This window comes from Streptomyces sp. SX-6 (genome assembly GCF_059089585.1).
The window spans coordinates 1-106,179 of the sequence record NZ_JBTHHU010000027.1 but is presented as its reverse complement, the minus strand read 5'-3'; the positions used below and the strand labels follow the sequence as shown (position 1 = coordinate 106,179).

General features: G+C 70.6%; 100 protein-coding genes and 2 tRNA genes. 43 read left to right on the top strand and 59 right to left on the bottom strand.

Going from position 1 to position 106,179, the window contains the following annotated elements; genetic code table 11:
* Nucleotides 1-111 precede the first annotated feature (111 nt).
* From ACV530_RS27185 to ACV530_RS27170, 4 genes are all read right to left on the bottom strand, one after another.
* Nucleotides 112-708: a PadR family transcriptional regulator gene (locus ACV530_RS27185; protein WP_494335262.1), complete on the bottom strand. Its 597-nt coding sequence runs from the start codon at nucleotides 706-708 to the stop codon at nucleotides 112-114.
* Between the two features lie 45 nt (nucleotides 709-753).
* On the bottom strand, nucleotides 754-1,284 hold the full coding sequence (locus tag ACV530_RS27180; RefSeq protein WP_494335258.1) for a DinB family protein: 531 nt from the start codon (nucleotides 1,282-1,284) through the stop codon (nucleotides 754-756).
* Between the two features lie 85 nt (nucleotides 1,285-1,369).
* Nucleotides 1,370-2,836: an aldehyde dehydrogenase family protein gene (locus tag ACV530_RS27175; RefSeq protein ID WP_494335257.1), complete on the bottom strand. Its 1,467-nt coding sequence runs from the start codon at nucleotides 2,834-2,836 to the stop codon at nucleotides 1,370-1,372.
* A gap of 84 nt (nucleotides 2,837-2,920) precedes the next feature.
* Nucleotides 2,921-3,784: a Sco1979 family transcriptional regulator gene (locus ACV530_RS27170; protein ID WP_494335256.1), complete on the bottom strand. Its 864-nt coding sequence runs from the start codon at nucleotides 3,782-3,784 to the stop codon at nucleotides 2,921-2,923.
* 323 nt (nucleotides 3,785-4,107) lie between these two features.
* Between ACV530_RS27170 and ACV530_RS27165 the strand changes: the two genes are divergently transcribed.
* Nucleotides 4,108-4,596 carry an ATP-binding protein gene (locus ACV530_RS27165; protein ID WP_494335255.1) on the top strand — a complete coding sequence of 163 codons (489 nt, stop codon included), beginning with the start codon at nucleotides 4,108-4,110 and terminating at the stop codon, nucleotides 4,594-4,596.
* Between the two features lie 12 nt (nucleotides 4,597-4,608).
* Here the strand turns inward: ACV530_RS27165 and ACV530_RS27160 are convergent, their stop codons facing one another.
* Nucleotides 4,609-4,848, bottom strand: coding sequence for a DUF397 domain-containing protein (locus ACV530_RS27160; protein ID WP_494335254.1), 240 nt, complete (start codon nucleotides 4,846-4,848; stop codon nucleotides 4,609-4,611).
* A gap of 293 nt (nucleotides 4,849-5,141) precedes the next feature.
* Nucleotides 5,142-5,459 (bottom strand): UBP-type zinc finger domain-containing protein, encoded by a 318-nt coding sequence (locus ACV530_RS27155; protein WP_494335253.1) that lies wholly within the window; start codon nucleotides 5,457-5,459, stop codon nucleotides 5,142-5,144.
* A 337-nt stretch (nucleotides 5,460-5,796) separates the two neighbouring features.
* On the opposite strand from ACV530_RS27155, the gene ACV530_RS27150 reads away from it, so the two are divergent.
* Both ACV530_RS27150 and ACV530_RS27145 read left to right on the top strand, forming a co-directional pair.
* Nucleotides 5,797-6,834 (top strand): rod shape-determining protein, encoded by a 1,038-nt coding sequence (locus ACV530_RS27150; protein ID WP_494335252.1) that lies wholly within the window; start codon nucleotides 5,797-5,799, stop codon nucleotides 6,832-6,834.
* An 86-nt stretch (nucleotides 6,835-6,920) separates the two neighbouring features.
* Complete coding sequence (locus tag ACV530_RS27145) at nucleotides 6,921-7,376, top strand: tellurite resistance TerB family protein (RefSeq protein WP_494335251.1); 456 nt, start codon at nucleotides 6,921-6,923, stop codon at nucleotides 7,374-7,376.
* Between the two features lie 73 nt (nucleotides 7,377-7,449).
* Here ACV530_RS27145 and ACV530_RS27140 read toward each other — a convergent pair whose 3' ends face one another.
* Together ACV530_RS27140 and ACV530_RS27135 are read right to left on the bottom strand one after the other, a co-directional pair.
* Nucleotides 7,450-8,592 carry a type III polyketide synthase gene (locus tag ACV530_RS27140; protein WP_494335250.1) on the bottom strand — a complete coding sequence of 381 codons (1,143 nt, stop codon included), beginning with the start codon at nucleotides 8,590-8,592 and terminating at the stop codon, nucleotides 7,450-7,452.
* A 10-nt stretch (nucleotides 8,593-8,602) separates the two neighbouring features.
* Nucleotides 8,603-9,811, bottom strand: a complete 1,209-nt coding sequence (locus ACV530_RS27135; RefSeq protein ID WP_494335249.1) for a cytochrome P450 — start codon at nucleotides 9,809-9,811, stop codon at nucleotides 8,603-8,605.
* 473 nt (nucleotides 9,812-10,284) lie between these two features.
* Between ACV530_RS27135 and ACV530_RS27130 the strand changes: the two genes are divergently transcribed.
* The 3 genes from ACV530_RS27130 to ACV530_RS27120 are packed head-to-tail and all read left to right on the top strand — an operon-like array spanning nucleotide 10,285 to nucleotide 12,066.
* Nucleotides 10,285-11,103 carry an SDR family NAD(P)-dependent oxidoreductase gene (locus ACV530_RS27130; protein ID WP_494335248.1) on the top strand — a complete coding sequence of 273 codons (819 nt, stop codon included), beginning with the start codon at nucleotides 10,285-10,287 and terminating at the stop codon, nucleotides 11,101-11,103.
* Nucleotides 11,104-11,141: 38 nt separating this feature from the next.
* Complete coding sequence (locus ACV530_RS27125) at nucleotides 11,142-11,219, top strand: 50S ribosomal protein bL37 (RefSeq protein ID WP_494335261.1); 78 nt, start codon at nucleotides 11,142-11,144, stop codon at nucleotides 11,217-11,219.
* Between the two features lie 37 nt (nucleotides 11,220-11,256).
* Complete coding sequence (locus ACV530_RS27120; RefSeq protein ID WP_494335247.1) at nucleotides 11,257-12,066, top strand: GNAT family N-acetyltransferase; 810 nt, start codon at nucleotides 11,257-11,259, stop codon at nucleotides 12,064-12,066.
* Here the strand turns inward: ACV530_RS27120 and ACV530_RS27115 are convergent.
* The 4 genes from ACV530_RS27115 to ACV530_RS27100 form a co-directional block, all read right to left on the bottom strand.
* Complete coding sequence (locus tag ACV530_RS27115; RefSeq protein WP_494335246.1) at nucleotides 12,011-12,286, bottom strand: DUF1876 domain-containing protein; 276 nt, start codon at nucleotides 12,284-12,286, stop codon at nucleotides 12,011-12,013. The genes ACV530_RS27120 and ACV530_RS27115 overlap by 56 nt on opposite strands.
* Nucleotides 12,287-12,392: 106 nt before the next feature.
* On the bottom strand, nucleotides 12,393-12,665 hold the full coding sequence (locus tag ACV530_RS27110) for a DUF1876 domain-containing protein (RefSeq protein WP_494335245.1): 273 nt from the start codon (nucleotides 12,663-12,665) through the stop codon (nucleotides 12,393-12,395).
* A gap of 41 nt (nucleotides 12,666-12,706) precedes the next feature.
* Nucleotides 12,707-13,732, bottom strand: a complete 1,026-nt coding sequence (locus ACV530_RS27105; protein ID WP_494335244.1) for a phosphotransferase family protein — start codon at nucleotides 13,730-13,732, stop codon at nucleotides 12,707-12,709.
* The gene (locus tag ACV530_RS27100) at nucleotides 13,729-13,911 is read right to left on the bottom strand and encodes a hypothetical protein (RefSeq protein ID WP_494335243.1); all 183 of its coding nucleotides are present in this window, start codon (nucleotides 13,909-13,911) and stop codon (nucleotides 13,729-13,731) included. The genes ACV530_RS27105 and ACV530_RS27100 overlap by 4 nt, the downstream gene beginning before the upstream one ends.
* Before the next feature lie 72 nt (nucleotides 13,912-13,983).
* Here ACV530_RS27100 and ACV530_RS27095 point away from each other — a divergent pair, with 72 nt between their 5' ends.
* The 5 genes from ACV530_RS27095 (at nucleotide 13,984) to ACV530_RS27075 (ending at nucleotide 18,285) form a co-directional block, all read left to right on the top strand.
* Nucleotides 13,984-14,820 carry a helix-turn-helix domain-containing protein gene (locus tag ACV530_RS27095; RefSeq protein WP_494335242.1) on the top strand — a complete coding sequence of 279 codons (837 nt, stop codon included), beginning with the start codon at nucleotides 13,984-13,986 and terminating at the stop codon, nucleotides 14,818-14,820.
* Complete coding sequence (locus ACV530_RS27090) at nucleotides 14,817-14,996, top strand: DUF397 domain-containing protein (protein ID WP_494335241.1); 180 nt, start codon at nucleotides 14,817-14,819, stop codon at nucleotides 14,994-14,996. Before ACV530_RS27095 ends, ACV530_RS27090 begins: the two co-directional genes overlap by 4 nt.
* A 236-nt stretch (nucleotides 14,997-15,232) precedes the next feature.
* Nucleotides 15,233-16,072 (top strand): hypothetical protein, encoded by an 840-nt coding sequence (locus tag ACV530_RS27085; protein WP_494335240.1) that lies wholly within the window; start codon nucleotides 15,233-15,235, stop codon nucleotides 16,070-16,072.
* 48 nt (nucleotides 16,073-16,120) lie between these two features.
* On the top strand, nucleotides 16,121-17,473 hold the full coding sequence (locus ACV530_RS27080; RefSeq protein WP_494335239.1) for an AAA family ATPase: 1,353 nt from the start codon (nucleotides 16,121-16,123) through the stop codon (nucleotides 17,471-17,473).
* Nucleotides 17,470-18,285, top strand: coding sequence for an HNH endonuclease family protein (locus tag ACV530_RS27075; RefSeq protein ID WP_494335238.1), 816 nt, complete (start codon nucleotides 17,470-17,472; stop codon nucleotides 18,283-18,285). Before ACV530_RS27080 ends, ACV530_RS27075 begins: the two co-directional genes overlap by 4 nt.
* Before the next feature lie 7 nt (nucleotides 18,286-18,292).
* On the opposite strand, the gene ACV530_RS27070 is transcribed toward ACV530_RS27075, so the two are convergent.
* The gene (locus ACV530_RS27070; RefSeq protein WP_494335237.1) at nucleotides 18,293-19,114 is read right to left on the bottom strand and encodes a lipase family protein; all 822 of its coding nucleotides are present in this window, start codon (nucleotides 19,112-19,114) and stop codon (nucleotides 18,293-18,295) included.
* Between ACV530_RS27070 and ACV530_RS27065 the strand changes: the two genes are divergently transcribed.
* Together ACV530_RS27065 and ACV530_RS27060 are read left to right on the top strand one after the other, a co-directional pair.
* Nucleotides 19,113-19,607 carry a methyltransferase domain-containing protein gene (locus ACV530_RS27065; protein WP_494335236.1) on the top strand — a complete coding sequence of 165 codons (495 nt, stop codon included), beginning with the start codon at nucleotides 19,113-19,115 and terminating at the stop codon, nucleotides 19,605-19,607. The two genes, ACV530_RS27070 and ACV530_RS27065, sit on opposite strands and share 2 nt — an antisense overlap.
* A 174-nt stretch (nucleotides 19,608-19,781) precedes the next feature.
* Nucleotides 19,782-20,942 (top strand): RICIN domain-containing protein, encoded by a 1,161-nt coding sequence (locus ACV530_RS27060; protein WP_494335235.1) that lies wholly within the window; start codon nucleotides 19,782-19,784, stop codon nucleotides 20,940-20,942.
* Between the two features lie 193 nt (nucleotides 20,943-21,135).
* Here the strand turns inward: ACV530_RS27060 and ACV530_RS27055 are convergent, their stop codons facing one another.
* The 6 genes from ACV530_RS27055 to topA form a co-directional block, all read right to left on the bottom strand.
* Nucleotides 21,136-23,715 carry a DUF6397 family protein gene (locus ACV530_RS27055; protein WP_494335234.1) on the bottom strand — a complete coding sequence of 860 codons (2,580 nt, stop codon included), beginning with the start codon at nucleotides 23,713-23,715 and terminating at the stop codon, nucleotides 21,136-21,138.
* Nucleotides 23,716-24,080: 365 nt separating this feature from the next.
* A tRNA-Thr gene (locus tag ACV530_RS27050) sits at nucleotides 24,081-24,154 on the bottom strand.
* Nucleotides 24,155-24,250: 96 nt separating this feature from the next.
* Complete coding sequence (locus tag ACV530_RS27045) at nucleotides 24,251-25,837, bottom strand: alpha/beta hydrolase (RefSeq protein WP_494335233.1); 1,587 nt, start codon at nucleotides 25,835-25,837, stop codon at nucleotides 24,251-24,253.
* 331 nt (nucleotides 25,838-26,168) lie between these two features.
* A complete protein-coding gene (locus tag ACV530_RS27040) occupies nucleotides 26,169-27,380 on the bottom strand; it encodes a DNA polymerase III subunit delta' (RefSeq protein WP_494335232.1) in 1,212 nt (403 codons plus the stop codon).
* A gap of 98 nt (nucleotides 27,381-27,478) precedes the next feature.
* A complete protein-coding gene (gene tmk, locus ACV530_RS27035) occupies nucleotides 27,479-30,805 on the bottom strand; it encodes a dTMP kinase (protein ID WP_494335231.1) in 3,327 nt (1,108 codons plus the stop codon).
* 117 nt (nucleotides 30,806-30,922) lie between these two features.
* Nucleotides 30,923-33,736, bottom strand: a complete 2,814-nt coding sequence (topA, locus tag ACV530_RS27030) for a type I DNA topoisomerase (protein WP_494335230.1) — start codon at nucleotides 33,734-33,736, stop codon at nucleotides 30,923-30,925.
* A 328-nt stretch (nucleotides 33,737-34,064) separates the two neighbouring features.
* On the opposite strand from topA, the gene ACV530_RS27025 reads away from it, so the two are divergent.
* The 3 genes from ACV530_RS27025 (at nucleotide 34,065) to ACV530_RS27015 (ending at nucleotide 35,414) form a co-directional block, all read left to right on the top strand.
* On the top strand, nucleotides 34,065-34,538 hold the full coding sequence (locus ACV530_RS27025) for a TM2 domain-containing protein (RefSeq protein WP_494335229.1): 474 nt from the start codon (nucleotides 34,065-34,067) through the stop codon (nucleotides 34,536-34,538).
* Complete coding sequence (locus ACV530_RS27020) at nucleotides 34,531-34,947, top strand: DUF2752 domain-containing protein (RefSeq protein WP_494335228.1); 417 nt, start codon at nucleotides 34,531-34,533, stop codon at nucleotides 34,945-34,947. Before ACV530_RS27025 ends, ACV530_RS27020 begins: the two co-directional genes overlap by 8 nt.
* 182 nt (nucleotides 34,948-35,129) lie before the next feature.
* Nucleotides 35,130-35,414, top strand: a complete 285-nt coding sequence (locus tag ACV530_RS27015) for a TM2 domain-containing protein (RefSeq protein WP_494335227.1) — start codon at nucleotides 35,130-35,132, stop codon at nucleotides 35,412-35,414.
* A 90-nt stretch (nucleotides 35,415-35,504) separates the two neighbouring features.
* On the opposite strand, the gene ACV530_RS27010 is transcribed toward ACV530_RS27015, so the two are convergent.
* The 5 genes from ACV530_RS27010 to ACV530_RS26990 all read right to left on the bottom strand — a co-directional run bounded on the left by ACV530_RS27010 (nucleotide 35,505) and on the right by ACV530_RS26990 (nucleotide 41,576).
* On the bottom strand, nucleotides 35,505-37,028 hold the full coding sequence (locus ACV530_RS27010; RefSeq protein ID WP_494335226.1) for a DUF7059 domain-containing protein: 1,524 nt from the start codon (nucleotides 37,026-37,028) through the stop codon (nucleotides 35,505-35,507).
* Between the two features lie 74 nt (nucleotides 37,029-37,102).
* On the bottom strand, nucleotides 37,103-37,678 hold the full coding sequence (locus ACV530_RS27005; RefSeq protein WP_494335225.1) for a small secreted protein: 576 nt from the start codon (nucleotides 37,676-37,678) through the stop codon (nucleotides 37,103-37,105).
* Between the two features lie 224 nt (nucleotides 37,679-37,902).
* Nucleotides 37,903-40,293, bottom strand: coding sequence for a sodium-translocating pyrophosphatase (locus ACV530_RS27000; protein ID WP_494335224.1), 2,391 nt, complete (start codon nucleotides 40,291-40,293; stop codon nucleotides 37,903-37,905).
* Between the two features lie 352 nt (nucleotides 40,294-40,645).
* Entirely contained in the window at nucleotides 40,646-41,089 is a 444-nt protein-coding gene (locus ACV530_RS26995) for an ATP-binding protein (protein WP_494335223.1), read from the bottom strand.
* 145 nt (nucleotides 41,090-41,234) lie between these two features.
* Nucleotides 41,235-41,576, bottom strand: a complete 342-nt coding sequence (locus tag ACV530_RS26990) for an STAS domain-containing protein (RefSeq protein ID WP_229325853.1) — start codon at nucleotides 41,574-41,576, stop codon at nucleotides 41,235-41,237.
* A gap of 54 nt (nucleotides 41,577-41,630) precedes the next feature.
* Between ACV530_RS26990 and ACV530_RS26985 the strand changes: the two genes are divergently transcribed.
* Nucleotides 41,631-44,150 carry a DEAD/DEAH box helicase gene (locus ACV530_RS26985; protein WP_494335222.1) on the top strand — a complete coding sequence of 840 codons (2,520 nt, stop codon included), beginning with the start codon at nucleotides 41,631-41,633 and terminating at the stop codon, nucleotides 44,148-44,150.
* Between the two features lie 44 nt (nucleotides 44,151-44,194).
* Here the strand turns inward: ACV530_RS26985 and ACV530_RS26980 are convergent, their stop codons facing one another.
* The 7 genes from ACV530_RS26980 to ssd form a co-directional block, all read right to left on the bottom strand.
* Complete coding sequence (locus ACV530_RS26980; protein ID WP_494335221.1) at nucleotides 44,195-44,539, bottom strand: Rv3654c family TadE-like protein; 345 nt, start codon at nucleotides 44,537-44,539, stop codon at nucleotides 44,195-44,197.
* Between the two features lie 7 nt (nucleotides 44,540-44,546).
* Entirely contained in the window at nucleotides 44,547-44,891 is a 345-nt protein-coding gene (locus ACV530_RS26975) for a TadE family type IV pilus minor pilin (protein WP_494335220.1), read from the bottom strand.
* Nucleotides 44,878-45,084, bottom strand: a complete 207-nt coding sequence (locus ACV530_RS26970; RefSeq protein WP_494335260.1) for a DUF4244 domain-containing protein — start codon at nucleotides 45,082-45,084, stop codon at nucleotides 44,878-44,880. Before ACV530_RS26970 ends, ACV530_RS26975 begins: the two co-directional genes overlap by 14 nt.
* 62 nt (nucleotides 45,085-45,146) lie before the next feature.
* Nucleotides 45,147-45,944, bottom strand: a complete 798-nt coding sequence (locus ACV530_RS26965) for a type II secretion system F family protein (RefSeq protein ID WP_494335219.1) — start codon at nucleotides 45,942-45,944, stop codon at nucleotides 45,147-45,149.
* Nucleotides 45,941-46,846, bottom strand: coding sequence for a type II secretion system F family protein (locus ACV530_RS26960; RefSeq protein WP_494335218.1), 906 nt, complete (start codon nucleotides 46,844-46,846; stop codon nucleotides 45,941-45,943). Before ACV530_RS26960 ends, ACV530_RS26965 begins: the two co-directional genes overlap by 4 nt.
* Nucleotides 46,843-48,000: a TadA family conjugal transfer-associated ATPase gene (locus ACV530_RS26955; protein WP_494335217.1), complete on the bottom strand. Its 1,158-nt coding sequence runs from the start codon at nucleotides 47,998-48,000 to the stop codon at nucleotides 46,843-46,845. The genes ACV530_RS26960 and ACV530_RS26955 overlap by 4 nt, the downstream gene beginning before the upstream one ends.
* Nucleotides 47,997-49,106, bottom strand: coding sequence for a septum site-determining protein Ssd (ssd, locus tag ACV530_RS26950; protein WP_494335216.1), 1,110 nt, complete (start codon nucleotides 49,104-49,106; stop codon nucleotides 47,997-47,999). The genes ACV530_RS26955 and ssd overlap by 4 nt, the downstream gene beginning before the upstream one ends.
* A 462-nt stretch (nucleotides 49,107-49,568) precedes the next feature.
* On the opposite strand from ssd, the gene ACV530_RS26945 reads away from it, so the two are divergent.
* The gene (locus ACV530_RS26945; protein ID WP_494335215.1) at nucleotides 49,569-50,474 is read left to right on the top strand and encodes an HAD family hydrolase; all 906 of its coding nucleotides are present in this window, start codon (nucleotides 49,569-49,571) and stop codon (nucleotides 50,472-50,474) included.
* 257 nt (nucleotides 50,475-50,731) lie between these two features.
* On the opposite strand, the gene ACV530_RS26940 is transcribed toward ACV530_RS26945, so the two are convergent.
* The gene (locus ACV530_RS26940; protein WP_494335214.1) at nucleotides 50,732-51,553 is read right to left on the bottom strand and encodes a Fic family protein; all 822 of its coding nucleotides are present in this window, start codon (nucleotides 51,551-51,553) and stop codon (nucleotides 50,732-50,734) included.
* 101 nt (nucleotides 51,554-51,654) lie between these two features.
* Here ACV530_RS26940 and ACV530_RS26935 point away from each other — a divergent pair, with 101 nt between their 5' ends.
* Complete coding sequence (locus tag ACV530_RS26935; RefSeq protein ID WP_494335213.1) at nucleotides 51,655-52,647, top strand: ATP-binding protein; 993 nt, start codon at nucleotides 51,655-51,657, stop codon at nucleotides 52,645-52,647.
* Here the strand turns inward: ACV530_RS26935 and ACV530_RS26930 are convergent.
* Nucleotides 52,628-53,968, bottom strand: a complete 1,341-nt coding sequence (locus ACV530_RS26930; RefSeq protein WP_494335212.1) for a polysaccharide deacetylase family protein — start codon at nucleotides 53,966-53,968, stop codon at nucleotides 52,628-52,630. The two genes, ACV530_RS26935 and ACV530_RS26930, sit on opposite strands and share 20 nt — an antisense overlap.
* Before the next feature lie 257 nt (nucleotides 53,969-54,225).
* On the opposite strand from ACV530_RS26930, the gene ACV530_RS26925 reads away from it, so the two are divergent.
* From ACV530_RS26925 to ACV530_RS26900, 6 genes are all read left to right on the top strand, one after another.
* Nucleotides 54,226-56,049 carry a carbonic anhydrase gene (locus tag ACV530_RS26925; RefSeq protein WP_494335211.1) on the top strand — a complete coding sequence of 608 codons (1,824 nt, stop codon included), beginning with the start codon at nucleotides 54,226-54,228 and terminating at the stop codon, nucleotides 56,047-56,049.
* A gap of 178 nt (nucleotides 56,050-56,227) precedes the next feature.
* Nucleotides 56,228-58,195, top strand: a complete 1,968-nt coding sequence (gene acs / locus ACV530_RS26920; protein WP_494335210.1) for an acetate--CoA ligase — start codon at nucleotides 56,228-56,230, stop codon at nucleotides 58,193-58,195.
* 200 nt (nucleotides 58,196-58,395) lie between these two features.
* On the top strand, nucleotides 58,396-59,793 hold the full coding sequence (gene nhaA, locus ACV530_RS26915) for a Na+/H+ antiporter NhaA (protein ID WP_494335209.1): 1,398 nt from the start codon (nucleotides 58,396-58,398) through the stop codon (nucleotides 59,791-59,793).
* A 124-nt stretch (nucleotides 59,794-59,917) separates the two neighbouring features.
* On the top strand, nucleotides 59,918-60,376 hold the full coding sequence (locus ACV530_RS26910) for a phage holin family protein (RefSeq protein WP_494335208.1): 459 nt from the start codon (nucleotides 59,918-59,920) through the stop codon (nucleotides 60,374-60,376).
* A gap of 62 nt (nucleotides 60,377-60,438) precedes the next feature.
* A complete protein-coding gene (locus tag ACV530_RS26905; protein ID WP_494335259.1) occupies nucleotides 60,439-61,368 on the top strand; it encodes an alpha/beta fold hydrolase in 930 nt (309 codons plus the stop codon).
* A 217-nt stretch (nucleotides 61,369-61,585) separates the two neighbouring features.
* Complete coding sequence (locus ACV530_RS26900) at nucleotides 61,586-61,795, top strand: hypothetical protein (protein ID WP_494335207.1); 210 nt, start codon at nucleotides 61,586-61,588, stop codon at nucleotides 61,793-61,795.
* A gap of 28 nt (nucleotides 61,796-61,823) precedes the next feature.
* Here ACV530_RS26900 and ACV530_RS26895 read toward each other — a convergent pair whose 3' ends face one another.
* The 3 genes from ACV530_RS26895 to nth form a co-directional block, all read right to left on the bottom strand.
* Nucleotides 61,824-63,023 carry a MarP family serine protease gene (locus tag ACV530_RS26895; protein ID WP_494335206.1) on the bottom strand — a complete coding sequence of 400 codons (1,200 nt, stop codon included), beginning with the start codon at nucleotides 63,021-63,023 and terminating at the stop codon, nucleotides 61,824-61,826.
* Nucleotides 63,024-63,104: 81 nt separating this feature from the next.
* Nucleotides 63,105-63,785: an NUDIX hydrolase gene (locus ACV530_RS26890; protein WP_494335205.1), complete on the bottom strand. Its 681-nt coding sequence runs from the start codon at nucleotides 63,783-63,785 to the stop codon at nucleotides 63,105-63,107.
* A 46-nt stretch (nucleotides 63,786-63,831) separates the two neighbouring features.
* On the bottom strand, nucleotides 63,832-64,683 hold the full coding sequence (nth, locus tag ACV530_RS26885) for an endonuclease III (protein WP_494335204.1): 852 nt from the start codon (nucleotides 64,681-64,683) through the stop codon (nucleotides 63,832-63,834).
* A 337-nt stretch (nucleotides 64,684-65,020) separates the two neighbouring features.
* On the opposite strand from nth, the gene ACV530_RS26880 reads away from it, so the two are divergent.
* Nucleotides 65,021-65,695, top strand: a complete 675-nt coding sequence (locus tag ACV530_RS26880) for a Crp/Fnr family transcriptional regulator (RefSeq protein ID WP_494335203.1) — start codon at nucleotides 65,021-65,023, stop codon at nucleotides 65,693-65,695.
* A 97-nt stretch (nucleotides 65,696-65,792) separates the two neighbouring features.
* Here the strand turns inward: ACV530_RS26880 and ACV530_RS26875 are convergent, their stop codons facing one another.
* From ACV530_RS26875 to sp36, 4 genes are all read right to left on the bottom strand, one after another.
* Nucleotides 65,793-66,623 carry an MBL fold metallo-hydrolase gene (locus ACV530_RS26875; RefSeq protein ID WP_494335202.1) on the bottom strand — a complete coding sequence of 277 codons (831 nt, stop codon included), beginning with the start codon at nucleotides 66,621-66,623 and terminating at the stop codon, nucleotides 65,793-65,795.
* Complete coding sequence (locus ACV530_RS26870; protein ID WP_494335201.1) at nucleotides 66,620-67,504, bottom strand: NUDIX hydrolase; 885 nt, start codon at nucleotides 67,502-67,504, stop codon at nucleotides 66,620-66,622. The genes ACV530_RS26875 and ACV530_RS26870 overlap by 4 nt, the downstream gene beginning before the upstream one ends.
* A gap of 104 nt (nucleotides 67,505-67,608) precedes the next feature.
* On the bottom strand, nucleotides 67,609-68,073 hold the full coding sequence (locus ACV530_RS26865) for a RidA family protein (protein ID WP_494335200.1): 465 nt from the start codon (nucleotides 68,071-68,073) through the stop codon (nucleotides 67,609-67,611).
* A complete protein-coding gene (gene sp36, locus ACV530_RS26860; protein ID WP_107018142.1) occupies nucleotides 68,070-68,231 on the bottom strand; it encodes a Sp36 family protein in 162 nt (53 codons plus the stop codon). Before sp36 ends, ACV530_RS26865 begins: the two co-directional genes overlap by 4 nt.
* Nucleotides 68,232-68,302: 71 nt before the next feature.
* Here sp36 and bagA point away from each other — a divergent pair, with 71 nt between their 5' ends.
* Together bagA and bagB are read left to right on the top strand one after the other, a co-directional pair.
* Nucleotides 68,303-69,295, top strand: a complete 993-nt coding sequence (bagA, locus tag ACV530_RS26855; protein ID WP_494335199.1) for an ATPase BagA — start codon at nucleotides 68,303-68,305, stop codon at nucleotides 69,293-69,295.
* A complete protein-coding gene (bagB, locus tag ACV530_RS26850; protein WP_494335198.1) occupies nucleotides 69,292-70,740 on the top strand; it encodes an ATPase BagB in 1,449 nt (482 codons plus the stop codon). The genes bagA and bagB overlap by 4 nt, the downstream gene beginning before the upstream one ends.
* Here bagB and ACV530_RS26845 read toward each other — a convergent pair.
* Complete coding sequence (locus ACV530_RS26845) at nucleotides 70,737-71,072, bottom strand: WhiB family transcriptional regulator (protein WP_193553472.1); 336 nt, start codon at nucleotides 71,070-71,072, stop codon at nucleotides 70,737-70,739. The two genes, bagB and ACV530_RS26845, sit on opposite strands and share 4 nt — an antisense overlap.
* A 385-nt stretch (nucleotides 71,073-71,457) precedes the next feature.
* Between ACV530_RS26845 and ACV530_RS26840 the strand changes: the two genes are divergently transcribed.
* Complete coding sequence (locus ACV530_RS26840; RefSeq protein WP_494335197.1) at nucleotides 71,458-73,626, top strand: transglycosylase domain-containing protein; 2,169 nt, start codon at nucleotides 71,458-71,460, stop codon at nucleotides 73,624-73,626.
* Between the two features lie 64 nt (nucleotides 73,627-73,690).
* On the opposite strand, the gene ACV530_RS26835 is transcribed toward ACV530_RS26840, so the two are convergent.
* Complete coding sequence (locus ACV530_RS26835) at nucleotides 73,691-74,155, bottom strand: GatB/YqeY domain-containing protein (protein WP_494335196.1); 465 nt, start codon at nucleotides 74,153-74,155, stop codon at nucleotides 73,691-73,693.
* Between the two features lie 150 nt (nucleotides 74,156-74,305).
* Here ACV530_RS26835 and ACV530_RS26830 point away from each other — a divergent pair, with 150 nt between their 5' ends.
* Nucleotides 74,306-75,232: a metallophosphoesterase gene (locus ACV530_RS26830; protein WP_494335195.1), complete on the top strand. Its 927-nt coding sequence runs from the start codon at nucleotides 74,306-74,308 to the stop codon at nucleotides 75,230-75,232.
* A gap of 86 nt (nucleotides 75,233-75,318) precedes the next feature.
* Nucleotides 75,319-75,392 (top strand) — tRNA-Pro (locus ACV530_RS26825).
* A 162-nt stretch (nucleotides 75,393-75,554) separates the two neighbouring features.
* Here ACV530_RS26825 and ACV530_RS26820 read toward each other — a convergent pair.
* On the bottom strand, nucleotides 75,555-75,848 hold the full coding sequence (locus ACV530_RS26820) for a DUF1330 domain-containing protein (RefSeq protein ID WP_494335194.1): 294 nt from the start codon (nucleotides 75,846-75,848) through the stop codon (nucleotides 75,555-75,557).
* A 105-nt stretch (nucleotides 75,849-75,953) separates the two neighbouring features.
* On the opposite strand from ACV530_RS26820, the gene ACV530_RS26815 reads away from it, so the two are divergent.
* The 4 genes from ACV530_RS26815 (at nucleotide 75,954) to ACV530_RS26800 (ending at nucleotide 80,399) form a co-directional block, all read left to right on the top strand.
* Entirely contained in the window at nucleotides 75,954-76,808 is an 855-nt protein-coding gene (locus tag ACV530_RS26815; protein WP_494335193.1) for a LysR family transcriptional regulator, read from the top strand.
* Nucleotides 76,809-76,927: 119 nt separating this feature from the next.
* Nucleotides 76,928-78,154 carry an MFS transporter gene (locus tag ACV530_RS26810; protein ID WP_494335192.1) on the top strand — a complete coding sequence of 409 codons (1,227 nt, stop codon included), beginning with the start codon at nucleotides 76,928-76,930 and terminating at the stop codon, nucleotides 78,152-78,154.
* A gap of 43 nt (nucleotides 78,155-78,197) precedes the next feature.
* Complete coding sequence (locus tag ACV530_RS26805) at nucleotides 78,198-78,857, top strand: TetR/AcrR family transcriptional regulator (protein WP_494335191.1); 660 nt, start codon at nucleotides 78,198-78,200, stop codon at nucleotides 78,855-78,857.
* Between the two features lie 48 nt (nucleotides 78,858-78,905).
* Nucleotides 78,906-80,399, top strand: coding sequence for an MFS transporter (locus ACV530_RS26800; RefSeq protein ID WP_494335190.1), 1,494 nt, complete (start codon nucleotides 78,906-78,908; stop codon nucleotides 80,397-80,399).
* Between the two features lie 78 nt (nucleotides 80,400-80,477).
* On the opposite strand, the gene ACV530_RS26795 is transcribed toward ACV530_RS26800, so the two are convergent.
* The 6 genes from ACV530_RS26795 to ACV530_RS26770 all read right to left on the bottom strand — a co-directional run bounded on the left by ACV530_RS26795 (nucleotide 80,478) and on the right by ACV530_RS26770 (nucleotide 89,201).
* On the bottom strand, nucleotides 80,478-81,578 hold the full coding sequence (locus ACV530_RS26795; RefSeq protein WP_494335189.1) for a zinc-binding dehydrogenase: 1,101 nt from the start codon (nucleotides 81,576-81,578) through the stop codon (nucleotides 80,478-80,480).
* Entirely contained in the window at nucleotides 81,575-82,393 is an 819-nt protein-coding gene (locus tag ACV530_RS26790) for a phytanoyl-CoA dioxygenase family protein (RefSeq protein WP_494335188.1), read from the bottom strand. The genes ACV530_RS26795 and ACV530_RS26790 overlap by 4 nt, the downstream gene beginning before the upstream one ends.
* Before the next feature lie 51 nt (nucleotides 82,394-82,444).
* Nucleotides 82,445-83,197: an SDR family NAD(P)-dependent oxidoreductase gene (locus tag ACV530_RS26785; protein WP_494335187.1), complete on the bottom strand. Its 753-nt coding sequence runs from the start codon at nucleotides 83,195-83,197 to the stop codon at nucleotides 82,445-82,447.
* Between the two features lies 1 nt (nucleotide 83,198).
* Nucleotides 83,199-84,152, bottom strand: a complete 954-nt coding sequence (locus tag ACV530_RS26780) for a TauD/TfdA dioxygenase family protein (RefSeq protein ID WP_494335186.1) — start codon at nucleotides 84,150-84,152, stop codon at nucleotides 83,199-83,201.
* Between the two features lie 94 nt (nucleotides 84,153-84,246).
* Complete coding sequence (locus ACV530_RS26775) at nucleotides 84,247-88,200, bottom strand: amino acid adenylation domain-containing protein (RefSeq protein WP_494335185.1); 3,954 nt, start codon at nucleotides 88,198-88,200, stop codon at nucleotides 84,247-84,249.
* A 260-nt stretch (nucleotides 88,201-88,460) separates the two neighbouring features.
* Entirely contained in the window at nucleotides 88,461-89,201 is a 741-nt protein-coding gene (locus ACV530_RS26770) for a DUF8832 domain-containing protein (RefSeq protein ID WP_494335184.1), read from the bottom strand.
* Here ACV530_RS26770 and ACV530_RS26765 point away from each other — a divergent pair.
* Entirely contained in the window at nucleotides 89,200-89,373 is a 174-nt protein-coding gene (locus ACV530_RS26765) for a hypothetical protein (protein WP_494335183.1), read from the top strand. The two genes, ACV530_RS26770 and ACV530_RS26765, sit on opposite strands and share 2 nt — an antisense overlap.
* A gap of 56 nt (nucleotides 89,374-89,429) precedes the next feature.
* Here ACV530_RS26765 and ACV530_RS26760 read toward each other — a convergent pair whose 3' ends face one another.
* The 3 genes from ACV530_RS26760 to ACV530_RS26750 form a co-directional block, all read right to left on the bottom strand.
* Nucleotides 89,430-89,876 (bottom strand): hypothetical protein, encoded by a 447-nt coding sequence (locus ACV530_RS26760; RefSeq protein ID WP_494335182.1) that lies wholly within the window; start codon nucleotides 89,874-89,876, stop codon nucleotides 89,430-89,432.
* 46 nt (nucleotides 89,877-89,922) lie between these two features.
* Complete coding sequence (locus ACV530_RS26755) at nucleotides 89,923-91,923, bottom strand: heavy metal translocating P-type ATPase (protein ID WP_494335181.1); 2,001 nt, start codon at nucleotides 91,921-91,923, stop codon at nucleotides 89,923-89,925.
* Nucleotides 91,924-92,020: 97 nt separating this feature from the next.
* Nucleotides 92,021-92,848, bottom strand: coding sequence for a universal stress protein (locus ACV530_RS26750; RefSeq protein WP_494335180.1), 828 nt, complete (start codon nucleotides 92,846-92,848; stop codon nucleotides 92,021-92,023).
* Nucleotides 92,849-93,058: 210 nt separating this feature from the next.
* Here ACV530_RS26750 and mihF point away from each other — a divergent pair, with 210 nt between their 5' ends.
* Together mihF and ACV530_RS26740 are read left to right on the top strand one after the other, a co-directional pair.
* On the top strand, nucleotides 93,059-93,370 hold the full coding sequence (mihF, locus tag ACV530_RS26745) for an integration host factor, actinobacterial type (RefSeq protein ID WP_494335179.1): 312 nt from the start codon (nucleotides 93,059-93,061) through the stop codon (nucleotides 93,368-93,370).
* A 154-nt stretch (nucleotides 93,371-93,524) separates the two neighbouring features.
* A complete protein-coding gene (locus ACV530_RS26740) occupies nucleotides 93,525-93,851 on the top strand; it encodes a hypothetical protein (protein ID WP_494335178.1) in 327 nt (108 codons plus the stop codon).
* A gap of 20 nt (nucleotides 93,852-93,871) precedes the next feature.
* Here the strand turns inward: ACV530_RS26740 and ACV530_RS26735 are convergent, their stop codons facing one another.
* On the bottom strand, nucleotides 93,872-95,173 hold the full coding sequence (locus ACV530_RS26735; protein WP_494335177.1) for a radical SAM protein: 1,302 nt from the start codon (nucleotides 95,171-95,173) through the stop codon (nucleotides 93,872-93,874).
* A gap of 239 nt (nucleotides 95,174-95,412) precedes the next feature.
* On the bottom strand, nucleotides 95,413-95,850 hold the full coding sequence (locus tag ACV530_RS26730; RefSeq protein WP_494335176.1) for a MarR family winged helix-turn-helix transcriptional regulator: 438 nt from the start codon (nucleotides 95,848-95,850) through the stop codon (nucleotides 95,413-95,415).
* A 114-nt stretch (nucleotides 95,851-95,964) separates the two neighbouring features.
* Between ACV530_RS26730 and ACV530_RS26725 the strand changes: the two genes are divergently transcribed.
* Complete coding sequence (locus ACV530_RS26725) at nucleotides 95,965-96,909, top strand: MBL fold metallo-hydrolase (RefSeq protein WP_494335175.1); 945 nt, start codon at nucleotides 95,965-95,967, stop codon at nucleotides 96,907-96,909.
* 164 nt (nucleotides 96,910-97,073) lie between these two features.
* Nucleotides 97,074-98,924 (top strand): S9 family peptidase, encoded by a 1,851-nt coding sequence (locus ACV530_RS26720; RefSeq protein WP_494335174.1) that lies wholly within the window; start codon nucleotides 97,074-97,076, stop codon nucleotides 98,922-98,924.
* Here the strand turns inward: ACV530_RS26720 and ACV530_RS26715 are convergent.
* The 5 genes from ACV530_RS26715 to ACV530_RS26695 all read right to left on the bottom strand — a co-directional run bounded on the left by ACV530_RS26715 (nucleotide 98,842) and on the right by ACV530_RS26695 (nucleotide 103,580).
* Nucleotides 98,842-99,690: an SURF1 family protein gene (locus ACV530_RS26715; protein ID WP_494335173.1), complete on the bottom strand. Its 849-nt coding sequence runs from the start codon at nucleotides 99,688-99,690 to the stop codon at nucleotides 98,842-98,844. The genes ACV530_RS26720 and ACV530_RS26715 overlap by 83 nt on opposite strands.
* Before the next feature lie 59 nt (nucleotides 99,691-99,749).
* A complete protein-coding gene (locus tag ACV530_RS26710) occupies nucleotides 99,750-100,853 on the bottom strand; it encodes a hypothetical protein (protein ID WP_494335172.1) in 1,104 nt (367 codons plus the stop codon).
* Complete coding sequence (locus tag ACV530_RS26705) at nucleotides 100,850-101,542, bottom strand: SigE family RNA polymerase sigma factor (RefSeq protein WP_494335171.1); 693 nt, start codon at nucleotides 101,540-101,542, stop codon at nucleotides 100,850-100,852. Before ACV530_RS26705 ends, ACV530_RS26710 begins: the two co-directional genes overlap by 4 nt.
* Nucleotides 101,543-101,881: 339 nt before the next feature.
* On the bottom strand, nucleotides 101,882-103,153 hold the full coding sequence (locus tag ACV530_RS26700) for an aspartate kinase (RefSeq protein WP_494335170.1): 1,272 nt from the start codon (nucleotides 103,151-103,153) through the stop codon (nucleotides 101,882-101,884).
* Nucleotides 103,154-103,247: 94 nt separating this feature from the next.
* Nucleotides 103,248-103,580, bottom strand: coding sequence for an ArsR/SmtB family transcription factor (locus ACV530_RS26695; RefSeq protein WP_494335169.1), 333 nt, complete (start codon nucleotides 103,578-103,580; stop codon nucleotides 103,248-103,250).
* 136 nt (nucleotides 103,581-103,716) lie between these two features.
* Here ACV530_RS26695 and ACV530_RS26690 point away from each other — a divergent pair, with 136 nt between their 5' ends.
* The 3 genes from ACV530_RS26690 to ACV530_RS26680 form a co-directional block, all read left to right on the top strand.
* The gene (locus ACV530_RS26690) at nucleotides 103,717-104,202 is read left to right on the top strand and encodes a DUF6542 domain-containing protein (protein WP_494335168.1); all 486 of its coding nucleotides are present in this window, start codon (nucleotides 103,717-103,719) and stop codon (nucleotides 104,200-104,202) included.
* Nucleotides 104,195-105,808 carry an LCP family protein gene (locus ACV530_RS26685; RefSeq protein WP_494335167.1) on the top strand — a complete coding sequence of 538 codons (1,614 nt, stop codon included), beginning with the start codon at nucleotides 104,195-104,197 and terminating at the stop codon, nucleotides 105,806-105,808. The genes ACV530_RS26690 and ACV530_RS26685 overlap by 8 nt, the downstream gene beginning before the upstream one ends.
* 157 nt (nucleotides 105,809-105,965) lie before the next feature.
* On the top strand, nucleotides 105,966-106,179 hold a 214-nt coding region (locus ACV530_RS26680; protein WP_494335166.1), incomplete at its 3' end, for a hypothetical protein.

Here is a 106,179-nt window from a genome sequence, read left to right as displayed (position 1 = left end):
GGGGGAAAAACCCCCCGAAAAACCGAGGGAACCGGGGGCCCGGGGGCTTCGCCCCCGGAGGAAACGGTGAAAGGGCGGGGCCGGGGCAGCATCCCCCCAACCGCAACCCACTCACTCCCCCCGCGAGGACTGAACCCCCTCCCAGGGATCCCCCTCCCCCGCCATCACATACGCCCCGCCCTCCAGCCGCTCGATCAACCCCCGGGCCCACCGCTCCCCGGCCTCGGCCGTATGCACCCACACCCCCATGATCTCCCCGATATGACCCCAGTCCTCCCCCTCCCCCGGGGTCCACTCCCTCCACACCTCCGCGCGCCACGCCTCCAGCGCGGCGACGCGCCGCTTCAGCAGCGCGATCGCCTCGGCCCTCGGCAGGTCCACGATGAAGCCGACCCCGGCCGTCAGGACGTCGATCTTCTGATCGTGCGACACGAGAGCCTCCCGCAGCAGCCGGAAGAACTCCGCCTCCCCCGCCTCCGTCAGCTCGTACTCCGTACGCGGCGGCCCGCCGGCCTCACTCGGCGCGGTGTCGTGCGCGATCAACAGCCCTTGCTGCGCCATGGATTTGAGCGCGTGATAGATCGACCCCGGTTTCGCGTTCGACCACTGATGCGCACCCCAGAACTCGAGGTCGCTCCGCACCTGATAGCCGTGCGCGCGCCCGTGCTGACGGACCGCCCCCAGCACCAGCAGCCGGATCGCCGACATCGTCTCCTCATTCCGCATTCCACCGCCCTGCCTGCACGGCACAGCCTAGGCGGCGGCCTCCGCGACAAGCTCGAAGGCCGTACGGCCGTCAAGGGACTCACGCACGATGTCCGCGTGCCCGGCGTGCCGGGCGAGCTCCTCGATCAGGTGCAGCACGAGCCACCGCACGGATACCCGCCCGTTCTCCGGGAACCACGGCGCCGGCGGAAGCGCGAACGTCTCCTCCAGGCTCGCCGCCGACCGCACGAACTCCTCCGTATCCGCGGCGACTTCCTCCCACCCCTCCAGCACCCCGGCCAGCGTCTCGCCGTCCGTCAGCCGGAAGCTGTCCCCCCAGTTGGACTCGTCCCGCCCGGTCGACAGACCCCGCGCATGGCACAGCCAGATCCGCTCGGCGTCGGCCGCGTGCTTGACCAGCCCGGCCAGCGACAGCTCGCTCGCGCTCGGCCGGGCGGACGCCTGCTCGTCGCTCAGCCCGAGGACCGCTCGCCGCAGGCCGCCGCGCTGGGCCGCCAGAAAGGCCAGCAGCGTGCCGCGCTCGTCCGCGGGGTCGTTCTCGATCACGAGTGTGGGCATGGGGTCCCCCTCTTCTCCGTCTGATTCGTCCGCGCCTTGCGGCAAGACGACACTATGACCCCATGCGGACATCCTGCGTCCTACATCAGAACGGAAATCTGCTGCGCCCGCGCTGAATCGAGATCCACTTGCACGTGGTGAACGCGTCCACCATCGCGTCCCCGTTCAGCCGCCCCAAGCCGGAATGTTTCTCCCCGCCGAACGGCACGATCGGCTCGTCGTGCACCGTTCCGTCGTTGACGTGCATCATCCCCGTCTCGACCCGCTGCGCGAACCGCACCCCGCGCTCGATGTCGCCGGTGTGCACGGACCCGCTCAGCCCGAAGGGCGTCGCGTTGGCGATCCGTACCGCCTCGTCCTCCTCCTCGAAGGGGATGATCAGCGCGACCGGTCCGAAGATCTCCTGCCTCAGTACCGCCGCACCCTCCGGGATGGCGGTCAGGACGGACGGTTCCACGAGCGTGCCCTCGGTCTTCCCGCGGAGGACCGCCGTCGCCCCCGCGGCGACCGCCTGGTCCACGATCGCCGTAATGGCCTCGGCCTGGCTGCTGTTGATGAGCGGGCCGATATGAGTAGCCGGATCGGCGGGGTCGCCGACCTTGAGGGCCTTGACCCTGGCGACGAACTTCTCGGTGAACTCCGCCTCCAGCGACCGGTGGACCAGCAGCCTGTTGGCGGCCATGCAGGCCTGCCCCTGGTGAATGAAACGGCTGAAAACAGCGGCGTCCACCGCGTAGTCCACGTCGGCGTCGTCGAGGACGACCAGCGCGCTGTTGCCGCCCAGCTCCAGCACGACCCGCTTGAAGCGCGCGGCGGCGACCGTGGCCACATGCCGCCCGACCCGGTCGGAGCCGGTGAAGGAGATGACCTTCGGTACCGGGTGCTCGAGGAGCGCGTCACCGATCTCCGCGATGTCGGTCACCACGACGTTCAGCACCCCGCCCGGCAGCCCGGCGTCCTCCAGCACCTTGGCGACCAGCCCGCCGCCGCACACAGGCGTGTTCTGGTGCGGCTTGAGCACCACCGCGTTGCCCAGGGCGAGCGCCGCCGCCACCGACTTGACCGACAGCAGGAAGGGGAAGTTGAACGGGCTGATCACCCCGACCACACCCACCGGCAGCCGGTAGAGGCGGTTCTCCTTGGTGTCGTCCGGGGACGGCAGGATACGGCCCTCGGCTCTCAGCGCCAGCTGAACCGCCTCACGCAGGAACTCACGCGCCAGGTGCAGCTCGAAAGCCGCCTTGGTGCCCGTCCCTCCGCACTCGGCGATGATCGCGGCGGCCAGGTCGGCCTCCCGCTCGTCGATGATGCGTATCGCTCGTTCGAAGACGAGCCGGCGTGCGTACGGATTGATGCGCGCCCAGGCCGACTGGGCGCGCTCGGCGGCGCGGTATGCCTGGTCGATCTCGTCCACGCTGGCCACCGTGATGGAGGACAGCTTCGCCCCGTCGTAGGGATTGAAGTTGACGATGTCCCAGGAGCCCGTTCCGGTGCGCCACTCGCCGTCGATGTACTGGCACGCCAGATCGCTGAAGTAGGAGGAGTACGACATGCACCATCCCTGTCTGCGGGGTGTGGGGCCTCGTCGACCCACACGGATTCAGACTTGCCGACTGGGCGTCATCGTACTGATGTATCAGGTGACTTGAAGGTGACGGCGGATGAGGTCACGCGTTTCGGCGGGCGGGAGACTGTCGGCCCGCAGCCGGTCCAACACCTGTGCGTACTGCGCGACTTCCTCGGCTTTGTCGAGGTAGAGCGCACCGGTGAGCTGCTCCACGTACACCACGTCCGGCAGGTCCGACTCCGGGAAGCGCAGCACGGTGAAGGCGCCGCTCTCACCGGCGTGTCCGCCGTGCTCGAAGGGCATCACCTGGAGGGTCACATTGGGCTGCTCGGAGAGGTCGATCAGGTGCTGGAGCTGACCGCGCATGACGGACGCGCTGCCGTACGGGCGGCGCAGCGCGGCCTCGTCCAGGACCGCGTGGAAGGCGGGGGCGCGCTCGGAGAACAGCAGTTTCTGGCGCTCCATGCGCAGCGAGACGCGGCGCTCGATCTCGGCATTGTCGGCCGTGGGCTGGCCGCGGACCACCACGGCGTGCGCGTAGCCCTCGGTCTGGAGCAGGCCGTGCACGAACTGCACCTCGTAGATCCCGATGTCCGAGGCGGCACCCTCGAGGCCCACATACGTCTGGAACCAGCTGGGCAGGACGTCGCCATAGCTGTGCCACCAGCCCGCGATGTTGGCCTCCCGCGCCAGTCCCAGCAGTGCGTCACGCTCCACTTCCTGTGTGATCCCGTAGAGCGTCAGCAGGTCTTCCACATCACGCGTCTTGAAGCTCACCCGCCCCAACTCCATGCGGCTGATCTTCGATTCGGACGCACGGATCGAGTAGCCGGCCGCTTCCCTTGTGATGCCCCGCGACTCGCGCAGCCTCCTGAGCTGGGAGCCGAGAAGTATGCGGCGTACCACCGAACCGTTCGACTCGCTCGTGGCCATCTCTCTGCGACCCTTCCTCCGGTCCTGTTCCCGGTGTTGACCGTGCCGACCCTTCTGGAGGCGACCCCCGCTGCCTCTGGCGCCGAAGTCTGCCACCTTTGGGGTCCGTTGCGTGCTCGTACGGTCACGGATACCGGCCATGGAAGGGAGCGTCGGGGGAGCACTACCGCACGGGGCGTAGGAAGAATTGCCCTCCAACCCTCCTGTGCGCCCCCAAATCCCCCTCGTGCACGTGCATCTGCCCTTGCATCCGCCCTACGCATTCGGAACCATGGGGCACGCACACGTGCACTGCCACGTCCACGATTGCAGGAGTGCCTCGGATGGGTACCGAAGGATCGACTGTGCTCTCCCCGGTCTGGCGAGGGCTGCCCAGGATCGACACATCCGCGGTATCCAACTCCGCATCCTGTGCGCTCCCTCCACGTTTCGAAGCGGTGCGTACGGCGCGGAGGTTCACCCGGGCCACACTCGGCCAGTGGGGGATCCAGAGCCTCTTCGACGACGTCGCGCTGGTCGTCTCCGAGCTCGTGACCAACTCCATGCGCTACGCGCTGCCGCCCGACAGCCTCACCGCCGACTACGAACCGCCGATACGGCTGCACTTGATGCGCTGGACCTCACGACTGGTGTGCGCCGTGCGCGACCCCAGTGCGGACAGCCCCGTCGCGGGCGAGGCGGACGCGGGGGACGAGCACGGCCGCGGGCTGCTCCTGGTCGAGTCCTTCAGCGACGCCTGGGGCTGGCATCCGCTCGCCGGCGCGCTCCACGGCAAAGTCGTATGGGCGCTGTTCCGGCTGCCGCGCGAATAGGCGATACGGGAGCTAATCGCTTACCAGGTAGTCGAATTCACCGTCTTTGATCCCGAGGAGCATGGCCTCGATCTCCGCGGGGGTGTAGATGAGAGCGGGGCCATCCGGGTGGCGGGAGTTGCGCACAGCGACCCCGCCACCCGGCAACTTCGCGAACTCCACGCACGCGCCCTGGGAGTTGGAGTGCTGACTCTTCCGCCAGACGGCATCTTCGATACCCGATGCAACCATGCCGTTGTACGCCTGGGGCACTGGAGTCTCCCGGATCTTCGCAGAGCGCATCCCCGTTGATGGATTCAGGGATGGCAACTTCCTTGCTTCCCAGGATCATAACGCCGCTTCATGTGCTTCTGCATTGGCCGATGCACGTGCACTCAGGGTGTTCCTGTCGCTACATGGGCGTCGCGTTTGCGCCGGGATGCACGCCAGGGATGGTGGTGGCCGCGAAGACCACGAGTGCTGCGTTCCGGGCATTCTCGATTGCCAAGGACAATTGCCGCTGCCCTTTTGGGGGACGGCAGTTGACGCATTTCCGGGCCGGCGTCTTAGCGTCCGTCGGACGGCTGCAGCAGGACCTCGTCGGCGTAGCACCAGGCCCACTCCTCGCCCGGCTCGAAGGACTGGACGAGGTCGTGCCCGGCGTTCTCGCGCGCGTGCGCGGTCGCGTGGGAGTGCGGCGAGCTGTCGCAGCAGCCCACGTGGCCACAGATGAGGCACTTGCGCAGATGCACCCAGGTGCTGCCGATGCGCAGGCAGTCCTCGCACCCCTTGGTGGTGCTCGGCGCCACCCCGGGCACCGCCTCACCCAGGTGGCCGCAGGCGCGTGTGCTGTCGGCGACCTGCCATGCGACCGGTTCGCTCATGTATCCGAGCGTAGGCCCCATCCCGGGCGAAGGCCGCCCGTATGAAGAAATCGCTGGTCAGCGCCGTTGTCAGACCCCACTGGCAGACTCACGGACGTGTGGTCGGCGGGCGGAGACAGGCCACGGGGGTGTCAGTCTCCGCCCGCCGCGCCGACACGCCCGCGACTCCCCCATGCGGCCCACTCCAACAGGCAGCGCGGCACCGCGCCTGCGCACGATGACGGCAAGGCCGCCGGACGGCAGCCCCATATGCCATCCGTCGGCCCCCCAAGGGGAAGATCGGCCCCCACGGGCCAAGGGGAGGATCGGGAGGATCGGCCCCAACGGGAGGATTCGCATGTCCCTCAGCCTCCAGCAGCTGGGCCGCTGCACCATCGCCGTCGACCTCGGCGCGTCCCGGACCCGGATCTACCTCCGGGACACCGGGCTGATCGTGGACGAGCCCAGCATCGCCGCCGTCAACTCCAAGACGGGCTCGCTGATCGCGGTGGGCGCCCTCGCCGAAGGCATGGCCGGGCGCACCCCCGCGCACATCCGGGTCGTCCGGCCGATCTCGGGCGGCACGGTCGTCGACATCGACATGGCGCAGCGCATGCTGCGCTTCCTCGTCAGCGACAAGATCCGCCGGGCCTGGCGGCGCAAGCCGCTGCTGCGGGCCGCCGTGTGCGTGCCGCACGACGCCGAGCCGATCGCGCAGCGCGCGGCGGTGGAGACCCTGACGGGGCTCGGCGCGCGGCGTGTGGAGCTGGTGGACACCCTGGTGGCGGCGGCCGTCGGGTGCGGGCTGCCGGTGGAGCTGCCCGAGGCGACGATGATCGTCGTCTGCGGCGCGGCGTCGACCCAGGTGGCGGTGCTGTCCCTGGGGTCCATCGTGGCCGCGGAGAAGGTCCAGGTGGGCGGCGACGCGATCGATTACGCGGTGGTCCAGCACCTGCGCAGCGAGCACGAGTTGATGCTGCCGACCCAGGGCCTCTATCCGCTGCACCTGGCCCTGCGCGCGGACCGTATCGCGGGCGGCGGCACGGAGACGGAGGTCCGCGGCCGCGACGTGGCCACCGGCCTCTCGCGCACCGTGCTGGTGAGCGCGGCCAACGTCCGCGACGCGATCCAGACCCCGCTCACCGTCATCCTCGACGCCATGGGGCGCGTCCTGCGCGAGAGCCCGCCGGACCTCGTGGCCGACCTCGGCACGCGCGGCGTGATGCTCGCGGGCGGCAGCGCCCTGCTGCCGGGGCTCGACAAGATGATCGAGGACGCGACGGGCATGGTCGTCCACATCGCGAACGACCCCGACCACTGCTCGGTGCTCGGGCTGGGCGCGATGATGGAGGGCAAGGTCCGCCCGATGGCTCTGGAGCCGCTGCCGATCCCCTGATTCCGCTTTTCTCTTTCTTGGGAACTTCTTTACCTCCGGAACAGTTCTGCCAGTGCACGCCCGTATTCACGAGGGAGACAAGGCACATGGCGCTCTGGGACCGGCTCAAGGATTCGGCCACGACGATGCAGGGCCAGCTGTTGGCGAAGCGGAACGAGCTGAAGAGCGGGGCGTTCCGCGATGCGAGCATGGCGATGTGCGCCCTGGTGGCGGCGGCGGACGGCACGGTCGACGCCTCGGAACGGCAGCGCGTCGCCTCACTGATCGCCACCAACGAGGTCCTGCAGAACTTCCCCGCGGACGATCTGCACACGCGTTTCACCGAGTACTGCCAGAAGCTCGCCGCCGACTTCGACTTCGGCAAGGTGAGCCTGCTGCAGACGATCGGCAAGGTGCACAAGAAGCCGACGGAAGCGCGTGCCGTGATTCAGATCGGCATTGTCATCGGCGGTGCCGACGGCGACTTCGACAAGACGGAGCAGGCGGTGGTGCGCGAGGCGTGCTTCGCGCTGGGCATCAACCCGTCGGAATTCGACCTCTGATGACATACCTCTGACATACCTCTGATGACAGGAGAAGGCGCAGGTCACCTCATGGCGACCTGCGCTCCCCTCCTCACCGACGGCCGGCGGGCACCGTGGTCTTCTCACCACCGTTCCCGCCGGCCTTCGTGCGAGCCTGCCGTCGTGCCTGTCCTTCGTGCCCGTCGGGTTCGCGTACCCAGGTCCCCAGCGCGATCTCGGCCGTGATGCCGGGCCCGAACCCGGCGATGACCCCGCGGGCCGCATGCTCCGCCCCTCCGTCCGCCCAAAGGCGTTCCAGCGCGTCGAAGATGACCGCGCTCGCGATGTTGCCGCGCTCGGTCAGCGTCGCCCGGCTGTAGCGAAACGTTTCCTGCTCCAGATCGAGGAAGCGGCTGAGGTCGTCCAGGATGCGCGGCCCGCCCGCGTGCACGATGTAGAAGTCCAGCCGGGAGACGTCCCAGTCGTACGGCTCCGCCATGTCCCGCATCGCGGGCGCGAGCATCGCCATCGTGCCGGGGACGCGCTTGTCCAGGATGAAGTGGAAGCCGGTGTCCCGCACCCCGTAGGAGATCCACTCCTCGGTGTCCGGCACCAGGTGCGAGCCGTTGCGCTCGAGCCGTACCCCGGTGCCGCCCTTGCCGCGCACCACGGCCGCGGCCAGGCCGTCGCCGAACAGCCCGTTGGAGAGCAGGTTCCCGACCCCGAGGTCCGTCGGCTGGTAGAGCAGCGAGCAGAACTCGCAGCACACGATCAGCACATTGGCCCCGGGATAGGCGCTGCAGAAGTCGTGCGCCCGGTTGATCGCCGCGCCCCCCGCCGCACAGCCGAGCTGCGCGATGGGGAGCTGACGGGTCTCGTTCCTGAAGCCCATGGTGTTGATGAGCCACGCGGTCATCGACGGCATCATGAAGCCTGTACAGGACACGTACACGATCATGTCGATCTCGCGCACGGTGAGTTCCGCGTGGTCCAGCGCCCGGCGCACCACATCCGGCACCCGCGCCTTGGCCTCCGCCTCGTACCGGTTGTTCCGCGCGGTGAACCCGGGATGCCTGAGCGTGTCCTCGATCGGCTGCACCAAGTGCCGTGTCTGCACACCGGTGTTGCCGATCAGCCGGAGCGCGAGCTCCAGCTGAGGGTGGTCGGCGTGCAGGGTCCGCGCGAGCTCCAGGGTCTGCTCCCTGGTGATGATGTGCTCGGGGACGGCAATGGCCGGTCTGCACAGAGTTGCCATGACAACCCCCTCACCAGGCGACCGGCAGGGCGAGCGGGTAGCGCCAGATCGACACGGTGTTCCACTCGACCTCCTCCGGCGGCACCGCCAGGTGCAGCCTCGGGAAGCGGTCGAGCAGCGTGCCGATGGCGATCTGGAGCTCCATACGGGCCAGGTGCGAGCCCAGGCAGTGGTGCTGGCCGTGCCCGAAGGTCATGTGCGGCGCGGGCTCCTCGCGCTCGAAGTCGAGCTCGTCCGGCCGCTCGTAGGCGAGCTCGTCGCGGTTGGCGCACAGGTACGACACATGGACCGTGTCCCCCTTGCGGATGGTGACGCCGTCGAACTGGACGTCCTCCAGGGCGACTCGGGGAATCCCCACGCCCTGCCGGAACGGGATGAAACGCAGCAGCTCCTCGATCGCCTGGGGCAACAATTCGGGCCGGGAACGGAGTTGATCCAGGTGCTCGGGGTGGGTGAGCAGGGTGTAGATGATGTTGGAGATCTCGTACGTGCTGGTGTCATGGCCCGTGACCAGCAGGAGCATGCCCATGACGGCTAGCTCCTTGTCGTCGAGCGTCTCCCCGTCGACCCGCGCCGTGGCCAGCGAGCTGAGCAGGTCGCTGCCCGGATTGCTGCGCCGCTCCGCGGTCAACTCGGCGAAGTACTCCCGGAGTCCGGCCTTGGCCTCGGCCGCCTTCTCCTTCTCGGAGGGCGCCATGGACATCATGGCCATCGCCCACTTCCGCAGCTGTGTCCGCTCCTCCGGAGCGACTTCCAGCAGCTCGCAGATCGTCATCAGCGGCAGCTTCCCCGCGAGGTGGTGCGCGACGTCGGCCGGCGAGCCGTCCTCGGCCATCTCGTCCAGCAGTCCGTCGACCACCTGCTGGGTCTTCGGTCTGAGCTCCTCGACCTGGTGGTTGCTGAACCCCTTGGTGACCAGGCGGCGCAGCCTGCTCAGCGAGGGCGGGTCCATCAGGTTGATCGCCTCGGACTGGGCGATCGGGGCCGGGGTGATGCGCGGGAAGTCCCGTCCGATCAGCGCGGCCCGGCTGAAGCGGCGGTCCTGCGTGACCGTGCGCACGTCCTCGTACCGGGTGACCAGCCAGCACTCGCCCTCGCCGTACGGCATGCGGACGCGGGCGATGGGGGCCTCGTTCCTCATGCGGGCCATGAAGGGGTCTGGTTCCAGGGCTTCATCGTGACGGAAGGGACAGCTCCGTTCGGATTCCGAAGTGGTCATGGAAACACTCCCCTAATCCCATGGGCACGGCCTGGTGGCGTGCCGGTATCTACAGATCAATCCCGCGCAGGCAAGTGCGCCACACTCACGGCACCTCAATTCACCCGAATTGTGGACTGAACCGTGTAAATCAAACCACTCTCCATCGAACATGTCACCGCAAATACGCCCATTGGAGTGAGGTGCGTTAGGGCGGCATCAGGGACGGCGCAGGCCTCTTGCCGCCGGGCCGGGCCTCTCCTTGGATAAACCTCGTGAACAGCCTTCCGCGCCACGACGACCGGCCGCCTCATACGGCGTCGCCGAGTCCTGCGCGCTGTTCGCTCGCGGTGCGATAGGTGCGATAGCACCCACCGCGTTCTTCCCCCGCCCGCCGCCGCTTCCCCAACGCGGCCGGTGGCGACTCCCGTTCGCCCGGCCGGCCCCGCTCCCGCGGTGTGCCGCCGCTTTCCCGCATCCCGGAGTGGATCACCATGCCGCCAGCTGTCTCGCCTACCTCCCGTACCGCCCTCGTCACGGGCGCCACCTCCGGCATCGGCTGGGAGACCGCCCGCCTGCTCGCCGAACGCGGCGACACGGTCGTCGTCCACGCCCCGGACGCCGCCTCCGGCCAGGACGCCGTCACCCGTCTCGTCGCCGCGGGCGCCGACGAGAAGCTGCTGGACCTCGCCGTCGCGGACTTCTCCCGCCTCGAGGAGGTACGCGCCATGGCCGCCCACGTCGCCGACCGCCACCCCGTCCTCGACGTCCTGGTCAACAACGCCGCCGTGGCCGCCCCGGAGCGCCGCACCCTGACCCCCGACGGCAACGAGATCGCCCTCCAGGTCAACTTCCTCGCCGCCTACCTGCTCACCCACGAGCTCTCCGGGCCACTGTCCGCCCGTCCCGGCAGCCGCGTGATCAACGTGTCGTCCTCCATGCACCGCACGGCCTCGATCTCCTGGAACGACCTCAACCGCGCCCGCCGCTACTCCCGCGTCGCCGCCTACGCCCAGTCCCAGCTCGCCCTGACGATCATGGCTCGCGCCACCGCCACGTGGACGTCCGTCAGCGTCCACCCGGGCGTGTGCGAGACCCCGCTGCTGCCCCTGTACGCGCACGCGGGCGACACCGCCGCCGAGGGTGCCGCACGCGTCGTCCGCCTCTGCGACCCGGCCACCGAGCTCGTCCCCGGCGCGTACTACGACCGCACCGCCCTCTCCCCCGCCGCGCCCGTCGCGCTGGAGGAGCGCACGGTGCGCCGCCTGTGCAAGGCCGCCGACCAGCTGGTCGGCGTCGGCAAGACCGCTTGACTCCCCCGACGTCCCACTGACCCGAACGAAGGAATCCCATGTCGAAGCGCGCCCGGAAGAAGAAAGCCCGCCGCAAGAAGAGCGCGAACCACGGTAAAAAGCCCGGCGGCCGCTGACGCCCCACCACCCCCTTACGCACCGGAACGGAGCCCCGTGATCGAACTGTCGCCCCACGCCGTCCCGTCCGCCGGGCCCTGGGCGGCCTGGTTCCCCTCCGGTCCCGGTCTCGGCTCCCTCACCGACCACACCCGTGCGACGGGCACGGGCTGCTGGTGGGCCGACGACCCGTACGAGGCCAGGGCGGGCGCGGTCGCCTGTGCCGGGCATGTCCTGCTCGGCGGCGACCCGCGCGTCCTGGCCCCCGCCGGCCTCGCGCCACTGGCGCGCAGCTGGTTCGCGGCCCCCGACCGCTTCCTGCCGCTCCTCGGCGCCGCCTTCGACCGCATCGTGCCGTGGGAGCGCATGGTGTGGCTCCACGACACCGCTGTCCGGCGCCCCGTGCCACCCGGCGTGACCGTACGCCGCCTCACCCTCGCCGACGTCCCGCACCTGCGCGCCCTCGGCCCCGACCTCGCGTGGCTCACCGAGAGCTGGGGCGGCCCCGCCGGGCTCGCGCGTTCCGGCCGCACCCGCGGCGCCTTCCGCGACGGCCGGCTGCTCTCCCTCGCCTGTACTTACTTCCTCGGCGCCCGCCACGAGGACCTCGCCGTAGCCACCCTGCCCGACCACCGAGGCCACAGCCTCGCGCTCGCCTGCGTCACCGCGCTCTGCACGGACATCAACGCCCGGAGCAGGACACCGAGTTGGACCTGCTCCCGCGACAACCACCCCAGCCGCCACCTCGCCGCGGCGGCCGGCTTCCGGCTCGTCCGCGAGTACGTCCATTACGCGGCCGGAGCACCGCTCCTCACGTCTCGCTCAGCCCATGCACCTTCTCGTGCGTGTGCGACTCGATGTCCTTGATCGCAATGTCCACCAGCTGATCCGCGAGCCGGTGCAGCGCGCGTGCGACAGCCAACTCGTCGCCGATGCCCGGCACGTTCTCATCCGCCGGATGACATCGCGCCGTCCCCTCGCCGACCATCGCCCCCGGATCCTTGCCACTGAGCCTGGCCTCTGCGGTGACCTTGTGATCATGCTCGCTGATGGCGATATGAATGTCCCAGCTCTTGGTCCCGGTCACAGCAACCTCCCTGCACACGGCACGACGGACACCTTCCGCCCACCACGCTGACACGCGTACGCGGCAGGCGCATGTCGGTGCCACTCCGACCGTGTTCGGACCGTGTTCAGATCACCAGCCGCTCCACAGGTTTATGCGTATGCGCCTCGATATCCGTCGCCGCGGCATGCAGCAACTGATGACACAGAGACGACAAAGCACGGGCACTCGCCAGCTCGTCCCCGATCGAGGGGACGTTCTCGTCGGCCGGATTGCAGCGAGCGGTCCCCTCGCCGACCATCGGCCCCGATTCCTGGCCGCCGAGCGTTGCCTCGGCCCTGACCATGCTGTCGGTCTCCGTGATGGCGATCCTGACGTCCCAGTTCTTCGTACCGGTCATCGGACAGCCCTCCTTCACACAGACTGCTCCGACTCCCATGCTCACCCCACTCCGCACGTACCGCCAGCCGTGCGCCACGCCGCAACGGCCGTCTCCACAGCCGAAGCGGCCAACGGTTCGGTCAGGCCCCAGCAACGCCGGGCGCGGTTCACTTTCCGCGCGAGCCGCCCGCAGAAGGTCCGCCGCCGCTGCTCGTCGTCCCAGTCGACGGCCATCTCCCCGGTGTAGCGGACGGTGTCCACGACAGCGGACTTGATGCGCTCATGCGTCAGGTACCGCGCCATGTCGTCCTGCCATCCCACAGCACGATCCCCCAGCACCCCCGCCCACCCCTTCACCACCTCGGTTTCTTCCTGCGGCAGGTAGTCCATCTTGTGGAGATGCACGGCAAGTTCGTACACGGGGTCGCCCCACAGGGCCAGCTCCCAGTCGAGAAAGACCGTCTGCCCGGCTCGCACGACCAGGTTCTTCCGATGCACGTCCGCATGCAGCAAGCCGAACGGACGACTGTGCAGCCCGGCCCAGCCTTCGAGAACGGGAGCCAGCGGATCCACCGGAAACCCAAGCCTGTCGAACAGGTCGGCGTAGTCGTTCACATGGCTCTTGTGGACACCCAGCGTCACATCGGACAAGCGCTGAGCGAAGGTCCTGGTGTCACCGTCCTCAGGCCAGTCCGCAGGCAGCGGCGGAAGGGCCGCCCATGGCACATCCACGGTCTCGGCGAAAAACCGCACGACGTCGTCCGCCACATGCGGGGGAACGGGCGTACCGCGAGGCGCCAGCTCCTCGAGGACCTGCCCGTCGATGAATTCGTGGATCTGAAACCGCGGATCGGTGCTGACATGCAGGAGACGCGGAACGTTACGCACGTACGGCCCCACTGCCGCGAGGATCATGTACTCGGGCCAGATGGCGAGGTCCATCGGGGCTGCCCCGGGAATGGGAATCCGCACCAGCACGGACCCACCGCCGTGATCGACCCGTACATTGTGGTTGTAGTAACCGGATGCCCTGATGCCGTCTGCTTCCGCCCAACCGGGCTCCAGGTGCGGGCAGTCCGCAGTCATCCGGTGCGGCCCTCATGCACCTGGCGCCAATGCGCCGCGAGTTCCTCGATCGCTCGCTGCGTACCGTCCAGGTCCTTGAACCGCCAGGCCGTGGCCTTGGCGATCTTGAGCCCTGCGCAGGTGATGCAGCTGATGTGTGGGGGCTCGTCACTCGCGAGCGGGGAAGTTTCGTTACGCACGGTCCAACCCTGGCGAACGCCGCGTAGCCTCGGGAGCGACGCAGGGGGGACGGTCATGGGTGCCCCTCTTGTGTGACCCGGGAGGGCAGGGCAGTGGCAAGCGAAGGCGCTCAGTCACCAATCACGTGGCGGTACTGCGGGAACCAGATCAAGTTGTGGCGCACGCATGCGGGGGTGAGCCGCGAGGAACTGGCGCGCGAGGCCTCGTATGAGGTGGAGACCATCAAGGCGATGGAACAGGGGCGCCGGAAGCCGACGCCGCGACTGCTCCAGGTTTCGGAGGACTTGTGCGGAGCTCACGGGCTCCTGCTGGCCGCCGAGCCGTACTTGAAGCCTGAGCACGTCACGTCGCAGATCCAGGAGTTCATGGACGCGGAGGCCCAGGCAACGACCGTCACGTCTTACGAGACCCTGCACATTCCCGGCCTGCTCCAGACAGAACGCTATGCGCGAGCGTTGATTGGCGCCCACTGGCCTCCCATGGTCAATGAGGAAGTCGACGAGCTCGTGGCGCGGAGGCTGAAACGACAGGAGAAGCTGACACGCCAGCCGTACGCAGCATTCACCTACGTGATCTACGAGGCTGCTCTCCGCACCAGCATCGGCGGCCCTTCGGTCATGAAGGAACAGTTGCTTCACCTGCTCGAGGCCGGGGCGTCGCGCAATGTGGCCATTCAGGTTCTGCCTGCCGCCAGGAACGCCGCCTTCTCACTCAGCGGACCGTTCATGGTGATGGAGACGGAGGATCACGAACGCTACGGCTACGTCGAAGCGCCGAACACGCGGCTGCTGTACTCGGACGCCAAGACGGTCAGCGAGTTCACTGAGCGTCTCGGCCTACTTCGCATGCAGGCGTTGAGTGTTGAGGAAACCGCACGGTTCATCATGAAGGTGGCGGATGAGCTGTGAAGAGCGTATGGCTCAAGTCCAGCTACAGCAGCAGCTCCGGCGCCGACAACTGCGTTGAGATCGCGCCCTACTCCCACACCATCCACGTCCGAGACTCGAAGCTCGGCTCAACCACCCAACTCACCTTCGCCGCGCCCACCTGGGCAGTCTTCATAAGCCACATATCCGAGGCTTGAGCTTCGGGCCTCGGCACCCGGAACTCGAGCCCTCTTTCCAAGGAATGGGTGGCGGGGCTGATATCCCACCCACCCTCCCCAACTCCCGCTCAAACACGAACGGATGACATTTCGCGATCGAGTCGAGGGTGGCCGCTGCGCCCATGTAGCGTCCGAAACAACAAACGACCCCCGCGGTGCGGATCAGGCACCAACGGGGGTCTGACCACAAGATCCCGATGACTAGGACAGATCTCATGGCTATCGCCAACCCTACCGCGCCCCCTATGGCGCGTCCCGGCTTCGGCAAGCGCTCCGTACCGAACCAAGCGCGCCGCACCGCACACGACTTCGCACATCTCCCCGCCCGTGAGGCAGCCATCGCCTCGCACATCGACCGCCTCCCCGAGGGTGCGGCCATGGACGCGAAGACGCTGGCGAAGGAGATCCCGAACTACGGCCAGCAGGCCGTCCGTACGGCGCTCAACAACCTCTCCGCCGAGGGCCATCTCCTGCGCGTACGCGAACCGGCCGGCAAGGACCGCACCCAGTGGGTCACCCACACGTACTTCAGCCGCACCGCCCGTGACACGGACTGGTGGTCAACGTACCTCGCGGGCAACACCCCGAAAGAGGAGCCGCAGAAGCGGCCCGCGCAATCCACCGCGTACCGCGCACTCGCGGACCTCGGCCGTACGCAGCCCCGCCTGGCCCTGTCCGCAGCGGACTGCACGTACCTCGAGCCGCTCGCGGCGGAATGGTTCGCGCGAGGTGCGACGCTCGCGGAGTTCACGTGGGCGCTGACGCACGGCCTCCCGGCGGAGCCGATCCACTCGCCGCGTGCGTTCGTCAACCGCCGTCTGGTGGACAAGGTCCCGCCGGAGCCCATCCCGTCCACTCCGCACCGCGCACTCGTGGAGTGCACCAACTGCGGCGTCCCCGGCCCGCCCACCGCGCTCCCCGGCGGCCTCTGCCGCACCTGTCACAACGACCACACCTCCGAGCCGGACGACTTCGCGGAGGCCACGGTCCGACGCCACGTAGCCGAACTACGCGCCGTGGTCCGCGACCGTCCCCGTCCCGTAAATCGCCGCTGAGGCGTGCAGCGCGGTGGGCGATACAGTGCGGCCAAGGAGGGCAGTCCGATGTATGTGACGAGGCTCAGGCTCCGCGGAGTCCGCGGGTTTCACGGACAGCGCGAATGCGACCTCGATTTCACACGGCCTGACGGCAGCTACGCAGGCTGGACCGTACTTGCGGGCCGCAATGGCTCAGGGAAGACCACCCTCCTGCGGGCCATCGCACTCGGCCTGACCGGGCCGAGGAGGGCTGACCGGCTGGACCGTGCGCTTGCGGGGCATCTCTCGCACGGGCACACAACAGGGGCGCTGGCTATCGAAATCCAGGCCGATCCTGAAGCCGACGCCGAAGCCGAGGACGACAGCAAGCGCATCCTCGCTGGGATCAGTTGGCGAGCAAACCGTGATTCCCCCTGGACGCCGTCACCGATGGTGAAGTTCTCGGGCAACAGCCTGACGTTCAGCGGCCGAGTATGGAACGAGGCACCACCCCGAGGCTGGTTCCTCGCGGGCTACGGCCCCTTCCGCAGGCTGACCAAAACCGGCCTCTACGAACGCGACTTGCAACTCGACGACCGCGCCACCGCATTGCACACTCTCTTCGACGAACAAGCCACCCTCACCGAGACGTTCAACTGGCTACTGTCGATCCACGTACGACGACTCGAAGGCCGCTCATACGCCCAGGAGTTGATGGATGACGTCCTCGCACTGCTGAACGACGGGCTGCTACCGGATCGGCACCGCATTGCGGATGTCGATTCCGACGGCATGTGGCTGCACCGCGATGACGAAACCTCCGTAGTCGGTCCACGCATTGAACTGCGCGACATGAGCGATGGCCAGCGCACTGCCGTGGCCCTGGTCCTGGACATCGTGCGCCAGATGCACGCCGCGTACGGAACCATCGAACTCCACCACGAGAATGGCCACCCCCTTATCCCCTACCCCGGCGTGGTCCTCATCGACGAAGTCGATGCACATCTGCACGTCACCTGGCAGCAGCAGATCGGTCCCTGGCTCACTCAGCACTTCCCGGCCGTCCAGTTCATCGTCTCCACGCACAGCCCCTACATTTGCCAAGCGGCCGGCCCCGGCGGGCTGATCAGGCTGCCCGGCCCCGGCGAACAGGCCGGTCCACACCATGTGGACGAAAACCTCTACCGCCGTATCGTCCACGGCACCGGCGACGACGCCGCAGTCTCCGCACTCTTCGGACTCAGCTCCCCCTATTCCAAGGAAGCCCAAGACCTGCGCCAGGAACTGGTCGACCTGGAAATGGCGATGGTGACAGGCCAGGCCGACCCGTCCCAGCGCCGACGCCACGCGGAAATCCGTGACCAGCTTGCCAGTTCGCCCGTGGCATGCAGCGACGAGGTTATGGCCCGCATCGAACGGCCCCGTGGAGACGGCACGTGATCCCCATCCAGCGTCTGCCACTGCCCGAGGAAGTCGAGCAGCGCATGACCGAACGTACGGTGCAGATCGAAGCCTGCCCGGAAGGGGATGACCGGAAGAAGCCAGCGGCAGAGCTCTGGGCACACAAGGGCGTCCGGGAACACATCCGGACACCGGCACGTGCGGTGCTATCCAGAATGGCTCCCGGCATCGAAGGATGCATGTACTGCGGCAACCACATGTCGACCGACGTGGAACACCACGAGCCCAAGTCCCGCGCACCGCTCCGCACGTTCTGCTGGCACAACTACTTGTTGGTCTGCTCCGAGTGCAACAGCACGTACAAAGGCTCCAAGTTCCCTACCGACAGCCTGTGTCAGCCCCTCCTCATCGACCCCACCCGCGACGATCCCTTCAACCACTTACGGCTCGTCCTGCCTTTCTGCTTCTACGGAGGACTGACCGACAAAGGCAGGACGACCATCGAGGTGCTGGGGCTCAATCTGCGCCGGTTACCGGAAGCGCGCGTGGCCGCGCTGGAGCAGATGTCGATACTGCTGTGCTTGTGGACCGGCGCATACGAACAGCGGGACCAGGTCATGATGGCCCGCGTTTCCCGGGGCATTCGGGAGCATCCGTTCGCAGATGTCTGCCAGGCATTGCTGCGCCAGTCCACGGAACCGGACGCGGACCGGTACTTCCGGGAGTTTGCCTCCTTACTGCCGCTGCTGCGCAGACAGGAACTGCGGTCCGCATTGCTACTGCCCCGCCCACGCGACGAGAGCCGCCGCCGACCCGTCAACCGATGCCAGCCACGGCGCGGGCGTCACTGAGCGGCACTCAGCCAAGATTCTTCTCGAGCGCCGCGATGTATCCCTTGATGAAGTGGTCCTTGATGCCGGACGACGCCGGGGCGAAGGGGTCCGAGGTCATGCCCTTGGCCCGGTCGGCCAGGCCGCCGAGGAAACTCATGGACTCGTGCAACTTGCCGTCGGAATCGATGTACTTGAGCGCATCGACGTGCGTGTACGCGGGCTCGGGCGGCATCTGCGGCACGATGTCGTTGTTGTTGACGAAGCGGAACGTGCGGCCCTTGAGGCCCTTGTTATACGCATCGGCGAGCAGGTGCTCGCATGTGCGGGGCTGCCCGAACGTGACGACGCCATTGGCCTGGAGCTTCGGGTCCTCCAGGCAGAGCTGGGCCGCGGCGAGCATTGCCAGCGCGCCGCCCAGGCTGTGGCCGGTGAACCACACGGTCTGGCCGTTGGTGCGGAAATCCGCGATCGCCTTCCTGACCTCCGGGTAGACCGATTTCAGCGCCTCCCCGAAGCCGTAGTGGACGAACCCGGTGCGAGCCGGGCCCGGCCACATCGGCGCCTTGGCGTCCGAGAGCCAGTCCCGGATCTCCTTCGGCTCCGTACCGCGGAACGCGGTGATGATCATGCTGTCGCTGGCGGCGGTGAAGGCCTGCGTGTCGGCGAGCGGGAACGGCGGGGTGAACTGCGTCTCGTGATGCCGTACTTGGCCGAAACCCCACTCCTGGACCGTGCGGTCGATGGTGGCGTCGTCCTTGTAGGACAGATCCGACGCCCGGGCCAGCCAATAGGCCAGGGGCAGGCTGTAACTGGTGGCGTGGTGATCGATCGCGGACGGTACGGGCATGGGCGGCTTCCTTCCGGTGCAGGCTTCCGATGCGGAATCGGCCTTGGTCGTACTGTCCTCATACGTTGCCCACGCGGCCGGGCAGCACATGCCACGCGGCCGGACTGCCCGAATGGCGCAAGGGCGTCATCATGGGTCACGTGGACGGGCCAGGCGAGTCCGCCAAGAACACGGCCGGCGATCCGTACAGCGAATGGAACGCTCCCACGCCACGACCCTGCGGTACGCCGGCCGCGTCCTCCACCACGTGGAGAACCCCGACCGCGCACTGGACGACATGCTGCGCGTCCTGCGCCCCGGAGGCCGCATCGTCGTCTGCACCCCGGACCTCGGGACCCGCGGCATCACCGTTCAAGAATCAACCTTCTGCGGCCAACCCGCAGAATTCTTGCGGGCTGTTGCGGATGCCCCACGTCGAGCGCCCCGGAGAAGATCGAGCCGTTCACAGGAACGCACCGGACAACGCACCGCGGCTGCCCGGCGATCACTTTAGAAAAAGAAGGTGCTCAAGGATGGCTTCCTCCCTCCTCCAGCTCGCCCAGACCCTGGCCGTCGATGTCGTCAAGTGGTTCCTGAGCTAGGAACTCCCCCGGAGCACACCCTGGGCCTGCCGGCCAACCGCAGTGGCCGGCAGGCCCGAGCACGACCCAAGGAACGAGGCCCCCACATGCTGACCGCAAAGCCCCGTGCGGCCGTCGCCGCAGTGTCGATCGTCGCGGCGGTGGCGGCCACGGTCGTGGCCGGAGGGGGTACGGCATCCGCGTCCGACACCCCGGGTACGTACACCAACTACAGCTTTCCGCAGGGCACTTCCGGCCTGTCGTCGGTGACGTTCCGTACGACGGTCACGAAGGACCCCGGGCAGTCGGCCAATGTCTTCTGGAGCCACCAGTTCAGCTTCACCAAGGGCGGCGCGTACACCGGAATGCAGGCCAACGGCCCCGGTGAGAAGCGCACGTTCCTCTTCTCCGTATGGGACGCGACCGAAGCGAAACCCGGCACCGCCGGCAGCTACTGCGTCGACTTCGGCGGCGAGGGCGAGGGGAAGAGCTGCCGCATCAAGTACGACTGGAAGCAGGGGCACACCTACCGCTACCGGGTGGCCCATGAAGGCAATCGCTGGTTCGGTGTCACGGTCACCGACGAGACCGGCGGGGACTCCTTCAAACTCGGCAGCATACGAGCCGCGGCCGACCGGATATCCCCGGACGGCATGGTCGACTGGACCGAGTACTTCGAGTGGAACGACGACCGCGCCTCCTGCAACGACCAGCCGTACTCCCAGGCGAAGTTCGGACTCCCGCAGGGCGACGACGGCCGGGTCACCGCCAAGGTCGGCTCGACCAGCCTCAGCTCCTCATGCCGGAACATGAGCCGCATCGCCATCACCAAGGACGGCAGCGTACAGAGCAACGCCATCGGCAACTCGCTGCGCGGCCCGATCACGGGGCTCGGCGGAAAGGCCGTCGACGCGGACGGCGGCGCCACCAGCGGCACTTCCGCAGTCCTCTACCAGCGCACCGGCGGCGCCAACCAGTCCTGGGTACTCGGCAAGGACGGCGCCGTACACCTCATGGAGAGCGGGCTGTGCCTGGACGTGAAATCGCGCGACACCGGCAACGGCACCCGAGTACAGCTCTACGACTGCAACGGCGGAGACAACCAGCAATGGCGGTATGAGAACGACGGCAGCCTGCGCAACCCGGCATCCGGCCGCTGCCTCGACGTGCCCGGCTCCTCGGCGAAGGACGGCACACCGCTTCAGATCTGGGACTGCAACGGCGGCAGCAACCAGCGCTGGAAGGTCCCGGCGACCCCCACGCTGTAGCGCTGCGCACCACAGCCCGAGCCGTCCCGGCCGGGACGGCCCGTCCTTTCCCCCACGGGCGCATGTCCCGGAGCCCCGTCGGCCCGGTCGGCCATGGCGGACCCGACCGGGCCGACGGCATCCTCCACGTCGGGCGAGACGCCGCTCGCGCCGCTGCCGGGCGCCGCCCCGACAGAAGCCCTGACGGCCCCTGTCACCAGTCGAGCCGGACGACGTCATAGCAGGAGAAGCGGGCGGAGTGGCAGGCATCGCAGTGTGTGTACCAGGGGGCACATGGTTTGCCGCAGGAGGCGCAACTGCCATGCGTGGCCAGTGGCCGGGAAGCGGCCACCAATTGGTTGATTCGTTCGGCGGCAGTCTGCTCGCAGGCTGCCACCTCCTCCACGCTCAGGCCGCCACATTCACGGCCGAAGGCCAGGACGGCAGTACCCAGGTCTCGCATAGCCGCGGCGTACTCCTCGGCCTGGGCCAAGGCCATTCGTTCGACACGCACGCGCGGGCGGATCAGGTGGTGCAGGGTCGCGCCGTGCAGGACCGCGCGGCAAACGGCCGGGTAGACCGGGCGGTCCGCGTCGATGGGCATGGTGATCAGGCGCCAGACAGTGTGTCCATCGCGTGGCCAGCGAGCGTCGACGTCCAGGGATGCCCCGACAGCCTGGCGTGCCACTTGCAGCTTGGCTTGGATATCGGCCACGGGTGTCGGCCGCAGCCATGAGCGCTGCTGCGCGGCCTTACGGGCGGCGGCGGTCCAGCCGGTCAGAGCGTGCGGGATCTCTCCGGGCTCCGGTCGTCCCAGGTCGGTCCAGGTGGGGCGCAGCCGAGCCGTCGTGACGCGCAGGCCACCGGACCGCACTCCATTGGCCGCCTGGACGGCCTGGTCCAGAAGCCGGGCGCTGACGCTGAGGCCGGGCAGTCGGCTGCGGTAGGTACCCACGAACCCTTCCCCCGCGTCATGGCCCCGTCGGCCGGCCCGGCCGGCGATCTGGGCAGCCTCCCAGATGAGCAACTCCCTGCGGGATCTGCCGTCGTACTTGCCCGTTTCCGCGAACGCCACGGTACGCAGCGGAAGGTTGACACCATGACCGATCACGTCCGTGGTGACGATCACGTCGACCTCGCCCTCGGACAGGCGCCGGATCTGCTCGCGGCGGGTTGCGGGTGGCATCGCACCGTAGAGGACCGTCGCTGACCGGCCCGCCTCGAGCAGTTCGCGGTGCAGGGCGAGAACGGCTTTGCGGGAGAAAGCCACCACCGCGCTTGCCGACGGGAGAGTCGCGGCCTGGAACTCCTGCATCCGGCTCAGCGTGCCGTGCCGGGTGTGGCGGACCACCGTGATGTCCGTGCCGGAGGCGAAGAGCTTGTGCAGCAGGTCTTCGGCTTCCGGTGCGGCACAGACGTGCACGTCGGTGTGGGCCCCGCTCAGCAGCAGCCGGGTCCAGGCGTGGCCACGGTCTTCGTCGGCCAGCCAGTGCGCTTCGTCGACAACCAGGAAATCGCCGACGGTGGGCGCCGCCTCGGCCGTGCAGCACAGCACCGGCGCGTCCGGGTTGAGGCGTTCCTCACCGGTATGCACACCGACCCGCTCGGCACCGAGCCGGGTGCGCAGCCGTTCGTAGACCTCGAAGGCAAGCATGCGCAGCGGCGCCGCGTAGACGCCGGTCCGCCCGGCCTCGGCGCAGGTGGCCAGCAGGGCGATGGCGTCGTGCGTCTTACCGGAGTTGGTGGGGCCCAGATGGAAGGTGACCCTGGGGTCGGCTGTCCGTTCCGGGACATGCGCACGGGCGCGCGCGGCAGCCGCGTGCTCGCGCCGCTCTCGCAGCCGCTTCGCGGCCTGTTCTGCTTCCCGGGCCGCCTGCCGCTCGTTCTTCCGGCGCTGCGCGGCCCGCTGTTCACGCACCACCGCGACCCGCGCTGGTGCAGGCACCGTGGCCAGGTCATCAGCCACGCTCTGCTCGAGCAGGTCCGCGGGGACGCCGTGGTCGCGGTACTCGTCCGGAATCTGCTCCACAGCGCAACCGAGCCGCGCCGCCGCGTCGGACGGGGCAACCAGCTCGGGAGCCGGGCGGCTGCGCCGCGCCCTGCGCAGGGCAGCCGTGAGCTCCCGGGCGGCCTCAGCCTGCTCCTCAAGAGTGACAGGACTCGCGTGCGGGCCCAGCACATCCATCAGTCTCTCCTCCGCGGCACGCCTTGCAAGATGGACTGCCTCGGCCTGGCTCAGCTGCCCACGGCCGACGGGCGGCTGAGCGGAACGCGACCAGTACGACCACGCGGCAGCTTTCGCCCAGGGGTCACGCAGCATCAGCAACGCCTGGGCACGGAGCCGCGAGCGGTGGCCCTCGGCCCGGCGGTCGGCACCGGAGGCCAGTTCGGCCAGGCAGGGGCCAGGCAGCCGGGCACCGAGCAACTCGGGACAGCGCTCGGGCAACTGGCGGGCATCAGCGGCCGAGTACTGCCAGACCGCAGCGTGATAGCGGTTGGTGTACGACCGGACCGGGCGGATGGCCCCGACGCGCGCCAACTGGTCGAAGCGGTGCCTGCTGATCCCGGCGAGCCCAGCGGCCTCCGTCGCGTGCACCAGGCGGGTGAGCTCGGCGAGTTCACCGGGGTTCGCGCGCCATCGGGCCACCTCGCCCGCTCTGATGCACAGCCCGCCCCCGCTCCAGCACGTGCGGATCGCACCGTGCTCGATCCCCAGAGTGAACTCGTCTCGCCGCAGGCCGAGTTCCCGGCGTGCCGCTTCGAGCGTGAGGTGCTTTGCTGCCGTACCGGCCATGGTGTCCTCCCCCGTATTCACCGCGCTTCACACTGTGACACCAGGGTCTGACAATCGGTTACCGCACTGTCACTGGAGGTGAGATAACCCCTGTGGACAACCCGCGAGACGTGGGGGATCGGCCTGGGTGAAGCCCGGCGAGGTGACCGACCTCTTCGAGCGGCTCGTCCCGCCTCCGGCCTCCCTCCGATCCTCCCGCACGACCTTCGCCATGGCGCGGCCAAGGCGAAGAGCAAGACCGAGTAAACCTCCGCTCACGCATCGCTCCCGCACGAGCCTGACGGCATCACACCCGCAAACCGCCGAAGGCTCCGGATAAACGAAAAAGCCCAGGTCACGGGCAATGTGACCTGGGCTTTCATCGGAGCCGCCTTCGGGATTCGAACCCGAGACCTACGCATTACGAGTGCGTTGCTCTGGCCAACTGAGCTAAGGCGGCATGCCACTGGTCCGATAAAGGGCCGAGCAGCTTCGCCAAGTCTACACAGTCCCGAGGGGTGCTCCGTACACGGTTCCCGGAGGGTGGAGGCGCAGGTCAGGAGCAGCGCTGGCCGGAGCGGGGCGGGTTCGCGCCGAGGAGGTAGGCGTTCACGGCGTCGTCCACGCAGTTGCTGCCGCGGGTGTAGGCGGTGTGGCCGTCGCCGTCGTAGGTCAGCAGGCGGCCGGAGGAGAGCTGGGAGGCGAGGGAGCGGGCCCATGGGTAGGGGGTGGCGGGGTCGCGGGTGGTGCCGATGACGAGGATCGGGGCGGCGCCGCGGGCCGTGATCCGGTGGGGGCGGCCGACGGCGTGGGTGGGCCAGTACGCACAGCTCAGGCCGCCCCAGGCGAGGTTCTCGCCGAGGACGGGCGAGACCTTCTCGAAGCCCGGAACGGCCCGGCGGACGTCCCCCGGGCCACGGAAGGCGGCCGGGAGGTCGAGGCAGTTGACGGCCGCGTTGGCGGCCATGAGGTTGCTGTACGAACCGTGGGCGTCCCGCTCGTAGTAGGCGTCGGACAGCGCCAGCATCAGGGAGCCGTCGCCGTTCTCGGCCATGCTCAGGGCCTTGCGGAGGAGCGGCCAGGAGCCCTGGTCGTACATGGCGGCGATCACGCCGGTCGTGGCGAGGCTCTCGGTCAGCGGCCGGGACTGCCCGGTGGACAGGGGGCGGCCGTCGAGCCCGGCGAGGAAGGACTTGAGCCGGTCGCCCATCGCCCCGGGGCCCGACGAGCCCAGGGGGCAGTCGCTCTGCTCGGCGCAGTCGCGGGCGAAGGACGTGAAGGCGGTCTGGAAGCCGGCCGCCTGGTCGCGGTTGGCGCGCTCGGCGCTGAGGGTCGGGTCCAGGGCCCCGTCGAGGACGAGCCGGCCGGCGCGGTGCGGGAAGAGTCCGGCGTAGGTGGCGCCGAGGAAGGTGCCGTACGAGGCGCCGACGTAGTGCAGCTTGCTGTCGCCCAGGAGGGCACGGAGCACGTCCATGTCGCGCGCGGCCTCGACGGTCGAGACGTGGCGCAGGAGGCGGCCGGAGTGGGCGGCGCAGCCGGTGGCGAACTTCTTGAAGGCGGCCACCAGTTGACGGACCTCGGCCTGGCTGTGCGGGGTCTGCTCGACCTGGGCGTAGGCGTCCATGTCGGCGTCGGAGAGGCAGCGGATCGACTCGCTCCCGGCCACGCCGCGCGGGTCCATCGCCACCATGTCGTAGCGTGCGCGGATCCGCGCCGGGTAGTTCTTGCCGGCGTACTGCTGGAGGTAGCCGATCGCGGAGCCGCCGGGGCCGCCGGGGTTGACCAGCAGCGAGCCGAGGCGCTTGCCGCGCTCGCCGGTGGCCTTCTTACGTGAGAGGGCGAGCCGGACGTCGCCGCTGTGCGGTGACGCGTAGTCCAGCGGGGCGCGCATGGTGGCGCACTCGAAGCCGGAGGCCTTGCCGCCGCAGGCGTGCCAGCTCAGCTTCTGCGTGTAGTACGGGCGCAGGGAGCGGGCGGAGTCGGAGCCGTCCTCGCCCTCGTAGGAGCGGGCGTCCTCCCGGTCCCGCGGTCTGGCCGAGGCGGACGCGCCCGGCAGGGCGCTGCCGCCGACGCATGCGGAGATCAGCAGGGCCGCGGTGGCGACCACGGTGCCGGAGGTACGGAGCAGGCTGCTGGTGTCCATCGGCTGGTCCTCTGTGTGGCGGACAGCTGGGCATACGGAACGCGGGGAGCATGCGCGAACACGTGGGCACGCGGGGCGGCGTATGACGGATACGCAGGCATGCAGGCACGCGGACAACAGGCATACGACGGCATACGGCGCCACACGCAGAACTACGTGGGCATACGGAGCGTATCCGCCCGGACACCGGACTTCGGCGGCCTTGGCGCTCGGGTCGCCTCGTACGAGTGAGAATCACCCGCGCTGGGGTGCGCCAACCCTCCTCTGTGGTCTTATTCGGCCCCCAGCGCGTCTCCCAACGCGTCTCCCGGACGGCCTCCCCGCGCGCCTCTCATCCGGCGCGCAGCGCCACCGCCATCGCCTCGACCGCGAGCAGCGGCGCCACGTTCCGGTCGAGGGCCCGGCGGCAGGCGGCGATCGCCTCGATCCGGCGCAGCGTCCCCTCCGGCCGCGAGGCGGAGGCGATGCGGTCCAGCGCGTCGCGCACGTCGCCGTTGGCGAGCTGGACGCCGGAGCCGAGCTGTATCGCCAGGACGTCGCGGTAGAAGCCGGTGAGGTCGGTGAGGGCGAGGTCGAGGCTGTCGCGCTGGGTGCGTGTGGCGCGGCGCTTCTGCTTGTCCTGGAGCTCCTTCATCGCGCCCGCGGTGCCGCGCGGGAGCCGGCCGCCGGTGCCGGCGGCCGCGCCCAGGGCGGCCCGCAGTTCCTCGGTCTCCTTCGCGTCGACCTCCTCGGCGACCTGCTTGGCGTCCTCGGCGGCCGCGTCGATCAGCTCCTGGGCCGCCTTGAGACAGCCGCCCATGTCGCCGACGCGCAGCGGCAGGGTGAGCACGGCGGCGCGGCGGGCCCGGGCGCGCTCGTCGGTGGCGAGGCGGCGGGACCTGCCGATGTGGCCCTGGGTGGCACGGGCCGACCGGGTGGCGAGTTCGGGCTCGATGCCGTCGCGCCGGACGAGGAGGTCGGCGACGGCATCGGCGGAAGGTGTGCGCAGGCTGAGGGAGCGGCAGCGGGACCGGATCGTGGGCAGCACGTCCTCGATGGACGGCGCGCACAGCAGCCAGACGGTGCGCGGGGCGGGCTCCTCGACGGCCTTGAGCAGCACGTTGCCCGCGCCCTCGGTCAGGCGGTCCGCGTCCTCCAGAACGATCACCTGCCAGCGGCCTCCGGCGGGGGACAGCTGGGCGCGGCGGACGAGGTCGCGCGTCTCCTTGACGCCGATGGAGAGCAGGTCCGTACGGACGATCTCGACGTCCGCGTGCGTACCGACGAGCGTGGTGTGGCAGCCGTCGCAGAAACCGCACCCGGGGACGCCGCCGTGCGCGCGGTCGGGGCTGACGCACTGCAGGGCGGCGGCGAAGGCGCGCGCGGCGGTGGCCCGGCCGGAGCCCGGCGGGCCGGTGAACAGCCAGGCGTGCGTCATCCGGGAACCGGCGGCCGCGGAAGTGCCCCCGGCCGCCGCGGTGACCAGCGCGTCCGCATCGCGCGCGGCAGCGGTGAGCTGCTCCGTCACCCGGTCCTGGCCGACCAGGTCGTCCCACACCGCCATGGCTGTTCCTCCCCGCCGTTTCGTCCCGCGGTCCACCCGCGGTCACCCATTGTGGGACACGGCACTGACAACGGGTTACCGCGCGGCTTCCGCCGCCGTCACCGGCCGTCCTGCCGCGGACCGCCGTCGCCGTCGCCGTCGCGGTCACGGTCACGGTCACGACTGTCGCGGTCGCGGCGGCCGAGCAGGTCGTCCGCGAGCGTGGCGTCGTCGGCCCCGTTCTCCCCGGTCTCCGCCCACTCCGGGCGGCGCCACGGCTTGCGTGCGCCGCCGGTCTTCCCGGGCTTCTGCTCGCCGGGGACGGGCGGCATCTCGCGGGTCCGCTCGCTGTCGGGGTCGGTGCCGGCGGGCCGCTTCGTCTCCGGCTCCTCCGGGCGGAAGAGCCAGTCGGGCACCCGGTCGACCGGGTCCTCCGGCCGCTCGGACGAGGGCCGTGCAGACGAAGGCCGCCCGGGCGAGGGAGCGTCCGCCTTGTGGGGCAGCTCGGCCGTCTCCTCCGCCTCGCTGCCGCCATCCGCCTTCTTGGGCTCCATGCCCCACGTGACGCGCCGGGGCGCCGGCGGGAGCACGGGGACCGGCGGCAGGACGGCCGTCTCCTCCGCGTCGCGCGGGTCCGGACGGTGCACCAGCGGCGTCTCGACCGTCAGCGTCTCGTCCGCGTCCCGCAGCTCGACCGTCTCGCGCGGGTCCGGACGGTGCACGGACGGTGCCTGGAGAACCGCGGTCTCCTCGGCGTCACTCGCCGCGTCCTTGTCCTTGCTCAGCGACGGCCGCTCGACCGTCGCCGCCTCAGATGCCTCGGCCGCCTCAGCCGCCTCAGCCGCCTCAGCCGCGGATTCCGCTGCCGCCTCGGCCGCGACCCGCGCCGCCTCGGCCCGCAGCAAGGCCTCCTCGGCCTTGCGCTGCTTCTCCAGGCGCCGTTCCTCGGCCTCCGCGCGCAGCCGCGCCTCCTCGGCGGCCTGCTTGCGCAGCCGTTCCTGCTCGGCGGCCCGGGTGCGCTCCTCCGCCTCGCGGCGCCTGCGCTCCTCCTCCGCCTGCTTGCGGGCCTCCTCGGCACGCTGCCGGGCCTCCTCGGCCTGGCGCTCGGTCTCGCGGCGCTGGGCTTCCTCTGCCTCGCGGCGCTTGCGCTCCTCTTCCTCCGCCCGCAGCTTGGCGAGCTGCTCCTGGCGCTCGCGCTCGAGCCGCTCCTCCTCCGCCTTGCGCGCGGCTGCTTCCTTCGCGGCTTCCTCGGCCTTGCGGCGGGCTTCTTCCTCGGCCGCCTTGCGCGCCTCTTCGAGAGCCCTCGTCTCGGACTCGGAGAGCGGCAGCAGCTGGTCGAGCCGGTGCCGTACGACCGTGGTGACGGCCTCCGGCTCCTGCCCGGCGTCCACGACGAGGTAGCGCGCCGGGTCGGCGGCGGCCAGGGTCAGGAAGCCGGTCCGCACCCGCTGGTGGAATTCGGCGGGCTCGGACTCGAGCCGGTCGGGCGCCTCCGTGAAGCGTTCGCGCGCGGCCTCCGGCGAGACGTCCAGCAGCACCGTCAGGTGCGGGACAAGCCCGCCCGTCGCCCAGCGGTTGATCCGGGCGATCTCCGTCGGCGAGAGGTTGCGCCCGGCGCCCTGGTAGGCGACGGACGAGTCGATGTAGCGGTCGGAGATGACGACGGCGCCGCGCTCCAGGGCGGGCCGTACGACGGAGTCGACGTGCTCGGCGCGGTCCGCCGCGTACAGCAGCGCCTCCGCGCGGTCCGAGAGACCGGCCGACGCGACGTCCAGCAGGATGGCGCGCAGCCGCTTGCCGATCGGCGTCGCACCGGGCTCGCGGGTGACGACGACCTCGTGGCCCTTGGCGCGGATCCACTCCGCGATCGCCTGGACCTGGGTGGACTTCCCGGCGCCGTCGCCGCCCTCGAAGGCGATGAAGAAACCGTTGTCCGCCTGCGCCTGCGCCGGGTCGCCGCCCTGCACCACGTCCATCAGGTCGCGGTGGAACGGCACGCCGTGCCGGTCGTCGGTCTTGCCGAGGACCAGGGCGGCGACGGGCAGCAGCAGCGCGCCGACGAGCATCAGCGTGAACGCCGCGCCGCCGTGCGCGAAGACGAAGCTGCCGCTCACGAGCCGGTGCGGGCCGATGACGGCGGCGAGGGCGGGCGTCAGGAGGGCGCCCAGCGCGATGCTGACGCGGACGACGGCGTGCAGGTGCTCGGTCGTACGGGCCCTGCGGGCCTCCTCCGTCTCCTGGTCGAGCAGGGAGTGCCCGGTGCCGGCCGCCACGCCCGCCGACACACCGGCCAGCAGCATGAGCAGCAGCACCGTCGTGGCGTCCGGCACCAGGCCGGCGACCAGCAGCGCCAGGCCCGTCACCGCGAGCGCGAGCGCCAGCAGGCGGCGCCGGGAGAAGCCGGGCAGCACCTTGACGGCCCTGCGGATGCCGACGGCCGGGCCGCCGGCGAGCACCAGGACGAGCAGCGCGTAGTCCACCGGCCCGCCGCCGAGGTCCCCGGCCTGGAGCGCGGCGACGCCGACGGCCGCGGCGATCGCCCCGGCCACCGCGGCGCAGGCCAGGACGAGCACGGGGATCGCGCCCGTACGGCCCGTGTCGGGCCCCCGGTCGGTCTTCGGGCGGCGCAGGCCCTCCAGCGGGGAGTGCACGCGGGCCGGCTCCGCGCCGGGGAGGGACAGGAAGTAGACGATCACGGCGGACGCGGTGAACAGCGCGGCCGCGAGATACGTGCCGAGGGCCGCCTGGTGCAGGTGGAACCAGTCGATGCCCGAGCCGAGCAGATTGCCGATCAGCGTGACGACGAGCAGCGCCGCGGCGGCGACGGGCAGCGTCAGGAAGGACGTACGCAGCGACAGGCGCCGCAGCGCGTCCAGGTGGTCCGGACCCTGGCGCACGGCCGCCGCTCCGGGCGGCGGCTGCGGCAGCAGCGCGGGGGCCGAACCGTCCTTGACCACCGTCCATACGCGCTCGGCGACGCCGAGGACGAAGGCCGTGACGAGCAGGACGGCGAGCGCCTTGCTCTCGGTGAAGTCGATCCACACCGGCGCGACGGCCAGCAGCAGCGCCCGTACGGCGTCCGCGCCGACCATCGTCCAGCGGCGGTCGAGGGGGCCGCCGGGCGCGATGAGCGAGGTGACCGGGCCGAGCAGGACGGCGCCGAAGAGCAGCGTGGCGAGCAGGCGCGCACCGATGACCGCGGCCACGGCGAAGGCCGCACCGCGGTAGCCACCGCCGAACGAACCAGCCGTACCCGCCGCCTGGAGCGCGAGCAACACGAGCACCAGGACGCCGAGGGCGTCACCGACCCCGCCCGCGCACTGGGCGCTCCACAGCTGCTTGAGCGACGGGATGCGCAAAAGGGCTCGTACGGCACGCTCGCGGGAGTCCGCGGCCAGTGCCTCGGACGTGGAGGTCGCCACTGGGGGCTGCTCGGCTCGCGTCATCCTGCCAGCCTATCCGGAGCGCCCAATTACCGACCGCCAGTGCGAACAGCGAGGGCGGTGGCCCGGTATCCGGTCCACCGCCCTCGGCTGCTGCTCGCGCCGCTCGGCCTACTTGGCCTACTCGGCCTTTGCCGCGGTCGTCGTCTTCTTGGCCGCGGTCTTCTTCGCGGTCGTCTTCTTGGCCGCTGCCTTCTTCGTCGCAGTGGTCTTCGTCGCGGCCGCCTTCTTGGCCGGCGCCTTCTTCGCCGTCTTCTTGGCCGCGGTCTTCTTCGCCGGGCCCTTGGCACGCTTCTCCGCGAGCAGCTCGAAGCCGCGCTCGGGAGTGATCGTCTCGACATCGTCGTCACGGCGCAGCGTCGCGTTGGTCTCGCCGTCCGTGACGTACGGACCGAAGCGGCCGTCCTTGACCACGACCGGACGCTCGCTGACCGGGTCGGTGCCCAGCTCCTTCAGCGGCGGCTTGGCCGCGGCCCGCCCGCGCTGCTTGGGCTGCGCGTAGATGGCGAGGGCCTGCTCCAGCGTGATGTCGAAGAGCTGGTCCTCGGTCTCCAGCGACCGCGAGTCCGTGCCCTTCTTCAGGTACGGGCCGTAGCGGCCGTTCTGCGCGGTGATCTCCACGCCTTCGGCGTCGGCGCCGACCACGCGCGGCAGCGACATCAGCTTGAGCGCGTCCTCGAGGGTGACGGTGTCGAGGGACATCGACTTGAACAGCGAGGCGGTGCGCGCCTTGACCGCGTTCTTGCCGGTCTTCGGGGTGCCCTCGGGCAGGATCTCGGTGACGTACGGGCCGTAGCGGCCGTCCTTGGCGACGATCTGGTTCCCGCTGACCGGGTCCGCGCCCAGCTCGTACTCGCCGCTCGGCCGGGCGAACAGCTCCTCGGCGTACTCCACGGTCAGCTCGTCGGGCGCCAGGTCACCGGGGACGTCCGCCCGCTGGTGGCCCTCGGTGTCCTTCTCGCCGCGCTCGACGTACGGGCCGTAGCGGCCGACGCGCAGCACGATGCCCTCGCCGACGGGGAAGGAGGACACCTCGCGGGCGTCGATCGCGCCCAGGTCGGTGACCAGTTCCTTCAGGCCGCCGAGGTGGTCGCCGTCGCCGTTGCCGGCATCGGCGGCGCCGCCCTCGGGGCCCTCGCCGAAGTAGAAGCGGCGCAGCCACGGCACGGCCTGCGCCTCGCCGCGGGCGATGCGGTCGAGGTCCTCCTCCATGGAGGCGGTGAAGTCGTAGTCGACGAGCCGGCCGAAGTGCTTCTCCAGCAGGTTCACGACCGCGAAGGAGAGGAACGACGGGACGAGCGCGGTGCCCTTCTTGAAGACGTAGCCGCGGTCGAGGATGGTGCCGATGATCGACGCGTACGTCGACGGACGGCCGATCTCGCGCTCTTCCAGCTCCTTGACCAGCGAAGCCTCGGTGTAGCGGGCCGGCGGCTTGGTGGCGTGGCCGTCCGCGGTGATCTCCTCGGCGGTGAGCCGGTCGCCCTCGGTGACCTGCGGCAGCCGGCGCTCGCGGTCGTCGAGTTCGGCGTTCGGGTCGTCGGCGCCCTCGACGTACGCCTTCATGAAGCCGTGGAAGGTGATCGTCTTGCCGGACGCGCTGAACTCGGCGTCCCGGCCGTCGCTCGACCTGCCGGCGATCTTCACCGTGACCGAGTTGCCGACCGCGTCCTTCATCTGGGAGGCGACGGTCCGCTTCCAGATCAGCTCGTAGAGCCGGAACTGGTCGCCGGTGAGCCCGGTCTCCGCGGGGGTGCGGAAACGATCACCCGAAGGGCGGATCGCCTCGTGCGCCTCCTGGGCGTTCTTGACCTTGCCCGCGTACGTCCGCGGCTTCTCCGGCAGGTAGTCGGCGCCGTAGAGCTGGGTGACCTGCGCCCGGGCGGCGGTGACCGCCGTGTCGGACAGGGTCGTGGAGTCCGTACGCATATAGGTGATGAAGCCGTTCTCGTACAGCTTCTGGGCCACCTGCATGGTCGCCTTCGCACCGAAGCCGAGCTTGCGCGACGCCTCCTGCTGGAGGGTCGTGGTGCGGAAGGGGGCGTACGGCGAGCGGCGGTAGGGCTTGGACTCGACCGAGCGGACCGCGAAGGACGTGTCCGCGAGGGCCACGGCCAGCGCGCGGGCGTTGGCCTCGTCCAGGTGCAGGACCTGGGCGGAATCCTTCAGCTGCCCGGTCGACCCGAAGTCGCGGCCCTGGGCGACGCGGCGGCCGTCGACCGCGCTCAGCCGGGCGGCGAAGGTGCCGGGGTCGCTGGCGTCGCCGCCGCGGCCGGTGGCAAAGGTGCCGGTGAGGTCCCAGTACTCGGCGGAGCGGAAGGCGATGCGCTCGCGCTCCCGCTCGACGACGAGGCGGGTCGCCACGGACTGCACCCGTCCGGCGGACAGCCGGGGCATGACCTTCTTCCAGAGGACCGGCGAGACCTCGTAGCCGTAGAGGCGGTCGAGGATGCGGCGGGTCTCCTGGGCGTCGACGAGCTTCTTGTTCAGCTCGCGCGGATTGGCGACGGCGGACTGGATCGCGTCCTTGGTGATCTCGTGGAAGACCATCCGGCGGACCGGGACCTTGGGCTTGAGGACCTCCTGGAGGTGCCAGGCGATGGCCTCGCCCTCGCGGTCCTCATCGGTGGCGAGGAAGAGCTCGTCGGACTCGGCCAGCAGCCCCTTGAGCTTCTTGACCTGCTCCTTCTTGTCCGCGTTGACCACGTAGACGGGCTGGAAGTCGGCATCGACGTTCACGCCGAGCCGGGCCCAGGGCTCGCCCTTGTACTTGGCCGGGACCTCGGCGGCCCCGTTGGGCAGGTCACGGATGTGCCCGACGCTCGCCTCGACGACGTATCCGGGGCCGAGGTAGCCCTTGATCGTCTTCGCCTTGGCAGGCGACTCGACGATGACGAGTCGGCGGCCGCCGTGTGCGGTCTCGCTGGTCGGGGACAACTTCGCTCTTCTTCCGGTCGGCACTCGGTACGGGAGTTGCTGTGACGCTGCGGAGTGTGACGGTACATCCCGCCCCTATGTCAAACGAAGAAAGCCCGCAACGCCACTCGAACGGTAACCCGACAAGCGTCCTGTCTGCCGCCAGGACCGTCACACAGGCCACGCGACGGACCGGCGCCCGCCCCGCGCACCGCGCCCCCGGCGGCCGCCCCGGCAGCCGCGATGAACCGGTGCCAGAACCTGCTGGCAGGATGGGCGGCCGCACGCGTCGACACCCGACCGTGCGGCTATTTTTCGCCAACTATCACATAACGAGGGCTCTCCACTTATGTCCGATCAGAACCCGTACGGCACTTCCGGCGCACCGCAGGACCAGCCCGGCCAGGGCGGCCTGCCTCCGTACGGGCAGCCGGGCACCGGACAGCCCGGATACGAGCAGCCGGGGTACGGCTACCCCCAGCAGGCCCCGTACCCGCAGGGCCAGCCCGGCTACCCCTACCCGCCGCAGCCGGGCATGCCTGGGATGCCGGGGATGCCGGGGATGTACATGCCCGACCCGAACGCTCCCTACGGCTACGACCCCCACGGCCGCCCCTACTCCGAGAAGTCCAAGATCGTGGCGGGCGTCCTGTCGCTCTTCCTGGGCAGCTTCGGCGTCGGCCGCTTCTACACCGGCCACATCGGCCAGGGCCTCGGCCAGCTCTTCACCTGCGGCGGCCTCGGCATCTGGGCGCTGGTCGACGGCATCGTGCTGCTGACCGGCAACGGCACCGACTCGGAGGGGCGCCCGCTGCGTGGCTGACCGGCCGTCCGCCCGGTTCGCCCGCGCCGCCTCACACCCGGCCGCGGCGCCCCTCGGCGTGCTCGTGGCCGGGGCGGCCGGCGCCGCGTACCTGTGGGGGACGGACCCGCACCAACCCGGGCACCTGCTGCCGCGCTGCCCGTTCAACTGGGCGACCGGGCTGCTCTGCCCGGCCTGCGGCGGCACCCGCATGGCGTACGACCTGCTGCACGGCGACTTCGGCACCGCGCTCCACGACAACGCCGTGCTGCTGGTCCTCGGCACCCCCCTGGCCGCGTATCTGTGCGGCCGCTGGCTGCTGGAGGGGCTGCGGGGGCGGCGCTACCGGCCGCGGTTCAGCAGGGCCGGGACGGCCTCCGTGCTGGGCGTCGCCGTGCTCTGGGCGGTCGTCCGCAACCTGATCGGCTGAATCACCCGTTCCAGCACCGGAATGGGTGATTGCTCCGCATTTGCCGGTAACCGAAAGATCACGATTTCGCCGGACCATACAACTGTCCGGAAATCCACCTCGTCTGCTTGATCGCTGCCGCACAGCCCTCGTTCCCCGACGGGCACGGCGGCACCGCGAACCGCTCTTCGAGGAGAAACCCCATGTCCTACCCCTACCCGCAGGCACCCCAGCCGGGCGCCGGCACCCCGTACGGCCACGCCCCCAACGGGCAGCCGTACTCCGAGAAGTCCAAGATCGTGGCGGGCGTCCTCCAGATCCTCCTGGGCTACCTGGGCATCGGCCGCTTCTACACCGGCCACGTCGGCATGGGCGTCGCCCAGCTCCTCACCTGCGGCGGCCTCGGCATCTGGGCGCTGATCGACGGCATCATCTTCCTCGTCAGCAACACCCGCACCGACAAGAAGGGCTTCGTGCTGCGCGGCTGACGCCCCGCACGGCCCTGGGCGCACACGGGCGGTCCGCCTCCGGAAACCGGAAGCGGACCGCCCGCTTTTCTTCCGCTTTTCTTCCGCGCGCTACCGCACCGGGATCAGGAAACCCTGCTCCACCAGCATCCGGATCGCCTCGGGCGTACGGCCGCGCAGCAGCACCGGGTCCTCCCCGACGAGCTGCGCGATGGCGTCGAGGATCCGGCCCGCGCTGAGCGTCCCGTCGCACACGCCCGCGAAGCCCGCGCCGACCGTGTCCACCTTGGTGGCCCGGCGCATGCCGCGGTTCTGCCGGAGCACCACGTGCTCGGGATCCTCCGCCCCCGGCATCCCCACCTGTTCCTGCACGACCTCCGGGGCCAGCTGGAAGCGCGAGGCCAGCAGCGCCGCGTCATCGTGCGCCCGCAGGAAGTCCTGCCGCTCGAAGTGCGCCCGGATGTGCTCGCCGAGCGGCTGCTCGACCGGGTGCGGCCACTCCTCGACCGTCACGGACGGCCGGTCGGAACCGGACTTGCGCAGCGTGATCCAGCCGAATCCGACACCCTTGGTACCGCGCGCCTCGAACTCCTCCAGCCAGGCGTCGTACCGCGCCGCGTACTCCTCCGGCGAGGTGCGGTGGTCGCCCGCGTCGCGCAGCCACAGCTCGGCGTACTGCGCCACGTCCTGCACCTCGCGCTGGACGATCCACGCGTCGCAGCCGGCCGGCACCCAGGACGCCAGCCGCTCGCGCCAGTCCTCGCCCTCCACGTGCTGCCAGTTGGCGAGCAGCTGGCAGTAACCGCCGTCGTTGAGCCGGGCGGCCGACTGGCAGACGAGCGTGCGGCACAGGTCGTCGCCGCCCATGCCGCCGTCGCGGTAGGTGAGCCGGGCGCCGGGAGAGATGACGAACGGCGGGTTGGAGACGATCAGGTCGAACGTCTCGTCGGCGACCGGCTCGAAGAGCGAGCCCCGGCGCAGATCGGCCTCGGGCGCACCGGACAGCGCAAGGGTGAGCCGAGCCATGGCCAGAGCACGCGGGTTGAGGTCGGTGGCCATGACACGGGTGGCGTGCTGGGCCGCGTGCAGGGCCTGGATCCCGGAACCGGTGCCGAGGTCGAGCGCGCTCGCGACGGGCGTGCGCACGGTGAGCCCGGCGAGCGTGGTGGACGCGCCGCCGACGCCGAGGACCAGCTCGGAGCGGTCCGCCCCGGCCGCTCCCCCGCCGATGCCGCCGGCGCCGCCGACCGCACAGCCGAGGTCGGAGACGATCCACCAGTCCTGCCCCTCGGGGCCGCCGTACGGCCGGACGTCCACGGCCGCCCGGACGTCCTCGCCGTCGCGGACGAGCCAGCCGTCGGCCAGGCACTCCTCCGCCGGGAGCGCGGCGGAAGCACGGCCGTACGGGGCAGGCCGCTGCAGGAGGAAGAGCCGGACCAGGGTCTCCAGCGGGCTGTCCCCGCGCGTGGCGCGCAGCGCCGGGACGGTCTCGCTGCGCGCGAGCGCGGCATAGGCGGAGGCGCCGAGCAGGTCGAGGAGGCCGTCGGCGGTGAAGCCGGCGGCGAGCAGGGCGTCGCGCAGGCGGGCGGTGCGCGCGGGGTCGGCGGCGGTGGGGAGCGTACTCACGCGGTCCATTGTCGGGGGCACCACCGACAAAGGCGAAAGCCCGGCACCACGGCGGCGGTACCGGGGCTTTCGGGGAAGCGCTGTTACTTCTTCGACGGCGTCGGCATCACCGACGACTGCCTGCAGCTGGCCTGCTTCATCATCGCCTTGCCGACGTCGCCCGACTGCAGCTTGTTCAGGGCGTCCTGGCTCTTGCCGCTGAGCTGGCCGATGCCGGTCGCGATGGTCTTGAGACCCTCGGCGAACTTGCCCTTGTCCTTGGTGTCCAGGCCCTCGACCTGCTTCTTGAGCCCGGTGTAGGCCGACGAGAGGTCGTTGAGCGCCTTGACGGCGTTCTTCTGGCTGTCCTCCCCGTCCTTGCCGGGCGGCGCACCGGCGTTGTCGACGGAGGTGGCGAGCGCCTTGTAGGCGTCGGCGTTGGCCTGGAAGGCCGCCGAGTCGGTCTTCTGGACCTTCTTCGAGTCCTCCTCCGACTTCATCGCGGCGATCGAGGAGTTGGCGTCCTGGATCTTCTTGACCTGGGGCTGCATCTGATCGCAGACCTTCTTGGCCCAGGCGTCGAGCTTCTTGCCGCTGTCGTCACCGCCGCCGCCACAGCCGGTCAGTGCCAGGACAAGTGCCGCACCGCCCGACAGTGCGGCCACAAGCTTCTTGTTCACCGGTTCGGTCCCTTCAATGGCTCTCGGCCCCGGAACTTACACGTCCCTCGGGAACGGACCGCGAGCCAGGCAACCCATATGAGGTTTTTATAGCCATTTGCACCAAGCCCGGCGTGGCGTTCGCCGCATTCTCCTCCCGCTCCTCCCCCGGCGGAACGGACCAGGGCGGACGGCGCCTTGCGCACCGTCCGCCCCGGTTCGTCCGCTACGGAGTCAGGACTGGGTCAGGACACCACCGCGGGGTCGGCCGACTGCGCCGCCGGTTCGGTCTCGCCGTCGTCGTCCACGGCGACGCCGCGCCGCTTGGAGACGTACACCGCGCCGATGATGACGACGGCCGCCAGCGCGGCGACACCGATCCTCAGGCCCCGGTTGGCGTCGTCCCCGTACGAGAACTTCACCACCGCCGGGGCGATCAGCAGTGCCACCAGGTTCATGACCTTCAGCAGCGGGTTGATCGCGGGACCGGCGGTGTCCTTGAACGGATCGCCCACCGTGTCGCCGATGACCGTCGCCGCGTGCGCCTCGCTTCCCTTGCCGCCGTGACGCCCGTCCTCGACCAGCTTCTTGGCGTTGTCCCACGCGCCACCGGAGTTGGCCAGGAAGACGGCCATCAGCGTGCCGGCACTGATCGCTCCGGCGAGGTACGAGCCGAGCGCACCGACACCCAGGGCGAAGCCGACCGCGATGGGGGCCATCACGGCGAGCAGCCCGGGCGTGGCGAGTTCGCGCAGCGCGTCCTTGGTACAGATGTCCACCACGCGCCCGTACTCCGGCTGCTCCGTGTAGTCCATGATCCCGGGGTGCTCGCGGAACTGCCGCCGCACCTCGTAGACCACCGAACCCGCCGACCGCGACACCGCGCTGATCGCCAGCCCGGAGAAGAGGAACACCACGGCCGCGCCGAGCACGAGCCCGACGAGGTTGTTGGGATGCGAGATGTCCAGACTCAGCCCCAGCGCCGAGGAGTTCGCGTGGACGTCCCGGACCGCCGTGTCGATCGCGTCATGGTACGAGCCGAACAACGCGGACGCCGCCAGTACCGCCGTGGCGATGGCGATGCCCTTGGTGATCGCCTTGGTGGTGTTGCCCACGGCGTCGAGGTCGGTGAGCACCTGCGCGCCCGCGCCCTCGACGTCGCCGGACATCTCCGCGATGCCCTGCGCGTTGTCGGAGACCGGCCCGAAGGTGTCCATGGCGACGATGACGCCGACGGTCGTCAGCAGCCCCGTACCGGCGAGCGCGACAGCGAACAGCGCCAGCATGATCGACGAACCGCCCAGCAGGAACGCCCCGTACACACCCAGGGCGATCAGCACCGCCGAGTACACGGCCGACTCGAGACCGATGGAGACACCGGCGAGCACCACGGTCGCGGGACCGGTGAGCGAGGTCTTGCCGATGTCCCGTACGGGCCGCCGGCTGGTCTCCGTGAAGTAGCCCGTGAGCTGCTGGATGAGCGCCGCGAGGACGATGCCGATGGCGACCGCGACCAGCGCGAGCACCCTCGGATCGCCGTTGTGACCACGGATCGCCGCGTCGCCGAGGCCCTTCAAATCCGCGTAGCTGGACGGCAGATACGCGAACACCGCCACTGCCACGAGTCCGAGCGAAATGACGGCCGAAATGAAGAAGCCCCGGTTGATCGCGGTCATGCCGCTGCGGTCGGCACGGCGCGGCGCCACCGCGAAGATACCGATCATCGCCGTGAGCACACCGATGGCCGGGACGAGCAGCGGGAAGGCGAGCCCGTCGTTGCCGAACGCGGCCTTGCCGAGGATCAGCGCGGCGACGAGCGTCACCGCGTACGACTCGAAGAGGTCGGCCGCCATGCCCGCGCAGTCGCCCACGTTGTCGCCGACATTGTCCGCGATGGTGGCCGCATTGCGCGGGTCGTCCTCGGGAATGCCCTTTTCGACCTTGCCGACGAGGTCGGCACCGACATCCGCCGCCTTGGTGAAGATGCCGCCGCCGACCCTCATGAACATGGCCAGCAGCGCGGCACCGAAGCCGAAACCCTCCAGCACCTTCGGTGCGTCGGCCGCATAGACGAGCACCACGCAGGAGGCGCCCAGCAGCCCGAGGCCGACGGTGAACATGCCGACGACCCCGCCCGTGCGAAACGCGATCTTCATGGCCTTGTGTGCGACGGCCCTCAGATCCTTTTCGGGCTCGCCCGGGGCGGGCGTCGCCTCTCGAGCGGCAGCGGCCACACGCACATTGCTGCGCACCGCGAGCCACATGCCGATATAGCCGGTCGCGGCGGAAAAGAGCGCCCCGACCAGAAAGAACACCGAACGCCCCGCACGCTGCGACCAGTTGTCGGCGGGCAGAAGCATGAGCAGGAAGAACACGACCACGGCGAATACGCCGAGCGTGCGCAACTGCCGCGCCAGATAGGCGTTCGCGCCTTCCTGGACCGCGGCGGCAATTCTCTTCATGCTGTCGGTGCCCTCACCTGCCGCAAGCACCTGCCGCACCAGCATCACGGCCACCGCGAGAGCCGCGAGCGCGACGGCCGCGATGACGATCACGATGGTGCGGTTGCCGGGGGTCAGCTCGACCGCGAGTCTTTGAGTGAAGTCCACCTGTTCAGGGGTGAAGTGCCCTGCCATTCGTCCTCCCTGACGTTTGGCACATGGGCGCGCGACCGGACCGCGACCGCGGAACAGCCGCCACGCTCAGGCGTCCTGAGCTCAAGATGGACGGATTGTAGGAAGCGGGACGGGATCAAAACAGAGCGCAGGAAACGGAATAAGCCTGCGCAAGTGAAGACCGTGTGGACGACCCTTGGACGACCCGCAGGCCGGATGAACGGGCCCGTGAAGATCCGCCCACGGAGATCCGGGCAACCGGCGATCTCCAGTGAAGATCCGGAATTGCCGCACGGCACACGACGCGATTCCGCCACCCCGCAGAGCTACGACGCAATACGGAGGCCGGACTACGGAAAAATGCGGTGCCGGACTACGGCAGGACGGGCGCCGGGGCCGTCGGCCAGCTCATCCGGATCACACCGCCGTCCTCCCCCGCGGTCACCTCGACGTCGTCGACGAGACCGCTGATGACGGCGAGGCCCATCTCGTCCTCGCCCTCCGCACCGCTCTCATCCGACGCGGTGGCGGAGCCATGGGCGGAAGCGCCCTCGACGACGACAGCCCGCGGCGCGTCGTCACCCACCTCGATGGAGAACTTCTTCTCCTCCTCGGTCAGCACGACCCGTACCGGGGTGGAGATGTCGTTGGCGACATGCAGACCGACGGCACGCGAGCAGGCCTCGCCCACCGCGAGCCGCACCTCGTCCAGCACGGCCTCGTCGACCCCGGCCCGGCGCGCCACAGCAGCCGCGACGAGACGCGCGGTGCGAACGTGCTCGGGAAGGGCACTGAAAAGCAGTTCGACGGTGGCCATGCCATCCCCCTCAGTCGTACGTGCCCTCTTCCGCCGGGGCGGTCCCTCTGACCGGGACAGTCCCTCTACCGGAACAGGGCGAACTCACGGAGGGACCGAACCCCTAGGCCCGGCGCCCCCGCGTGGCGTTGTCGTCAGGCGACCGTCAGTCGGTCGCCTGCACCGCGTCCTGGACCGAGGTGTGGATCGGGAACACCTTGGTGAGACCGGTGATACGGAAAATCTTGAGAATGCGCTCCTGGTTGCAGACCAAGCGCAGCGAACCCTCATGGGCACGCACCCGCTTGAGACCACCGACCAGGACGCCGAGCCCGGTGGAGTCCAGGAAGTCGACGGCCTCCATGTCCACGACGAGGTGATAGCTGCCGTCGTTGACAAGCTCGACCAGCTGCTCCCGCAGCTTGGGCGCGGTGTACACATCAATCTCGCCACCGACCTTGACAACCGTACGGTCGCCTACGGTTTCGGTCGACAGGGACAGGTCCACGGATCCTCCAGCACCTTGCATCGAGCGGTCGCCCCCCATGGATCGGCAGCCGCGATGGCATTCAATCACTTACCGGCAGGCGCGCACGACGCCTTGGGGCCATTGTCCGTCACGCCAGTGACACACTCGATGGCAATGGCTCACGATCAACTCCCGCCGGAGGCGGGCGTACATCCCTCTCCCCGGGCGGCCCTCGAACGGCTCACCGCCGCGGGAGGCCGGGCTGCACGCATCACTCATACGGAGCACTTGCCCCCTCGCCCGGGACGTCATGCCCCCTGGCCGGAGAAGATCCGGCCGGAAGTCGCCGAGGCCGTCCGGGCCGCGGGAATCGCCCGCCCCTGGGCCCACCAGGCGCTGACCGCCGAGCACGCGCTGCGCGGCGAGTCGGTGGTCGTGGCCACCGGCACGGCGTCCGGCAAGTCGCTCGCCTATCTCGCGCCGGTGCTGAGCACGCTGCTGGACGGGGCGGAGGCGCCCAACGGGCGCGGCACGACCGCCCTCTACCTCGCCCCCACCAAGGCACTCGCCGCCGACCAGCGGCGCGCCGTGCAGGAGCTCGCCGCTCCTCTCGGCAAGGCCGTCCGGGCCGCGGTCTACGACGGCGACACGCCCGTGGAGGACCGGGAGTGGGTGCGCCAGTACGCCAATTACGCGCTCACCAACCCCGACATGCTCCACCGCTCCATCCTGCCCGCCCACCCCAGGTGGAGCTCCTTCCTGCGCGCCCTGCGCTATGTCGTCGTCGACGAGTGCCACACCTATCGCGGGGTCTTCGGCTCGCACGTGGCCCAGGTGCTGCGCAGGCTGCGCCGCGTCTGTGCCCGCTACGGCTCCGAACCCGTCTTCCTGCTGGCCTCCGCCACCGCCTCCGACCCCGCGGCCTCCGCGGGGCGGCTCACGGGGGTGCCGGTCGTGGAGATCACCAAGGACGCCTCGCCGCGCGGCGAGCTCGTCTTCGCCCTGTGGGAGCCTCCGCTCACCGAGCTCCACGGCGAACGGGGCGCGCCCGTCCGCCGCACCGCCACCGCCGAGGCCGCCGACCTGCTCACCGGCCTGGCCGTCCAGGGCGTACGCACCGTCGCGTTCACCCGCTCCCGGCGCAGCGCCGAACTCGTGGCACTGATAGCCCAGGAGCGGCTCGCGGCAGTGGACCGCTCCCTCCCCTCGCGCGTCGCCGCCTACCGGGGCGGCTACCTCCCCGAGGAGCGCCGCGCCCTCGAGCGCGCCCTGCACACCGGGGAGCTGCTCGGCCTCTCCGCCACGACGGCCCTGGAGCTCGGCGTCGACGTCGCCGGTCTCGACGCCGTCCTCCTCGCCGGCTACCCCGGCACCCGCGCCTCCCTGTGGCAGCAGGCCGGCCGCGCCGGCCGCGCGGGGCAGGGCGCGCTCGCGGTCCTCGTGGCGCGGGACGACCCGCTGGACACCTATCTCGTCCACCACCCCGAAGCACTGTTCGAGCAGCCCGTCGAGTCCACCGTCCTCGACCCGGACAACCCGTACGTCCTCGCTCCCCACCTGTGCGCGGCGGCCGAGGAGCTGCCGCTGACCGAAGCCGACCTGTCGCTGTTCGGCCCCGAGACCCGGGGGCTGCTCTCGCAGCTCGAGGCCCGCAAGCTGCTCCGACGCCGCGGAACCGTCTGGCACTGGACCCGCCGTGAGCGCGCCGCCGACCTCACCGACATCCGGGGCGAGGGCGGGCGGCCCGTCCAGGTCGTCGAGGAGGGCACAGGCCGGCTGCTGGGCACCGTGGACGCCTCCGCCGCGCACACCACCGTGCACGAGGGCGCGGTCCACCTCCACCAGGGCCGCAGCTACCTGGTCCGCAGGCTCGACCTGGAGGACTCCGTCGCCCTGGTCGAGCAGGCCGACCCGCCCTACTCGACGACCGCCCGCGACACCACCTCCGTCTCGATCCTGGAGACCGGCACGGAGATCCCGTGGGGGGACGCGAAGCTGTGCTTCGGTTCGGTCGAGGTCACCAGTCAGGTCGTTTCCTTCCTTCGCCGCAAGCTCATCACCGGGGAGGTCCTCGGCGAGACCAAGCTGGACCTGCCGCCGCGTACGCTGCGCACCCGCGCCGTGTGGTGGACGGTCACCGACGACCAGCTCGACGAGGCCCGCATCCTCCCCGAGGCCCTCGGCGGAGCGCTGCACGCCGCGGAACACGCCTCGATCGGCATGCTGCCGCTGTTCGCCACCTGCGACCGCTGGGACATCGGCGGTGTCTCCGTACCCCTGCACCCGGACACGCTCCTGCCCACCGTCTTCGTCTACGACGGCCACTCGGGCGGTGCGGGCTTCGCCGAACGGGCCTTCCACACGGCCGCGTCGTGGCTCGACGCCACGCGCGAGGCCATTGCCGCCTGCGAGTGCGATGCGGGCTGTCCGTCGTGCATCCAGTCGCCGAAATGCGGCAACGGCAACGATCCGCTCGACAAAAAGGCCGCCATCCGCCTCCTCACCCGCCTCCTGGCCGACGCCCCCGCCGGACCGCCCGACACACCTGCCACGCCCGCCACGCCCGCCACGCCCGCCGTACCGCCTCAGGAAGACCCGCCAGGGGACGGCTGAGGCGGTGGCACCAGTGCCGGTCCACCGGTGCCGGTGCCAGCGCATCAGCTCCCGGCCACGGCCCCGCGGCCGGGCTCCGGCGCCGCGGGCCCCGCGCGGGACCGGGCCCGTACGGCATACGGACCGGCCCGCGCCTCGGCCGCCACCTCGGCGATCTCGCCCTGCACCACGCAGCGCACCACGCTCGCCCGCTGGGCCCGGGCCACGCGCCGGGCAAGCCCGCAGGCCGCGTCCTCGCCCAGCAGCGCGTGGTCGGCGGCGGCCAGGACCGCCAGGTCGGCCGCACCGGCCGCACGATGCCGGGCCAGCACCGCCTGCCCCATGGCCAGCAGCACCGCGAAGACCGCGCAGAGTGCCGTCGCGGCGATCGCCGTCCACACCGAGGCCATGCCCGTGTCAGCCCACCGCGTCCTCCGCAAGGGCCACCGCCTCTCCGCCCAGCCGGACCGCGAGCGGCCCGGGCCCGGCGGACCGGGCCTCCACCCGTACCCGCACCAGATCCCCCTCCCTCGTCACGGCGACCGTGGCCCCTGCCGGGGCCGCCGACCTCGCTGCGTCGGCGGCCACCGCCGACGGCTCCGACCGGGCCGCCGCCCGCGCTCCGGCCCGGGCCGCGTCCACGCACTGGATCTGCGCCGCCGCGGCCATCAGCCCCCAGACCAGCGCCATGCCGAACAGCACCAGCACCGGAAGCGCGAGCGCGGCCTCGGCCGTCGCCTGGCCGCCGTCAGGCCGCCGCATGGAGCGCCTTCTCCACCAGCGCCTGCAGCGCTGCGCTCACGGCCCCGCTGGTGACAACCTTGTACAGCACGGCCGCGAGCGCACAGGCCGCGATCGTGCCCACCGCGTACTCGGCCGTCGACATGCCGGACTCACCTGCGGACTTCACCGACGCCCGACACCGCATCCACCACTGCATGACCATCTCCATCATCTCCGCCATCTCCGCCTATTCGACGGTTAGTTGATGCTCCGTTGACGTTCCATTGGGGTTCCTCACCTGCCCGGCGTGAGCCCGCTCGCGAGCCCGACGACCATGGGCACCACACCCACCACCAGGAAGGCGGGCAGGAAGCACAGCCCCAGCGGGGCCGTCGCCAGGACCCCGGCGCGCCGGGCCCGTATGCCCGCCGCCCGGCCCTGCGCGACCCTCAGCCTGGCGGCCAGCCGCGACATGGGCTCCACCGCGGGAACCCCCGTCTCGTGCGCCCGCTCGAGGCACAGCGCCAGCGCACGGGCGCCGGGCAGGCTCCCCAACCGGCCCCAGGCGACAGCAGGTTCCCCGCCGAGGCGCACCTCCGCGGCAGCCTGGGCCAGCCGCTCGCCCACCGGACCGCCGAGCGACCACCCGACCACTTCGGCCGCATCACGCGGCCCGGCTCCCGCGGCGAGACAGGCCGCCAACAGATCGGCCGCAAGAGGGAGTTGTTGCACCACTTCCTCCTCGGTGGCGGGCGGCACTTCACCGGCCGCCTGCCGTGCACCCCGCCGCCACCGCCACACGCCGTACGCGGCGACACCGCCCACCAGGCACCCGAGGACGCCGCCGACGAGGACGAGCCCCGTGATCCCCGCTCCGGCCGCAGGCAGCCCACCCCGGGACACGGCGGACCATCCCGACCACTGCCGCAGCCGGTCCACCGGCCCTGCCGCGGGACCTCTGCCGAACAGCCGCGCCACCCGGCGGCAGGCCGCCTTCTCCTCGCGGGTCCTGCTCAGGGCGAGGACCGCACACACCGCGGCGACCGCCAGCGGAACTGCCGCGCCCACGCTGCCGAGATACTCCTCGCTCATGTCTCCCCCTTCCCGTGGTGCGCGCCCGCCGCCCGCACGATCCGCCGTGTCCAGACGAGCCCGGCGTACTCGAGCAGCCCGCCGAGAACGAGACAGCCGAGCCCGGCGGGAGTGTGCAGCAGCACCCGCAGCGGTTCAGCTCCGAGCGCGCTTCCCATCAGCAGAGCGAGGACGGGCAGCAGGGCGAGCATCGCGGCGGTGGACCTGGTGCCCGCCAACTGGGCGCGCAGATCTTCTCGTTGGTCACGCTCGGCCTCGAGGGCCGCACCTACTCGCTCAAGGCCGGTGGCGAGCCCGGCCCCGCCGTCCACGGCGACCTGCCAGCAGGCGGCCACGCCATTCAACCCCTCGGCTCCTGGCTGCCGGCCTGCCTGCCGCAGGGCATCCGGCACTTCCCCGCCGAACCTCGCCGCAGCGGACACCGTCGCCCAGGCCGGACCGATTCCCTCCTCCGAGAAACCCGTCACCGCTTCGCCGGGCTGCCGTCCGGCGCGGAGTTCCCCCGCGACGGCACCGCACAGTTCGATCACCGCGCCCTCGCGCCGCTCCCGCTCGCCCTGCCGCCGTCGCGCGGCCAGCCACCGGCGTACCAACGGCACGGCTGCGACTGCCACGAGAAGTGGAAGCACCGACGCGCCCAGCAAGGCAATGCCGCACCCGATCGGCAGGCACACCAACTCACGCCTCTCGAGCAGCGCTTCGCGCAGCCGACGGACTGGATCGCCGATCCACGGCGGCAGCGAGAATCCCTCTCCCCCGGCCTCCCCTCCGCCGCCCGCCAGCAGCATCCTCGCCCTGCGCAGCTCCCGTCCCGGACGTGCCGACAGCCACATGGCCAGAGCCGCACAGAGCATCAACGCACCGACAAAGGCCGCCCGGGACACCACAACCGGCCCAGTCACGACGCGCCTCCACCGCGTCCGCACAGCTCCGCGAGCCGCCCCCACCCACGGGCCTGCTCGAAGCCCTCCGGCCCCCACACGGCCGCCGGAACGGTCGTGACGAACCCGGCACGATTGCGGTCGAGCACATGCACCTCGGCCACGCGCCGTCGGCCGCCACGATCGCGCACCAGATGGATCACCACCGACAGCGCGGCGGCCAACTGGCTGTGCAGCGCCGCCCGGTCGAGCCCCGCCGTGGACCCCAGAGCCTCGAGCCGGGCGGGCACGTCCGCCGCGGCATTCGCGTGGACCGTCCCGGAACCTCCCTCATGTCCCGTGTTCAAGGCGGCGAGCAAATCCGTGACTTCGGGACCACGCACCTCACCGACGACCAGTCTGTCCGGCCGCATCCGCAGGGCCTGGCGCACCAAATCGCGCAAGGTGACCAGACCATGACCCTCCTGGTTCGCGGGCCTCGTCTCGAGCCGCACCACATGAGGGTGGTCGGGGCGCAGCTCGGCCGAATCCTCGGCGAGCACGATCCGTTCGTCCGGCGCGACGAGCCCCAGCAACGTCGACAGGAGCGTCGTCTTGCCCGAGCCCGTCCCTCCGCTGATCACGAACGAGAGCCGGGCGTCCAGCACCGCGCGCAGCAGCCACTGGCCACCGGGCGGTACCGTGCCCGCGGCGGCCAACTCGTCGAGCGAGAACGCCCTGGGCCGGACCACGCGCAGGGACAGACAGGTCGACCCGACCGCCACTGGGGGCAGCACGGCATGCAGGCGCGTGCCGTCCGGCAGCCGGGCGTCCACCCAGGGCCGGGCATCGTCGAGTCTGCGCCCGGCGATCGCGGCGAGCCGCTGGGCGAGCCTGCGCACGGCGGCCGCGTCCGGGAAGGACACCTCCGAACTCTCCAGGCCCGCACCGCGGTCCACCCATACCTGGTCGGGCGCGGTGACCAGCACATCGGTGACATCCGGCTCGGCGAGCAACGGCTCCAATGGGCCAGTACCGATCAGTTCGGAACGCAACCGGGCGACGATGCCGAGCACTTCGGCGTCCCCGAGGAGCCGCCCTTCCCGGCGCAGCGCCTCGGCCACCCGCGCGGGAGTCGGCTCTGCTCCGTTCTCCGCGAGCCGTAGCCTTACGGCCTCCAGCAATGCGGCGCTCATACCGGCACGCTCCCGTCGTCGACGAGTGCCTGCTCCCAGAACTCCGCACAGAATCCGGCGAGCGGCCCCCGTTCATCCGCGCCCGGCGGGCGGCCGACGATCAGGGCCGTCGACAAACCTGATTCCAGGGGCAGTTCACCGGCGAGTGGAAGCCCGAGCAGGCGGGCGATCTCCCCGCCGTCGAGTCCCGGCCCGCACGGGCCGCGGACGACCAGCCTCAGATCGCCCAGCATCATCCCGGCCATCGAGGCCACCCGGTGGGCCGCGACAACGGCCCGCAACTCGGAGGGCACCACCAACAGCCCCATGTCCAGCTGCTCGAGTGCCTCCGCCGCGGCGCCGTCCAGCCTGCGCGGCAGATCCACGACGACGACCCCACCGCGCCTGCGGGCTGCGGCGAGCACGGCCCGCATCGCATCGGGCGGAACGGCGGTGCAGTCGCCGCGATCCCAGCTCAGCACACGCAGCGAGTGCAGCTCGGGCAACGCCTCCTCCAGCGCACGCCCGGCCACCCGCCCTCGCGAACCCGCGAAGGCCGGCCACCTGAGCCCCGCAGCGCGTTCGCCGCCGAGCAGCACATCCAGGCCACCGCCCAGCGGATCGCCGTCGATCAGCATCGTGCGCCGACCGGACCGGGCCGCGCCCACCGCCAGGGCGCACGCCAGAGTGCTGGCTCCGGCGCCGCCCCGTCCGCCGATCACTCCCACCGTGAGCGCCGGGCGCCCCACGCCTTCCACGGCGTCGGCGATCCGGTCGACCAGCCAGCCCTCCCCGTCGGGCAGCAGCACCACGTTGCGGGCGCCGATCTCGACGGCCCGCTGCCAGATGCCGGGGTCGTCGGGGTCGGTGCCGACCAGCACCACGCCCTCCCGGTGCGCCGCCCCTCCCATCCGGGCCGCGCAGTCGTCGCCCACCAGAATCAGCGACGCACTTCCCCAACTCCCGCCCCGCGCGGGCCGTTCCCGGGTGACCTCGGGCATGGCACCCGCCGCCGCGCACAATCGCAACAGGTCATCCAGCAGTCCTTCGTCCTCCGTGACAATCAGCGGTGTGCCCCGCCTTGCCTCCGCCGACGTCGGCCAATCGGATGTGATGGATCCGGTCACGACGTCCCCCCTCTCCTACGCGTCTCAGTTCGTGCCTCTCGCATCCGCGAACGCCGCGGAACTCGTGAGGAATCACCGTGCAACGAACCGGGAAATCGTGTGGATCTTGGTCGAAAACTGTGGACAACTCGCCGGTTGTGAATATCCCGCTCACCTATACCGGTGACTTCCGGAGAGCACCGCACCGATTACGCTGCGTGACCTGTATGAAGGGGGAGGGACAGGCGCCGACCGGGGCCCGCGGAGAGGAAGGAGGCTCGGGCGCGATGCTCGAAACACATCCGGACATGCGACGACCCCCGCCGGGGGGGAGAGCGGGGGTCGTCCCCACGGCCGACTCGGGGGGGGAGGAGTCGGGCCGGGTTAGACACGGTCGCGAACGATCCGTGACTTCCATGGTGTACCCGAGAGCCTTCTCAGGCAAACCCACACGCCTCAGCTTACGCCGAATGGAGGGCCCCTATGCTCGGCGGCGTGGAAAACCACTCCTCGCCTCGAACAGCCGCGTTCTTTGATCTGGACAAGACGGTCATTGCGAAGTCGAGCACGCTCACGTTCGGCAAGTCCTTCTACCAAGGCGGTTTGATCAACCGACGCGCCGTACTGCGCACCGCGTACGCGCAGTTCATCTTCCTCACCGGCAGAGCAGACCATGAGCAGATGGAGCGCATGCGCCGCTATCTCTCCGAACTCTGCCGGGGCTGGAATGTTCAACAGGTACGCGAGATCGTCGCGGAGACACTGCACGAGCTCATCGATCCCATCATTTACGACGAGGCCGCTTCTCTCATCGAGGAGCACCACGCCTCCGGCCGCGACGTCGTGATCGTCAGCACCTCCGGCGCGGAGGTCGTCGAACCGATCGGCCGGATCCTGGGCGCGGACCGGGTCGTCGCCACCCGCATGGCAGTCGAGGACGGCGCCTTCACCGGAGAGATCGAGTACTACGCCTACGGCCCCACCAAGGCCGAAGCCATCAGAGAGCTCGCCGAATCGGAGGGATACGACCTGTCGGGCTGCTACGCCTACAGCGACTCGGTGACGGACATCCCGATGCTGGAGTCGGTCGGCCACCCCTGCGCCGTCAATCCCGACCGCGGGCTGCGCCGCGAGGCGGCGGCCCGCGACTGGCCCGTCCTCTTCTTCAACCGCCCGGTGCGACTCAAGCAGCGGGTGCGCTCGCTGCCCGTACCCCCGCGCCCGGCGCTGCTGGCCGCCGCAGTCGGTGCGGCTGCCGCAACAGCGGGCCTGCTCTGGCTCGCCGGCCGCCGCGGGGCGCGCCCCAACCGCCTGACCGCATTGCCCGTTTTTGGCGATAAAAGTAAAGAAGTACGGCTTAGCCTTCCGCTTCTGCGGCGTCAGGAGTAGAAAGGAGTCAACGGCCCGCGAGACCAGGGGACATCCGGGAAGGATGCCTCTCGTACCACGGCCCCACGGACCGAAGCACGAACGTCGGGCACCCACGCGACGCCGACCCGTCGATTACGGGCCAGTCGCACCAGGGAGCGGGCAAAGTTCCCCGACCTGATGGACGCCTTCCGTGCACGCATGGTAACCCGGCGGACGTGCCAGCGGCGGTGCCAGAGCTTGACCGGTACCGCCGCAACCCTGTGCGCCAACGCGCCTCAGGCGGCGCCGCGTTGAAGCGCCTCGCACACGGCAGTCGTCTCCCGTACACCCAGCTCCACGGCGCGGGCGCAATGGGCGATCCAGGCCGCCATTCCCCGTGGCGTCCCGGAGACATAGCCGTCGAGCGCCTCCGCATAGGCGTCCCGTCCCAGCTCCGCGTGGCCGACCTCGGCAGGGCAGATCGACTTCGGGTCGAGGCCGCTTCCGACCAGCACGATCCGCTCGGCAGCCCGCGCGACCAGCCCGTTGTGCGAGGTGAAGGGGCGCAGAGCGAGCAGTTCGCCGTGCACCACCGCCGCCGTCACCACGGCCGGGGCATCGCTGCCCGCGATCAGGAGATCCGCCAGCCCCTCGAGCCGGCCCGACACCTCCTCCGCCTCCGGCAGCGCCGGACCGATCAGCGGCTCCTCGACCACCTCGCCCGGCAGTCGCGGACGCCCGACCGCGTCGTCCGGCCGGACCCCGCCCGCCGCCACCAAGTGCAGCCTGGCGAGGACGCGCAGCGGCGACTGCCGCCACACGCTCAGCAGTTGACCGGCTTCGGCTGTCAACCGCAGCGCGGCGCCCACCGTGCGCGGCTCACCCTCACCACCGAAGTCGGAGCGCCGACGCACCTCCTCGAGCGCCCAGTCCGCACCGGACAGCGCGGCCGAACCTCGCGCGCCGCGCAACGCCGCCTCGGCGGTGACCTCATTGCTGCGGCGCCGCATCACCCGGTGCCCGTACGCACGGTCCACCGCTTTGCGCACGGAGTCCACGGCGTCAGGGACATCAGGGAGCGACCCCAGGGCGGCCAGCGGATCAGCTGTCGTACTCATGAGTAAGACAGTACGCACTCCAGTCCCACACCCCCCGAAGGAGTGGTCTTATTCACCCACCGCTCTCACTCGCCGCACCTCCGCACCTACGCTTGGTGAACATGAAGATCGCTTTCGTCGGGAAGGGCGGCAGCGGCAAGACCACGCTGTCCTCGCTTTTCATTCGTCATCTCGCCGCGGAACACGCCCCGGTCATCGCCGTGGACGCGGACATCAACCAGCACCTGGGCGCGGCGCTCGGCCTGGACGAGGCACGGGCCGCCGCCCTGCCGGCCATGGGCGCGCACCTCCCTTTGATCAAGGACTATCTCCGGGGCACCAATCCACGGATCGCTTCGGCCGACACGATGATCAAAACGACCCCGCCCGGCAACGGCTCCCGGCTGCTGCGCATCGGCGAGGACAACCCCGTGTACGAGGCGTGCGCGCGGACCCTGCCGCTGGACGGCGGCGCGTCCGTACGGCTGATGGTGACCGGGCCGTTCACCGAATCCGATCTCGGCGTGGCCTGCTATCACTCCAAGGTCGGCGCGGTGGAGCTGTGTCTCAACCACCTCGTGGACGGCCCGGGCGAATACGTGGTCGTCGACATGACGGCGGGCAGCGACTCCTTCGCGTCCGGAATGTTCACCCGCTTCGACATGACGTTCCTGGTCGCCGAGCCCACCCGCAAGGGCATTGCCGTCTACCGCCAATACAAGGAGTACGCGCAGGACTTCGACATCGCCCTGAAGGTTGTCGGCAACAAGGTGCAGGGCCCGGACGACCTCGACTTCCTGCGCGAGGAGGCGGGGGACGACCTGCTGGCCTTCTTCGGCCACTCCGACTGGGTGCGGGCCATGGAGAAGGGCCGTCCGCCTCTTTTCGACCTGCTGGAAGAGTCGAATCACACGTCCCTGCGTACTCTGCGCGAGACCGTGGACGACGCCTACGCACGGCGCGACTGGCAGCGCTACACCCGTCAGATGGTGCACTTCCACCTGAAGAACGCGGAGAGTTGGGGTAACTCGAAGACGGGTGCCGACCTGGCGGCCCAGGTCGACCCCGCCTTCGTGCTCCACGAGCAGTTGTCGGCTACTCCTCAGCCCGTCTGATCCTCGCTCTCTTCCCGTCGTCATCGTCGTCCTCGCCGTTGTCCTCCGGCTCCTGCGACGCGGGGGCGTGCAGCGAGGGGGCGTGGTGCGTCGGCGGGGAGGCCGGTTCGAACGTCCGGATGTCGGAGAGCCGGCCCCAGCCGTATCTCGGCGCCTCGCCGACGTCCAACTTGCGCAGATTCGACAGCACTTCGGGATCCTGTGCGTCCAGCCAGTCGGTGAGCTGCTTGAAGGACACGCAGCGCACGCCTTCCTTGCCGCAGACCGTCTTGATGACGCTCTCCACGGCACGCATGTATGTGCCGCCGTTCCACGATTCGAAGTGGTTGCCCACAAAGAGCGGGGCGCGGTTGCCGTGATAGGCGCGGTCGAAGCCGGCGAGCAGTCCGTCGCGCATCTGCGCGCCCCATGCCTCGCGTTTGTCGGGATCACCCCTGGTGGTACCGGACTGGTTGGCAAGGAAGTTGTAGTCCATCGACAGCGTCTCGAAGGCCCGTCCCGGCACCGGCACGTCCTGGAGCGGGAAGTCCCAGATCCCGTCGATCTTGCTCGGCCAGACCTGGCGGCCTCCGGAGGAGCTCGCGTCGTAGCGGAAGCCCATGGCCTTGGCAGCCGGGATGAGATGCCGCTGTCCCTCGAGGCAGGGCGCCCGGCCGCCGACCAACTCCTTGTCGTAGTCGAAGGGCAGAGGAGCCAGGTGCTTGAGCCCCGTGTTCGTCTTCCACCTGCGGACGAAGCTCCGGGCCTGCCGGATCTCGCTCTTCCACTCCGATGTCTTCCAGGTGCCGACTCCCCCGTTGAGGCCGCAGAAATGGCCGTTGAAGTGGGTGCCGATCTCGTTGCCGTCCAGCCAGGCGCCGCGGAGTTGCACCACGGTGTCCCTGACTCCCTGGACGTCGTTGAAGCCGATGTCCGAGGATCCGAGTGCGTGCCGCGGCGGATCGTAGACGTCCCTCTTCTTCTCAGGGAGCATGTAGACGCCGCTGAGGAAGTACGTCATGGTCGCGTTGTATTTCTTGCCGACCTTGCGGAAGTGCGAGAACAGCTTCTGCCCGTCCTCACCCGCGCCGTCCCACGAGAAGACGACGAATTGCGGGGGCTTTTCACCTGGGGCCATTCGCTGAGGCCTTGGCTGCCGGGGCTGGGGACCGGTGTCGGCGGTGGATCCGTCGCCGAGGAGCCGGACGACCGCGTTCGGCGCCGCAGCACCGTGCGACCCGCCGTTCGATCCCTCGCCGCCCTCCCCGGAACACCCCGCCGTACCCGTGACCAGCGCCGACGCGGCAAGTCCGGCCAGCGTGATTCTCCATGGAACCGCCATCAGCTCACCTCATCCTTCGGCCCGTCCGGCCGGTGCGGACATCGAGCGCTCAAGAGCTGTCAACGTCGCATGGAATGAGGTGAAGGAAAGGCACGACAAGCTGATAAGCATACGAATTCACTCCATAGGCGGAAGCTTCCCTTTGCCATCCGTTTGGGACTTCCGTTCGGCCTTTACTCTCCATTACGATTCGTTTACTGAGAGTTGAGAGACAGGCTCTCCGCGTGACCGCCCGCCCGACGAAGACGGGAACGACCATGCAAGCTCCGCCGGCACCACCAACTCGCCTTCCGCACCGGGTCATCCGCCGGATGCGCCGTGACCTGTCCACGTCCCTGGCCGTCTTCCTGATGGCTGTCCCCATCTCCGCCGGCATCACGCTCGCCGTGGCGGCACCGCTGCAGGCGGGCCTGGTGGCGACGGCTGTGGGGTTCGTCGTCGCGTGGGTCTCGGGCAGTGCGTCGTATCAGGTCGGCGGTGTCACCGCCGGGTTCGTGCTGGTGACCGCGGAGGTGGCGCGGCACCACGGCTGGCAGGTCACCTGCGCGGTCATCGCACTCGCCGCCCTGGTGCAGCTCGCCTCGGGTACGGTCCGAGCGGCTCGCGCCGCGCTGGTGGAGCGCGCGGCCAACTCGCGGATCACGCACGGGATTCTCGTGGGTGTCGGTGCGACCCTTGCGCTCGGACAGCTGCACGTCGTCCTGGGCGGAGACCTCGCCGACCCGCTTATCCCGGATCTGTGGCCTCCGCACCTGGCCGCACTGCTGGTCGGCGCGGCGGCCGTGTCCGTATGCGCGATGTGGCCGAAACTCCGGGGCCGCGGCGGCCGTTGGGCCCGGGCGGTGCCGACGCCGCTCGCGGCGGTGGCCCTGGCGGCCGTCGTCGGCGCGGGCTCGGAGCTCCCCCGGTTCTCCCTGTCCCAGTGGGAGTCGCAGGCACTGCCGCGCGGGCCGGTGTTCGGGGTGTTCGCGGCCGCTGTGACAGCCGTACTGGCCGTCGGCATGGGGTCGTCCTCTTCGTTCACGGCGCTTCGTCGGCTGCGCACGTCCCCCATGTCCGCAGTGGTGCAGGGGATGTGGGTGTCGGTGTGCGTGGGCGTGCTCGCCGTCTGGTCCGACCGGATCCCGCTGGCCGCGTTCGGCGCAGTGGTCATGGTGACCGGGGTGGGGATGGTCCGGTGCGCGTTGCAAGGGCTCACGGCGGGGGCGACGCCCGCCGCCCTCATGACGGTCAAGAAGGCCGTCGTCAAGGCCGGGTCCCGTCGGCCGGGCGCCGAGTCCGGCGGTACCCACACCTGCCGCCCATGGACGCCGTGGCGCAATCACCACTGCACCCGGCCCGCCGGACCCGATGTCTCCGAGCGCGCGCACGGAGGGCACCAGCTCATCGGCGGTGTCAGTGCGTTCCAGCGCAATACGGCGCCGCTCGTCCGCGCCGAGCTGGCCCGGCTGGCCCGTGAAGGGCAGCGGCCCAGTCAGCTCTTTCTGACCTGCGCCGATTCCCGGCTGGTGACCAGCATGATCACCTCCAGCGGCCCCGGGGACCTGTTCACCGTGCGCAATGTCGGCAACCTGATGCCGCCGCCCGGCGCCGAGGGCACCTGTGACTCGGTCGGCGCCGCCGTGGAGTACGCCGTCGACGTGCTCAAGGTGGCCAGCATCACCGTCTGCGGGCACTCCGGATGCGGGGCCATGCAGGCGCTGCTCGACACGAGCGCCTTCCACACCCGCGCACGCCACGCCCAGGAAATCGCGAGCGCCACCCAGACCCCGCTCGCCCGCTGGCTGCGGCACGGCTACCCGAGCCTGGCCCGCATGCAGCGGATCGGCCGGCTCGGGCGCGGCGAAGTGGCGCTGGCCGAACGGCCCGTGGCGGACGATGCCGAGCGGCTCGCTCTCGTCAATGTGGTGCAGCAGCTCGACCATCTGATGGCGCACGCCTGCGTCGCCCGGCGGGTGGCAGAAGGATCGCTTCACCTCCAGGGCATGTACTTCCACGTCGGCGAGGCGCAGGCGTATGTGCTCGACCACCGGTCACGCACCTTCGCCGCCGTACGCCCGGAGGTGCTGGACGCCGTGTGAACCGAAGCCCCCGAGCGCCCCGGCCACGCACCGCGCGCCCCGCCCGCACACCCCTGACCTCGTACAACCCTTCCCCCACAGGTCTAAACCTCTATTTCCCCAGACCCCTTGTCAGGGCCCGGCCCGGGCTGGTGAGCTATGCCCGGGAGCAACGAGCCCCCTGGGAAAGGGAGATGTCGTGAGCAACGAAAGCCTGGCCAACCTCCTGAAGGAGGAGCGCCGCTTCGCACCGCCTGCCGCCCTGGCCGAGCAGGCCAACGTCACCGCGGAGGCGTACGAGCGGGCGCGGGCTGACCGGCTGGGCTTCTGGGCCGAGCAGGCCCGCCGCCTGAGCTGGGAGACCGAACCGACCCAGACCCTCGACTGGTCGAACCCGCCGTTCGCCAAGTGGTTCGCCGACGGCAGGCTCAACGTGGCGTACAACTGCGTCGACCGCCATGTGGAGAACGGCCTGGGCGACCGCGTGGCGCTGCACTTCGAGGGCGAGCCGGGCGACACCCGCTCGATCACCTACGCCGAGCTCCAGCGCGAGGTCTCCAAGGCCGCCAACGCCCTGACCGAGCTCGGGGTCCGGGCCGGCGACCGGGTCGCCATCTACCTGCCGATGATTCCCGAAGCGGTCATCTCGATGCTCGCCTGCGCCCGCATCGGCGCCCCGCACTCGCTCGTCTTCGGCGGCTTCTCGGCCGACGCCCTCGCCACGCGCATCGTCGACGCCGACGCCCGTGTCGTCATCACCGCCGACGGCGGATTCCGCCGCGGCAAGCCCTCGGCGCTCAAGCCCGCCGTCGACGAGGCCCTCACCCGGCCCGGCACGGAGAAGGTCCACAGCGTCCTCGTCGTCCGCCGCACCGGCCAGGAGGGCATCGGCTGGACCGAGGGGCGCGATGTGTGGTGGCACGAGCTGGTCGAGGGCCAGTCCGACCGGCACACGCCCGAGGCGTTCGACGCCGAGCACCCGCTGTTCATCCTCTACACCTCGGGCACCACCGGGAAGCCCAAGGGCATCCTGCACACCACCGGCGGCTACCTCACCCAGGCGTCGTACACCCACCACGCGGTCTTCGACCTCAAGCCCGAGTCCGATGTCTTCTGGTGCACGGCCGACGTCGGCTGGGTGACCGGCCACTCGTACATCGTCTACGGCCCGCTCAGCAACGGCGCGACCGAGGTGCTCTACGAGGGCACACCGGACACCCCGCACCAGGGCCGCTGGTGGGAGATCGTCCAGAAGTACGGCGTGACCATCCTCTACACCGCCCCGACCGCGATCCGCGCCGCCATGAAGTGGGGCGACGACATCCCGGCCAAGTTCGACCTCAGCAGCCTGCGCATCCTCGGCTCGGTCGGCGAGCCCATCAACCCCGAGGCCTGGGTCTGGTACCGCAAGCACATCGGTGCCGACGCCACCCCCGTCGTCGACACCTGGTGGCAGACCGAGACGGGCACCATCATGATCAGCCCGCTGCCGGGCGTGACCGAGACCAAGCCCGGCTCCGCCCAGGTGCCGCTGCCCGGTATCGGCGCGACGGTCGTCGACGACGACGGCATCGAGGTCCCCGACGGCCACGGCGGCTACCTCGTGCTCACCGAGCCGTGGCCGTCCATGCTCCGCACCATCTGGGGCGACGACCAGCGCTACCTCGACACCTACTGGTCCCGCTTCGAGGGCCGCTACTTCGCGGGCGACGGCGCCAAGAAGGACGACGACGGGGACATCTGGCTGCTCGGCCGGGTGGACGACGTGATGCTGGTCTCCGGCCACAACATCTCCACGACCGAGGTCGAGTCCGCCCTCGTCTCGCACCCCAAGGTCGCCGAGGCGGCGGTGGTCGGCGCGACCGACCCGCAGACCACGCAGGCGATCTGCGCGTTCGTGATCCTCCGCGGCAACGTGGACGCCGAGGAGGCGGGCCTCGTCGAGGAGCTGCGCGCCCATGTCGCCAAGCAGCTCGGCCCGATCGCCAAGCCGAAGCGCGTCCTGCCGGTGGCCGAACTGCCCAAGACCCGCTCCGGCAAGATCATGCGCCGCCTGCTGCGCGACGTGGCCGAAAACCGCACGCTCGGCGATGTGACCACCCTGACCGACTCCTCGGTCATGGATCTCATCCAGGCTCAGCTCCCCACCGCCTCGAGTGAGGACTGACCGCGAGGGCTGATGGGCTGATCAGGCCCTACCAGTGAAGGGCGCCCGGCTTCGGCCGGGCCCCCTTCACTCATTCGGGTTAAAGTACATAAGCAACGCGTAGAAATTTCGACAAAAATCAAAGGCGCGCCGGGAAGTCTGGTCGGCACACAGCACACGTGTACCCACGTGTTCCAGTCGACTTCAGGAGGTCCCCCACCGTGGCCGCGCCCAAGAACCGCCGTTCCGTCTTTCTTGGCCGGCTGCCGCTGCCCGAACGGACCTTCCTCACGGACGCGTTGCGCACCGAGACCGTCGGCGGCGTCCTCCTGCTCGTCGCCGCCGTCGTGGCCCTGATCTGGGCGAACACCCCGCTGCGCACCGGCTATGCGGCCATACGCGACGCCCACTTCGGCCCGGGCTCGCTCGGACTGCACCTCTCGGTCCAGCACTGGGCCGCCGACGGGCTGCTGGCCGTCTTCTTCTTCGTCGCCGGGATCGAGCTCAAGCGCGAGCTGGTCGCGGGCGAACTGCGCGACCCCAAGGCGGCCGTCCTCCCGGTGGTCGCGGCGATCTGCGGCATGGCCATGCCCGCGATCGTCTACTTCTCGGTGGCCTCGGCGGGCGGCGGCTCGCTGCGCGGCTGGGCCGTGCCCACCGCCACCGACATCGCCTTCGCCCTCGCCGTGCTCGCGGTCATCGGGACGTCCCTGCCGTCCGCGCTGCGCGCCTTCCTGCTGACCCTCGCCGTCGTCGACGACCTCTTCGCGATCCTGATCATCGCGATCTTCTTCACCTCGAAGATCGACTTCGCCGCTCTCGGCGGTGCCGTGCTGGGCCTGGTGGTCTTCTGGGTGCTGCTGAGGAAGGGCGTACGCGGCTGGTACATCTATGTGCCCCTGGCCCTTGTCATCTGGGGGCTGATGTACAACAGCGGCGTGCACGCCACCATCGCGGGCGTCGCCATGGGCCTGATGCTGCGCTGCACCCGTCACGAGGACGAGAAGCAGTCCCCCGGCGAGCACATCGAGCACCTCGTGCGCCCGCTGTCCGCGGGTCTGGCCGTACCGCTGTTCGCCCTGTTCTCCGCCGGAGTCACCATCTCGGGAGGGGCGCTTTCCGACATCTTCCGTAGGCCCGAGACGCTGGGTGTCGTACTCGGTCTGGTCCTCGGCAAGGCGGTCGGGGTCTTCGGCGGGACATGGACGGCGGCCCGCTTCACCAAGGCGGAGCTGAACCCGGACCTCAAGTGGCCGGATGTCCTCGCCGTCGCGAGCCTGGCGGGCATCGGGTTCACCGTGTCCCTGCTGATCGGCGAACTCGCCTTCACCGACAACCCGGTGCTCGCCGACGAGGTCAAGGCAGCCGTGCTGGTCGGCTCGCTGATCGCCGCCGTGGTGGCGAGCGTCCTGCTCAAGCTGCGCGACAACAAGTACAAGAAGCTCTGCGCCGCGGAGGACCTCGACGAGGACCAGGACGGCATCCCGGACATCTACGAGCAGGACAACCCCGAGTACCACCTGCGCATGGCCGCGATCCACGAGGCGAAGGCGGCCGAGCACCGGCGGATGGCGGAAGTCGCCTCCGGCCGCACCACCGGCGACGATGGTCCGGCATGATCTGAGAGTCTTCACATCCGCTGAAGACCGGCGGAAGACTCGGAGCACCCGGGAAAATCGGAGCACCCGGGAAATCCGCCGCACATTCGCAGATGACGAAGCCGATACGAAGAGGGAGCAGCCGATGAGCGCAGCCGACGACGGCACCGACCGCAGCCTCGGCCAGCTGGTGGCGACGGCGACCACCGAGCTGTCCGCACTGGTGCACGACGAGATCGCGCTGGCCAAGGCCGAGCTGCGGGAAGACGCCCGGCGGCTCGGCATCGGCGGCGGCGCAGTCGCCGCGGCGGGGACGCTGGCGCTCTTCTCGCTGCCGGTGCTGAGCTTCGCCGCGGCCTACGGGATCCACAACCTGGGGCTGGGGCTCGCCTGGTCCTTCCTGATCACGGGCGGCGCGTTCCTGCTGATCGCGGGGCTGCTCGTGCTGCTGGCGATGCGCAAGTTCAAGAAGATCAGCAAGCCCGACCGGAGCATCGCCTCGGCCAAGGAAACGGCGACCGTGCTGAGCACTGTCAAGCCCCATCCGCGTCCTTCCTCGGGCACAAGCCAGACGGACGCATCTGTGACACGCTCGTCCGTATGACGGTGCCCGATACCTCCGCAGCGCCCGCGTCCCCCGATCCCGTCACGCCCCGTGAGCCGGCCGTGACGGGTCCAGCCGCGTCGCCCACGGTGGTCGTACGCCCCGACGGTCCCTGGACCCACCGGGAGGTCGCGGCGAACGGGGCCCGGTTCCACATCGCCGAGATGGGCGACGGGCCGCTGGTGCTGCTGTTGCACGGCTTCCCGCAGTTCTGGTGGACCTGGCGTCACCAGCTGCCGGCGCTGGCGGAGGCGGGCTTCCGGGCCGTGGCCATGGATCTGCGCGGGGTGGGCGGCAGCGACCGTACGCCGCGGGGCTACGACCCGGCGAACCTCGCCCTGGACATCACCGGGGTGATCCGCTCCCTCGGCGAGCCGGACGCGGCGCTGGTCGGCCATGACCTCGGCGGCTACCTGGCCTGGACGGCCGCGGTGATGCGGCCCAAGCTGGTGCGCAGGCTCGCGGTGTCCTCGATGCCGCATCCGCGGCGCTGGCGGTCCGCGATGCTCACCGACCTCCAGCAGAGCGCGGCAGGGTCGTACATCTGGGGTTTCCAGCAGCCGTGGCTGCCGGAGCGCAGACTGGTCGCGGACGACGCGATGCTCGTGGGGCGGCTGATCCGGGACTGGTCGGGCCCGCGGCTGCCGGACGACGAGACCGTCGAGATCTACCGGCGGGCGATGACGATCCCCTCGACGGCACACTGCTCGATCGAGCCGTACCGGTGGATGGTGCGGTCGATGGCACGGCCGGACGGCATCCAGTTCAACCGCCGCATGAAGCGTCCGGTGCGGGTGCCCACGCTCCACCTGCACGGGTCGCTCGATCCGGTGATGCGGACCCGCAGCGCGGCGGGCTCCGGGGAGTACGTGGAGGCTCCGTACCGCTGGCGGCTCTTCGACGGGCTCGGGCACTTCCCGCATGAGGAGGACCCGGGGGCGTTCTCGGCCGAGCTCATCAACTGGCTCAAGGACCCCGAACCCGACCGGTAGGACCAGGCACGCCGGGCCCGGCTGGGGGTCCGGGGGTCATCCCCCGGGAAAACACAGCCCGCATGAGGAGGACCCGGGGGCGTTCTCGGCCGAGCTCATCAACTGGCTGAAAGACCCCGAACCCGACCGGTAGGCAGCGGCTACTTGCCCGGTGCATAGGCCAATTGCGTGACCCGTAGGCGATTACCGACCTTCGGCCCCGGGCACAGACCTCGGTATGGGCTGGACGCACGACTATCGCGACCTGACTCAGCAGCACGGCACCGAGGACGATGCCGCGTCGGCTGTGACAGACGTACCCGTCAGGGGTGGGAGCAGCGGCCTCCGCCCGGAGGCCGGAACCGCCACCCGGATCGGCATTCCGCGCATCATCCGGCGCCGCGCGCGCTGGGTGTCGGCGCGGCTGCGTCACCCCCGCAGCCGCTGAGCCCTCCGCCCCGCCCGGCCGGCCGGGCTCACAGCGCACAGCCTTGGGTGTCGACCCGCTCCGTGGCCGTACGGCCGTCCACGACGTCCTCGCGCACCTCGTCCGCGCTGAGGGCGTATCCGGTGTCGGCGTCGTCGAGCGACTTGGCGAAGACCACGCCGTAGACCTCGCCGTCGGGGGTGAGCAGCGGGCCACCCGAGTTGCCCTGGCGGACGGTCGCGTAGAGGGAGTACACATCGCGGCGGACGTTGCCGCGGTGGTAGATGTCGGGGCCGTTGGCCTGGACCCGGCTGCGGATCCGCGCGGACCGCACGTCGTAGGCGCCGTTCTCCGGGAAGCCCGCGACGATGGCGCTGCCGCCGCTCTCCGCGTCGCTCTCAGCGAAGCGCAGCGCCGGTGCCCTGAGCGAGGGGACGTCGAGCACCGCGATGTCGCGCTCCCAGTCGTAGCGGACGACGTGGGCCTGGAACAGCCGCCCGTGTCCGCCCACTTGCACGGTCGGATCGGACACGCCGCCGACGACATGGGCGTTGGTCATCACCCGGTGCGGCGCGAAGACGAAGCCGCTGCCCTCCAGGACCTTGCCGCAACCGGGCGCGTTGCCCACGACCTTGACGATGCTGCGCTGCACCTCCGCTGCCACGGGGCTGCCCGCGAGCCGGGGGTCGGGGGCGGGCACCGAGGTGATGGGCTCGGCGGAGAAGGGCGCGAAGACCTGCGGGAAACCGTTCTGCGCGAGGGCCGTGCTGAAGTCCGCGAACCAGGTGTTGGCCTGGGCCGGGACGACGCGGGCGACACCGAGCAGCACCTTGGAGCTGCGGACCTGCTTGCCGAGTGTCGGCAGGGAGGTGCCGGCGAGGGCGGAGCCGATCAGCCAGGCGACCAGCAGTATCGCGACGACGTTGACCAGGGCCCCGCCGGTGGCGTCCAGCGCCCGGGCCGGGGACCAGGTGATGTGGCGCCGCACCTTGTTGCCGAGGTGAGTGGTGGCCGCCTGGCCCACCGAGGCACAGACGATGACGATGACGACGGCGGCGACGGCCGCCAGGGTGCCGGGGGCCGTGTCGCCCGTGACGCTGTCCCAGATGAGAGGCAGTACGTAGACAGCGGCCAGGCCGCCGCCGAGGAACCCGACGACCGAGAGCACGCCGACGACGAACCCCTGGCGATAGCCGATGACCGCGAACCACACGGCGGCGATCAGCAGCAGGATGTCCAGTACGTTCACCGGGAGTTGCCTCGCATTGCGGTTGTCGGCGGGGTCACGGCCTCGGCGCCCGTCGGCGCGGAGGCCACCGTCTCACGTCCGTCAGGCGCGCCGGTCCAGCGAGACGCGCCGCTCGGTGTCCCAGGGACGTTCCCAGCCCGCGTGGTGCAGGATGCGGTCGATCACCCCGGCCGTGAACCCCCAGACCAGCGCCGACTTGACGCAGAAGGCCGGGCCCGTGTGGCCGTTGGGGTGAACGGCGGTCGCGCGGTTGCCGGGGTCGGTCAGCTCGGCGACCGGCACGGTGAACACCCGGGCCGTCTCGGCCCGGTCGACCGCGCCGATTCTGCTGGGGGTGCGCCACCAGCCGAGCACGGGCGTCACGACGAAACCGCTCACCGGGATGTAGAGCTGGGGCAGCACACCGAACACCTGGACGCCGGACGGGTCGAGGCCGGTCTCTTCCTCGGCCTCGCGCAGCGCGGCCCGCACCAGCCCGGCCTCCCCGTCCCCGTCCTCGGGGTCGAGTGCGCCGCCGGGGAAGGAGGGCTGGCCGGCGTGCGAGCGGAGCGTCCCGGCGCGCTCCAGGAGCAGCAGCTCGGGGCCCTGCTCGCCCTCGCCGAAGAGCACGAGCACGGCGGACTGGCGCCCGCCGTCCTCCGGCGGCAGGAAGCGGCTCAGCTGCTCGGGCCGGACGGTCTCCAGGCCACGGACCACCGGCTCGAGCCACTCGGGCAGCCCTTCGGTGGTGACGGAGATCTCCCGGCCGTACGTGCTCGTCATGCCTCTTCCTCGACTTCCGCGGTTGTCGTCGGCGGTGCCGACCCGGTCACTCGGCTCCCAGCGGGCGGGCAGGCAGGCCCGGGTAGTCCGGCGGCGGTTTGAGCCGCTGGCCGGGCAGGCCGCCCTTCTCGTACTTCAGCAGCTTCTTCGCCTTCTCGGGATCCGTCTCCCCCTCGCCGTACGACGGGCAGAGCGGGGCGATCGGGCAGGCGCCGCAGGCGGGCTTGCGGGCGTGGCAGATGCGGCGGCCGTGAAAGATGATGCGGTGCGAGAGCATCGTCCACTCGCTCTTGGGGAAGAGGTCGCCGACCTCCGCCTCGATCTTCTCCGGGTCCTGCTGATCGGTCCACTTCCAGCGTCTGACCAGCCGCTGGAAGTGGGTGTCGACGGTCAGACCGGGCACCCCGTACGCATTGCCGAGCACCACGTTGGCGGTCTTGCGGCCGACGCCCGGGAGCGTGACCAGGTCCTCGATGCGGCCGGGCACCTCGCCGCCGAAGCGGTCCCGCAGGGCGGCGGAGAGGCCGAGCAGGGACTTCGCCTTGGCCCGGAAGAAGCCCGTCGGCCGGATCAGCTGCTCGAGCGTCTCGGGGTCGGCGGCGGCCATGTCCTCGGGCGTGGGGTACGCGGCGAAGAGGGCCGGAGTGGTCTGGTTGACCCGCAGGTCCGTGGTCTGGGCGGACAGGACCGTGGCGACCAGGAGCTGGAACGAGTTCTCGAAGTCGAGCTCCGGGTGGGCGTACGGATAGACCTCGGCGAGCTCGCGGTTGATCCGCCGCGCGCGGCGGACGAGCGCGGCGCGGGACTCCCCCGTCGGGGGAACGACCATCTTCTTGGTCGCGGTCTTCTTGGTGGCAGCCGTCTTGGCTGCGGTCTTCTTGGCTGCGGTCTTCTTCACCGCAGCCTTCTTGACGGCCTTTTGCGGAGCCTTCGATTCCGCACCTTTTGCCGCTTTCGCGACCTTCGCCGCGGGGCGTTCGCCCACAGCGGAATCGCGGGCCGGAGTCACCCTCCCGGCCCTCTTGCCCTGTGCTGTCACCGGCGTATTGGACACTCGGCCAGACTAAAGCCCTGCACTGACATCCGCCCCGGGCGCAGGAAAAGCACTGCCCAATCGGACCCCTGCCGTAGGGCTTCGGGCGACGATGCGCCACACTTGTGTTTGATCACACAGTTTTACCGACGGGCATGATGGGGACGACGGTCCTCTGTGCATGTCGACAAGGAGAGAACTCGTGGACGACGTTCTGCGGCGCGCCCCGCTGTTCGCGGCGCTCGATGACGAGCAGGCCGCTGAGCTGCGCGCCTCCATGGGCGAGGTCACCCTCGCGAGGGGCGACGCCCTGTTCCACGAGGGCGACCCCGGTGACCGCCTCTACGTGGTGACCGAGGGCAAGGTGAAGCTCCACCGCACCTCACCCGACGGCCGCGAGAACATGCTCGCCGTCCTGGGCCCCGGCGAGCTCATGGGCGAGGTGTCCCTGTTCGACCCGGGACCGCGCACCGCCACCGCCACCGCCCTCACCGAGGTCAAGCTGCTCGGCCTCGGCCACGGCGACCTCCAGCCCTGGCTCAACGCCCGCCCCGAGGTGGCCACCGCGCTGCTGCGTGCCGTCGCCCGCCGGCTGCGCCGCACCAACGACTCCATGTCGGACCTCGTGTTCTCCGACGTGCCCGGCCGCGTGGCGAAGGCGCTCCTGGACCTGTCGCGCCGCTTCGGCGTGCAGTCCGAGGAGGGCATCCACGTGGTGCACGACCTCACCCAGGAGGAGCTCGCCCAGCTCGTCGGCGCCTCCCGGGAGACCGTCAACAAGGCCCTCGCGGACTTCGCGGGCCGCGGCTGGCTCCGTCTGGAGGCCCGCGCCGTGATCCTGCTGGACGTGGAGCGCCTCGCGAAGCGCTCGCGCTGACGGCCCGTTCGTGACGAAGGCCCCCGCCACACAGGGCGGGGGCCTTCGTCATGTGGCCGTTCGTCACGTGGCCGGCCGTCAGATCAGGCCGTGCTCGCTAGATCAGGCCGTGCTCGCTCAGGTAGTCCAGCTGGGCCCGTACCGACAGCTCCGCCGCGGGCCACAGCGCACGGTCCACGTCCGCGTAGACGCGGGCCACGACGTCGGCCGGGGTCCGGTGCCCCTCCTCGACCGCCGTCTCGACCTGGGCCAGGCGCGTGGCCCGGTGGGCGAGGTAGTACTCGACGACGCCCCGCGCGTCGTCCAGCACGGGCCCGTGGGCGGGGAGGACCGTCTCCACGCCCTTGTCGACCGCGAGCGAGCGCAGCCGCCGCAGCGAGTCCAGGTAGTCGCCGAGGCGGCCGTCGGGGTGGGCGACGACCGTGGTGCCCCGGCCCAGCACGGTGTCGCCGGTGAGCACCGCCCCGTCCGCGGGCAGGTGGAGGCTGACCGAGTCGGCCGTGTGCCCGGGCGTGGCGACCACCCGGATCTCCAGCCCCCCGACGGTGATCACCTCACCGCCGCCCAGCACCGCACCGCCGGCGCACAGCGCCGGGTCCACGGCCCGTACGGGCGCGCCCGTCAGCTCGGCGAAGCGTGCCGCGCCCGCCGAGTGGTCGGGGTGGCCGTGGGTGAGGAGCGTGAGGGCGATGCGCCGGTCCGCCGCCTCGGCGGCGGCGATGACGGCCCGCAGATGGGTCTCGTCCAGCGGCCCCGGGTCGACGACCACGGCGAGGGCGGACCCCGGCTCCGCGAGGACCCAGGTGTTGGTGCCCTCCAGCGTCATCGCGGACGGATTGGGAGCGAGGACGCAGGTCGCGCGGTCGGTGGCGGGGCCACCCACCGCGCCCCCGCGGGGCCGGCCCGGCAGATCGGCTGCGTTCGTCATGCGTCGGCTCCCGAGGATCCCGAGGACAGGTGCTTGGTGAATTCGTCGTGTCCGGGCCAGCTCAGCACGATCTCGTCGCCGACGAGCCGGGCTTGCGCCAGGACAGGGGTGAGATCCTGCTCACCCGCCGCGGCCAGCGCCTGCGCGACGCCACCGTACGGGCACAGCGACCGCAGCGTGGCGACGGTCGGCGGCATCATCAACAGCTCGCCGCGCGCGTAGCCGGCGAGCGCCTCGGCGGGGGCGGCCCACACCGAGCGGTCCGCCTCGGTGGAGACGTCCCGCGCGCGCTGTCCCTCGGGGAGCGCGGCGGCGAAGAACCAGGTGTCGTAGCGGCGCGGCTCGAACTCCGGGGTGATCCAGCGGGCCCAGGCGCCGAGGAGGTCACTGCGCAGCAGCAGACGGCGCCGCTCCAGGAAGTCCGCGAACGACAGCTCGTGGGCCACGAGCGCGGCCCGGTCGGCCTCCCACCCCTCCCCGGTGGTGTCGGCGACGACGGTGTCCGCCGCCGGGCCCGCGAGCAGCACGCCCGCCTCCTCGAACGTCTCCCGGACGGCCGCGCAGACGATGGCCTGGGCGGCGGCCGGGTCCACCCCGAGCCGGTCCGCCCACTGCCGGGGCGAGGGGCCCGCCCACGGCACGTCGCGCTCGTCGCGCGGGTCGACGGAACCGCCCGGATACGCGAACGCGCCTCCGGCGAATGCCATGGAGGCGCGTCTGCGCAGCATATGGACGGCGAGCCCGGCGCCGCCCGCCCCGGAGCGCAGCAACAGGACGGTCGCGGCCCGACGCGGCGTCACCGGCTCGAGCCTGCCGTGTGCGAGCGCTCTGATCCGGTCCGGCCACTCCGGCGGATACCACTGGCCGTTCGTCGTCGACATGGCCGGATGCTATGCGCTCGCGCGCGAATGTTCGAGGGCAGCGGCAGGGGGCAGCAGCTGTTCGAGGGCAGCGGCCCCGGACGTCAGCCCGTGGCCCCCGGACGTCAGTCCGCGACCTCGACCTGCAGCTCGACCTCGACCGGCGCGTCCAGCGGGAGCACCGCCACGCCGACCGCCGAGCGCGCGTGCACGCCCTTGTCGCCGAGCACCTCGCCCAGCAGCTCGCTGGCGCCGTTGAGCACACCCGGCTGCCCGGTGAAGTCCGGCGCGGAGGCCACGAAGCCGACGACCTTCACCACCCGGACGATCCTGTCCAGGTCGCCGATCACCGACTTCACGGCGGCCAGGGCGTTGAGCGCGCAGACGCCCGCCAGCTCCTTGGCCTGCTCCGCGCTGACCTCGGCGCCCACCTTGCCGGTCAGGGGGATGGAGCCCTTGACCATCGGGAGCTGGCCCGCGGTGTACACGTACGCACCGCTGCGCACGGCCGGCTGGTAGGCGGCCAGCGGCGGCACGACGTCCGGAAGCGTCAGCCCCAGCTCGGCGAGCCTGGCCTCGACGGCGCTCATGCGGCCCGCTCCCTCTTGAGATAGGCGACGAGCTGCTCGGGGTTGTTGGGACCCGGGACCACCTGGACGAGCTCCCACCCGTCCTCGCCCCAGGTGTCCAGAATCTGCTTGGTCGCGTGCACCAGAAGCGGCACGGTGGCGTATTCCCACTTGGTCATGGCCCGACTGTAATGCCTTCCACCGACAGCCCCGTGCGTAGCCCGCGGGACGACTGGTTAGGCTCCGCTCCATGAGCAGGCTCCATGTCGTCAGCGGCAAGGGCGGTACCGGCAAGACCACGGTCGCCGCGGCACTCGCGCTCGCACTCGCGGCCGAGGGAAAGCGTGCGTTGCTGGTCGAGGTCGAGGGCAGACAGGGCATTGCGCAGCTCTTCGAAACGGAGCCATTGCCCTACGAGGAACGGAAGATAGCCGTCGCGCCCGGCGGCGGCGAGGTCTACGCACTGGCCATCGACGCCGAACGCGCCCTTCTCGACTACCTCCAGATGTTCTACAAACTCGGCACCGCGGGGCGGGCGCTGAGGAAGCTCGGCGCGATCGACTTCGCGACGACCATCGCACCGGGCCTGCGCGACGTGCTGCTGACCGGCAAGGCGTGCGAGGCGGTGCGCCGGAAGGACCGTACGGGCCGGTTCGTCTACGACTACGTCGTCATGGACGCCCCGCCCACCGGCAGGATCACGCGCTTCCTCAACGTCAACGACGAAGTGGCCGGGCTGGCCCGTATCGGGCCGATCCACAACCAGGCACAGGCCGTGATGCGGGTGCTCAAGTCCCCCGAGACGGCAGTGCACTTGGTGACGCTCCTGGAGGAGATGCCGGTCCAGGAGACGGTGGACGGCATAGCCGAACTGCGGGCCGCGAACCTGCCGGTGGGGAGCGTGGTCATCAACATGGTGCGCCCCGAGGTCCTCGGCCAGGAGGCCGTCGAGGAGGCGGCGGGCGCACGGCGCGAGGCGGTTGCGAAGGCCCTCGCGCACGCGCTGGAACGGACGGCGCCCGGCGGGGCGCGGGGCGCGGGAGCGCCCGACGCGCTGGCCGGCCCGCTGCTGGACGAGGCCCGCGAGCACACCGAACGGCTCGCGCTGGAACGCCTCGGCCGCGCCGCGATCGCCGGGATCGGCCTGCCCGTCCACGAGCTGGAACTGCTCGGCGAGGGCGTGGACTTGGCGGGGCTCTACCGGATGGCACGCGAACTGCGGAAGCAAGGGTGGTCTGAGTGAGTCTCGACACGGCGGCACCTCTCGGCATCGACCCCGTCCTGGACAATCCGCGGACCCGGATCGTGGTGTGCTGCGGCTCGGGCGGCGTCGGCAAGACCACGACGGCGGCGGCCCTGGGCGTACGCGCCGCGGAGCGCGGACGGCGGGTGGTCGTCCTCACCATCGACCCGGCCCGCAGGCTGGCGCAGTCGATGGGGATCGACGAACTCGACAACGTGCCCCGCCGCGTACCCGGCATCGACGGCTCGGCCGGCGGTGAACTGCACGCCATGATGCTGGACATGAAGCGCACCTTCGACGAGATCGTCGAGGCGCACGCCGACGGGGAGCGTGCCCGCGCCATCCTGGAGAACCCCTTCTACCAGTCCCTGTCGGCCGGCTTCGCGGGCACGCAGGAGTACATGGCGATGGAGAAGCTCGGCCAGCTCCATGCCCGCGACGAGTGGGACCTGATCGTCGTGGACACACCGCCCAGCCGCTCCGCGCTCGACTTCCTCGACGCGCCGAGCAGGCTGGGTTCGTTCCTCGACGGCAAGCTCATCAAGGTGCTGCTGGCCCCGGCGAAGATCGGTGGCCGGGCCGGGATGAAGTTCCTGGGCGTCGGCATGTCGGTGATGAGCGGCCCCCTGAACAAATTGATGGGGGCCCAACTGCTGCGCGACGTACAGACCTTCGTGGCGGCGATGGACACCATGTTTGGCGGCTTCCGTACCCGCGCCGACGCCACCTACCGGCTGCTCCAGGCCCCCGGCACGGCGTTCCTCGTCGTCGCCGCGCCCGAGCGGGACGCGCTGCGCGAGGCCGCGTACTTCGTCGAGCGGCTGGCGGCCGAGCGGATGCCGCTGGCAGGGCTCGTGCTCAACCGCGTGCACGGCAGCGGGGCCGCGCGCCTCTCGGCGGAACGGGCGCTGGCGGCGGCCGAGGCACTCGCGGACGCGTCCGGCGGGGCCGACGGCCCGGGGGAGCTCCGGGCGGGCGGGGCGGCGGCGCATTACGCAGAAAATCTTGACGGCACCGGCATTGTCGATCGTGACAGCGGGCAGGCTGGGTCACGTACCGCTGACGACCCTGGCACCGCCACTCCCGCCGACACATCTCTTCCCGAGAGCGGCTCCCCCCAGCCCGTGCCTCCGGGAGCCTCCGCGGTGCCCGAGGTCTCCACCGAGCGGCTCGCCGCAGGGTTGTTGCGGCTGCATGCCGAGCGGATGCGCGTCCTCGCACGCGAACAGCGCACACGGGACCGCTTCACGGCCCTGCACCCCGAGGTGGCGGTGGCGGAGGTGGCCGCACTCCCCGGTGACGTGCACGATCTCGCGGGGCTGCGGGACATCGGCGAGCGACTCGCCCGCCAGGCACCTCACGGCGCCGCCCCCTCGCCCCTGCCCGGGCAGCCGTCGCTCGCCACTGTGGACCCCGCCACGGCGGATCCGGCCGAAGCCGGCTAGCCGACGGCCGCGTACGTGTCGTACTCCTCCTCGCCCAGCGGCAGGAGTCCGGCGCCGCGCTCGTATTCCGTACGAGCGGTCTCGAGCAGCCTGCGCCATGACGTGACCGTCGGCCGACGGCGCAGCAGCGCCCGCCGCTCGCGCTCCGTCATCCCGCCCCACACGCCGAACTCCACGCGGTTGTCCAATGCGTCGGCCAGGCATTCGGTACGCACCGGACACCCGGTGCAGACCGCCTTGGCCCTGTTCTGCGCTGCGCCCTGAACGAATAGTTCATCCGGATCGGTCGTGCGGCAGGCGGCCTGCGCACTCCAGTCGGTTACCCAGCCCATGCTGGCGCCGTCCTCTCCCGAATCGAGGCTCCCCCACGGCGGCAGCGGCATATTCACCGTTGCCAGTTGAGGACGTTACGGAAGGCGGACAGGGGGCAACACCCCCTTCGGGCCCAATCTTGAATGGCCCGAACGGACTATGCGTACGCGGCAGATCACCCAACGGAGTGAGCTGGCGACATCAGCGACTTACCCTGACAAACAGGGGCAGTTGCCCCTTCTCGCAGGGGGCACTCGCCAACACAAGCGGCAATGTGGACACACCTCATCACCCACAAGAATGAAGACGTAGGTGAGGTCAGACGAGACCACAGTGACTGGCGTAAAACAGCGTAGGCGAACACACGGGCGTCTGTCCGCCGAATGAGAACGTAGGCTTTCCTTCATGGCTATGAAGCGCTCGGGCGGGGGGCCTTCCAAGGCCCGGCAGGCCGCCACCTTCCTCGGCGTCAGTGTTCTCTCGGGAGTCGTACTGGCGGGTCTCGCGCTACCGGGCATCGGCGCTTTCGGCCTGGCGGCCAAGGGAACGATCGAGGGGTTCGACGAGCTCCCGGCCAACATGAAGACGCCGCCGCTGAGTCAGCGCACCATCATCCTCGACGCCGAGGGCGGCGAGATAGCGAAGGTCTACTCGCGCGACCGCACGGTCGTCCCGCTCAGCGGGATCTCGCCCTACATGCAGAAGGCGATCGTCTCCATCGAGGACGCGCGCTTCTACGAGCACGGAGCGGTCGACCTCAAGGGCGTCCTCCGTGCCGTCAACCGCAACGCCCGGTCCGGCGGGGTCGCCGAGGGCGCCTCCACACTCACCCAGCAGTACGTCAAGAACGTCTTCATCGAGGAGGCGGGCGACGACCCCGAGAAGGTCGCCGCCGCCACGCAGCAGACCATCGGCCGCAAGGTCAAGGAGCTGAAGTACGCCATCCAGGTCGAGAAGGAGCTCGGCAAGCAGCGCATCCTCGCCAACTATCTGAACATCACTTTCTTCGGCGAGCAGGCGTACGGCGTCGAGGCCGCCTCCCAGCGCTACTTCAGCAAGCACGCCAAGGACCTCACCCTCGGCGAGGCCGCCCTGCTGGCCGGCATCGTCCAGTCGCCCAGCCGCTTCGACCCGGTGAACGCCCCCAAGGAGGCGGCCAAGCGGCGCAACATCGTGCTGCAGCGCATGGCCGACCTCAAGAACATCACCCCGGACGAGGCCAGGACCGAGCAGGCCAAACCGCTCAAGCTCAACGTCAGCCGCCCGAAGAGCGGCTGCATCACCGCCGTCAACGGCGCGGGCTTCTTCTGCGACTACGTCCGTGAGGTCTTCCTCCAGGACCCGGCCTTCGGCAAGACGAAGGCGGCCCGGGCCAAGCGGTGGAACGAGGGCGGCATGACGATCCGCACGACCCTCGACCCGCAGACGCAGAAGTCCGTCCAGAAGTCGATCAGTGACCACGTCTACCAGAGCGACAAGGTGGCCACCGCCATCTCGATCGTCGAGCCCGGCACGGGCAAGGTGCTCGGCATGGGCCAGTCGAAGCAGTACGGCTTCGGACAGAACCAGACGCAGATCAACCTCTCGGCGAACCACGCCCAGGGCGGCTCGGCCGGCTTCCAGCCCGGCTCGACCTTCAAGCCGATCATCGCGGCGGCGGCGCTGGAGGAGGGGAAGACCGCGGACACGGTCTATTCCTCGCCCTTCGCGATGCAGTACCCGGACGAGGTGCAGACGTGCTCCGGCACCTGGAAGAACAGCCTCAACGAATCGCTCACCAACGAGAACCGGAGCGAGCAGGGCCCGTACGGCATGGGGGAGGCGACCGCGAAGTCGGTCAACACCTACTTCGTCCAGTTGCTCGGTGACATCGGCCTCTGCCCGGTGGCGAAGATGGCGGACAAGCTGGGCCTGAAGCGGGCCGACGGCAAGGACATCCGCCAGGTGCCGTCGATCGCCCTCGGTTCGGAGGAAATGTCCCCGCTGAGCATGGCCGCCGCCTACGCGGCGTTCGCCAACCACGGCACGTACTGCTCGCCCGTCCTCATCACCTCGGCCATCGGTCCGAACGGCAAGAACATCACCGTGCCGAGGACGAAGTGCACGCAGGCCATGTCCGAGCAGACCGCCAACACCATCAACACCCTGCTGAAGGGCGTGGTCGAGGACGGTACGGGCAAGCAGGCCGGGCTCGACGGCCGGGACAGCGCGGGCAAGACCGGCACCACGGACGAGCGCAACGCCGCCTGGTTCGTCGGCTACACCCCCACCATGGCGGGCGCGGTCTGGGTCGGCGGCCCCTCGGGCAACGTCTCGATGGAGGACATCACCATCGGCGGCGTCTACCACGACAAGGTCTACGGCGCCGACACCCCGGGCCCCATCTGGCGCGACGCCATGAACGGAGCGCTCGAGGGCAAGGACGCGGCGGGCCTCGACACCGTCCCCGGCGTATCCCAAGGCGGCAAGGGCGACAAGGGCGACAAGGCTGATAAGAGCGACAAGGGTGACGCCACCGACAAGAGCGGCCGCCACGGCACCGGCCGCCAGCACGGCGGCAAGCCCGGCCACTGACGCACGGCAAAGGGCCCGTACGGACCGCGAGGTCCGTACGGGCCCTTTGCCTGTCCTCGCCCGCTCAGGCGGCCAGCTGCCGCTTGACCTCGGCGGCGACCTTGCCGCCCTCCGCCCGGCCCGCCACCTTCGGGTTGACGATCTTCATGACCGCGCCCATGGCCCTCGGCCCCTCGGCACCGGCCGCCCGGGCCTCCGCCACGGCCTCGGAGACGACCGCGGCCAGCTCCTCGTCCGACAGCTGCTGCGGCAGGTAGCCGGCGAGCACCTCACCCTCGGCACGCTCCCGCTCCGCCGACTCGGCACGGCCGCCCTTCTCGAACGCGTCCGCGGCCTCGCGGCGCTTCTTCGCCTCGCGGGTGATCACCTTCATCACCTCGTCGTCCGAGAGCTCACGGGCCACCTTGCCCGCGGTCTCCTCGTAGGCGATCGCGGAGAGGGTCAGGCGGAGCGTGGAGGAGCGCAGCTCATCGCGCGCCTTGATCGCGGTGGTGAGGTCGTCGTGGAGCTTCGACTTGAGCGTGGTCATGCCGCAATCTTCGCATCCCGCCCCTCTCCGCGCTCCGCATTAACCGCCTCACCACCCCCTCCCCCGCCAGCTCCCGCCCCTCCCCCGCCAACTCCCGCCTCGCATCCGGCCCATGACCGGACGCCCCCCGGAGTCTGCGACGATTGCGGTATGCGCGCGCGATACGGAGTACCCCTGGGAATCACGGCCGTCGGTGCGGCAGGCATCGCCTACGCCGCCGGCTTCGAAGTCCGCTCCTTCCGGTTGCGACGGGTCACCGTGCCCGTCCTGCCGCCCGGCATGCGGCCCCTGCGGGTCCTCCAGGTCTCCGATATCCACATGGTGAGCGGACAGCGCAAGAAGCAGCGCTGGCTGCAGTCGCTCGCCGGACTGTGCCCCGACTTCGTGATCAACACCGGCGACAACCTCTCCGACCCCGAGGGCGTGCCCGAGACGCTGGACGCACTCGGCCCGCTGATGCAGTTCCCCGGCGCGTACGTCTTCGGCTCCAACGACTACTACGGGCCCACGCTGCGCAACCCCGCCCGCTACCTGCTGGAGAAGACCACCGGGCGGCACGGGCTCAACGGCAACGCCCCGGTCGTCGGCGCGGTCCACAACCCCTGGGAGGACCTGCGGGACGGGTTCGACAAGGCGGGCTGGGTCAACCTCACCAATACGCGCGGCAGCCTCAGGATCGACAGCAGGGAGATCGCGCTCACCGGCCTCGACGACCCGCACATCAAGCGCGACCGCTACGCCCAGGTCACGGGCGGCCCGGACCAGGACGCGGACTTCTCGCTCGCCGTCGTCCACGCCCCCTACCTGCGGGTCCTCGACGCCTTCACCGCCGACCGCTACCCCCTGATCCTCGCGGGCCACACCCACGGCGGCCAGCTGTGCATCCCCTTCTACGGCGCGCTGGTGACCAACTGCGACATCGACACCCGGCGGGTCAAGGGCCTCTCCGCCCACCGCGCGGGCGGCCACCGCTCCTACCTGCACGTCTCCGCGGGCTGCGGGACCAGCCGCTACACCCCGGTCCGCTTCGCCTGCCCCCCGGAGGCCACCCTCCTGACCCTCACGCCCCGCGACTGACCCCCCTCCGCCCCGCCCACCTGCACCTCCCCGGGAACCGGATTTCGCCTCCGGGCACAAGTCCGCTAAAGTAATCCTCGTTGCAGCGGGGTGTAGCGCAGCTTGGCAGCGCGCTTCGTTCGGGACGAAGAGGTCGTGGGTTCAAATCCCGCCACCCCGACTTGGTTGCACCAGCTCAGGGCCGGTTTCCTTCACGGGAAACCGGCCCTGAGTCGTTTCCGGAGTATCTGAAGGCTCCACGTGGAGTGAGCGTGGAGTGGATCAAGGACAGCCCCGGTGACCTGGAGCACACAGCGATCCGGGCGGACCCGCCTCCCGCCTCTCAGTCGAGCCCCTCCACCACCCGCACATCCCGCTCCGCGCCGTCGTCCAGCACGGCGAGGGCCTGCTGGTACTCCGCGCTCTCGTACGCTGCGGCCGCGGCGTCGTAGCTGGGGAACTCGACCAGGACCGTACGTTCGGACAGTCCCGATTCGAAGGCGGTCACCCGGCCGCCCCGGGCCAGGATCCGGCCGCCGGCCGCCTCCAGTGCGGGCTTGGCCAGCTTCCCGTAGGCGGCGAGTTTCTCCGGGTCGCGCACCGATCGATAGGTACCCACCAGATAGCCCTTGGGCATGCCGATCACCTCTCGCTCTCTCTTGTCTCCTTCGGCAGCCCGAACGGTAGCCAGCGGCAAAGCAGTTGAGAAATGCCTGATGTGCTGCGGCTATGCTCCGCAGTTATGGATGTCGAGCTGCGTCATCTGCGGGCGTTCGTCGAGGTGGCTCGAGAGCACTCATTCACCCGTGCCGCCGAGAAACTGGCCATCACCCAGCCTGCGTTGACGCGCACCGTTCAGCAGCTGGAGACGGCGCTGCGGGTGCGGTTGTTCAACCGGAGTCCCCGGCAAGTGGAGCTCACCAATGTGGGCAATTCCTTCCTCGCGCAGGTGGAGAAGGTGCTCAACGAGCTGGACCGGGCGATGAGCGCGTTGAGTGAACAGGTCAGTATCCGGCTGGGGTTCAGCTGGCTGCTGCCGGATCCCTGGGCGCAGCGCACCATCGGCGAGTTCGAGCAGAGATCGGGGAGCACGGTGAGTCTGGTGCGCACCGACGATCCGCTCCAGGCGCTGCAACGTCATGCGATCGATGTCGCGCTGGTGCGTGGCGGGGTGCACTCATCCGCACCGGTCAAGGTGGTGCCCCTGTTCGACGAGGCTCGGGTGGCGATCGCCTGCGCCGCCGCCTCCGACGTGAGCCGGCTCGACGAGGTGCACTGGCGGGACGTTTCCCGGTGGCCGCTCGTGGTGAACGTGGTCAGCGGCGCGACCGGCCCCTGGTCCTGGGCTCCCGGCGAGGGGCCGCGGGACGTGATCGAGACGACCAACTACGACGAGTGGGTCGAGTTGGTGGCCGCCAACCGTGGAATCGGAGTGGCCCCGGCGATAGGGGTGCGCCGCATCAGCCACCCCGGGGTGACCTTCGTCCCGCTGGTCGGCGCGCCGCCGGTACCGGTCGGACTCGCCTATCTGCCCCATGTGCAGGAGCTCCTGCTGCGCCGGTTCATCGATGTGGCGGTCGCCGCTGTGGACCGCTGACGCCGCCCGCTCACCTCGGACTATGCGTGCTCGGCATCGGCGTTCCACAACAGGCAATACGCAACCACCGCGCGCAGAACCTACGGTCGCTCCATCTGGAAAGGGGTGGAGAGGGCGTGATGGCTGACGACCGGGGGGCGTGCGGTACCGCGCGGAGCACAGTGCCGGGACCGACCGTGCCGTTGGCGCGTACACCGGCCCGGGACGGGAGCGGCACGTCGGCGGGGAAGCTCCGCGTCTTCGCGGTGTACGCGGGTGCCGCACTGGGGCCGCTGGGCGGCGGTGTGGTGGCGCCGATGCTGCCGCAGATCGCGGGCTCGCTCCATGCCTCGACGAGCGCCACCGCGCTGTCGGTGACCGCCTACTTCGTGCCGTTCGCCCTGGTGCAGTTGGTGTCCGGGACGGTGGGCGAGCGGTGGGGTCGTCGGCGCACCGTGCTGGGTGCGTATCTGGCCTATCTGATCGCTTCGCTGGCCGGTGCCGCGGCGCCCAGCATCCAACTGCTGCTGGTGGTAAGGGCGGTGATGGGCATCGCCAACGGGTTCATCTCGCCGCTGCTGCTCTCCGGGCTGGCCGATATGGTGCCGCCGCACCGGCTGAGCCGGTCCGTGGGGCTGCTGGCCAGTTGCCAGGCCGCCGGCCAGTCGCTCTCGCCGCTGCTCGGCGGGGTGGCCGCGGCGGCGAACTGGCGCTGGGCCTTCGTCGGTGTCGCCGCCGCGGCCGGGCTGCTGGCGCTGGCGCCGCCACCCGGCGGTGCGCGGCCTGGTGCCGAGGCTCCGCGTCTGCGCCCGCTGGTGAACGTGCGCATGGGGCTGTTGTCGGTGGCCGCCTTCGTCAGCTACTTCGGCGCGGCCGGCCTGCCGTTCCTCGTATCCCTCCATGCCGAGGAGCACCTCGGCATGAGCCCCGGCCTCACCGGGGTCGCGCTGCTGGGCTTCGGTCTGACCGGGTTGCTGCTGGGCGCGAGTTGGGGCTCTCTCGGTGACCGCTTCGGCGCGCGCCGCTGCGGTGGGATCGCCGCCGCGCTGGGGGCGGTGCTGGTCGCCCTGACCGGATCGACGAACAGCCTGCCGGCGCTGGTGGCCTGCTGGACGGGCGCGGGCATCGCCTACTCGATGCTCAACGTCTCCCTGCAGAACCTCACCGTCCGCGAGGTGCCGGGCAACCGGGGCGGCGCGCTCTCCGCGGTCTCCGCCTTCCGCTTCGGCGGCGCGGCAGTGGTCCCGATCGCCCTGCTGCCGCTGTACCACGTGATGCCCCGGACGTCCTTCGTCATCGGCGGCGGCTCACTGTTGCTCGCCTCTGCCGCCCTCGCCGCGCTGCGGCCCGTGAACCGGTCTTGGTAATTTCAATACACTGCGTATTAAGTACGCGATGTAGCATCGCGCCGTGCCCACTCCGGAAGTGAATGCCCAGGAAGCCGGCCGCCCGCCGCGACGCCGGGTCCACACCCGCGCGCGGCTGCTCGAGGCGGCCGGGAGGATCCTCGTGGAGCGCGGGTACGCGCAGACCACGATCGAGGATGTCTGCAGTGCCGCCGGATACACCCGGGGCGCGTTCTACTCCAACTTCGCCGGCAAGGACGAGCTCCTCCTGGCGCTCTTCGATCAGCACTCGGCCAACCGCCTTGCCCAGCTGGAGCAGTTGCTCGGCCCGTCCTCGGCGGAGCCGGGCGGCAGCGTGGCGCGTTCGCTGCTGGAGGTCGACCCGGTCGAGCGCGGGTGGATCCTGCTGTTTCTGGAGTTCCAGGTGCACGCCGCACGGGATCCGCAGCTCGCGGCCAAGCTGTACGAGCACGACCGCGCCGTGACGGACGCGCTGGCCCGGCTGCTCGAGCGGGCGCGGTCCGGGTCGGCGACCGGAAGTTCCGTACCTGTCCATAGCGTTGCCGCCACCCTGCGGGCCATCCGCGAGGGAATCCTCGCCCGGACGGCGGGGGAAGGCCCCGGCGCCCAGGAAGCCCTGGACGCGGCGGTCGAGGTGGTGTCCGCGATCCTGCCCACGCTCGGCATCACGACCGGCGACGGGTCCGACGACCGGACCAACTGAGCGACTTTCACCAGGACTTGCCCCGCCTACTTCTCCCAGGACCACGCCATGCATGTGTCGCAACCCGACCCCCGGCGCTGGAAAGCGCTGATATTCATCGGTCTGGCCCAGCTGATGGTGGTCCTCGACACCACCGTCGTGAACATCGCGCTGCCCTCCGCCCAGCATGACCTGGGCATCTCGGACGGCAACCGCCAGTGGGTCATCACCGCGTACTCTCTGGCGTTCGGCGGGCTGTTGCTGTTCGGCGGCCGGATCGCCGATCTGGTCGGACGCCGCCGGATGTTCGTCATCGGCCTGTTCGGCTTCGCCGGCGCCTCCGCGTTGGGCGGTGCGGCCGTCGACACCACCACCCTGCTGGCGGCCCGCGCACTCCAGGGCGTCTTCGGCGCGCTGCTGGCACCGGCCGCGCTGTCGCTGCTGGCGGTGACGTTCCGCGAACCCAAGGAACGCGCCAAGGCGTTCGGGATCTACGGCGCGGTGTCCGGCAGCGGCGGCGCAGTCGGACTCATCCTCGGTGGTGTGCTCACCGAGTACCTGAGCTGGCGCTGGGCGCTGTTCGTGAACATCCCGTTCGCGGTCGCCGGGATCGTCGGAGCCCTCACCGTGGTCCACGAGCCGGCCGACCGGCCGGAGAGGTCCCGGCTGGACATCCCCGGCGTGCTGCTCGCGACTTCCGGCCTGGTTTCGCTCGTCCTCGGCTTCTCGCAGGCCGAGACGCACGGCTGGCACGCCCGCAGGACCCTGGTGCTCCTGGTGGCGGCGGTGCTGCTGCTCGGCGTGTTCGTCCTGGTCGAGAGCAGGGTCAAGGCACCTCTGCTCCCCCTGCGGGTGGTCACCGACCGCAACCGGGGCGGCGTCTACCTGTCGCTCGGCCTGTCCGTGATCGGCATGTTCGGCCTCTTCCTGTTCCTCACCTACTACTTGCAGGTGGTCAAGGCGTACTCGCCGGTCGTCAGCGGGCTCGCCTTCCTGCCCATGATCGTGGGCATGGTCACCGGGTCCACCCAGATCGGCTCGCGGCTGATGAACCGGCTGCCGCCGCGGCTGCTGATGGGATCCGGCTTCCTCGTCTCGGCCCTCGGCATCCTGCTGCTGACCCAGCTCGAGGTCGACAGCTCCTACGCCGCCCTGGTGCTGCCCGCCCAGGTGCTGCTGGGGCTCGGCATGGGAACGGCCTTCATGCCCGCGACGAGCCTGGCCACGCACGGCGTGCAGCCTCGCGACGCCGGGGTCGCCGCCGCCATGGTCTCCACCTCCCAGCAGGTCGGCGGTTCGATCGGCACCGCGCTGCTGAGCACCATCGCGAGCAGCTACGGTCACCGCTGGGCCACCGGGCACCGGGCCGAGGTCCGTACCCTCGGCATCACGGACTTCACCAACAAGGCGGCCGTGCAAGGCTATTCGGTGGCGATCTGGTGGGCCGTCGCCATCCTCGCGGTGGCCTCGCTGGCCGCCTTCACCCTGATCAACGCTCCCCGGCAGGGCGCCGCGCCCGCCGGTGATCCCGTACCGGAGGACGCGCCGGTCCTGCACGGGTGACCGGTCCTGCACGGGTGAAATGCAGGAAGGGCTCCTTCCCGCCACGAGAAGGAGCCCTTCGTTCCAGGGGGCGTCGGTTCAGCCCGCGAACACTGCCTTCATCACCGAACCGTCGGCGACCCTGGCCAACGCCCGCTCGTGCTCGTCCAGTCGGAACACCGTCACCAGCCTGGCGAGGTCGAACCGCGTGGTGAGCGCCGGGAGCAGCTTGACGTACTCGACCACGTGCGCGCCGGAGAACGCCCAGGAACCCACCACATCCAGCTGCCGGAAGACGATCTGGTGCGGATTCAGCAGGGTGTCGCCGGCGTCCGTGTACTGGCCGATCACCAGGTACGAGCCGCCTCGGCGGGCCAGCGTGAGGCCCTGGGCCACCGCGCCGGGCACGCCCGCGCACTCGATGACCAGGTCCGCGCCGTGTCCGCCGGTCGCCTCCAGGACCTCGGCCAGCACGCGCTCGGGGTCGGCGGCGCCGGCGATGTCGATGTGCACGTCACCGATCCCGGCCTCGGCCGCCAGTCGCAGCCGCTCGGCCGGGCCGCCGACCAGGACGACCTTCGCGGCGCCGGAGAGCTGCGCCATCGCGGCGGCGGCGAGGCCCACCGGGCCGCTGCCCTGGACCACCACGGTCTCGCCGAGCCGGACCGGACGGCGCTCGTACAGCGCGTGCACCACGGTCGGGCCCGCGCAGGCCAGCGACATGGCGGCCAGGTGGTCGACGCCCTGGTCGAGCTTGACGACCGTGGTCCCGGGGCGCAGCACGATGTGCTCCGCCCAGGCGCCGGACAGGCCCGGCTCCTCCGCGACCGTGCGGTTCACCCCGTAGGTCCGGCGGTTCTCGCAGAGCGTCGGCTCACGGTGCGTACGGCAGGGCACGCAGGTCCCGCAGGCGATGGAGGACGCCCACATCACCGCGTCGCCCTCGCGCAGCGGCGCGCCGGTCGCGTCCGTGGTGGTGCCCGGGCCGAGCTCGTGCACCACGCCGAGGCCCTCGTGGCCGAGCACCAGCGGGGTGGGGACCGGGAGATGGCCCTTCTGGAGGTGCAGGTCGGTGCCGCAGACACCGCCGTACCCACAGGACACGACCATGCCTCCGGCCGGGGCCGGCGGGAGGTCGAACTCGCGCAGCGCCAGCGGCTCGTTGAACGCCTCCAGCACCAGGGCACGGGATCGCGTCATCGGACGGCTCCTTCCAGCGAGGCGAGCGAGGCGAGGAACGGCTCGTCGAGCGTGGCCAACGGCCGGGTGTCCCGCAGGACGACGTGCTCGGGGCGCTCCTCCCCACGCCAACTCGGCAGGTTGGTCACATCGTTGTAGGTCGCGATGAGCAGCCGGCGGGCGAAAGGCGACATGTTCGGGGCGGAACCGTGCACGATCTCGGGCGAGAAGAAGACCAGCGATCCCGCCGGGCCCTTGGGGCTGGCCATGCCGTGCGCACCGACCAGGGCGGAGAGCTGCTCCGGGGTGAGGGCGATGTCGTCCGGGTCCAGGTGGAGCTCGGACTTGGCGGCGTCGCGGCGGTCATCGCGCACCAGACCCTGCCGGTGCGAGCCGGGGACGAAGATGACCGGGCCGTTGAACTCGTCCACGTCGTCGAGGAAGATGCCGACGTTGACCTGGCGCGGGGCCGGGAGGTTGTCGGCGACCCGCCAGGCCACGTAGTCCTGGTGCCACGACCAGCGGTCGCCGCCGAAGGCCGGCTTGGCGTTGATCTTGAACTGGTACACATAGACGTCGTCCGTCAGCAGCTGCTTGACCGGGCCGAGCACGCGCGGGTCGCGCATCAGCGCGGCGTACTCCGGCTGGCGCCGGTGCGAGGCGTAGACCGCGCGCACCGCGACCCCGTCGTCCTCGGTGATCCGCTGCGGCCCGGGGACCTTGCAGTCACGGCCGAACGCCTCGCGCAGCGCTGCCACCTCGTCGGCGGTCAGTGCGGACTCCACGAGGAGGAAGCCGTCCTCGTGGTACCGATCGATCTGTTCCTTGCTAATCAATTCTTCGCTACTTTCGATGCGTTGCAGAGGGGGAGGCCGGGACGTGCCGGTTCACCCCATGAAGTTGCCGCCGTCGATGATCAGTTGCTGTCCGGTGAGGTAACGGCTCCGGTCGGTCACCAGGAATTCCAGGGCGTCGGCGATCTCGGCCACCGTGCCGATCCGCCCGAGCGGGATCTGTCCCAGGACCCGCTCGCGCGACTCCGGCTCGTCCAGCCGGTACCGCTCGACCACCTCGTCGGTGTCGGTGAAGCCCGGGATGAGCGCGTTGACCCGGACCGCCGGCGCCAGCTCCAGTGCCAGGCACCGGCTGAACTGCAGCAGACCGGCCTTGCTGGCGCAGTAGTTGGCCCCGTTCGGCCGCGGCCGGATCGCCGTGGTCGCCCCGACGTTGACGATCGAGCCCCGGCCCGCCGCCACCATGGCCGGTGCCAGCGCCCTGGTCAGACGGAACGGCCCGGACAGGTTGGTGTCCAGGACCCGGTCCCAGTCCTCGTCGGTCATCTCCAGGAACGGCCGGTCCCGGTTGACCCCGGCGTTGTTCACCAGCACCTCCGGCGCACCGTGCGCCGCCAGGATGCCCTCGCAGACGGTCCGGACCTCGGCCGGGCGGGCCAGATCGGCCCGCACCGCCTCGATTCCGCCGCCGCCCTGCTCCACCGCCGCGCGGGCCGCCTGCTCGTCGCCCCGGTACAGGGCCACGACGTGGAAGCCGAGCTCGCGCAGTCGCAGGGACAGCGCGAGCCCGATGCCGCGCGTGCCCCCGCTGACCACTGCTGTGCGGACGCTCATCTCAGAACGCATGTCAGAACGGCTGGTTGCCGGCGATCGCCGCGCGGTCGACGACCCTGCGGTGCGGGTAGTAGTCGGAGGTCGCGTAGTGCTGGACCGCGCGGTTGTCCCAGAACACCACGTCCCCGGGCTGCCAGCGGAAGCGCACCTGGTACTCGGGGTACTGGATCTGCCGGAACAGGTAGCGCAGCAGCTCCTCGCTCTCCTCGGGCTTCAGGCCCTCGATGTGGGTGGTGAAGATCGAGGTGACGAACAGGCTCTTGCGGCCCGTCCTCGGGTGGGTGCGCACCACGGGGTGGGCCACCGGCGGGAAGAGCGCCTGGAAGTGCGCGCGCTGCTCGTCGGTGAGCAGGTCGCGGTAGTTCGCCGACGGGGTGAAGTCGTGGACCGCGCGCAGGCCTTCGAGCCGCTCCTTCACCTCGTCGGGGAGGTTGTCGTACGCCGCGCCGGAGTCGGCAAACAGCGTGTCGCCGCCGTACTCCGGCATCTCCACCATCCGCAGGACGGCGCCCAGCGGCGGGTTGGAGATCCACGGGAAGTCGTGGTGCCAGACGTTCTCGAAGCCCGGGTTGGCCGCGCCCTTCTCCAGCCGCACCACGTCCTGGGAGGCACCCTTGGGCAGGAACGGGTGCTGGTCGATCTCGCCCCAGTTGGCGGCGAAGGCGCGCTGCTGCTCGTGGGTCAGCTCCTGCTTGCGGAAGAAGAGAACCTTCCACTCGAGCAGGGCCCGGTCCAGCTCCTCGAACACCTCGGGGGCGAGCGGCTCGGCGAGGTTCAGGCCCTCGACCTCCGCTCCGAGCAGCGGGCCGTAGGGACGGACGGTGAAGTGGGTGTACGCGCCGCCCTGCTGGCCCTCGGCCAGGCGCTCGAGCAGCCGCGGCCCGTGGTAGTCCTCACGGCCGTCGATGCCGAACCGCACCATCTCGCGGATCTGGGCGAGTTCGGGCATGGCGTGTGCTTCTGTCATGTCGGTGTGTCTCCAGCTCGTCAATGCATGGCGAATAGGCGTCTGTTGACGCGTGTTGAGAAGGTTTCGGCGAGGCTTGCCGGCCTCGCAGGAGTCAGAGGTGGCCGGCCAGTACGGGCCCGAGCTGTGCCAGGGCCTCCGGTGCGGTCATCCGGTGGTGGGTCGCGGTCACGTCGTGGACGTGGATCGCGCCGTCCACATGGGACCGCCATGCCTGGGCGGAGGTACGGCCGGCCTCGAACGGGTCGGTGGGGTCCGGAATGGTGGCGGCGAAGAAGAGAAGGTCGCCGCGGAAGCGGCCGGGGGTGAACGAGGCCATCAGCTCGACGTTGCGCTGGAAGACTCCGAGCAGCAGATCCGCGGGCACCTCGTCGGGCAACTGGCCGTCGCCGCCGAGCACGATGTCCGTGAACTCCCGTTCGTCGAGCCTCGGGACCTCCACGACGGCACCCCGGTAAGGGTAGGAGTCGAGCACGGCCAGCAGGGCGACCTCCTCGCCCTCGGCCTGCAGCGCGGTCGCCATGGCGTGCGCCACCAGCCCGCCGAAGGACCAGCCCAGCAGGTGGTACGGGCCGGTGGGCTGGACGGCCCGGATCTGCGCGAGGTAGTCGGCCGCGGCCTCCTCGATACTGCCGGGCATCCGACCGGGCTCCGTCAGCCCGCGGGACTGGAGGCCGTACACCGGCCGGTCCGGGCCGAGGTGACGGAGCAGGCCCTGGTACGACCAGCTGGTGCCCGCGCCGGGGTGGATGCAGAACAGCGGCGGGAGTTCGCCCTGCGCACGCAGCGGCAGCAGCACCTCCAGCGCGTTCGCGGCCGGACCGGCGGCGTCGACGCGCCGGGCAAGTGCGGCGACGGTCGGGGCCTCGAACAGGTCCCGGACGCCAAGTTCCACGTGAAACAAGGCCCGAACCCTGGAGACCAGCCGGGCGGCCAGCATCGAGTGCCCGCCGAGTTCGAAGAAGTCGTCGTCGACACCGGCCGGTTGGGCCCCGAGAACCTCGGCGAAGAGTGCCGCCACGGCCCGCTCCCGCTCGGTGCGCGGCGCTCGCGACGCGGCGGCCGCGGTGAACTCGGGCTCGGGCAGCGCCCGTCGGTCCAGTTTCCCGTTGGGTGTCAGCGGAAAGGCGTCGAGCACGACGACCGCGGCGGGCACCATGTGCGCGGGCACCTGCTCCCGGGCGTAGGCGCGTACGGCCGCCGGGTCCACCGGACCTGCCTCCGGCACCACGTACGCGACCAGGCAGTTGCCGCCCGAGCGGTCCTCGCGGACCAGGACCTCGGCCCGGGCGACCCCGGGGCAGGCCATGACCGCGGAGGCGACCTCGCCCAGTTCGATGCGGAACCCCCGGATCTTCACCTGGTGGTCGATGCGGCCGAGGTACTGCAGATCGCCGCCGGGCAGCCGGCGGACCAGGTCGCCGGTGCGGTACATCCGGCTGCCGGGGTCGCCGAAGGGGTCGGGGGCGAAGCGCTCCGCGGTCAGGGCCGGCCGGTTCAGGTAGCCCCGGGCGAGCGACGTACCGGCCAGGTAGAGCTCACCCGGCGTGCCCGGCGGGACCAGGCGCAGCCCGCCGTCCAGCACATAGCCCGACACGTTGGGTATCGGCCGGCCGATCGGCACCGAGGACGGCCAGTCACCAGGGTCGGCCGCCAGGGTGTAGGCGGTGGTCAAGTGGGTCTCGGAGGGCCCGTAGTGGTTGTGCAGCCGTCGGCCCGGCACCCGGCCGCAGAACGCGCGGATGCTGCGGGTCGGTGTCAGGGCCTCGCCTCCCTGGGCCAGTACGCGCAGCGCGGGCAGGTCCCGGTCCTGCGCGACGGCTGCCTCGCAGACGGCCTCGATCACCAGGTTGGGCGCGAAGAGCTCGTTGACCCGGTACGCGTCCAGCCACTCGACCAGGCGGTCCGGATCGCGGCGTATGTCGTCGTCCGGGATGACCAGGGTCTTGCCGTGGAGGAGCGCGGAGGTGATCTCCTGCACGGAGACGTCGAAGCTGAGCGCGGTGAACTGGGCGGTCCTGGTGCCCGGTTCCGCCGGCAGGTCGTCGTTGTGCCAGGTCAGCAGGTTGACCAGGGCGCTCGTGGGCATCACCACGCCCTTGGGCCGCCCGGTGGTGCCGGAGGTGTAGATGACGTACGCGATGTGCCCCGGCTCCAGCCGGCCGGGGCGGTCCCGGTCGTCGAGGGCGGCGTCGGACTGCCGCTCGAGCGCCTGCCCGGTGCCAGGTGCGTCGAGCACCACGGTGCGGACGTCCGTGTCCGGCAGGCCGGCGAGGGTCCCCGTGGTGGTGAGGAGCAGCGCCAGCCCGGCGTCCTGGAGCATGAAGGCGATGCGCTCGGCCGGGTACTCCGGGTCGACGGGCAGGTAGCCGGCTCCGGCCTTGAGGATCGCCAGCAGGCCGACGACCATCTCCGCCGACCGGGGCGCCGCCATCGCGACGATCCTGTCCGGACCCGCGCCCTCGGCGATCAGCAGCCGGGCGAGCCGGTTCGAGGCGAGGTCCACCTCGCGGTAGGTGAGCTCCTGTTCACCGCAGATCACGGCCGTGGCGGCGGGAGTACGGGCAGCCTGGGCCGCGAACAGCTCGGGCAGCGTGGTCTCGTGGTCCTTGCGGCGGTTCTCCCTCGCCTCGGCCAGCAGCGCGAAGCGCTCCTCCTCGGTGGCCAGGTCGATGGCGCCGACCGGCCGGTCCTGGGCGCCCGGCGCGATGAACCCGCGCAACAGTTCCATGAAGCGCCGGTGGTGGACCCGCAACTCCTCGGGGCTGTGGAGCTCGGGGTTGGCGACCAGGTCGATCCGCAGGCTCGAGCCGTCCGAGCGGTCGTACGCGGTGACGGAGATGTCGTCGACCAGGCCCTGGGTGAGGTTGTGCGCCTCGGCCCGGTGTCCGGCGAACTCCAGGTCGTAGTCGAACGACATGATGTTGACCTGCGGCCCCGTCAGAAACGATTCCGCGGCTGGCACCTTGAGCGTACGGGCGAGGTGTTCCCCCCGATAGCGCTGGTGCTTCAGGAGCAGGCGGAACTCGGACGAGACCTGCCGTATCAGGTCGTACACCGACTGGTCCGGACGGATCTCCGTGTGCAGCGGCAGCACGTTGGAGAGCATGCTCGGGACGGTGCGGAGTTCGGCGTCGGGGCGTGCGGCCACCGGCAGGGTGAGGACGATGTCGTGCTCACCGGTCATCCGGTGCAGGTAGGCGGCGGTGGCGGCGATCAGCAGGACGGACCAGTGGGTACGGGCCTGCCGCGCGGCGGCGCGCAGTTGTGCGGTCTCGGCCTCGGTGAGGAAGCCGGTCTCGGTGAGGTTGCGGTCGGGGACCGCGGACGGGGCCCCGGCCAGCCGGGCCGGCCGGGGCGCGCCGGCGAACCGCCCGGTCCAGTAGGCCCGGTCGGCCTCGAAGGCCGGAGACTCCCGGTACCGTCGGTCGTTCTCCAGGAGGGTGTGAAGGCTGCCGAACGCCGCCGGGGCAGGCGTACGGCCGGCGACCGCGGCGCTGTACAACTCGGCGACCCGCAAGGAGATCATCGCGCCGCTGTGTCCGTCCGCGACGATGTGATGACCGCTCACGTACCAGAAGAAGTGTTCGGGGCCGAGCCGGAACAGCGCGTAGGAGAACAGCGGGCCGGTCGCGAGCGGCATCCGCCGGACCAGGTCGGCCCGCATCCATGCCCTGGCCGCCTCGGCGGGGTCCGGCTCGGTGCTGACGTCGAGGACCGGGAAGACCAAGTCGTCGAACGAAACGGGGACCTGCTGTGGCTCGCCACCGTCATCCTCGACGATCCGCACACGGAAGGGCTCCGCTTCGTGGATCGCCCGCCGGAGCGCGGACTCGAAAAGCTCCGTGTCGATCGCGCCGCGAATTTCCAGGTATTCGCCGATCCGCGGTTGAGGACCGTTCGGATCCAATCGTTCGGCCAGCAAGATTTCATGCTGGGCAGGCGAAACCGCAAAAACTGTGCCAGCCAAGTCAAACCCCCGTGTGACGCGCACTGATGGCGCGCCTCGAACCCTAGTACGCCGACCTCGGCTTTTGTGAAGTGACATTGTCGTTGTCTTGTCACAGCTTTACGAAAGCCAAGCACCCAGCAGCAGAAGATGGTCGGTAGGCCTGCAAAACCGGTCAAACACAAGCGAGTCACGCATGGCACCTGACCAGCGGGGATGGCGGATGTGGCGCTCAAAGCGGCCGGGGAGAGGAATTCCCCGGCCGAATTCCGGTCATGGCGCGGCCAGTTGCTGCGGCGCGGCCGCCGCCGAGAATTCACCCGGCAGGCGGCTGCGCGCAAACTTCCCTTTTTTCTCTGCTACTTCACGCTCAGGGTCAGCGCGGCGGTGTGGAGCTTGCCGCCGGTGCGGAACTGGAGGAAGAGGCGCCAGTTGCCCGGCTTGTCGAGTTTGGCATGGAAGGACAGGTCGGGCCCGCCGTGGTCACCGTTGACCTTGGTCTCCGGGTGGAGGTGGGCGAAGGCCTGGTCGCCCTCGTGGAAGGCCGTCATGTGGGCGTAGGTCTCCAGGTAGGGCTGGAGGTCGGTGACGGGCTTGCCGTCCTTGGCGATGCTGACGGTCACGGGGTGGGCCATGCCGGCCATCAGCTCGCCCTTGACGGTCACCGTGTAGCCGTCCACCTGGGTGCTCGCGGAGGCGGCCGGCAGCGGGGTGTTCTTCGCCTCGCCCGGGACGGTGACGGTGCGGCTGAGGACGAAGTCCTTGCCCTTGCCCGGCCCGCTGTCGGGGATGAAGGACGTGAACGTCCGCCACGTGCCCGGCTCCAGGGCGGCCAGGTCGGCGGTCCAGGTGCCGTCCTGGGCCATCTCCGGGTGCAGGTGCTGGAAGCCGGTCAGGTCGGAGCGGACGGCGTAGAAGTGCATCCGCTTGGTCTGGTCCAGGGCGAAGCCGGTGACCGGCTTGCCGTCCGGGCCGGTGATCGTGAACCGGTAGCCGGTGGCCTTGCCGACCGGGAGCTCCTTGGCGTCGGAGGCGAGACGGTAGCCGTCCTTGGCGTCGGACAGGCCGTCACCGGCGGCGGCCATGGCGCTGTGGTCCATGCCGGGCATCGATGACGACATGGAGGAAGAGGAAGCTTCGGACGGCTTCGCAGACGAGTCGGAGGAGTCCTTCGACGAGCCGCAGGCGGTCAGCGCCAGGGAGAGCGCGGCGACGGCGGCAATCGCGGCCGAACGGGAGGAAACAGACATGGTGTTGTGGTCTTTCCGGTGATGCGCGCCGCATGACGGCAGCGCGAAGTGAACAGGACGCCGAATCGATGGCGCCTGTCACGTCCGCGCGATGCACATCCGGAGCAGCAGCTCCCGCCCGCCTCCCGGCGGTGCCCGGCGACGGGCCCGTCGCAGCGCCCGGGGCGCACCCGGCGGGTTCCACCCGGCGAGGATCGCAACGGCGAGCGCCAGCAGCGCACTTGCCGCCGTCAGCGCCCCGCCGCGGGCCGGGACCGCGACGCACAGCGTGCCACCCGTGCCCGGTGCGGCGTCCGCCTTGTGCCCCTCCGCCGGCATGCCGGCGGTCGCATGGCCGCCCATGGACATGGACGTCGACATAGACATGGACGTCGACATCGGCATCGCCATGCCCGGCGTCTCACCGCCGTGGCAACCACCGGACGCGGCGGCCGGGTTGCCGTGCATGAGGAACAGGCCGAGCAGGACCGCGCACACAGCCAGCAGCCGGGCTCCCGCCCTGCCACCTGCCTGGCCGATCGTCACTGCCGCGCCTTTCCCTTCGTTCACACTCGCCTGTCGACCATAACCCTCAGCCGGAACGGCCACGACGCCAGGCCGCATCCCGCAACAGCCGCAGGCCGTTGAGGCCGACGATCATGGTGGAGCCCTCGTGGCCCGCGACTCCGAGGGGCAGCGGGAGGGTGCCGGCGAGGTCCCACACGACCAGGCCGGTGATGAACGCCGAGGCGATGACGAGGTTCTGCACGACCAGGCGGCGGGCGCGGCGGGAGAGGGCCATCACGGCCGGGACGGTGGCGAGTTCGTCGCGTACGACGACGGCGTCGGCGGTCTCCAGGGCCAGGTCGCAGCCCGCGCGGCCCATCGCGACGCCGGTGTGGGCGGCGGCCAGGGCGGGGGCGTCGTTGACGCCGTCGCCGACCAGCAGCACCGTGCGCCCGGCGGACTCGAGTGCGCGGACGGCGTCCACCTTGTCCTGCGGCAGGAGTCCGGCCCGTACGTCCGTGATGCCGGCCTCCCCGGCGAGGCGTGCAGCGGCGCGCGGGTTGTCGCCGGTGAGCAGGACCGGGGCGGTGCCGGTCAGCGCGGTGAGCGCGGCGACGGTGCGGGCGGCGTCCGGGCGGAGGCGGTCGGCGAGGCCGAGTACGCCCGCGGGGGCGCCGTCGGCCTCGACGAGGACCGCGGTGCGGCCCTCCCGCTCCAGCCCGGCGGCCACGGCGGAGGCCGGGCGGCAGGCGTGGCTGTCGACCGCGGGGCTGCCGACCGCGACCCGGCGGCCCCCGACCGTGGCGGTGACGCCGGTGCCGGGCGCGGAGGCGAAGTCCGCCGCCGGCGGGACGGCCAGGCCGCGGGCGCGGGCGGCGGCCACGACCGCGCGGGCCAGCGGGTGTTCGCTGGGGTGCTCGGCCGCCGCCGCGAGGGTCAGCAGCGCGTCCTCGTCCAGGCCGGAGCCTTCGAGCGGGCGGACGTCGGTGACCCTCGGGGTGCCCTCGGTCAGGGTGCCGGTCTTGTCGAGGGCGACGGCGTCGGCCTGCCCGAGGCGCTCCATGACGACGGCCGACTTGACCAGCACGCCGTTTCGTCCGGCGGTGGCGATGGCGCACAGCAGGGGCGGCATGGTGGCCAGCACCACCGCGCACGGCGAGGCGACGATCATGAAGGTCATCGCCCTCAGCAGCGCATCGGTCAGGCCCGCGCCGAAGGCCAGGGGGACGGCGAAGACGGCAGGCGTGGCCGCGACCATGCCGATCGAGTACCGCTGCTCGACCTTCTCGATGAACAGCTGCGTCGGCGCCTTGGTCCCGGACGCCTCCTCGACCATGGCCACGATCCGGGCGATCACCGAGTCCGACGGGTCCCGCTCGACCTTCACCCGCAGTGCGCCGGTGCCGTTGAGAGTGCCGGCGAAGACCTCGTCGCCCGGCGCCCTGACCACGGGCAGGGGCTCGCCGGTGATGGTGGCCTGGTCGACCTCGCTCGTACCGTCCACGATCCGGCCGTCGGCGCCGATGCGCTCACCGGGGCGGACGAGCACGGTGTCGCCCGCGGCGAGTCCGGCAGTGGGCACTGTCTCCTCGGTGCCGTCGTCGCGGAGCCGGGTGGCGGTGGCGGGCGCCAGGTCGAGCAGGCCGCGCACCGAGTCCGCGGTCCGGGCGGTGGCGACGGCCTCGAGGGCGCCGGAGGTCGCGAAGATGACGATCAGCAGCGCACCATCCGGCACCTGCCCGATCGCCGCCGCGCCCAGCGCCGCGACGACCATCAGCAGGTCGACGTCCAGGGTCCTTGCGCGCAGGGCCCGCAGCCCCTCCCGCCCCGGCTCCCAGCCGCCGGCCGCGTAGGCCAGCGCGTACAGCGTCCCCCACGCCCACACCGGGGCACCGAGCAGCTGCGAGGGCAGCGCGGCCAGGAACAGCACCAGCGCGGCCGCGGACCGGCGGGCCTCGGGCAGCGCGAGGATCCGCGTACGGCGCCGGGGTACGGGCGCGTCGCGCACGGAACCCGCGGAACCCGCGGAACCTACGGAACCTACGGAACCCGCGGCAGAGGCCTGTCGGGTGAGGGTGGAGCACATGGCGGAATCATGGGCCACAAAACCGCCATCTCACCCGAAAACACCGCCGGGCCACCCGCCTGGAGGCGCGCACCGCGCACGCCCCCGGCGCAGTGCCTCAGCTCTGCGGGACCACCGCGACGGGGCACCGCGCGTGGTGCAGGACCCCGTGCGTCACCGGCCCGATGCGCGTGCCGGGGACGGGCCGGGGCTCGCGGCGTCCGACGACGAGCAACCCGGCGTCGTCGGCGGCCTCCACCAGGTGCTGCCCCGCCGAACCGCTGGACAGCCACTCGTCCACCTCGACGGAGGGCCACCGCTCGCGCCAGGGCCGCAGCGCCTCGGCCAGCGCACCCGCGCCGCGCGGCTCCTGCTCCCCGGCGGCCGTCCTGCCGACGGCCTGGACGACGCGGAGCACCGCGCCCCGCAGGGCGGCGGCCTCGAAGGCGTACGCGAGCAGCGGGTCGTACGGTTCGTGGTGGCCGAGGCCGACCGCGACGGGGCTGTTCCCCGGCGGCCCGGACAGCTCCTCGGGTTCGTGCACCGCCACGACCGGCCCGGTCGCATGGGCGATCACCGTCAGGCTCACGGAGCCCAGCAGGAACCCGCGCAGCGCGCCGAGGCCCCGCGAGCCCAGGGCCAGGACCTCCGACTCCCGGGCGGCGTCGACGAGCACCTTCGCGGGCAGGTCGGACACCCGGTCCACGCTGACCCGCAGGCGGGGGTGGGCCTCGACGAGCCGCTGGGCCGCGGCCTCGATGCGACTCTCCGCCCACTCCCGCTGGGCCGAGGCGCCCAGCGGGAACTGCTGGTTGCCCTGCCGCCACTCCAGGGCGTGCACGATGCGCAGCGGCAGGCCGCGCAGCTCCGCCTCCCGGCCCGCCCAGGCGGCAGCGCTCAGGCTCTCCGGGGAGCCGTCGACCCCGACGGACACCGATCGCACCACGAGGCTCACCTCCTGCCGGTCCTTTCTTTGGATTCTCGTGCGCGAAGGGCGAAGGCGCACGGGCAGCATGCCGTCCGTGTGCCGCGTACCGCCGCGCGGAGCGGGCCGAACGGGCGCGCGCCCGGCGTGTGGTCCGGGCATGCCGGTCCGCATCCGGTAAGGATCTGGCAGGACAAATCGGCCACTCGCCATGGACCCTAAGGAAATGCCATGCCCCTGCCCCCCATGACCGCCGAGCAGCGCGCCGCCGCTCTCAAGAAGGCCGGCGAAACCCGACAGGCCCGGTCCGCTCTGCTGGAGTCGATCCGCAACGGCAAGGCGAAGCTGAAGTCGGTGCTCGGGAAGGCGAAGGACGACCCGATGATCGGCAAGACGAAGGTGTCCCAGCTGCTGCGCGCCGTACCGGGCCTGGGCCCCGCGAAGGTCACCGCGCTGATGGAGAACGTCGGCATCGACAGCGCCCGCCGTGCGGGCGGCCTCACCGACCGGCAGCGCGACGATCTCCTCTCCAAGATCAGCTGATGACGATCAGCTGATGCCCCCGGGCCCCGTCCTCACCCGGCCCCAGGGCAGGGCGGACGGGGCGCGTTCACGACGTCCCCGGGCCGCACCACTCAGACGCAGTTGAGTAGTTGTACTCATGTGGCCGTCCGGCACCGCGCCGGACGATGCCTTCATGGAGATCACACCCGCACGGCCGGACCGCATCCTCTTCATCGCCCCTGCGGTACTGCTCAACATGGCGACGTTCGGCTGCACCACCCTGTTGTCGGGCCTCAGCCTGATGCTGGGCATCTGGGCCGCCGCGTCCGGCGTGTACGCGCTGCCCTTCATAGCGACCCCGGCCATCGTCATCGCCGCGTACGCGGCCGTGCTCTTCGGCATCTCGCGCATACCGGCCGTCCGACGGCTGCGGGGTGACGCGCGCTATCTCGCACTGTCCACCCTCGCCGCCGTCGGTCCGCTCTCCCTCATGGGCGCGTTCTGGCTCCGCCTCCTGTGAAACCGCACAGCCTGTGAACGTCAGGCGGACAGGCTGTCCATGAACGAACTGACCGAGAACACCGCGCGCCCGGGCCCGGCGGGGCCGTAGCCGGGCGGGGAGTTCAGCCCGTACTCCTCCATCGTCGCCCGGTAGGCCTCGAGCAGCCGGATGTGGTACTCGAGCGGCGCACCCTGCGGATTGGCCTTGCCCAGCGGGGTGGTGGGCTCGGGGCACCAGGTGGTGAAGCGCGGTGTGATGCCGTGCGACATGAAGAACCGCAGGCCCTCGACCGTGGAGTCGATGGCCTCGCCGACCTTGGTGAAGCCGAAGGGCTCGGCCATCTCCACGCCCGCGACGAAGTTGGGGATCACGTTGCGGGGACCGAAGACCTCGGCGGAGTCCAGGATGCGGCGGTGCCATTCGTCCCGTCCGACGTACTGCTCCTTGCCGGGGCAGTACAGCTCGAACAACCGCCGGTCCCACACCTCGTAGTTGGGGTGGTAGATCCGTACGCCGTGGTCGTGGAAGCGCTGTACGTCCTCCTTGGGGAGGGCCTGGGCGACGACCTTGCCGATCCAACGGCCGGGAAAACGCTCCTCGATGGCCTTCGCGTACTGCCCGTAGAAGTCGGCCTCGTCGCGCCCGCCGACGTGGGAGGTGACCGCGCCGCCGGTCAGCGTGTACGCGGTGGACGCGCGGGCCGTGTCGTAACGGTCGATGATCTCGAGCGCCTCGAGGACCTCCTCGACCGGCTTGACGCCCGTGTACGGGCGTCCCGCGGCCTTGTGCTGGCGCCAGTTGTGGTTGATGTCGCAGTACTGGCACTCCTGCTTGGCGCCGAAGTACTGGCAGACCCTGAAGACCGTGAGGTAGATGAGGTAGCCCCACTGGATGGTCGGTGCTACCTCCATCACCGACTTGCCGTTCGCCAGCGTGTGCCGGTAGTACTCCGGCATCGGCGGCAGCCCCACCTCCGCGATCCGTGCCCCGTCGAGGTAGAGGCCGAGCATGCCGTCCTCGCCGGCCGCCACCCGGTACGGGGAGGCCGGGTTCACGCGGACGGACACCACCGTGCGGCGCAGCGCGTACGGGCCTCCGGTGAGCACGATCTCCTCCGGCGGGCGGCGCAGCGCGGCGGCGCCCAGTTCGGGGAGGGTGCGGTGGTCGAACGAGAAGATGAAGTACGACTTCGGCTTGATGTCGCCCGATTCGTTGTCGCTGAGTGCGGAGTCGTCGAAGGCGATACCTCCGCGCAGCAGGTCCTCCTTGATGACGGCTTCCCGCGGTACCTGCGGGAAGCGTGCCATCAGGTCCTCGACCAAGTCGGTACGGCTGGGCATGTGAGGGTTCCTCCGGTCCGGTCGCCGATTTCGTCCCGCCCCATGATCTCGCCGGTTCTGACACGGGTGTTGGGCATCGGCGACGGAACCGGCGAGGATCAGGGGAAGCGGGCGGCGCCCGTGGGGCCGGTGACCACTCGCGGTCCCGACGCTAACCGGAGGCGGCGGGTGCCGGAATCGGTCCCTGGTCCCGGCCGATCTCGGCACAAAGACCTAGGTTTCCCGCCTTATCGACCGCCTCATCGACCGCTTCGGCGGTGCACCACGGCCCGGTCGAGCAACTCCCGCAGGGCGCCCTGCTCTTCGAGGGTCAGGCCCGCCAAGGGCGACTCCTCGACGAGGAGTTCGAGCAGGCGCTCGCGCAGGGCGCGGCCCTCCGCGGTGAGGACCAGCCTCTTCGCACGGCGGTCGGTGGGGTGGGAGTGACGCTCGATGAGCCCGTGCTTCTCGAGCTTGTCGACGACGAAGGTGGCGTTGGAGGGCTCACAGCTCATGCGGTCGGCGAGTTCCCGCATCGTCATGGGTCCGGTGAGCTCGCGCAGCGCGATCGCCTGGGCGGCGGTGAGCCCGAGCGTGGCCGCGCGCTCGCGCACGTGATCGCCGATGCGGCGGGCCAGGCCGGCCACCAGGCCGCACAGCTCGCGTTCGGCGATGGCGTGGGATTCCCGGGTCGTCATGGGACACAGGCTAACAACCAGATCAAGCCAGAATATCTCTAGCTTGAATCATTCAAGCTAGAACCTTATGCTTGATGTTCGATCTTGTGGACTTCGCGACGTAAGAGGCGGGACATGACGGACCTTGCACACAATCAGGACGAACGACTGCGCCGCACGTCCCCGATGCGCTCGCTGCGGCTCGGCGAAGTGAAGGTGACGTACGTGCCGGACGGGGCGGTGCAGCTGAGGCCGCGCAGCTGGTTTCCGGCCACCGACGACTCGGTGTGGGAGGCCCACCGCGAGTACCTCGACGACACCGGGAACCTGGTGGCGAGCATCGGCGGCCTGCTGGTCGAGCACGGGGACCGGAAGCTGCTGATCGACGCGGGCATGGGCCCCGTGTCCCTCGCGGGACAGCCGGGCAACGCCTACGGCGACATCCACGGCGGCGCGCTGCTGGACAACCTCGCGGCGCTCGGCCACCGCCCGGAGGAGATCGAGGCGGTGGCGATCACGCACCTGCACATCGACCACCTCGGCTGGCTCTACCTCCCCGCCCCCGGCGACGACCGGCTCGCCTTCGCCCACGCCGACCATGTGCTGGCCGAACCCGAGTGGTCGCACCGCCACTTCGTCGAGGAGCACGGCACGGGTGCGGAGATCCTCGACGCGATGGCCCCGCACGTACGCACCGCGGCCGACGGCGAGGAGATCTTCCCCGGCGTGCGCCTGATGCTCACGCCGGGCCACACGGCCGGGCACGCCGCCTACGTCATCTCCTCCGACTCTTCCGGCTCCTCCGACTCTTCCGACTCTTCCGACTCTTCCGACTCTTCCGGCGGGGAACGGCTGATCGTCCTCGGCGACGCCATGCACTCCTCCATCCAGATCGCGCACCCCGAGTGGTCGTCCGCCCCGGACCACGACCCGGAGATGGCGGCGGACTTCCGGCGCCGGCTCGTCGCCGAGCTGGCGGAGCCCGGCACGATCGGCTTCGGCGTGCACTTCGCCGACGTGGTCTTCGGGCGCGTGCAGCGGGACGGGGACCGCCACTCCTGGCAGCCGCTGCCCGAGTGACCGACTGCCGCCACTCAACAAGCGTACGGGCAAAGGGACTTCGGGTCGCACGAAGTTCCAGGAGATCAGCCCTGCGGGTGAGCGGGTTGTCCACAAGCCGGGAGTCGTCCACAGACTGCGGTGCTCGCGGCCGCGTTGTCGGTCGGTCGGCGCAGAATGGGGGCATGACTGAGAGCAACGGGCCCCTGCGAGGCCATGCGTCCGTGCCCGACTGGGAGAAGCGCTTCCGGGCGCCCCGCGTGGGGCTTCCCTCCTGGGCGGAGGACGCCCCGGACCGGTCGATGTTCGTCTCGAACGCGACGGGCACCTTCGAGCTGTACGCCTGGGACAGAGCGACCGGCACCCGGCGGCAGGTGACCGACCGCCCCAACGGCACGACGGACGGGGCGCTGTCGCCGGACGGCGAGTGGATCTGGTGGTTCTCGGACACCGACGGCGACGAGTTCGGCAGCTGGATGCGCCAGCCCTTCCACGGCGGGCCCGACGAGCCGGCGACCCCCGGCCTCGAGCCGTCCTACCCGGCCGGGCTCGCCCTGGGCCGGGACGGCACGGTGGTCGTGGGCCGCTCCACGGACCAGGGCGGCTCGACGGTCCACGTCGTGCGCCCCGGTGCCGGGCCCGCCGAGATCTACCGGCACCCGGAGTCGGCGGGCGTCGGCGGCCTGTCCCACGACGGCACGCTGATCGCCGTCGAGCACACCGAGCACGGCGATGCCATGCACTCGGCGATCCGCGTCGTCCGCACGGACGGCACGACGGTCCGCGAGCTGGACGACACCCGCGACGGCACCGAGGAACTCGGCCTGTCCGCCATGGGCTTCGCCCCGGTCGACGGGGACTCCCGGCTCCTCGTCTGCCACCAGCGGCGCGGCCGCTGGGAGCCCATGCTGTGGGACGTGGTGACGGGCGAGGAGACCCCGCTCGACATCGACCTGCCCGGCGAGGTGGGCGCGGACTGGTATCCCGACGGCACGGCCCTGCTCATCGACCACAGCCACCAGGCCCGCAGCGAGCTGTGGCGGTACGACCTCGCCAAGGGCGAGCTGTCCCGCCTCGACACCCCGCCCGGCACGGTCTCCGGCTCGCTCGCCCGCCCCGACGGCTCGGTGGAGTTCCTCTGGTCCTCGGCCGCGAAGCCCCCGGTCGTGCGGTCCACCGCCGGTCACGTCGTGCTGGACCCGCCGGCCGGCGCGGACGGCATCGCCGAGGCGCCCGACTCGGTCCCGGTCGGCGACGTCTGGGTCGAGGGCCCGGGCGGCACGGTGCACGCACTGGTGCAGAAGCCCGAGGGCGAGGGCCCGTTCCCGACGGTCTTCGACATCCACGGCGGCCCGACCTGGCACGACAGCGACGCCTTCACCGCCGGCCCGGCGGCCTGGGTGGACCACGGCTTCGCCGTCGTGCGGGTCAACTACCGCGGCTCGACCGGCTACGGCCGCGCGTGGACGGACGCGCTCAAGCACCGGGTCGGCCTGATCGAGCTCGAGGACATCGCGGCCGTGCGCGAGTGGGCCATAGCCTCCGGGCTCGCCGACCCCGAGCGCCTGGTCCTGGCGGGCGGTTCGTGGGGCGGATATCTCACGCTGCTCGGCGTGGGCACCCAGCCCGGCTCCTGGGCACTGGGGCTCGCCGCGGTGCCCGTCGCGGACTACGTGACCGCCTACCACGACGAGATGGAGGCCCTGAAGGCCCTGGACCGCACGCTGCTCGGCGGCACCCCGGAGGAGGTGCCGGAGCGGTTCACCGCGTCGTCACCGCTGACGTACGTCGACGACGTCCGCGCCCCGGTCTACATCTCGGCCGGCGTGAACGACCCGCGCTGCCCGATCCGGCAGATCGAGAACTATGTGCGGCGCCTCGAGGAGCGCGGGCACCCGCACGAGGTCTACCGGTACGACGCGGGCCACGGCTCGCTCGTGGTGGAGGAGCGGATCAAGCAGCTCCGGCAGGAGATCGCTTTTGTGGAGCGTCATCTGGGCCGTCCGGATCCGGGCCGTCCGGCTGCTCGGGGATGATGCCGAGGGCCAGGTCGCGGACGGCCTCGACCTCGCGGCGGAAGAGCCGGAACCACATGAAGACGACGAAGCCCGCGAAGACGAACCACTCGCCGGTGTAGCCGAGGTTCTGGAACGCCTTGAGGTCCAGGCCGCTGTTGGGAGCGGCGGCGGGAGGCACCGGGGTCATGCCCCCGGTCGCCTCCGGCACGGTGATCCACGCGTCGTACACGTCGTACGGCACGAGGTTGACCAGCGAGGCCGCGCCGATCACGCCGAGCTGGCCCTTGGGCAGTCCGCCGGAGGACTTCACGCCCTTGGAGGTCGGGCCCTCCGGCGCCTGGAGGGCACCGGCCACGGTGACCTGGCCGGCCGGCGGTGCCGGGACCTTCGCGGCGTCCGCCGCGGAGCCCGCGTCGCCGGGCAGCCAGCCGCGGACGACGGGCAGCGCCTTGCCGCCGTCCGTCCGCAGCAGCGTCAGGACGTAGAAGCCGTTGCGGTCGCCCAGCTCGCGGTCCGGCACGAGCAGCTGGTGCGCGGCGTCGTAGCGGCCGGTCGCGGAGGCCTTGCGGCCGGAGGTCTCGGTGCTCACCGGCAGCAGGCCGCGCAGCGGCTCGGCCGCCGCCTTGCGCGCCTCGTCGGCGTGCGTCTGCTGCTCACGATGCGAATCGACGCGCGTCTCGAAGCGGCCCATCTGCCAACTGCCCATGAACAGACAGAAGGGAATGGCCACCAGGACGAAGACGTTGATCCCCCACCAGCGGGGAGTCAGCAGAAACCGATACACGCCCCCCACGGTACGGGCCGCGCCCCGCCGGGCCGCACCGGCCCCGGGTCCGGACACTCCTAAGGAGCGGGCGTGGGAGCGAGTGGCCCGGTGCGGTAGACCGTCCCGGCGCAGGCGTCCGGGATGCTGGCCTCCCCCGTCGCCGGGGCCCCCGCGTCCGGGGTGTGGGTGAGCACCACGCTCGCCGACTGCTGGGGCGTGGGTGTCGCCGACGCGTCCGGCTTGGCGTCGGGCGTCGCCGCCTCCGCGCCCGGGGACGCGCTCCGCGTGCTCGGCGTCGGAGTGGCGGTCCCGCCGCTCGCCTTGGCGCAGCCGTTCGGCCCGCCGCCCTCCACCGGCACCCAGGCGAACCTGACCTCGTATGCCTGGCCGGGCTGGAGGACCAGCTGGCCGCCGTCAGCGCCCGGGTCGGGCAGCCCCGGCGCCGGATCGCCCGGCGTGTGGTCGACCACCGAGACGTGTGCGTCCTGCGTCCCGCCCTTGACCTTGGCGGTGACCAGGCCCGGCCCCGCCACCGCACAGCTGGCGCGCGAGACGTTGACGACCCGGAACGCGCCGTAGACGCGGCCCGCCCGGTCCGCGGCGCCGACCGTGTCGGAGCCCTTGCCGAGCTGGTCGCGCGCGCAGACGGGAGCCATCGCCGTGAGCGAGGCGGCCGGGTCGGAGGGGAGGCCACTGGCCGGGCTCGCGGGCGAGGAGGGCCGGTCCCCGGTCCCTGTGCCCTTGCGCTGCCCGTCCCGGGAGGCCGTCCCGCTCGGGCCGCCCAGGGCGTAGCCGTCCCCGGTGCTGTCGTCCTCGTCGGGCGGCAGCCCCTGCGCGGTGGCCGTGGCATGCCGGTGGCTGCTCGTCGCGCTGGTCGAACGGCCGTCCGCCGTGCCGTCGGTGGCGGTGTCCGCGACCCGCAGCGCGGCGGGCAGCGCCACGGCCATCAGGACCGCGGCGGCCACGGCACCGCCGACGGCCTGCCGCCGCCGTGTCCGCCGGGCGGGCACGGCACGGCGCAGTTGCTCCAGCGCACCGTCGGTCGGCTCGATGCCGTCGACGGCACCGTGCAGCAGCTGCCGCAACGCCTGCTCGTCGAGCCCTTCGCCGAGTCCCTCGCCGCCGGCCCCGTCGCCGCGCGTGCCGAACTCCCGCGCGCCGTCCGGATCGTGATGGTTCATGCCGGAGCCTCCATGGCGACGCGGAGCGCCGCTATGCCCCGCGAGCCGTATGCCTTGACCGAGCCGATCGACAGGCCCAGCACCTCGGCCACCTGTGCCTCGGTCATGTCGGCGAAGTAGCGCAGGACGAGTACCTCTCGCTGCCGTCGCTGCAGCCCGCGCATCGCCTTGATCAATTGGTCGCGCTCCAGCTGCTCGTACGCACCCTCTTCCGCGCTCGCCATGTCGGGCATCGGCTTCGACAGCAGTTTCAGCCCGAGGATGCGGCGGCGCAGCGCGGAGCGGGACAGGTTGACGACGGTCTGCCGCAGATAGGCGAGGGTCTTCTCCGGGTCACGGACTCGTCCGCGCGCGGAGTGCACCCGTATGAACGCCTCCTGCACGACGTCCTCGCAGGACGCGGTGTCGTCGAGGAGCAGCGCCGCTAGGCCGAGCAGCGACCGGTAGTGGGCCCGGTAGGTCTCGGTGAGATGGTCGACTGTGGTGCCCGCTGCCATCGCCTCGTCAGCGTCTCCCTGCGACGGCACCGACTGCGGTGCGGTCTGGGGCGACGCCTGGGCGGGGATCTTGGCAGGACGGGGGGCGGACCAGGGAGCGATCACTGGCATACCGCCCGCGGCACGCGGACGCGGATTCGCTGCCGCGGCGCCGCGTCTCGGGGCTGTCGCGATGCTGATGACCTCTGCCACGCCTGTTGGACACGCTTCCCCCCGTCAGGGTTGTACGGGAGAGGAACAGCGGTTTGTGGCGTGGCGCGGGACAGCGCGCCGTGTGCCCTCATGCGTACCAGCTCTTCCCTCATCCCCCGAAACCACCCGTGATCCCTGAACACCCCCCGCACCCAGACCCCTTGAGTGCGGTGATCACAGAACCTTCACACCTTCCCCAGTATTGCGGAGCAGTCGGTGTACGGGCCATCACTTAAGTGATCTGTGCGAATCTGGGAGATTCTGAGAGGGGCGCAGGAGAGCAGCAGGCATGCCGATACGGCCCCGGAGGACGAACCCCCGGGGCCGGCCGGACCGGCCCTATCGGCCGGTGCCTCCGTAAACGACCGCTTCGTCGGTCTCGGAGTCCAGGCCGAAGGCGGTGTGCACGGCCCGCACGGCCTCGTTGACGTCGTCGGCGCGCGTGACGACCGAGATGCGGATCTCGGAGGTCGAGATCAGCTCGATGTTCACGCCCGCGTTGGACAGGGCCTCGAAGAACATCGCGGTGACGCCGGGGTTGGTCTTCATCCCGGCGCCGACGAGCGAGATCTTGGCGATCTGGTCGTCGTAGCGCAGGCTGTCGAAGCCGATCTTGCTGCGCGTCTTCTCCAGCGCCGCGATCGCCTTGCGGCCCTCGGTCTTCGGCAGCGTGAAGGAGATGTCCGTCAGCCCGGTGGCCGCGGCCGACACGTTCTGCACGACCATGTCGATGTTGATCTCGGCGTCCGCGATCGCGCGGAAGATCGTCGCGGCCTCGCCCGGCTTGTCCGGCACCCCGACGACGGTGACCTTCGCCTCGGAGGTGTCGTGCGCGACACCCGAGATGATCGCCTGCTCCATCGGCTGGCCCCCTTGAGGCTCGTTGCTGACCCACGTGCCCCTGAGCCCCGAGAAGGACGACCGCACATGGATCGGGATGTTGTAACGGCGTGCGTACTCGACGCAGCGGTGCAGCAGCACCTTGGAGCCGGAACTGGCCAGTTCCAGCATGTCCTCGAACGAGATCCAGTCGATCTTGCGCGCCTTCTTCACCACGCGCGGGTCGGCGGTGAAGACACCGTCGACGTCCGTGTAGATCTCGCAGACCTCGGCGTTGAGCGCGGCGGCGAGGGCCACGGCAGTGGTGTCACTGCCGCCGCGGCCCAGGGTGGTGATGTCCTTCTTGTCCTGGGACACACCCTGGAAGCCCGCCACGATCGCGATATTGCCCGCGTCCACGGACTGCTGGATGCGCCCCGGCGTGACATCGATGATCCGCGCTTTGTTGTGGACCGAGTCCGTGATGACCCCGGCCTGACTGCCGGTGAACGACTGCGCCTCGTGGCCGAGGTTTTTGATCGCCATCGCCAGGAGGGCCATGGAGATGCGTTCTCCGGCGGTCAGCAGCATGTCGAACTCGCGCCCGGCAGGAATCGGCGATACCTGTCCGGCGAGGTCGATCAACTCATCCGTCGTGTCACCCATCGCGGAAACCACGACGACCACTTGGTGGCCGTTCTTCTTGGCTTCCACGATTCGCTTGGCGACCCGCTTGATGCCCTCGGCATCGGCAACGGAGGAGCCTCCGTACTTCTGCACGACAAGGCCCACGTGCGCTCCTCGCAGCTTATGTGTATTGCGGTCCCTCCAGAGTCTAACGAGGGGCCGAATCCGGCCACGGGGCCGCCGCATGGTGAGACGCCGGTCAGCCGTGGGCCGCGTCGTCCTCCGGCTCCTGCACGGTCATCGCCAGCATCGTCCGGGTCACGGCGTCCAGCCGGGGATCCGTCACCGCGTAGATCTGGTGGCGGCCCTCGCTGCGCGCACGCACCGTCCCGGCGAGTTTCAGCCGCGCCAGATGCTGGCTCACGGCCTGTGGCGTCGCCCCCACCCGGCGGGCCAGCTGTGTGACGTCGCACTCACCCTGGGCCAGTGCCCACACGATGTGCAACCGCAGCGGGGAGGCCAGGAGTCCGAACATCAGGGCCGCCGCATCGAATGCCTGCGACGAGGGATCCTCACCTCTGACCCCTGCCATCGATGTGGCCCCTTCCCCTTTTACGCGCTTTGTCGCCTATGTCATACGCACAGGTTTTCCCCTGAACGCCTGTACAGAGTAGCCTCCATGCTTGCTACATTGCGCAACTATGCAATCCGGAGCGGGTGGAATGCCAATGACAAGCCGGCGGGCCAAGGCCCCGAGCGAATCACGCCGGGTTCCGGCGCCGCGTGGGCACGCGGGCGCCCGGCGCAGGCCGAAGCAGGCGCAGTCCGGCTCCGTCCGCTCGGTGGTGCTGCCGGTCCTCGCACTGCCGGTGGCCGGCGCCGCCGTGGACGAGCTGATCAACTCCTCGCTGGGCCTGATCTTCGTGTTCTCGGCGGCCCTCGGAGCGGCCCTCGCGGCGCTGCGGTGTTCGCGTGCGGGTGCCTGGTGGGTGGCGTACGCGCCGCCGCCTGTCATCGCACTGATCACTGTGGTCTCCGAACAACTGTCGGGCAAGACCGGGGCCCACGGCAAGGGGCTCACCACCGGGGCGGTCCACTGGGCCATCGACGCCTTCCCGGCCATGGCGGCGGCCGAGGCCGCGCTGCTCGCGGTGCTGGCGTTGCGGTGGCTGAAGGTGAAGCGAGGCGCGAGCGGGAGGAAGAACCGTGGCTGACGAGACGGGCGCCGGACGGCGCGGCAGGAACTCCGGCGGCCGGGGCCGCTCCTCGGCGCGCCGCCGCGGCGGCAAGAAGACGCCTCGCGGCGTGGTCGCCGGACGGGTCGTGGCCGGTGTGGCCTCCGCCGCGATCCTGGCCACCAGCGGCATCTCCTGGGCCACGTACAACTGGATCACCGGTGGCCTCAACACCTCCGACGCCCTCGACAAGATCGGCAAGAACGGTCCCAAGCACCTCGACGACTCGGTCAACCTGCTGCTGATCGGTCTGGACTCCCGCAAGGACATGAACGGTCATGACCTGCCGAAGGAGTTCGTCCAGGACCAACTCCACGCCGGATCCAGCGACATCGGTTACTACAACACCAACACGCTGATCCTGATGCACATACCCGCCGACGGCGGCAAGGTGCAGGCGTTCTCCATCCCCCGCGACGACTACGTCCAGACCTACAACGGCGACGGTTCGACGCAGGGCCACTACAAGATCAAAGAGGCGTACTCCAACGCCTACACCGGCGCCCACGACCGCCTCTACGCCAAGGGCGTCAAGGGCAACGACCTCGAGGCGCAGAGCCGCGAGGCGGGGCGCGAGGCGACGCTCGCGACCGTCCAGAACTTCCTCGGCGTCCCGATCGACCACTTCGCCGAGGTCAACCTGCTCGGCTTCTACGACATCGCCAAGGTCCTCCAGCCCATCCAGGTCTGCCTCAAGCACCCGGTCAAGGACCGCTATTCCGGCGCCGACTTCCCGGCCGGCCTCCAGGAGGTCAACCCCAAGCAGGCCCTGGCCTTCGTCCGCCAGCGCCACGGCCTCGACGGCGGCGACCTCGACCGCACCCACCGCCAGCAGGCATTCCTCTCCTCCGTCACCCACAAGCTCAAGACGCAGGGCGTCTTCGACAGCCTGAGCAAGCTGCAGGGTCTGTTCGGCGTGGTGAAGAAGGACCTCGTCATCGACAGCGGCCTGAACGTGCTCGACTTCGCCCAGCAGGCCACCAACCTCACTGGCGGCAAGGTCGAGTTCAACACCCTGCCGACCGAGGGCCCCGCCATGCGGAACCACGAGGACGTGGAGCTCGTGAACGAGGAGAAGGTCCGCGCCCTCGTGCAGGCGACCTTCAACCACGACCCCTCCGCCTCCGCGAGCAAGGACGGCAAGGACGACAAGGGCAAGAAGTCCTCCGCCCCCGAGAAGCCGGCCTCCGGCACCGTCGACGTCATCAACGGCTCCGGCAAGACCGGCGCCGCGGGCGACGAGCTCAAGGCGCTGGCCGCCCTGGGCTATACGGCCGGCCAGTCGTCCAACACCGACCCCGCCCAGGCCCACACCACCATCACCTACGGCAAGGGCGGCCAGGCCGCGGCCCAGCAGATCGCCAAGCGGCTCGGCGTCACCGCCGCCCCGCGCGACACGTCCTCCGTCCCGGCGGGCCACGTCCAGATCACCCTGGGTACGGACTTCACACCCAGCTCGAGCGGCGGCTCGGCCTCCTCCCCGTCGCCGTCGAAGTCCGCGTCGAGCCCGGCCTCTTCGGAGCCGGACAAGAACCAGTTCGCGGGCGAGGCGGTGAAGGAGGGCGGCATCCCCTGCGTCAACTGAGCCGTCGCGCCGCCATTCCCCGCGACGCGAAGTCGTGAGTCAACTCCCGCCCCATTGGCTGGAGTTGGCTCCTGACAACAGGGTGTCCGCAGAGCACTGTTATTCCTCCTACGGTCGGCTCCCGGCCGACAGGGCCCACTCCTGAGGAGGTAGACCAGTGACGCGAAGACCCATGACGCGTACCCGCCGTGTCCGCAGGGCCGCGGTTTCGGCTGCGCTGTTCGCCGCAGCGGTCGGCATGCCCGGGGTCGCGGCGGCGGCCACTGCGCCCGCCCCGCACCCGGTGTCACAAGGAAGCACGGATCTGAGTCCGGACTCGGAGATCTCGCTGCGCGCGACGACCTCGTGCTGCACGAGCTACTACCTCCGCC

Bases quoted from the DNA above. Each gene is read 5' to 3' on its own strand.
- ACV530_RS27185 (WP_494335262.1), bottom strand. From the start codon at position 708: ATGTCGGCGATCCGGCTGCTGGTGCTGGGGGCGGTCCGTCAGCACGGG.
- ACV530_RS27180 (WP_494335258.1), bottom strand. From the start codon at position 1,284: ATGCCCACACTCGTGATCGAGAACGACCCCGCGGACGAGCGCGGCACG.
- ACV530_RS27175 (WP_494335257.1), bottom strand. From the start codon at position 2,836: ATGTCGTACTCCTCCTACTTCAGCGATCTGGCGTGCCAGTACATCGAC.
- ACV530_RS27170 (WP_494335256.1), bottom strand. From the start codon at position 3,784: ATGGCCACGAGCGAGTCGAACGGTTCGGTGGTACGCCGCATACTTCTC.
- ACV530_RS27165 (WP_494335255.1), top strand. From the start codon at position 4,108: ATGGGTACCGAAGGATCGACTGTGCTCTCCCCGGTCTGGCGAGGGCTG.
- ACV530_RS27155 (WP_494335253.1), bottom strand. From the start codon at position 5,459: ATGAGCGAACCGGTCGCATGGCAGGTCGCCGACAGCACACGCGCCTGC.
- ACV530_RS27150 (WP_494335252.1), top strand. From the start codon at position 5,797: ATGTCCCTCAGCCTCCAGCAGCTGGGCCGCTGCACCATCGCCGTCGAC.
- ACV530_RS27145 (WP_494335251.1), top strand. From the start codon at position 6,921: ATGGCGCTCTGGGACCGGCTCAAGGATTCGGCCACGACGATGCAGGGC.
- ACV530_RS27140 (WP_494335250.1), bottom strand. From the start codon at position 8,592: ATGGCAACTCTGTGCAGACCGGCCATTGCCGTCCCCGAGCACATCATC.
- ACV530_RS27135 (WP_494335249.1), bottom strand. From the start codon at position 9,811: ATGACCACTTCGGAATCCGAACGGAGCTGTCCCTTCCGTCACGATGAA.
- ACV530_RS27130 (WP_494335248.1), top strand. From the start codon at position 10,285: ATGCCGCCAGCTGTCTCGCCTACCTCCCGTACCGCCCTCGTCACGGGC.
- ACV530_RS27125 (WP_494335261.1), top strand. From the start codon at position 11,142: ATGTCGAAGCGCGCCCGGAAGAAGAAAGCCCGCCGCAAGAAGAGCGCG.
- ACV530_RS27110 (WP_494335245.1), bottom strand. From the start codon at position 12,665: ATGACCGGTACGAAGAACTGGGACGTCAGGATCGCCATCACGGAGACC.
- ACV530_RS27105 (WP_494335244.1), bottom strand. From the start codon at position 13,732: ATGACTGCGGACTGCCCGCACCTGGAGCCCGGTTGGGCGGAAGCAGAC.
- ACV530_RS27085 (WP_494335240.1), top strand. From the start codon at position 15,233: ATGGCTATCGCCAACCCTACCGCGCCCCCTATGGCGCGTCCCGGCTTC.
- ACV530_RS27080 (WP_494335239.1), top strand. From the start codon at position 16,121: ATGTATGTGACGAGGCTCAGGCTCCGCGGAGTCCGCGGGTTTCACGGA.
- ACV530_RS27065 (WP_494335236.1), top strand. From the start codon at position 19,113: ATGGGCGGCTTCCTTCCGGTGCAGGCTTCCGATGCGGAATCGGCCTTG.
- ACV530_RS27070 (WP_494335237.1), bottom strand. From the start codon at position 19,114: ATGCCCGTACCGTCCGCGATCGATCACCACGCCACCAGTTACAGCCTG.
- ACV530_RS27060 (WP_494335235.1), top strand. From the start codon at position 19,782: ATGCTGACCGCAAAGCCCCGTGCGGCCGTCGCCGCAGTGTCGATCGTC.
- ACV530_RS27055 (WP_494335234.1), bottom strand. From the start codon at position 23,715: ATGGCCGGTACGGCAGCAAAGCACCTCACGCTCGAAGCGGCACGCCGG.
- ACV530_RS27045 (WP_494335233.1), bottom strand. From the start codon at position 25,837: ATGGACACCAGCAGCCTGCTCCGTACCTCCGGCACCGTGGTCGCCACC.
- ACV530_RS27040 (WP_494335232.1), bottom strand. From the start codon at position 27,380: ATGGCGGTGTGGGACGACCTGGTCGGCCAGGACCGGGTGACGGAGCAG.
- tmk (WP_494335231.1), bottom strand. From the start codon at position 30,805: ATGACGCGAGCCGAGCAGCCCCCAGTGGCGACCTCCACGTCCGAGGCA.
- ACV530_RS27025 (WP_494335229.1), top strand. From the start codon at position 34,065: ATGTCCGATCAGAACCCGTACGGCACTTCCGGCGCACCGCAGGACCAG.
- ACV530_RS27015 (WP_494335227.1), top strand. From the start codon at position 35,130: ATGTCCTACCCCTACCCGCAGGCACCCCAGCCGGGCGCCGGCACCCCG.
- ACV530_RS27010 (WP_494335226.1), bottom strand. From the start codon at position 37,028: ATGGACCGCGTGAGTACGCTCCCCACCGCCGCCGACCCCGCGCGCACC.
- ACV530_RS27000 (WP_494335224.1), bottom strand. From the start codon at position 40,293: ATGGCAGGGCACTTCACCCCTGAACAGGTGGACTTCACTCAAAGACTC.
- ACV530_RS26995 (WP_494335223.1), bottom strand. From the start codon at position 41,089: ATGGCCACCGTCGAACTGCTTTTCAGTGCCCTTCCCGAGCACGTTCGC.
- ACV530_RS26985 (WP_494335222.1), top strand. From the start codon at position 41,631: ATGGCATTCAATCACTTACCGGCAGGCGCGCACGACGCCTTGGGGCCA.
- ACV530_RS26980 (WP_494335221.1), bottom strand. From the start codon at position 44,539: ATGGCCTCGGTGTGGACGGCGATCGCCGCGACGGCACTCTGCGCGGTC.
- ACV530_RS26975 (WP_494335220.1), bottom strand. From the start codon at position 44,891: ATGCGGCGGCCTGACGGCGGCCAGGCGACGGCCGAGGCCGCGCTCGCG.
- ACV530_RS26970 (WP_494335260.1), bottom strand. From the start codon at position 45,084: ATGATGGAGATGGTCATGCAGTGGTGGATGCGGTGTCGGGCGTCGGTG.
- ACV530_RS26965 (WP_494335219.1), bottom strand. From the start codon at position 45,944: ATGAGCGAGGAGTATCTCGGCAGCGTGGGCGCGGCAGTTCCGCTGGCG.
- ACV530_RS26955 (WP_494335217.1), bottom strand. From the start codon at position 48,000: ATGAGCGCCGCATTGCTGGAGGCCGTAAGGCTACGGCTCGCGGAGAAC.
- ACV530_RS26945 (WP_494335215.1), top strand. From the start codon at position 49,569: ATGCTCGGCGGCGTGGAAAACCACTCCTCGCCTCGAACAGCCGCGTTC.
- ACV530_RS26940 (WP_494335214.1), bottom strand. From the start codon at position 51,553: ATGAGTACGACAGCTGATCCGCTGGCCGCCCTGGGGTCGCTCCCTGAT.
- ACV530_RS26935 (WP_494335213.1), top strand. From the start codon at position 51,655: ATGAAGATCGCTTTCGTCGGGAAGGGCGGCAGCGGCAAGACCACGCTG.
- ACV530_RS26930 (WP_494335212.1), bottom strand. From the start codon at position 53,968: ATGGCGGTTCCATGGAGAATCACGCTGGCCGGACTTGCCGCGTCGGCG.
- ACV530_RS26925 (WP_494335211.1), top strand. From the start codon at position 54,226: ATGCAAGCTCCGCCGGCACCACCAACTCGCCTTCCGCACCGGGTCATC.
- ACV530_RS26910 (WP_494335208.1), top strand. From the start codon at position 59,918: ATGAGCGCAGCCGACGACGGCACCGACCGCAGCCTCGGCCAGCTGGTG.
- ACV530_RS26900 (WP_494335207.1), top strand. From the start codon at position 61,586: ATGGGCTGGACGCACGACTATCGCGACCTGACTCAGCAGCACGGCACC.
- ACV530_RS26890 (WP_494335205.1), bottom strand. From the start codon at position 63,785: ATGACGAGCACGTACGGCCGGGAGATCTCCGTCACCACCGAAGGGCTG.
- ACV530_RS26875 (WP_494335202.1), bottom strand. From the start codon at position 66,623: ATGACGAACGCAGCCGATCTGCCGGGCCGGCCCCGCGGGGGCGCGGTG.
- ACV530_RS26870 (WP_494335201.1), bottom strand. From the start codon at position 67,504: ATGTCGACGACGAACGGCCAGTGGTATCCGCCGGAGTGGCCGGACCGG.
- ACV530_RS26865 (WP_494335200.1), bottom strand. From the start codon at position 68,073: ATGAGCGCCGTCGAGGCCAGGCTCGCCGAGCTGGGGCTGACGCTTCCG.
- sp36 (WP_107018142.1), bottom strand. From the start codon at position 68,231: ATGACCAAGTGGGAATACGCCACCGTGCCGCTTCTGGTGCACGCGACC.
- bagA (WP_494335199.1), top strand. From the start codon at position 68,303: ATGAGCAGGCTCCATGTCGTCAGCGGCAAGGGCGGTACCGGCAAGACC.
- ACV530_RS26845 (WP_193553472.1), bottom strand. From the start codon at position 71,072: ATGGGCTGGGTAACCGACTGGAGTGCGCAGGCCGCCTGCCGCACGACC.
- ACV530_RS26840 (WP_494335197.1), top strand. From the start codon at position 71,458: ATGGCTATGAAGCGCTCGGGCGGGGGGCCTTCCAAGGCCCGGCAGGCC.
- ACV530_RS26835 (WP_494335196.1), bottom strand. From the start codon at position 74,155: ATGACCACGCTCAAGTCGAAGCTCCACGACGACCTCACCACCGCGATC.
- ACV530_RS26830 (WP_494335195.1), top strand. From the start codon at position 74,306: ATGCGCGCGCGATACGGAGTACCCCTGGGAATCACGGCCGTCGGTGCG.
- ACV530_RS26820 (WP_494335194.1), bottom strand. From the start codon at position 75,848: ATGCCCAAGGGCTATCTGGTGGGTACCTATCGATCGGTGCGCGACCCG.
- ACV530_RS26815 (WP_494335193.1), top strand. From the start codon at position 75,954: ATGGATGTCGAGCTGCGTCATCTGCGGGCGTTCGTCGAGGTGGCTCGA.
- ACV530_RS26810 (WP_494335192.1), top strand. From the start codon at position 76,928: ATGGCTGACGACCGGGGGGCGTGCGGTACCGCGCGGAGCACAGTGCCG.
- ACV530_RS26800 (WP_494335190.1), top strand. From the start codon at position 78,906: ATGCATGTGTCGCAACCCGACCCCCGGCGCTGGAAAGCGCTGATATTC.
- ACV530_RS26795 (WP_494335189.1), bottom strand. From the start codon at position 81,578: ATGACGCGATCCCGTGCCCTGGTGCTGGAGGCGTTCAACGAGCCGCTG.
- ACV530_RS26785 (WP_494335187.1), bottom strand. From the start codon at position 83,197: ATGCGTTCTGAGATGAGCGTCCGCACAGCAGTGGTCAGCGGGGGCACG.
- ACV530_RS26780 (WP_494335186.1), bottom strand. From the start codon at position 84,152: ATGACAGAAGCACACGCCATGCCCGAACTCGCCCAGATCCGCGAGATG.
- ACV530_RS26775 (WP_494335185.1), bottom strand. From the start codon at position 88,200: ATGTCACTTCACAAAAGCCGAGGTCGGCGTACTAGGGTTCGAGGCGCG.
- ACV530_RS26765 (WP_494335183.1), top strand. From the start codon at position 89,200: ATGCCGGGCATCGATGACGACATGGAGGAAGAGGAAGCTTCGGACGGC.
- ACV530_RS26770 (WP_494335184.1), bottom strand. From the start codon at position 89,201: ATGGACCACAGCGCCATGGCCGCCGCCGGTGACGGCCTGTCCGACGCC.
- ACV530_RS26755 (WP_494335181.1), bottom strand. From the start codon at position 91,923: ATGTGCTCCACCCTCACCCGACAGGCCTCTGCCGCGGGTTCCGTAGGT.
- mihF (WP_494335179.1), top strand. From the start codon at position 93,059: ATGCCCCTGCCCCCCATGACCGCCGAGCAGCGCGCCGCCGCTCTCAAG.
- ACV530_RS26740 (WP_494335178.1), top strand. From the start codon at position 93,525: ATGGAGATCACACCCGCACGGCCGGACCGCATCCTCTTCATCGCCCCT.
- ACV530_RS26735 (WP_494335177.1), bottom strand. From the start codon at position 95,173: ATGCCCAGCCGTACCGACTTGGTCGAGGACCTGATGGCACGCTTCCCG.
- ACV530_RS26730 (WP_494335176.1), bottom strand. From the start codon at position 95,850: ATGACGACCCGGGAATCCCACGCCATCGCCGAACGCGAGCTGTGCGGC.
- ACV530_RS26725 (WP_494335175.1), top strand. From the start codon at position 95,965: ATGACGGACCTTGCACACAATCAGGACGAACGACTGCGCCGCACGTCC.
- ACV530_RS26720 (WP_494335174.1), top strand. From the start codon at position 97,074: ATGACTGAGAGCAACGGGCCCCTGCGAGGCCATGCGTCCGTGCCCGAC.
- ACV530_RS26710 (WP_494335172.1), bottom strand. From the start codon at position 100,853: ATGAACCATCACGATCCGGACGGCGCGCGGGAGTTCGGCACGCGCGGC.
- ACV530_RS26695 (WP_494335169.1), bottom strand. From the start codon at position 103,580: ATGGCAGGGGTCAGAGGTGAGGATCCCTCGTCGCAGGCATTCGATGCG.
- ACV530_RS26690 (WP_494335168.1), top strand. From the start codon at position 103,717: ATGACAAGCCGGCGGGCCAAGGCCCCGAGCGAATCACGCCGGGTTCCG.